Origin of the sequence: Streptomyces sp. NPDC001407 (assembly GCF_042895325.1) — a bacterium.
Taxonomy (GTDB): Bacteria; Actinomycetota; Actinomycetes; order Streptomycetales; family Streptomycetaceae; genus Streptomyces.
Window position 1 is genome coordinate 57,672 of record NZ_JBIAWF010000004.1, and the last position, 112,155, is coordinate 169,826.

Here is a 112,155-nt window from a genome sequence, read left to right on the forward strand (position 1 = left end):
TGACGGGGAACAGCCCGACCTCGACGGAGGTGACGATGCCGAGGTTCCCCCTGCTGCCGCGCACGCCCCAGAAGAGATCGGGGTGTTCCTCGGCGGAGACCTGGAGAAACCGCCCGTCGGCCGTCACCAGGTCGAGCGAGACGACATGGTCGCCGGCGAACCCGTACTTCCGCGACAGAAGCCCGAGCCCGCCGCCGAGGAGGTAGGAGACCGCGCCGACGAACGGCGCCGAGCCGCTCAGCGGTGCAAGACCGTGCGCCGCCGCCTCGTGGATCACCTGCTCCCAGCGCACGCCCGCCTCGATCCGGGCGGTCCGGGCCCGCGGGTCGACCCTGACGCCGGTCATCCGCCGGGTGCTGATGAGGACGTCGGTGGCCGCCGAGGACTTCCCGTGACCGGTGGCCTGGACGGCGATCCCAAGGCCCCGGGCCCCGGCGAAGCGCACGGCGGCGATGACATCCGCGGCACCGGTGGCGACGACGACGAGGGCGGGGCGGTGTTCCACGGACAGTTCGAAGCCGGAGCGCTCCTCGTCGTACCCCTCATCCCCGGGCAGGAGGACGGATCCGGCGACCTGCGCCGCGAGCTCTTCGGCGGCCGCGGCGCCGAGGGCCGCGGACGTGTCCGTCACGGAGTGGCTGGCTGGTTTCACCGAGGAACCTTTCTGGCTGGAGCTTCGAGAAGCGCGCCGCGCGTGCGCGGGCAGCGCCGCGGGGCTCGCCGGCCCTTGGAACGGAGCGGGCCCCGTCAGTTGCGCGGGCCGGGGACCACCGGCAGTGACCGGACGCCCAGGGGCAGGAGTTCGGAGCTGTGCTCGACCTCTTCGGGAGGCACGGCCAGGGCGATGCGGGGGAAGGCCGCCAGCAGGCGGCCGATGCCGACGGTCAGTTCGGTCACGGCCAGCCCGGTCGCGGGGCAGGCGTGCTGCCCGGCGCCGAACGCGATGCCGCGGTCGGCCACCCGGTCGATGTCGAGCACGTGGGGATCGGCGAAGACCTCGGGGTCGCGGGAGGCCGCCGAGACCAGTGGCAGCACGGCGTCCCCGGCGGCGACGCGCCTGCCGGAGAGCACCACGTCCTCGGTGGCGACCCGCAGCAGGCCGTCGTTGCTGGAGGGGTAGTAGCGCAGCAACTCCTGTACGGCAGAGGGCAGTACGGAGGGGTCCTCGCGCAGCCGGGCCGCGAGGCCGGGGGAGGAGAGCACGCCGAAGAGGTGCCGGGCCAGCAGGTCGCGGATGGTGATGAAGCCCGAGATGATCAGGCCGTGGAGCAGCAGGCGCCGGTCGTCGTCGGTGAGCTCCTCCGCGTCCAGCAGCGTGTCGGTGACGCTGTCGCCCGGCTCGGCCCTGCGGGCCGCGAGCAGTTCGTCCAGCACCTGGCCGAGCCTGCCGCGGGCCTCCTTCAGCGCCTGCTCGGTGGCACCGCGCGGAAGCAGCAGCAGCTCGACGTCGGAGGTGACGTCCTGCCACCGGTCCCCGGGCAGCCCGAGGAACTCGGCTGTGACGCGGCCGGCGAAGGGCGCGGTGTACGCCGCGACGAGGTCCACCGTGCCGCTGCCGGCGGGCAGCCGGTCCAGGGCCGCCTCGGCGGCCGCCTCGATGCGGGGTGCGAACCGCGCCGTGCGCGAGGCACCGAACGCGGCCACCACCGGACCGCGCAGCCGGCCGTGCTCCGGCGGGTCGAGGTCCACGATGCCCGAGCCCTGGGACCGGCCGAAGCCCGAGCCCGGCAGCATGGCGGCGCGATGGCGGCTGAAGCGGCCGTCGGTGAGCACCGTGCGCACGTCCTCGTGCCGGGTCACCAGCCAGATGCGCGAGCCGTCCGCCAGGCGCACCTCGGCGACCGGGTCATCGGTGAGCAGCCGCGCGTACTCGGGCGGCACCGTGCCGCCGGGGCCGGGCGGGAAGGGAAAGGCGGGCGGGGCGGCTGAGGTCATGCGCCCCGGCTCCTCTCACCGGCCGGCGCGCCGGCGCGGGCGTGGCCCGGCCAGGTGAAGTCCTTCGCCAGGACGCGGTTGTCCAGCTGGTGTTCCACGACGATGTTGCCGCAGCCGTAGTCGTCGGCGATGACCTCGACGTCCTCGGCGGACACCAGGTGTCCGGGGTCGGCCAGCAGGGTCGCCACGCCCTTGGCGGGGGCCAGGACCTCCAGGGCGAAGCCGCGGGCCACGTGCTGGCGGTGGGTGTGCGCCGCCGCGATCAGGAAGGTGTCGTCGGGGTCGCAGATCAGATGCCACAGCGCGCGGGCCTGGAGGAAGCGGCGCGGGCGGTCGGTGAAGCGCCGGGAGGAGACCAGGACCGGCCCGTCCGCGCCCCTGCGGGTGCCGAGGGCGACCAGGCCCCGGTCCATATAGGGGACCTGCTCGGTGCGGTAGCCCATCAGGGGGGCCGGGTCGAAGGGCGCGGTGTCGTCCAGACCCGCCCACGCGCGCACCCGGTGCGCCACCTCGTAGCCGAGGTCCCAGGGGTTGTCGAGTCGCCCCGGAGCGAAGAACTTCTCGCTCAAGTCGGCGCAGTCCTTGCGCAGTTCCACCAAGGCGGGGGGAAGCGGGGTATCCGCGGGCGCGGTGCCCATCAGGGTGCGGACGCGCGCGATCCACTGGAGCTGGTCGGCTATCCGCTCAGGCCGCACCCCGTTGAAGAAGTCACTGGCGAGCGGTTCCGCCAACTGCTCGGCGGCCTTGAGGATGTCCGCCTCGTACGGCTCGGCCTCCGCGTAGGGGTCCAGGCCCAGCCGTGCGGCGATGCGGCAGAAGGCGGCCTCGTCCTCGTCGGTGGCGCGGACGGCGGCCCACTCCTCCTGGAGCGGGGTGCCGGTGATGCCCTGGTCCGTGAGGCGCTCGGTCACCGCGTCGACGAACGAGGCCAGTGTGGCGGTGAACGCGGCGCTCTCCACACAGGAGTTGCCCCGGCTCGCGAAGCGGTTCCCGGGTCGTACGTCGGGGCCCATGTCCGGCATCCATACGATCCGGGTCTCCCGGCCCTCGGGCACGAAGAGCATGTCCGGCCAGCGGAAGCCGTCGCAGGCGGCGCGCAGGATGTGACGGCGCGAACGCATCCACCACGAACCGCGGTTGTCGCCCACACCGTGGCGGTAGGCGAAGCGCAGCTGGGATATCTGGGTGCCGGGCCGCGCGTCGGCCACCAGCGACCACCAGTTGAAGGCGATCCACTCGGCCAGGGGGTAGAGCGAGCCGGTCGTGTGCTCCCGGAAGGTCCCCTGCCCGGGCTCCTGGACGAGTGTGACGGTCTCGGCGCCCACGGCGATGCGCAGCCGGGCCCAGGTCGCTTGCAGCTCGCCTCCGCCGCCGGCCGGGGCGTCGAGCCAATTCCACTGCAATTGGAACTCAGGAAGCATGGTCCGCCAGCCCTTCCGGCCATTCGCTCGGGTGGAGTTCGTATCCGGTGTATTCGCCCGGCGCACGGCCCGTCAGCCGGAATTCCACGACGGAGTCACCGGACCGGTGCCAGACATAGCGCGGGAAGCCGTCCTGCCAGGGACCGCCGAGGAATCCGGTGCGGATCCCCGAGCGGAGGGTGCCCAGCGGGGCGGCCGACAGGGAACCGGGCACGGCGAGCAGATCGGCCGGGGCCGGGCCGTATTCCCGGCGGGCGAATGTCACCCGCCCGCAGAGTTCTTCCCGTTCGCTGCGGTCGGGCAGTGGCGCGATCGCGCGACGTGGCTCGCGGCGGCGCCCGGGCGCTCGTAGGACCATGATGTCCGCCTTTCGGGGAACGTGCCGGTGAGCTGGGCCGGCGGGGCCCGGACGCGGCGTGCGTCCGGGCCCCGCCCAGGGTGTTACGGGAGGGGCGCGAAGAGGTCCACCACGTTGCCGTCGGGGTCCTTGACGATGGCGTAGCGCTGACCCCACACGGCGTTCCACGGCTTGAGGTGGCCCTCGTAGCCGGCGTCGACGAGCTCGGCGTACTTCTTGTCCACGCTCGCGGTGTCGGGGAACTCGAACGCGATGGCGAAGCGGTGGCCGCCGGTGGGGGCCTGCCACTCGGGGTCGTAGCTGCGCACCGTCTCCACGGTGTCCCAGGCGAGCCGGATGCCGCCGTCGAGCACGGCCTCCGTGTGCGGCGCGGAGTCGGCCTCGGCGGGGATCTCGACGCCCAGCTTCCGGTAGAACTCCAGCGACTTGGCCATGTCCTCGACCACCACGGCGAAGAGGGAAATCCTTGCTGACATGCGCGTTCCTTTCTTGCACTTTTAAATTGGTCTCCGGTGCCGGGCCGTCTGAATTCTCCGGGGCCGGCCGGACCACGAAGTCCGAATGTGCTGGACGCGCCGTACGCTAGTGACTGCGCGCTGACTTTGGCCAATCGGGGTATCCCCCGCCGGAGTCAACGCCGCTGACAGGACAACGATTTCAGGACAGCGGCACGCCGTCCCAGTCGTTCGGCACGTCACGCCCGAGCAGAGCGCATACGGTCGCGGGAATATCGACGGGGGCGGCGGTGCGGGTCTGCCGCGCCCCACCGGTGAAGCCGGGGCCGACGGCCGACCAGTAGGACTCCCGGCGGTGCCAGCCGCTCTGCCAGTCGCGGTGGACGTGCGAGGCCCAGTGCGGGTCGCCCAGCGGAAGATAGCGCCAGTCCGCCGGCTCCAGGATGAGGTCGGGGGCGTGCTGGGTGGCCTCGCCGGGATAGACCTCCTCCCGGCGGCGCACCGCGTCGAAGAACAGCCTGCCGGTACGGGGGTTGCGCCGCTCCAGCAGCGCGGCCGCGACGTCGGTGCGGACCTTCTCGTAGTCGCGCTCCGGGACCAGGCCGTGCTTGTAGCGGTCGCGCAGGTTGATGTTCACCCCGTGCGTGCCCTGCACCGCCTCGAAGGCCGCGCTGCCGGCCCACTCGACGCGGCCGTCCTCGGCGGTGGCCAGGAAACCCGCCCGCTCCATCTCGTCGTTGATGGAACAGTAGTTGCGCAGCGGCCCGAAGCCTATCTCCGAGAAGGCCACGACACTGGTGCGGTCGTCGGCCGCCCGCAGGGCGTCCTGGATGACCTGGTCGCAGGTGCGGTAGGCGGCGAAGACGGCGCTCTCCCGCTCGTGCTCGGGGCCGTGCTCCAGCTCCTGCCAGTAGATGTGCGAACAGCGGTCGATGCTCGTGAGGTTGACGATCACGACATCGGACTCCTCCAGCAGAGCCAATGCCGCGCGCCCGCGCTGCACGTCCGCCTCCAGCAGGGAAGGCAGCAGCTCGTCGCGGTCCTGCCCGGTCCAGAAGATCGACACGTCGTGGACCGGACGGATGCCCTTCTTCGCCAGGGTGCGCTGGAGGCTGCGCGGGTGGCAGGCGTGGAGGGTGGCATACATCGGATAGGTGATCAGGGAACCGTCGAAGGGCTCCGGGGGATGGGTGCCGAAGAGGCCTATCGAGGCGAACCTGACGCCCTGGAACACCTCGTGCTGCCACAGCAGTGGGTGGCGGCGGTGCTCGGGGGTGAGGACCTGCGGCGCGTACTCCGGGTCGTGACAGGTCCAGTAGGAGTAGAAGCCGTGGTCCGCGGCGCGCCGGCCGGTCAGGACGCTCAGCAGGCCCGGCGGTTCGTAGGGGGTGCCCTCGGCGTGGAGCGGCCCGGAAGCCCCCTGCGAGCGCAGGGCGGCGAAGCCGGGCAGCAGCCCCTGGGCACACCAGCGGTCGAGCAGCTCGGGTGCCGCTCCCTCGGTGATGACGACGACGACACGCTGGCGGATTGTCACGTGCGACTCCCTCGGGTTGCGTGGCAGTTGGCATGCCGTCATCCGGGAGGCGCCGGAAAGGCCGAGGCGTTCCGGCGCCGGACAGGCGTCGATCGTCGGATCAAGCTAACAGCGGGACGAGGACTCTCTCCAGACGACGGTACGGAGGAAATTGAGAGAGGGCTGAGAGAGGGCAGAGGCGGGGGAGTGGCGTGGGGTCACACGGTGCGCAGGAGACGCAGACGTTCCCGTACCGCCTTGGGCAGCCCCGCCACCACGCGATCGTACGAATGCTCCACCATCTCCCGCAGCTCCTCCACGGGAACCGTGCCGTTCAGGACAACCGTGTTCCAGTGGCGCTTGTTGACGTGGTAGCCGGGCACCACCGCCGCGTACTGCTCGCGCAGGTGCAGCGCCAGATCCGGTTCGCACTTCAGCGTGACCTGCGGCGGGCGGTCCTCGGAGGCGTCCTGGAGAATGGCGAAGACCTTCTTCTCCACCTTGAAGACCGCGGCTCCGGGGCCGAACGCCTCGTCGTCCACCGCCTCCGGCAGCTCCAGCGCGAAGTCGGAGAGTTCCTCTGGTGTCATCGCCGGTCCTTCTTCCTGCGGCACGGCAGCGAACGGCCGAACCGCGTGGTCATGGGGTCGGCCAACAGACTAGAGGCGCAGGAGGAGTTGCCGTGCGGCAGGGCGCGGCCGCTGATCCACGATGGCCGAAACACTGCGGGGAGTTCCGGTCGCGGCGGGACGGCGACCTTGACGGGCGGTCCTGCCATTGGCACAGTTTGGCTGGCTCCACACAGGTTTTCGGTGGACCGTTCGTTCCTCTCCCGGTGCTGCCCGGTCGCGGTACCGGTGTCCGCGCGATCCGTGTGCCGCCCGCGCCGTCCCGAACCGGCCCGTGCGCCCACTCTCCCGGCCCTCCGCCGCCGGTCTCCGTACCGCCGCCCCGCCCTTGCCGGGGCGGCGCCGACGCCCGCACCCCGGCCTTGGCCCTGCCCACGGCCGCATCCGCGCACCCCCCTCACCCCGGCGCCGGCCATGCCCCCGTGCCGCCTGCCCCCCTTGATGCCCTGTGGAGGAACCCCCGTATGACCGTGGAGCAGACCCCCGAGAATCCCGGGACCGTGGCCCGCGCCGCCGCGGAAGAGACCGTGAACGACATCCTGCAAGGGGCGTGGAAGGCCCGCGCCATCCACGTGGCCGTCGAACTCGGCGTCCCGGAACTGCTCCAGGAGGGCCCCCGCACCGCGACCGCCCTCGCCGAGGCCACCGGCGCCCACGAGCAGACCCTGCGCAGACTGCTCCGACTGCTCGCCACGGTGGGCGTCTTCGACGACCTCGGCCACGACGACCTGTTCGCCCAGAACGCCCTCTCCGCCGTCCTGCTGCCCGACCCCGCGAGCCCGGTCGCCACCGACGCGCTCTTCCAGGCGGCCCCCTGGCACTGGCGGGCCTGGGAACAGCTCACGCACAGCGTCCGCACCGGTGAGGCGTCCTTCGACGTGGCCAACGGCACCTCGTTCTGGCAGCTCACCCACGAGGACCCCAAGGCGCGCGAACTGTTCAACCGCGCCATGGGGTCGGTCTCCCTCACCGAGGCCGGACAGGTCGCCGCGGCCTACGACTTCTCCGGCGCCGCGACCGTCGTGGACATCGGCGGCGGCCGCGGCAGCCTCATGGCGGCCGTCCTCGACGCCTTCCCCGGCCTGCGCGGAACCCTGCTGGAGCGCCCGCCCGTCGCCGAGGAGGCCCGTGAGCTCCTCACCGGCCGCGGCCTCGCGGACCGGTGCGAGATCCTGCCCGGCGACTTCTTCGAGACCATCCCCGACGGCGCCGACGTCTACCTCATCAAGCACGTGCTGCACGACTGGGACGACGACGACGTCGTACGCATCCTCCGCCGGATCGCCACCGCCATGAAGCCGGACTCCCGGCTCCTGGTCATCGACAACCTCATCGACGAGCGGCCCGCCGCATCGACGCTCTTCGTCGACCTGCTGCTGCTCGTCCTCGTCGGCGGCGCCGAACGCTCGGAGAGCGAATTCGCCGCGCTGCTGGAGAAGTCGGGCCTGAGGGTGGAGCGCTCGCTGCCCTGCGGCGCCGGCCCGGTGCGCATCGTCGAGATCCGCAGGGCCTGAAACCGCCCCTCCTGACCGAAGCCGGCCACAGCTGAAGGAGCAATGACACCATGACGGTGCTGGGTCTGGGTGGATCCGGACATGACTGGGCCTCCTGTGCCACCGACGGCCGACGGCTGGTGGCGATCGACGAGGAGCGGCTGGTCCGCAGCAAGTACGGCCTGGGAGCGGACCTCCTGGCGGGCCACAGCCGGCGCGCCGTCCTCGACGCCCTCGGCACGAGTGCCGAGGCCGTGGAACACGTGGTGGCCTGCGAGCTCGTACCACGCCCCTTCTACCACTCGTTCCGCAAGCGCGTGACGGTCGTCAACCACCATCTCGCCCACGCCTACAGCGCGTTCGGGGCCTCCGGGATGACCCGCGCCGCCGTACTGGTCTGCGACAACTCCGGCAGCCTGGTGACGGGCCTGAAGTCCGGCCCAGGGCCGCGCGAGGCGGAGACGATCAGCTGCTACACCGCCGACGCCTCCGGGCTGCGCCTGGTCAACCGGGTCGCCGGGACACACGCCGTGGACGCCTCCTCCGAGAGCGCCTACTACCAGCCCGGCGAGACCGACAATTCCCTCGGCCACTTCTACCGCTCGGCCAGCCTCGCACTCGGCCTCGCCTACTCCGGTCCCAAGACCCGCTACCCCGTCAGCGAGGACGGCAAGACCATGGGCCTTGCGCCCTACGGCGACGACCGCTTCGTCGACGAGGTCGCGGAGCTGGTCACCCTGCTGCCCGAGGGCGGCGTGCAGATCTCGGCGAGCAAGGTGAACCACCTCTTCGAACGCCTCGTGGAATCGGGTGAGTTCGAGGACCGGGCGGCCCTGGCCTACGCCGCCCAGGAGACGCTGGAACGCGCCCTGCTGCACTGCGCCCGCGACCTGCACCGCCGCACCGGCCTGACGGACCTGTGCATCGCCGGCGGCGTCGGCCTCAACAGCGTCGCCAACGGCCGGATTCTGCGCGAGACCCCCTTCGAGCGGGTCTTCGTCGTCCCGGCCGCGGGCGACAACGGGATCAGCCTCGGCTGCGCCTACTACGGCCTCCACGAGCTGGAGGGGCGCGCGCCGTCGGAGCTCCCCGCCCTCGACACCGCCTACCTCGGGCCCGACTACCCCGCCGAGCGCGTCGACGCGGCGCTGGCCGGCTCGGGCTTCACCGTGGAGACCCCCGACGACCTGCCCGGCAGGGTCGCCGGCCTGCTCGCCGAAGGGAAGATCATCGGCTGGTTCGACGGCCGCTCCGAATTCGGCCCGCGCGCACTGGGACACCGCAGCATCCTCGCCGCACCCTTCCCCGCCTCCGTGCGGGACCACCTCAACGACAACGTCAAACACCGCGAGTGGTTCCGCCCCTACGCCCCCATCGTCCGCGAGGACCGGGCGGCGGACTACTTCGACCTCGTCCAGCCCTCCCCGTTCATGCTGGTCGTCGCGCGCGTGACCCGGCAGGACGCCATCCCCGCCGCCACCCACGTGGACGGCACCGCCCGGCTCCAGACGCTGAACGCCGCACAGAACCCGAAGGTCTACGAGCTGCTCGGCAGGTTCGAGGCGCTCACCGGCTGCGCCGTGCTGCTCAACACCTCCTTCAACGTCGCCGGCCAGCCCATCGTCGAGACCCCGGAGGACGCCGTCGAGGCGTTCGCGGGCATGCGCCTGGACCACCTCGTCGTGGGGGACCGGCTGGCGACCAAGCCCTGACAGCACGCCGAGGCCCGCGACCGGCAGGGAGGAGAGCCAAGCGGTGGACGTCCCCGTGCTCGTGGTCGGAGGAGGACCGACGGGCTTGGCGATGGCGCTCTTCCTCGCACGCCACGGCGTCGGCTGCCTGCTGGTCGAACGGCGGACGACCACCTCGCCCGTCCCGCGCGCCACCCACGTCAGCCGCCGCTCCATGGAACTATTCCGCGAGGCGGGCCTGGAGGAGGAGATCCGCCGGGCCGGGTTCGAGGTCGTGCGCGAGGACGACCCACGGCTGCGGACCCGGCCCGAACGCCACCTGCCCCGGGTGGTCCTGCAAGCCGCCTCGCTCGCCGGCCCCGGCCCGGTGGGGGTCCTGGAGACCGGTGACGAGGAACTGGCCGTACCCGGCCCCTGCGCACCCTTCTGGTGCGGCCAGGACCGGATGGAACCCCTGCTCGCCAAGGCCGCGGCGCGCCACGGCGCCGATGTGCGCTTCGGCCACGAACTGACCGGCCTGTGGCCGGGGGAGGACAGCACACGGGCCCGCGTCCGGGCAGCGGGAACGGGACGGACCTACACCGTCGACGCCCGCTTCGTCATCGCCGCCGACGGGGCGCGCGGCGAGATCGCCGAGCGCGTGGGCATCGCGCGGGAGGGCCTGGGCACGGTCGCCCACCGGGTGAGCATCCTCTTCCGCGCCGACCCGGGGCGCTGGGCCCGCGACCGGCGGTTCTTCATGTGCATGATCCAGAACCCGGGGTTCGACGGGGCGGTGATGGAGCTCAACACCCCGGGCCGCTGGTGCGCCGCGGTGGACTACGACCCGGCCCGCGCCGAACCCGACGGCACCTACTCCGCACGCACCTGCCTCGACCTGGTCCGGGCCGCCGTCGGTGACGACCGGAGCGACGCGGCGGTCGACACCGTCTTCCACTGGAAGGCCCGGCACCGCATAGCGGCCGCCTACCGCAGTGGGGCGGTGTTCCTCATCGGCGACGCCGCCCACCTCCACCCGCCCTCCGGCGGCTACGGATCCAACGTCGGCTTCCAGGACGCGCACAACCTCGCCTGGAAGATCGCCGCCGTGCTCGGCGGCTGGGCCGGACCGCGGCTGCTGGACACCTACGACGAAGAGCGCCGCCCCGTGGGAAAGGCGACGGCGGAGCAGTCGATGCTCCTCGACGGCGTGCCACCGGAACCACTGGGGGGAAGCGTCGTCCGCTGCGATCCCCGCACCCTGATCATGGGATACCGCTACCACTCCGCCGCCGTCCTCGGCCCCCCGCACGGCCCCGCCTTCCCCGCGGCCTTCGCCCTGCGCGGAGACCCGGGCACCCGGCTGCCGCACGTATGGCTGCGTACGGACGCGGGGGAACGCGTCTCCACGCTCGACCTGTGCCACGGGCACTTCGTCCTGCTCTCCGCCGACCCGGTCTGGGCGGCGGCCGCGGCGCGCTCGGCGAAGGAGACGGGCGTACCGCTGCGGGGCCACCACCTGGCGGCCACCGGAAGCGAACTCGCCGACCCCTCCGGCGAGTTCCCGCGGAGCTGCGGGACCGGGCCCGCGGGGGCCGTGCTCGTACGGCCGGACGGCATGGTCGCCTGGCGCACGGCCCGCGCCGTGCCCCCGGACCCGGACAGCGCGCAGAACCTGGTCACGGCAGCGGTGAGACGTGTCCTCGCACTGCCGGAGCGCGTGGCGCCACCGGTGCTCGGTCCGCCGCGGTTGTCACGCGGTTCCTATCGGCGAGTCGGGAGCGACGGGTGAAGCCTCATTCCTTCTGCACGTGCTGGCCGGGCGCCACCGTATGGCTGACGGGCCCACCGGGCGCGGGCAAGACGACGATCGCCCGCGCACTGGCGGAGCGGCTGCGCGCACGGGGCCGGCGCGTGGAGGTGCTCGACGGCGACGCGACCCGCGCGCTCCTGACCGCGGGCTCCTCGTGGGAGGACCGTGGCACCGGCCTCCAGCGGGTCGGCCTGATGGCCGAGGTCCTGGCGCGCAACGGCATCGTCGTCCTCGTCCCGGTGACCGCGGCCCGCGCGGACAGCCGCGAAGCCGTACGCAGACGCCACGAGCGGTCCGGCACCGCGCACCTGGAAGTGCGGGTGGTCCGGGAGGCGGTGCCTCCGAGCGGGCTCCCCGCGCCGCCCGGCCCAGATCTGCGGATCGCGGCGCACGAGCAGAGCGCCGAGGAGTCGGCGCGGGCACTGCACCGGCTCCTGGCGGAGAGGGAGCTGGCGTGAACCCCGGGCGCGGTGGAGCGTACGCCGCGGGGCGCGACGGGACCCGCGGGACGCGACGCCCTCACGGTCTGTCGCACCTGGATCTGCTGGAGTCGGAGTCGGTCCACATCTTCCGTGAGGTGGCGGGCGAGTTCGAGCGGCCGGTGATCCTCTTCTCCGGCGGCAAGGACTCGATCGTCATGCTGCACCTGGCGCTGAAGTCCTTCGCTCCCGCACCCGTGCCGTTCGCGCTGCTGCACGTGGACACCGGCCACAACTTCCCCGAGGTGATCGCCTACCGGGACCGCGTCGTGGCGGCGCTCGGTCTGCGGCTGGAAGTGGCCTCCGTGCAGGACTTCATCGACAACGGCACCTTGCGCGAACGCCCGGACGGCACCCGCAATCCGCTGCAGACGGTGCCACTGCTGGACGCGATCGGGCGCCACCGCTTCGACGCCGTCTTCGGCGGCGGCCGCCGCGACGAGGAGAAGGCCCGCGCGAAGGAGCGGGTGTTCTCCCTGCGCGACGAGTTCGGCGGCTGGGACCCGCGCCGCCAGCGCCCCGAACTGTGGCGGCTCTACAACGGCCGCCACGCACCCGGCGAGCACGTCCGCGTCTTCCCCCTCTCCAACTGGACCGAGCTCGACGTGTGGCAGTACGTCGCCCGCGAGGGGATCGAACTCCCCACCATCTACTACGCCCACGAGCGCGAGGTCTTCCGCCGCGGCGGCATGTGGCTGGCACCGGGGGAGTGGGGCGGCCCACGCGAGGGGGAAGCGGTGGAGAAGCGACGGGTGCGCTACCGCACGGTGGGGGACATGTCCTGCACCGGCGCGGTGGACTCGGCGGCGGCCACCGTGGCCGACGTCGTCGCCGAGATCGCCACGTCACGTCTCACGGAACGGGGCGCGACCCGGGCCGACGACAAGCTGTCGGAAGCCGCGATGGAGGACCGCAAGCGCGAGGGGTATTTCTAGCGCGGCGGGGCCGGTGCGGCCCACAAGCGGAGGACTAGTCCCTAAGTATGAAGTCCCCTACTCCGTTTGTCTGTTGAGGGCAGGGGCGCCGTCTGAGGATGATGCAGTCCATGTCACAGTTACTTTCCGGGAAGGACGGCGCCCAGGAGGCGCCAAGTCGCGGCGGGTCCACGTGGGTGGCGGTCCTCGCCGCGTGCGTGGGGCAGTTCGTGGTGGTCCTCGACGTGTCCGTCATCAATGTCGCGCTGCCGTCGATCCGTTCCGGCCTCGACATCGGCGAGACGGGCCTGCAGTGGGTGGTCAACGCCTACGTCATCGCTTTCGCGGGCTTCCTGCTGCTCGGCGGCCGGGCCTCCGACCTCTTCGGCCGCAAGGCCGTGTTCGTCTTCGGCCTCGGGGTGTTCACCGCCGCGAGCCTGCTCGGCGGCCTCGCGCAGGCGCCGTGGATGCTCATCGTCGCCCGCGCCCTGCAAGGCATCGGGGCGGCCGTGCTCTCACCCGCCACCCTCGCGATCCTCACCACCACGTTCCCCGAGGGTCCGGCGCGCATCAAAGCCGTCGCGATCTGGACGGCCGTGGGCACGGGCGGCGGCGCGGCCGGCGGCCTCATCGGCGGCCTGCTCACCGACTACCTCTCGTGGCGCTGGGTGTTGCTGATCAACGTGCCGCTGGGCCTTGTCGTGATCGTCGCGACCGTCGCCTGGCTGGCCGAGAGCCGCAGCGACCAGGCACACCGACGCCGGCTGGACCTCCCGGGAGCGGTGCTGGTGACCCTGGGCGTCGGCAGCCTGGCCTACGGCATCTCGCAGAGCGAGGGCCACGGCTGGGGCTCGCCGCGGACGCTCACCTTCCTGATCGTCGGTGTCGTGGCGCTCCTCGCCTTCGTCGCCGTGGAGCAGCGCACGCGCGAGCCGTTGATGCCGCTCGGTGTCTTCCGGGTGCGCTCGGTGTCGGCGGCCAACGCCATCACCATCGTCAGCGGCATGGGCTTCTACGCGATGTGGTACTTCCTCTCGCTCTACATGCAGAACGTGCTGAAATACTCCGCCGTACAGACCGGCCTGGCCCTGCTTCCCCACACCGCCACCATCATCCTCTCCGCGCAGTTCGCACCCCGCCTGATGCGGTGGATCAAGGGGCGCACCCTCCTCGTGATCGCGGGACTGCTGACCGCCGCGGGCTTCATCTGGCAGGGGAACATGGACGCCGACGGCTCCTTCCTGGCGACCCTGCTCGGCCCGGGAATCGTCTTCTCCTTCGGCGCGGGCCTGATGATGACGCTCCTCGCGGTCTCCGCCACGACGGGCGTGGAGCTCTCCGAATCGGGCCTGGTGGCCGGCCTCGCCAACACCTCGCGCACCATGGGCGGCGCGCTCGGCCTGTCGGTCCTCGCGTCCGTCGCCGCCCGCCGCACGGCCGACGTGGGGCCCGGCGCGGAGGGCCTGGCCTCCGGCTACGGCCGGGCGTTCGTCGTGTCCGGGGCCATCATCCTCGTGAGCATGCTGATGATCCCCTTCCTGCCCAAGCCCCAGCCCCAGACCCCGGCGGAATGACCTGTGAGCACGGACATACGAGGAGGTTTCGTGGGGCAGGACAGCCGGCCGCGGTGGCTCACCGACGAGGAACAACGCGTGTGGCGCGGCTATCTGCGGGCCACCAGGCTGGTGGAGGACCACCTGGACCGCCGCCTCCAGCGGGAAGCGGACATGCCGCACCTCTATTACGGTCTTCTCGTCCAGCTCTCCGAGGCCCCGCGCCGGGGGATCCGGATGACCGACCTTGCCCGCAACGCGAAGATCACCCGCCCGCGGCTCTCGCACGCGATCACCCGCCTGGAGAAGCTCGGCTGGGTGCGCCGGGAATCGTGCCACGGCGACAGGCGCGGCCAGAACGCCGTCCTCACGGAAGAGGGCCGCGAGGTTCTGGAGAAGTCGGCGCCGGGCCATGTCGCCGCTGTGCGCGCGGCCGTCTTCGACAGCCTCACCCCGGAACAGGTCGGGCAACTGGGCCGGATCTGCCAGGCGATAGAGAAGGGGCTGGACCGGGAAGGCGCGGACCTGCCGTGGCTGCGCTGAGGCGGGAAGCCGTCGCGAGCGCGGGGGCCGTCAGGCTCTGACGGCCCCCGCCGCCCGCGTACGGGATCGGGCCGACCGCGCCCCGGATTCACGCGAGTCCGGGAGCAGACCGGACGACACGGATATTCTGGATGCCGTGGAACGACACGACGGGGCACCGGGCTGGGGCTTCACCCATACCCAGTACAGCGCGGACCACGGTGAACGCGACGCCACCCGCAGGGCCGGGGCCCTGCTCTCCGCGCGGCCCCTGCCGCAGAACCAGCACATCATGGGCTGGGGCGCGGAGAATCCCGAACCGGCGCCCGGACGCTACGACTTCGAGGCCCTCGACGAGCGCGTCGCCCTGATGCGCGCGACGGGGGCCACGCCCGTCCTGACCCTGTGTGCCGCCCCCGACTGGATGAAGGGCGGCCGGCCCGGCCGCACCGACTGGTCGCGACTGGAGACCGCCCCCGACCCCCGGCACTACGCGGACTTCGCCCGGCTCGCGGGCGTGATCGCCCAACGCTACCCGGACATCAGGCACTTCCTCGTGTGGAACGAGCTGAAGGGCTTCTACGACGAGGACAGGCGGCGCTGGGATTATGAGGGATACACCCGGCTGTACAACCTCGTCCACGCCGAGCTGAAGCGGCGGAACCCGCGCAATCTGGTGGGCGGCCCCTATGTGGTGGTCGACCACGACCCGCCCGCCGAGGACGCGGCGGACCGCTCGCGCGAACTGCGCGGTCCCTGGGGCGAGCTGGACCAGCGCTCCGCCGACGTCATCCGCTATTGGAACGCCCACAAGGCGGGCGCGGACTTCGTCGTCGTCGACGGATCCAGCTACACCCGCGAGGGCCACCGGGCGATTCCCGACGAGTTCGCCGCCACCGAGAAGTTCGCCGACGTCACCCGCTGGGTCAGGAGCGTGACCGGACTCCCGGTGTGGTGGGCCGAGTGGTACGTCGAGCCGCCCGCCGAGGACGACCGGCCGGGCGGCCGGGACGGCTGGGGCGAGGGGCACCGCACCGCCGTGCAGGCCACCGCGATGATGCGGCTGGCGGAGAGCGGCGCGTCGGCCGCCTTCTACTGGAACCCGCAGCGGACCGGGAAGGCGTGCCCCGGCTGCCTGTGGCGGAGCACCCACCTGCGCGACGGGGGAGGGGAGTTGCCCATGGCGGGTCTCCTGAGCCGGTTCGCTCGCGAATTCCCTCCGGGCACCGCCTTCCGGCCGGTCGCCGTCACCTGCGGGAGCGGTGACAGGGTCGAGGCCCTCGCCGACGAGGCCGCCGTGCTCGTCGTCAACACCGAGTGCCGGCCGGTGGCCGCCAGGGTGGACGGGCAGGCGCTGTCCCTCGCGCCGTACGAGGTGCGCTGGCTGACCCGCCCGTAATCCAGTGGGGCGGCGCACGGGCGCGGACAGGGAATTGCGGAACAGGGAAGTTCACGAATAAGGAGAACGCGGGAAAGCGCTCGGGCGGAGCGTGAAACCCCTGTCGGCGCTCACGATATCCACCCAGCTGATTTGCAGGTGAAACGGGCGGTCGCCTCGACGGTGCCGCCCGTTTCCTGTTGCCCGAAAGGGCAATCGGGCATCAGCAGGAGAGATTGCCGCCCGGCGCCACGCCGAGGATCTTGGTGAATCGCTGGTAGTTCGCGACGCGGCTCTGGACCTGGGCGGGGTTGTGGCCGTCGCACTCCAGGGCGCCGTTGATGCTGCGGATGGTCTGCCCGAAGCCGCGGTGGTTGACCATGGCCTCGTGCGGGGTCATGGTGCCGGGGCCGCGCTGGGTGTTCCAGTACCACAGGCCGGTCTTCCAGGAGACGGCCGCGTCCTTCTGCACCAGCGAGGGGTTGTGGAGCAGGTCGATGCCGAGGGCGTCACCCGCCGCCTTGTAGTTGAAGTTCCAGCTGATCTGGAGCGGGCCGCGACCGTAGTAGGCGGCCTGGCCTGCCGGACAGCCGTAGGGCCGGCTCCGGTCGCAGTAGTGGGGGTAGTTGGCGGTGTTCTGCTCCACGACATAGACCAGTCCGCCGGTCTCGTGGGCGACGTTGGCGAGGAAGGCGGCGGCCTCCTGCTTCCGGACCTCGGCGCTGCCGGTGCCCGCGAAGCCCGGGTACGCCTTGAGCGCGGCGACCAGGCCCTTGTACGTATAGAACGCGTTCCGCTTCGGGAACATCTGCTTGAACTGGGCCTCGCTCACGGGGAATGCGGCGGCCTGCGAGGTGCCGCCGTGCGGTGCGGCCGCGCTCGCCGTGGTGGCGGGGGCGAGGACGGATATGCCGACCAGTGCCAGAGCGGCCGGCAGCAGGGCGGCGATGCGATTTCTTCTCATGGCGGCTCCCGTGGGGGAAAGGGTGAGTGACGCCCGCCGACGGTGAATCGGGCCCGTTGGGCGCCTTCGCGTCATCGCGCAGTGAATAACTCCCGTGAGTTTGGTGTCAATGGCATGCGCCGTGTCCGGCCGAACCCGGTGCACTGAGCAATGAGTTCAGGACAACTGCGGCCGATAGGGCTTGCGGGAGCAACGAGGACCATGACCTCATATGCCGGAAGCCGGACACGTGCCGAGAAATGCCGCTGTCCTGTGGCTCCTTGGGTGACCCGTGAAACCCGGCTGGCTCATGAACGAGCCGATTGAACGAGCCGATTGAACAAGCCGATGAACAAGGAGAGAACATGCGTGGATCGAAGGCCCTCCGATACGCGGCCCCCGTCCTGGTCGCCGCCGCAACCGGCATCGCCCTCGCCGCGGGACCGGCGGCCGCCGTCCCGATCGGTCAGTCCGTGAACGGCAAGATGACCTACTACACCGACCAGGGCTACGGCGCCTGCGGCACCCCCATCGACGCGAACTCCCAGGACCTCGTCGCGGTCCCGGCCGCGTGGTGGACCTCCGCCAACCCCAACAACGACCAGCTCTGCCAGGGCATATCGGTGGAGGTCAGCTACAACGGCAGGACCATCAGAGTGCCGGTGCGGGACAAGTGCCCTTCGTGCGACCGGACCCACATCGACCTCAGCAGGACGGCCTTCCAGAAGCTGGCGCCGCTCGACAGGGGCGTGGTCAACGGCATCACCTGGAAGTTCGTCCGCTGACGCCACGCCGGGGTCCCCAAAGCCCGGGACCCCGGCGCTCCGCGCCCGGCACGCCGGGGCCGCCCGGCGTGTCGGCGTGAGGTTCGTCGCCTTCAAGAGTCATAAAGGCAATCGCGACTGTTGACGTTATGAGTTCATCAAATTTAAGGTCGCGGGACTCTTGGAACAGATCAAGACGACGGAGAACAATGACGTACTCCCCCGGCGCGCGGCCGCGCCCGGCCCGGCTGTCCGCACTGCTGCTCGCAGGCGCGCTCGTCGCCTCGGTGCCGCCCGCGGCCGCCGCGCGAGCGCCGCAACCCCCCACCGCCGACCGTCCCCCCACCGCCGCCTCCCCCACAGGCGGCTGCCGTACGGGTGACGGCTGGACACTCGACTCCACCCGCATCGACCCCGACGACACCCACCACGCCTATGTCGGCAACGGCTACCTGGGGCAGCGCGTACCGCCCAACGGCGCCGGCTACACCGACAGCGACACCAAGACCGGCTGGCCGCTCTTCGCTCCGGCCTACGACGGCTCGTTCGTGTCCGGGCTCTACGCGCACAACAAGCAGACCGCCGCCGACCGGCAGGTGATCGCCGCTCTGCCCACCTGGACCGGACTGGCCGTCGGCACCGGCGGCGAGCACGGCGATATCTTCAACTCTTCGACGAAGTCGGGCCGGATTTCCGGATATCACCAGACCCTCTTCCAGAGCTGCGGCATCGTCCGTACCGCCCTGACCTGGACCGCCGCCGACGGCCGCAGGACCGACCTGGTCTACGAGGTGCTGGCCGACCGCGACGACCCGCACACGGGCGCCGTACGGCTGAGCATGACGCCGCGCTGGAGCGGCGAGGCCACCGTCACCGACCAGCTGGACGGACGCGGCGCGCGGCGCATGCGGCAGACCGGCGGCGGCGACCGCACCGGTGGGACCGGCCGGGACGGCCGCACCATGGACGTGGCCTTCCGCACCGACGGCACGGACACCGACGGCGCCGTCGCCTCCACCCTGCGGGCCGGGCGCGGTGTGCACACGACCGGGGACCGACGCGCCGCGGCCGCGAAGGACTTGAGCGTGAACCAGTCCCTCACGTTCCCCGTCCGTGCGGGCCACGCGTACGAACTCACCAAATACGTGGGTGTCGACACCGCGCTCACCTCGCACGCGCCCCGCGAGGACGCCACCACCGCCTCCCTGCGCGCCGCCCGCCGCGGCTGGGACGGGCTGCTGCGTGCCCACACCGCTGCCTGGGCCCGGCTGTGGCGCTCCGACATCGAGCTGCCGGGACAGCGCGATCTCCAGGCGTGGGTGCGATCCGCCCAGTACGGGCTGCTGTCCAGCACCCGGCAGGGGGCATCCAACAGCATCGCCCCGGCCGGGCTGACCAGCGACAACTACGCGGGCCTGGTGTTCTGGGACGCCGAGACCTGGATGTACCCGGCCCTGCTGGCCACCGCGCCCCAACTCGCCAGGACCGTCGTCGACTACCGCTACCGCACCCTCGCCGGAGCGCGCGAGAACGCCCACAAGCTCGGCTACCAAGGGCTCTTCTACCCCTGGAACAGCGGCAGCGAGGGCGACCTGGCCCAGGAGTGCCACAGCGTCGACCCGCCCCACTGCCGCACCCAGATCCACCTCCAGTCGGACATCTCCCTCGCCACCTGGCAGTTCTACCTCGCCACCGGCGACACCGCCTGGCTGCGCGAGCGCGGCTGGCCGGTGATGGAGGGCATCGCCGAATTCTGGGCCGGGCGGGTCACCCCCAACGCCGACGGCAGCTACTCCATCAAGGACACCGCCGGCCCCGACGAATACAGCAACGGCGTCGACGACGCGGTCTTCACCAACGCCGGTGCCGCCACCGCCCTGCGCGACGCCGCCCGTGCCGCGCGGCTGCTGGGCGAGCGCGCCCCGGCGGAGTGGACGACGATCGCCGACCGGATCCGCATCCCGTACGACGCGCGGCACAAGGTCTTCGAGCAGTACGACGGCTACCCGGGCAGCAAGATCAAGCAGGCCGACACGGTGCTGCTGATGTACCCCCTGGAGTGGCCGATGTCCCAGGCCGACGCGGCGCGCACCCTCGACTACTACGCCCGGCGCACCGACCCCGACGGCCCCGCCATGACGGACTCGGTCCACGCCATCGACGCCGCGGCCACGGGCGAGCCGGGCTGCTCGGCGTACACCTATCTCCAGCGTTCCGTCCGGCCCTTCGTGCGCGGTCCTTTCGACCAGTTCTCGGAAGCCCGCGGCACCAAGGCCGGCGCCGACGACCCCCTGGCCGGCTCGCCCGCCCACGACTTCCTCACCGGCAAGGGCGGCTTCCTCCAGATCTTCACCAACGGCCTGACCGGCATGCGGATGCGCGAGGACCGGCTGCACCTCGACCCGATGCTGCCCCCGCAGCTCGGCCGCGGCGTCACCCTGCGCGGCCTGCACTGGCAGGGCCGCACGTACGACATCGCCATCGGCGCCCACGAGACCACCGTGCGGCTCACCGGGGGTGCGCCCATGACCCTCGACACCCCGCAGGGCGAGCACGTGCTGACCAAGGCGGCACCGGCCGTGCTCAAGACCCGCCGCCCCGACCTCGCTCCCACCGACAACGTGGCCCGCTGCACCACCGCCGGTGCCTCCTCCGAGGAACCCGGTATGTACGCGGCAGCCGCGGTCGACGGCAACCCCGCCACCGCCTGGGTCCCCGACGGGCCGAACGGTGAACTGACCACCGACCTCGGCAAGTCCGTACGCGTCACCAAGGCCACCCCCGTCTGGAGCGGCCCGGCACCGGCCTCGTACAGCGTCCAGCTCTCCCTCGACGGCCGGCACTGGCACGACGCGGTCGCGGGCGGCGCTCCGGTGTCCGCGCGGTACGTACGCGTCGCGCTACGCGGTCAGGCCGATGCCAAGTCCCGTACGGGCATCGCCGAGCTGACCGTTACGTAGGGCACCAGCAGCCCGCGCGCCCGGGCTGGATGACGACGAGGATCCGCGGGACTTCACCCGCCCTCGGCCGACAGGGACGTCCTGACGAGAGCGAGCACGTCGTCGTCGCTCAGCCCCAGCGCGCGGGCGTCGGCGACCAGGCGCCGGGCCTGCACGGTGAGCCGGGCGCGCTCGGCGGTCGACCCTCCGGTGACGACCGCCCCGCGCCCCCGGCGCAGTTCGAGGAGGCCCTCCTCGCGCAGCCGTTGGTAGCCACGGAGCACGGTGTGCATGTTGACCCCGAGCGACGCGGCGAGATCGCGGGCGGACGGCAGGCGCTCGCCGGAGCGTACGGTGCCGTCGGCGATGGCACCACGGACGCATGCGGCGATCTGGTCGCCCAGGGGGAGGGGGGACGCGGGGTCGACGCGGAAGAGCACGGTCACCCGCCCGCGGAGGTGCGGCGTTCGCGGTCGGCGAGGGTGTTGAGCAGCGCGGCGGCCGTGGCGGCGTCGTCGACGGTGACGACGAACTCGCTGCCGGTGGTCAGACGGACGCTGATGGCGTCGCCGGAACGCAGCACGACGCCGCTCGCCCCGGAACGGACCCGGTAGCCCCAGCCACCGAAGTCCCGCAGAGGCTTGACCGGACGGTGACCGGCTTCGGCGATCCGCTGGAGCGGCACGTTGATGCGCGGCCAGGGGACGGTCGAGGGCGTGACGGTGAGCCCGCGCCGGTCGGCGGTCACCCGGACACCCGTCAGCAGGGTCATGGCGGCTCCGATGAGGAGCAGCGACAGCGCGGACAGCCATCCGGCGGCGACCCCGACGACGACGCCGGAGGCGAAGACCAGGACACCGGTGAGGGGCAGCACCCGGGAGCCCGCCACCCTTGACCAGCCGGCGATCTCGGAGTCGCCGAGCGCGAGACGCGAGGCATCGGCGGACGGCCCGGAATCGCTGTCGGCTCCCTCGTCCTTGCCACAGGCCGCCCAGCCCACCGCCGCGTAGAGCGCAGCAGCCCCGAAAGCGAGCGCGGCCTGCGCCCCGGGCAAGGTGACGGAAGAGGCGTCGTGGACACCGGTGTTGGCCAGCAGCACGGCGGTGGCCAGCCATCCGGTCAGCACCGCGACGGCGCCGCCGATGACGGCCAGCACGCGCTGTCCGCCGTTGCCCGGCCGCGTGAAGTAGACGAGCGCGCCGAAGAGGACACCGTCGCCCAGCAGCACTCCCCACGCGACGCCGAGGAAGGAGCCCTGCCCCGAGAAGCCGTCGGCATTCCCTCCCGGCCCGATGTGCGAGGCGATCCGCCCGGGCAGCCGGTCCCGCACCGAGAGGAACACCCACAGGACGACGGCAGCGCAGACCAGAGGCGGCACGACGGAGACGGCAAGGCGACGGACGAGGACGGACGAGGACCGTGACAGCGGCATGAGAGCAAACCTCCATTTGTTTGCACACTAGTAGAACAAGTGGAGGTGAACTCGGCGAAGGCGGCTGCCTCTTCCTGACGCGTTCCGAACGCCACCGGAGCCGCCACGACTGACCCAGTGTCACCCCGCGGGAGGCGGAACGCTTCAGTCCGTGCCGGGAGCGGCGGCCGCTTCCCGTGGTGCGACTGGTGGTGTCTGCGTGGGGCGGCGCATGAGCGGCAGGCGGAGCCGCCGGATGCCCGGCCCCGAGGGAGGTGCCAGTCTGCGCGTGGACCTGTGGAAGACGAGCAGGCTGACGGCGGCGGCTCCGGCGAACCAGGCCAGTTGGACGGCGAGGTAGCCGGAGACGGGAGCGGTCGAGAAGCCGGCCGCGGCACCGGTCTGCAGCGAGCCGTAGGAGGGGAGGAGCGTCACGAGGCCGCCGTTGGCGGCGCCGCCGGTGGTGACGGGGTTCTGCAGACCCGCGTCGAGACCGCTGGTCATCACGATGGCGAACATCCCCTCGACGTCCCGGCGCAGCAGGGAGCCGAAGACGATGCCGATGGCGCCGTAGGTCAGGGACGCGCAGAACAGGGCGGCGACGAAGAGGACCGGCCGGCGGGGCGACCAGAAGGCGTAGGTGATGGCGGTGGCGTAGACGGCGACGGTGGCGGAGATGAGGGTGAGGGCGGTGAGCTTGGCGAGAAGGAGGTGGACGCGCCGGTAGCCCGCCATGGACAGGCGTCGGTCGAAGGGGCCGCTGGTGAAGGTCGCGGCGAACATCATGAAGCCGACGATCAGGGTGATGGAGTTCAGCGCCCCGACGATCGACGTGAGTTCGTTGCCCCGCGGGTGGAGGATCTGCCCGGTCTCGTGCAGCCTGAAGGGGATGGGCGGGTCTTCGATGACGCAGTAGGCCAGCGTGATCCACACCGGGATGAACGCGGCGATCAGGCCCATGGCGAGCCGGTTGCGCAGGTGCTCGACCAAGGCGAACCGGGTGGCGGTGACGTAGAGGGTCGTGTGGTTCATACCGGTGCCGTCGTCCTTGAGTGCAGCAGTCCGCCGTCGAGGTGCCGGAGTTCGTCGAGCCGTTCGGCGTCGTAGGCCAGGTGGGAGACGACCAGCACGGACCGCCCGCGTTCGCGCAGACCGGCGGCCAGGCTCCAGAACCGCTGGTGGGTGTCCCAGTCGAAGCCCTGGTAGGGCTCGTCCAGGAGGAGCAGGTCAGGGTCGTGCATCAGGGCCAGTGTGAGGTTGAGCTTCTGTTTCGTGCCGCCGCTGAGCACGCTGACCCGCTCGTCCCCGTAGTCGGACAGCCGGAGCACGTCCATGATTCTCTCGGCATGGCTGAGGGTGGCGAGGCCGTACGCCACCCGGAAATACTCCAGGTGCTGGCGGACGGTGAGAGCCTGGTTCAGGACGAGATGCTGCGGGCAGTAACCGAACCGGCCGCCGTAGTGGACCTGCCCGCGCTGCGGCCGCAGCTCACCGGCGAGGATCTTCAGGAGCGTCGACTTCCCCGCGCCGTTCTCGCCCACGACGCCGGCCAGCGTTCCGGGGCGCAGGGACAGGCCGATGCCGCGCAGCACCCTGCGGGTGCCGTAGGTGTGGTGGACGTCCCTGACGTCCAGGAGATTCCGGGGCACGGCTTCCTCTCCTCAGGCGACCTGGTCGCGCCGGACGACCGAGAGGGCCAGCTCGTACAACAAGTGGCTGTGGCCTGCCGACGGCAGCAGGGGCTCGAGCTTGTTCCACGCGTCGCTCACCAACTGGTCGGCTTCCTCCAGGCAGGCTCTCACCGCTCCGCAGGCGTTCAGGTCCCGGCACGCCTCGGCCACCGCCGTCGCGCTGCCCGAGCCGTCCTTGACCTGCTGCCAGAGCTGGTTCAGCCGGCTCTGCGGCAGCCGGATCACGGCGTGGGCCAGTGGCATGGTGACCTTGCCGCTCCGCAGGTCCTCGGTGGCCTGCTTCGTCGGTGCCCCCGCCCGTGTGACACCGCTCAGGTCGGCGACGTCGTCGGCGATCTGGTAGGCGGTGCCCACCGCTGAACCGAAAGCCCCCAGTGCTCTCCGCAGTTCCGGCTCGGCACCCGTGACGACCCCTGCCGCCTCCATGGCCGCCGAGACCGGGGCCCCGGACTTCAACCGGTGTGTCAGACGGACCAGTTCCAGCACAGTGTGCCGGTCGTCGCCGGCCACGGCCTGGTCCATCTCTTCCCGGTGACCTTGGAGATCCAGTGCCTGACCGGCGTGAGCCGCTCGCAGCGCGGCCAGACCCAGTGCCCGCAACTCCCCGCACCGCGAGGCGTCGTCGGGAAAGGTGAGCTGAACGGCCCGCTCCCAGAGGAAATAGGCGGCCGTACCCGCGTTCACCGCAGTCGGCATGCCGAACATGGTGTGCACGGCCGGTTGTCCGCGGCGCAGCGGTGAGGCGTCCTGGACGTCGTCGACGATGAGGGATCCGGTGTGGAGCAGCTCACTCGCCGCGATCAGCAGGCCGCAGGATTCGCTGTCACCTCCCATCAGACCGATGGCCTCCCAGGCCAGCACCGGCCGCCAGCGCTGTCCTCCGGCATCGGTCAGATGGCGGACGGGAGAGGTCAGGGCCCGGTGCAGCCGCTGGGCGACGACCGGCGGCGTGCCAGGCCCGGTCGTCCCGGTGATGTGGCCCGGTGGCAGCCACGTGGAGCAAGCATCTGCCGACGCGTTCGGGCACAGGCGGTCGATGTGATGGTTGATGCGTTCGGCCGTGCGGTCGATGCGCTGCCGGATGAAGTCCGCGTTCGCCGCGAAAGTCGGGGAGATGTCCCTGGGACAGAGGAGGGCGCCGGTCATGGAGTGGTCAGCTTTCGGTCAGGGGCGGGCGATGGACGAGGCTCCCTCATGGGGTCGCCGGCCCGATGCCGCGGAGGGACTGCTCGGGCACGGCTCGCGGAGTGCGGCGGTCATGGTCAGGCCGCGTGGCATCGCGGCGAGTTCGAAGCCGGAGCGCACCGTCCGGCCCGGACGCGCCGTGCGTACGGTCCGCGTGGCGACCAGAGTGGCGAGCGCGACGGGCACCATGACGTCGGCCACCGCGGCACCAGGGCAGTAGCGGGGCCCGAGCGCATAGGGAAGCCAGGCAGCAGGGGAGACCGAGGGCTGAGCGTCCGGCATCCAGCGCGTCGGATCGAAGACATCAGGCCGTTCGAAGTGGGCGGGGTCACGGCTCATCGCCCCGAGGTGGAGGAACACCGTCGCCTTCGCGGGCAGCCGGTGGCCGCCCAGCCACGTCTCGCGGCGCGTGCAACGCACAAGGACCGGGAGGCCGTGAAGCCGGATGACTTCCTTGACGAAGGCGGCTGTCCGGGGCAACCGGTCCATTCCGACGCCGGCCTGCGAGTGCCCCAGGCCGAGTGCCGCGTCGGCCTCCTCCTGCAAGGCCTGTTGATGGTGGGGGTGGCGGCCCAGTTCGTAGCAGGCCCACGCGAGTGTCGAGGCGGTGGCCTCCCCGCCGGTGAACAGCAGTGTGCGCACGTCCTGCACCGCCGCTTCCGAGGGCTCGCGCCACGCTTGCTTCAGCAGGGAGACCACGTCACACCCGTCCTCAGCCGGCCGATGGCGCGCGAGGACTTCCCGGGTGGCCTCGTCCAGCACCGCGAGGGCACGGCGGAGCGCGCGTTGTCTTGGCACGGGTACCCAAGGCCACGGGGACAGGAGAAACCGCAAGGCCCCGACCTGCGACAGCGTGGAATGCGCCGCGGCCAGCGCGGTCAGCGTTCCGGGCGAGACCTCGCTGCGCAAGACGCACCTGACGGCGAGATGGAAAGTGAGCCGGGTCATCTCGTGGCTCATGTCGACCGGACGGTCCGCGGGAAGGGTGGCGAGCAGACTTCGGGTCTCGGTCCGCACGGACGCCCCGAGGTCCGCCGGCCGGGGCACGGCGAACGCGGGCCTCATCACCGCCCGCCGGTCACGGTGGACCGTTCCCTCGGTGCTCAGCAGTCCCTCTCTTACGATCACCCGCACATGGGGTTCCCTGCCCCAGAACATGAAGGTGTCCTCGTCGCGAGCAGCCTGCCGGATCAGCGAGGAGTCATTGAGCAGGTACCCGACGAACGGGCCCGCCTTCACCCTGACCACAGGCCCCGCCTTGCCGAGCCGGGCCGCGATCTCCCTCAGATCCATCAAGAACCGCACGGAGCGGGCATGCCCGAGCAACCGACTGCAGTCAGGAGCCATCGGCACAACGGAGTCCGCCTTCGAATCTCCGTTCATCAGGCGTCCTCCCGTCCGCATGTCACCCTCTGTCCTCCTGTGAACGACCAGGAGTGAGGAGTGTCACGCAGAGCATCACCTGCTGTATCGGCAGCAATGCCGACCCGCACCGACGGCTGGGCGGGGCGACCGGGAACCGCCTTGCGGCTACGCCGTGCTCGCGTGCCTGAAGCGCACCGTCACATTCACCGGTACCCACGACAGAGGCGAGTTCGCGGCCACCTGTATGGACGCCCGCTGAATGGGGACGGAGTGCAGGGGGTGCTCGATGGCGGTGCCTTCGCGGCTCAGCAGGCCCTGCCTCGCGGTTTGAGCGCAACGGGCGGCAGCTCGGGAGCAGGCAGTCGGGCCCCCTCGTAGCCGTGCACCTCGCCGAAGCGGGAGCCGGTCGCCCGAGCCGTCGCCGCCGGCGCCACCGCCGGCCCGATTCGCCATCCGGATGGAAGAGGACACCGCGCAGGGACCGCCGCCCACTTCACCGGAATCCTCTCCACCGGAAAATTTATCCGCAAACCTGTCACATCTTCGACACATGAAGCGTCAGGGCGGTGACGGCAGTTGAAGCCGTTGCCCGACGACGCCGAAGGAGACCGTGGGACAGCTACGCACGTGCGGGCCCTGGAGCGGTCGGCCACGCCGACAGGAATCGGCCTTCCGCCGCTGATCCGGCCTCCCAGCGTTCGCGAACACCTCTTGCCACACCTCCCGCGCGGCCCCCGCATTCGAGCGGTCGGCTGACGACGCCCTGCGACGCCGCGCACACCACCCACGCACCTCGCCACGCCGAAGGCTGCCCGAAAACAAGAAGACCGAGGAAAGCACACATGAAGATCTCTCGAATAGGCCGCGCGTCATCCATCGCCGCCCTGGTGACAACCGCACTCGCTTTCACGGCAGTTGGCACCGTCGCTCCCACGGCCGTCGCCGACTCCCGCGCGGCCGCCGCTTCCGGGACGCAGAATGACCACCCGAGCTCGGGGCAGGGCACCTCCACCTCTGAGCTCCGGCGCAAGGGCCTGGTCCCGTCGAGTCTCGTGGCCAAGCCCATCACCCGCAGCGAGACCCTCAGACGCGCCGCCAGCTGGTTCGGCAAGGGTCTCCACTACAGCGGGGACAACACCTATCAGGGCTGGCGCACGGACTGCTCCGGCTTCGTCTCCATGGCCTGGGGACTGCCCGGCCCGGGTGAGACCACCGATTCGTTCATTCCCGGGGGCGTGGCCCACGAAATCTCCAAGGACGAACTGAAGCCCGGCGACGCGCTCAACAACAAGGCGCTCGGCAACGACGGTCACGTCGTCCTGTTCGAGAAGTGGGCCGATTCCTCCCAGTCCTCCTACTGGGGTTATGAGTTCAGCAGCAGCGGTCTGCACCACCGTGTGATCCCGTACGCCTACTTCTCCAGGTCCGAGCAGTACCGCCCGATCCGCTTCAACACCATCGTGGACGACGACACGGCCGCAGGGCCCGCCGAGGACAACGCCCGGGTCCAGGGCGACTTCGACGGCGACGGCCGCGACGACGTGGCGGTGCTCTACGACTACGGCAGGAAGGACGACCGCAGTCGCTCGGCCCTGTGGACGTTCAACAGCAACGGCAGCGGTTTCAACAGTCCCAAGCAGGTGTGGGACAGCGGGACGACGGAGAGCTGGAACTGGGCCTCCAGCAAGTTGACGGTCGGGGACTTCAACGGCGACGGCAAGGCCGACATCGGCGTCCTCTACAACATGGGCGCGACCGAGGACGGCCGCAACCGCACCAAGCTGTTCGTGTTCACCAGCACCGGCAGCGGATTCGCCGCCCCGGTCAAGGTCTGGGACAGCAACGACGACCCCGTGAAGAGCTGGAACTGGAACGCCAGCAAGCTCACCGTCGGCGACTTCAACGGCGACGGCAAGGCCGACATCGGGGTGCTGTACGACTACGGCAAGGACGACGACCACAACCGGACAGGGCTCTGGACGTTCACCAGCACCGGCAGCGGGTTCAACAGCCCGAAGCAGATGTGGGACAGCAACAACGACGCGGTCAAGAGCTGGAACTGGGAAGCCAGCAAGCCCGTCTCCGGGGACTTCAACGGCGACGGCAAGGCCGACATCGGCGTCCTCTACGACTACGGCAAGACCGACTCCGGCAGCCGCACCGGACTCTGGACGTTCAACGGCAATGGCAACGGGTTCAACAGCCCGAAGCAGGTGTGGGACAGCAACAACGACCCCGTGAAGAGCTGGAACTGGGAAGCCGGCAAGCCCGTTTCCGGCGACTTCAACGGCGACGGCAAGAGCGACATCGGCGTCCTGTACGACATGGGTCGCACCGAGGACGGCCGCAACCGCACCAAGCTGTTCACCTTCACCGGCACGGCGACCGGTTTCAACAGCCCGGTCAAGGTGTGGGACAGCAACGACGACCCCGTGAAGAGCTGGAACGCGTCCGCGAGCAAGCCCGTCGCAGGTGACTTCAACGGCGACGGCAAGGCGGACATCGGCGTCCTCTACGACTACGGCAAGACCGACTCCGGCAACCGCAGCGGACTGTGGACCTTCACCAGCAACGGCAGCGGCAGCGACAGCCCCAAGCTCGGCTGGGACAGCAGCGCGGACCCCGTCAAGAGCTGGAACTGGAGCGCGAGCAAGCTCGGCTGACCGGCTTCGCCCCTCCTCACCTCACCGTTCGGGAGAGTCACCGCACATGCGAACCATACGAATACGAAGAACGAACGGCGTGGCCTTCGCCGCCGCTGCCGCCCTGATGGCCCTCGTCGCCTCCGGCACCGCCACGGTCCAGGCCGCGCCCTCGCACGCCGGACCCTCCGGCACCACTCCGATCACCTACCGTGGCCTCACCCTCGACATACCCTCCGGGTGGCCGGTCGTGGACCTGGAGAAAGACCCGCACACGTGTGTGCGGTTCGACCGCCACACGGTGTACTTGGGCCACCCCGGCACCGAACAGTCCTGCCCCTCCCATCTGGTCGCGGACAAGACGGACGCCCTGATATTGGAGCCGATCACCGGAGCGGGCGGCCAGGACGCCTCCCACGCGCTGCGCATCCCTGCCGGGGCCCCGATGCCGCACGAGCTGCCGGTGACGTACGACCACGAGACGAAGGTCGCCGTCGAAGGCGCCGGAGTCATGGTCACGTCCTCCTACGGCACGTCCAGTACAACGGTCGCCGCCGTCCTCGGCTCGGCCCGCACGGACGCGACAGCCAAGCCGACCCCCCTGCCCGGCAAGGCGGGCAGGGGCCTCGCGGCTCCACCGGTTGCCGCCGTCACGGCCGACAAGGGATACACAGGGCTGGGCTTCGAGTCCTGCACCGCCCCTTCGCCCGCCGCGATGAAGGCATGGAAGGCCTCGTCGCCCTACGGGGCCGTCGGCATCTACATCGGCGGTCGCAAGCGGGGCTGTGCGCAACCGCAGCTCACCGGCGACTGGGTGCGTCAGCAGACCGCCGACGGCTGGCACCTGCTGCCTCTCTTCGTGGACCTCCAGGCCGGCGACATCTCTCCGGCCACCGCGGACGCGCAGGGCCGCGAGTCCGCGGACGCCGCCGTGGCCAAGGCGGCGGACCTGGGCCTGGGCCCCGGGACGGTCATCTACAGCGACATGGAGCACTACGACAGCCGCTCGTACCGGGCCCGGGTCATCGACTACGTGTCGGGGTGGACCAGCCGCCTCCACGAACATGGCTACCGCTCCGGTGTGTACGCGGGTGAAACGAGCGGCATCCCGGACCTCGCCTCGGTGGCCGACGACACCAACTACGCATCACCCGACGTGCTGTGGTCGGCGAACTGGAACCTCAAGGCCGATGTGTCGGACGCGTCGATGGGACTTCCGGGCCCCGGCTACTGGCCCAATGGGCGGCGCATCCACCAGTACCGCGGCCAGGTGAACGACACCTACGGCGGTGTCACCCTCGCCATCGACCGCGACTACGTCGATGTCGCCGCGGACTCGGCCCTGCCCGCACCCGGCGGAGAGGACGGTTCCTCGCGCGTCAAGGGCGACTTCGACGGCGACGGCCGCGACGACGTGGCCGTGCTGTACGACTACGGCAAGGAGGGCGGCGTCAGCCGGTCCGCGCTGTGGACGTTCGCGGGGACCGGCAGCGGCTTCGGCGCCCCGAAGAAGGTGTGGGACAGCGGATCGGACAGCTGGAGTTGGTCGGCCGCCAAGCTGACGGCCGGCGATTTCAACGGCGACGGAAGGACCGACCTGGCCGTCCTGTACGACATGGGCCGCACCGAGGACGGCCGCAACCGCACCAAGCTGTACGAGTTCACCAGCACCGGCAGCGGATTCAACAGCCCGGTCAAGGTCTGGGACAGCAACGACGACCCCGTCAAGAGCTGGAACTGGGCCTCCAGCAAGCTGACCGTCGGCGACTTCGACGGCGACGGCAAGGCCGACATCGCGGTTCTGTACGACTACGGTAGGGACGGCGACCGCAGCCGTACGGGCCTGTGGACCTTCACCAGCACCGGTGCCGCCTTCACCGGCCCCAAGCTGGTGTGGGACAGCAACAACGACCCGGTCAAGAGCTGGAACTGGAACGCCAGCAAGCCCACCGTCGGCGACTTCAACGGCGACGGCAAGGCCGACATCGGCGTCCTGTACGACATGGGTCGCACCGAGGACGGCCGCAACCGCACCAAGCTGTTCACCTTCACCGGCACGGCGACCGGTTTCAACAGCCCGGTCAAGGTGTGGGACAGCAACGACGACCCCGTGAAGAGCTGGAACTGGGACGCCGTCAAGGTAGTGGGCGGCGACTTCAACGGCGACGGCAAGAGCGACATCGGGGTGTTGTACGACTACGGCAAGGACGGCGACCGCAGCCGCACCGGACTGTGGACCTTCACCAGCAACGGCAGCGGGTTCAACAGCCCGAAGCAGGTGTGGGACAGCAGCAACGACCCGGTGAAGAGCTGGAACTGGGCCGTGAGCAAGCCGGTCGCAGGTGACTTCAACGGCGACGGAAAAACGGATATCGGCGTGCTCTACGACTACGGCAGGACCGATTCCGGCAATCGCACCGGACTGTGGACCTTCACCAGCGACGGCACCGGATTCGGTACACCCCTCCTGGGCTGGGACAGCGTGACGGATGCCGTGAAGAGCTGGAACTGGCGTGCCAGCAAGGTGAGTTGACACCCCTCCTGTGAGACATGGGGCACTCCTCGACGCCCGTCCGGCCCGGCTGCGGCCCGGCCGGACGGGCCCGTCATTCAATGGAAGGAAGAAGTGGATCCCTTGACGCGCAAGACCCGCACCCCCCGCAAGAAGGGCAGACGCGCGAGCGCGGCGGCGATGTCGGCCTCCGGCATGCTGCTCGCCTTGGTGGCCACCGCCGCCCCCGTCCCCGCCCAGGCGGCATCACTCGCCACCTGGGAAAAGATGGCCCAGTGCGAGAGCAGCGGGGACTGGGGATACAACCAGCCACCGTACTACGGCGGCCTGCAATTCCTGGAGAGTACGTGGGTGGCGTACCACGGAACGGACTATGCGCCATACCCCTATCAGGCCACCAAGGAACAGCAGATCCGGGTCGCGCAGCGGCTCCTCGACAATGAGGGCGCGGCTCCCTGGCCGTACTGCGGAAAGAAGGTGGGGCTGGCTGACGACGACGCACGCCCCTTCCCCGACGCGCCGGACGACGACGCCTCCGCCCGGATCAACGGTGACTTCGACGGCGACGGACGCGACGACGTGGCCGTGCTCTATGACTACGGCAAGGAGGGCGGCGTCAGCCGGTCCGGGCTGTGGACGTTCTCCGGGAGCGGTACCGGCCTCGGCAGCCCGAAGAAGGTGTGGGACAGCGGATCGGCCAGCTGGAGTTGGTCGGCCGCCAAACTGGCCGTCGGCGATTTCAACGGCGACGGCAAGGCCGACATCGCGGTCCTGTACGACATGGGTCGCACCGAGGACGGCCGCAACCGCACCAAGTTGTACGAGTTCACCAGCACCGGCAGCGGATTCAACAGCCCGGTCAAGGTCTGGGACAGCAACGACGACCCCGTCAAGAGCTGGAACTGGAACGCCGGCAAGCTCACCGTCGGCGACTTCAACGGTGACGGCAAGACCGACATCGGCGTCCTCTACGACTCCGGCAAGACCGACTCCGGCAACCGCACCGGACTGTGGACCTTCACCAGCAACGGCACTGGATTCAACAGCCCGAAACAGGTGTGGGACAGCAAGAGCGACCCGGTGAAAAGCTGGAACTGGGCCGCGAGCAAGCCGGTCGCGGGCGATTTCAACGGTGACGGCAAGACCGATATCGGGGTGCTTTACGACTACGGCAAGGATGGCGACCGCAGCCGCACCGGACTGTGGACCTTCACCAGCACGGGCAGCGGATTCAACAGCCCCAAGCAGACCTGGGACAGCGGGTCGGAAAGCTGGAGATGGTCGGCGGCCAAGGTGGTCGGCGGCGACTTCAACGGTGACGGCAAGGCCGACATCGGGGTGCTGTACGACCTCGGCAGGAACGGCGACCGCAACCGCACCGAACTGTTCACGTTCGCGGGCAACGGCACCGGCCTCAACACACCGGCCAAGGTGTGGGACAGCCAGGACGACAGCGCGGTGAAGAGCTGGAACTGGGCCGCGAGCAAGCCGGTCGCAGGTGACTTCAACGGCGACGGAAAGACGGATATCGGCGTCCTCTACGACTACGGCCAGACCGACTCCGGCAACCGCACCGGGCTGTGGACCTTCACCAGCGACGGCAGTGGATTCGCCGGCCCCAAGCTCACCTGGGACAGCCGGACCGACCCCGTCAAGAGCTGGAACTGGAACATGAGCAAGACCGGCTGAGCCATTCATGCCGTACAGAAGAGAAGAGGAAGGATGAAATACCGACCGGGAACACTGCTCACTTCCATAACAGTCTTGTGTGCCCTGCTCGTTCCGGTGCGTTCGGCGGCTCAGGCGGCCAGGCCCGAGCAGGGACGTTCCGTGGTGGCCGCGGCCGCCGTACGGGAGCAAAGTCCGCCGACGCTGCTCGCCGAGCCGGAAATGCGCGTCGTCTCCTGGAACATCTGCGGTGAGGCGGGCGGGGTGCGCGGGGAGGGCGGCTACTGCCCCTACCGCAACGATCCCCAGGCGAAAGTCGACCAGATCGCGCAGGTGGTCGCGGAGCGCAGTGCCAATGTCGTCATGCTCCAGGAAGTGTGCGGCGAGGCGCCCGGCAGCCATATGGAGCGGCTGCGCGCGGCCCTGGGCAGCGGATGGTCGATCGCGCACGCCCCGGGGGCCCGCCCGGACGACGGAACCACGAACTGCCGGGGCGGGCTCAGCGGCATATTGGGCGTGGGGATCGCGGTGAAGGGGCGCGTCACCGACACCACCGCGACGAACACCGTGCCCGGGGGCGGCGGTGACAAGCAGACCCTGCCCATCCTCTGTGTACGTGTCGAGGGCTGGTCGTCCCGGATCTGCACCACCCACATCCTGTCCGACCCTGCCGATCCGCGCAGGCCGGGGCAGATCCAGAACGTCAAGAACGAGATCTGGCCGGACCGCTATCAGCTGGTGCTCGGCGGCGACTTCAACATGTTCCCCGACTCCGCCGGGCTCAAGCCGATCTCGGACGAATTCGACGAGTGCGACCGCCGCTCCTACGGCGCCGGTGACATGGTCAACGAGGTCACCCATCACTCCTGGGAGAAAAAGGGCGGACACATATGGCGCAAGCGTGACCACATCTTCGCCTCGTGGGGAGAGTCCGGGAGCCAGTTCACATCCTGCGAGGTCGACCGGACCCGGATGGACACCACCGAGAACGCGCCCGACAGCGGTCCGCCCAACGGGTATTCGGACCATGCGCCGATCATCGGCTACCTCAAGCCGCCGCGGCACCTGAGCACGTCCGGGGACTTCGACGGCGACGGCAAGGCCGACCTCGCGGTCCTCTACGGGCAGGGGAAGACCCCGGACGGCCACAACCGGTCCAGCCTGTGGATCTCAGGCGGTTCCGGTACCGGAGCGGAGACCGGATTCGCCGCGCCGCGCGAGGTCTGGGACAGCGGTGCCGACAGCTGGAACTGGTCCGCGAGCGCGCTGACCTCCGGGGACTTCGACGGCGACGGCAAGACCGACATCGGCGTCCTCTACAACTACGGCAGGGACGGCGACCGCAACCGCACCGCGCTGTGGACCTTCAAGGGGACATCGAACGGCTTCGAGGCGCCCCGCAAGGTGTGGGACAGCCACGACGACACGGCCGTTCTCAGCTGGAACTGGTCCACGAGCAAGCTCGTCGCGGGCGATTTCAACGGCGACGGCAAAGCGGACATCGGCGTCCTGTACGACTACGGCAGGACCGACTCCGGCAACCGCACCGGACTGTGGACCTTCACCGGCACCGGCACCGGATTCGGCAAGCCCCACCTGGCGTGGGACAGCTCCACCGACCCGGTGAAGAGCTGGAACTGGGCCGCGAGCAAGCCGGTCGCAGGTGACTTCAACGGCGATGGCAAGACCGACATCGGCGTCCTCTACGACTACGGCAACCACACCGCCCTATGGACCTTCACCAGCAACGGCACCGGATTCGCCGGCCCCAAGCAGGCCTGGGACAGCGGATCGGAGAACTGGAACTGGTCCGCCGCCAAGCCGGTCGCCGGGGACTTCGACGGCGACGGCAAAGCGGACATCGGCGTCCTGTACGACTACGGCAGGACCGACTCCGGCAACCGCACCGGACTGTGGACCTTCACCGGCACCGGCACCGGATTCGGCAAGCCCCACCTCGCGTGGGACAGCTCCACCGACCCGGTGAAAAGCTGGAACTGGGCCGCGAGCGAGCCGGTCGCTGGTGACTTCAACGGGGACGGCAGGGCCGACCTCGCGGTGATGTACGACTACGGGAACGCGACCAACGGCCGCAACCGCACCGCGCTGTGGTCCTTCACCAGCCGCGGCACGGACTTCGCCGCCCCGCGGGCGAACTGGGACAGCAGCAACGCCGCTGACCAGCTGAAATCGGGCGAGCTGGGGGCGGCTCCGCTCAGCGGGTCCTAGTTCTCCATGATCGGTCCGTCGCCCTCCAGACCGGCCGCTCTCCCGGTCAGCGTCGCGGCCAGTGCGTCAGCGTCGCGACCGAGTCCGTAACAGCGCATCCCGGCGATCGCGAAGTACGCCTGGTCGAGCCAGACGCGGGCCGCGCCAGTGCTGCCGCGCGGCGAAGTACGGCGAGCTCCTGGAGACCGCCGGCAGGGGCATCTCGAGACCGCGGAAGTAGCCATCGACGGTGCGTGCGTGTCCGCGTACCACTCGATGGTCTCCCGCACCCGGGCCGGAACCGGAAGGGGGGCATCCTGGTAGTCGCCTGCCCTGCGATGCTTGAGCGGCGCGTACGGGGGGAGGAATCAACCCCAGTGCTGGCCTGCACTCGGCACTGCCCCGCGTCCCGATGGCGCGGGGCAGTCGGGCTTCCCAGGCCGCAACGCCCTTCAGGCCTCTGCGGTCAGCAGTGATCGCCGGGCTACGTGCCGCAGCTCGGGCCGCCCGGACCATCGAACTGCACCGAACTGAAGAAGTCCCGGAAGTTGGGGAAGAAGTTGCCCTTGCCGGTCGAGCCGACGGATGTGACGGTCGTGCAGCCGCTGTAGTTCGCGTCGGACCAGAGGTGGATGGTCGATGAGGTCCGGTTCCAGTCAGACTCGGCCCGGTCGTTCATGCCGAGCGCCGCGAGATCCGGCGTGCTTCTTGTCAGCGTGATCATGTCGCCGGTGCCGTCGAGGCCCGAGAACATGCAGTAGTAGCCGGCAGGGCACCGGTCGTACCCGACGGCCGCATGGGCTGTGGAGACCGGCAGGACGGTGGCAGCCGCGATGGCCACTGGCACGAGCAGGGTGCGCAACGTGTTCCTCATCTACGGATGCTCCTTGAGCCTGTATGTCGTCAACGCGTGCAGATGCCGCCCCTGCGATCGCTGCCCTGCCCTCAACTGCGTATGCGCCGAATGGCGGGACGAGCGTGGAGCGGTGGAGGCGACCCAGTAGCAAAGCTGGCTTACCTGCGTCCGCCGAATGGTGCAAGCCTGTGATTGTCAATCCATCCGAATGGGGTGCATCGTCGTCGGTCGGGTTGACAGCGGCGCGGCTGCTCTCTCGGTGCTGGGAAGCCGACTCCTCGCCCACCTCGCGTGCTCGTTGGCCGGTAGTGGTGGCCGTGCGTCTCTGCCGGATCGCCGTGAGGGCGCCCGGCTGCAGAGGCGCAGCGGCCGACTGCTGCTGACGCTCCGTCAGGGGAGTCGGCATCAGGTCAGCATGAAGACGGAAAAAGCTGCTGATAGAAGTCCGAGCTCTGGAAGCAGGCTGCCCCAGGCTCAGTTTTCGAACCGCCGGATGCCCGGCCCGGTTCGACGAGGAACCGGGCCGGAGGGTCACGGCCCGGGCGAGCAGGCTTCCCTAAGTATTTGCCCAGGTCAGCGCGCCCTTCCCCGTGGTTTGAGCGCCACCGGCGGCAGTTCGGGAGCCAGCAGCCGGGCCCCCTCGTAGCCGTGCACCTCGCCGAAGCGGGATCCGGTCATCCAGTCCGCACGGGCCTGAGCGATGTCCTCGTGGGAACGACCGACGAAGTTCCACCACATGACGATGTGTTCCTCGAACGGCTCGCCGCCCAGCAGCATGAACGAGCTGTCGACATCCGCGCGGAGCGGGAGTTCGGAGCGCCCGCAGCCGAGGTAGAGCATGGAGCCCGGGGCGAGGCGCACGCCGTCCACCTCCGCTTCGCCGGACATGGTCAGGGCCGCGTACTCGAAGTCGGGCCGGACCGGGAGGCGCGCGGAAGCGCCCGCGGGCAGGGTGAGGTCGGCACCCACGAGCGGGCTGAAGGTGGTGGCGGGGGAGGCCGCGCCGTCCAGCTCGCCCATGAGAACGGTGGCGCGCAGGCCGCCGCCCGTCACCCGCGGCAGTTCGGCATGGTGCTCCCATGCCGGGGCGGTGCGCCGGTGCGCGTCTGGCAGTGCCACCCACAGCTGGGCACCGTGCAGCACGCGCGCGTGCTCGCGCGGGGACTCCTCCGAGTGCGCGATGGCGCTCCCCGCAGTCATCAGCCCCAACTGCCCCGGACACAAGGTCTGGAGGCTGCCGAGGCTGTCCCGGTGCAGCACCTCACCGTCATGGAGCCAACTGACGGTCTGCAAGCCCATGTGCGGATGAGGAGGCACCTGCATCCCCGGCTCGTGAGCGATGTCGTCCGGGCCGTAGTGGTCGACGAAGCACCACGCGCCGACCATGCGCCGCCCGAGACTGGGCAGCAGACGGCGCACGACGGTGCTCTCGCCGAGCGGGACCCTCTTCGCGGGCAGCAGCTCCCGGACCGGCCGTGCGGTGACGTCGGCGCGGCCACCGCATTCGGCCGGTGCGGGCCTGAGATCGAGGTTGCTCATGGAAGCACTGTCCCATCCAGGGGCCGTCACGCGGCAGACCTGTGGATAACCGGGCCGACCGGGGCGTACTCGCCGTTCATCGCGAGGCGTGCGTTCCGGCGCCGCGCCCCGCCGCCACCGTGTCGTACGCCCACACCGCCCCCGCCACGAGCGCCGCGCCCAGCAGCCAGCCGCCCACCACGTCGGACAGCCAGTGCACACCGAGATAGAGCCTGGTGAAGCCCACCCCGACCACCGACACCGCTCCCGCCGCGAGCGCCGCACGGATTGCCGCGGGGCGGACGCGGTGCAGCCACAGCAGCCACACCACCAGCCCGCACGTCACGGTGGCGGTCAGCACATGGCCGGAAGGGAACGCCTGGTAGCTCGCGACGGCCACCGGGTCCGGCCAGTGCGGGCGGTCCCGGTCGACAGCGGACTTGAGGGCCTGCTGCACCGCCGTCCCGGCGGCGGACGTCCCCGCGACCCAGACGATCAGCAGCCACGCGCGCCGCCGCACAAGCCAGAGCGCCACCACGGCGAGGGCCGCGCGCATGGTCCAGGGATCCCACAGCCGTTCCGAGAGCCACCGGACGAATTCCGTCCAGCCGTGGTGCCGGACGGCGATCGGATGCAGACCGTCGGCCACCCGCCGGTCCAGCGATATGAGCGGGCCCCACCCACAGGCGACCAGCACCAGCAGCGTGAGGAACAGGGCGCAGAGGACGGCAGTTGTGCGCCACCCGGCAGCGGGTGCAGGGCGGGCCGGTACGGCGGGCGCGTCGGAGCGCGTCGGAACGTGCATGGCCGGATCCTTGCGGAAGCCCCGGCCGCGGCGCCACCCGTCCCACCGGGGAACGCTCTCCGGAGCTCAGGCCTGAGCTCAAGCCGGAGCTCAGCCCAGAACGCTCAGCCCAGCGCGCTCAGTCCGGGCATGAAGGCCACCAGCAAGGGCACCGCCGGGACCAGCGCTCCGACAGCCGTCAACCGGAGCCGCCGTGCCATCGTCAGCCGCGGCGCGGGGGACAGCAACCGGTCCACCCGGCCCGGCACCTGGGACAGCTGGGCCGGACAGGGACCGAAGACGCCACGGTCCTCGTTGAGCTCGACCAGCGCCAGCGCCGTCGTCATCCGGCCGAACCGCCGCGAGGCGGCGTCGTCCGCCGCCAGCTCGACGAGGCGGTGCACCTGGTCGCGGAACGCCGCGAACACCGGCACTTGCGGGAACCCGGTCGCAAGCGCCGACGAACAGTGCAGCAGCCAGTCGTGCCGCGCCCGCGCGTGCCCCTGCTCATGGGCGAGCACCGCGTCCAGCTGGGAGTCCGAGAGCCGGCGCAGCGCACCCGTCGTGACGACGAGCCGCGGAGCCGTCCCGCCGCGCAGCCACCACGCGTCAGGCCGCTCGCCCTCCAGCACCACCAGCCGGTCCGCGTCCGGTGCCTCGCCGGGCAACTGCGGCGCGCGGACGAGCAGATCGGTGCGGCGCTGCCGGCGGCAGGCCCGCGCCAGGCCGATCTCGCGGGTCAGCATCGCGGCGGTCCACACCGCGCCGAAGCCCAGCGCCACGGCCAGCGGGGCGGCCCACGGGCGGTACGAGGTGAGGGCGTAGGCCTCCATGACGCCGTGCGGGGCGGCCGCGAACACATGGCCGCGCACCGCTTCCCAGGCGGCCGCCGCGCTGAGCGCCATGGCCAGAGCGCAGCACAGCAGCACGGCCGCCACAGCGCACTGCCACACCCACAGGGCCACGACGGGTTCACGGTCGGGCCAGTCGGAGCGGGTCAGCAAGCGCGGCGTCGACGCCGCGACCAGTCCACCGAGGACCAGCAGCACGAGCGGGACCATCATGGCCGCAGCCTATGAGCGTGACGCCGCGCCCGGGTACGGTCCCGGGCGCGAAGTGACGCATGCCACGGCCTTGACGGGAGCCGCCGCACAGGGTCAGAGGGTGAGCAGCATCGCCAGCATGCCGATGCCCATGGACAGGCGGCAGGCGTTGGTGAGATTGGGGCGGCCCGGCCAGGCCGCCTCGCCGGACGTGACGGCGACCACGGGAACGAGCGAGGCCACCGTCCGTACGACGTACACCGCGAAATACACCAGCAGCAGGCCCGTCAGCAGAGGCGTCCCCGCGGGGACGTGTCCTTCCGCCTGCCCGGTGCCGGTGTGTCCGGAGTGCCCGCTCATGGGAGCCCCCGCCATCGCCAGCGCCATATAGACCATGGCGAACGCGCCCACAGCGTGGTGGAGATGGTGCAGATGCTGCCCTTCCGTACGTCCACGCGCCACCAGCAGGGAGCGCAGGCCCGCCGCACCGAACACGGCCGCGAACACCGGCGCGCCCCACGGGTGGGTGCTCAGGCCGGCGGTCGGTATGGCCATCACCGCCATGCCCAGGCCCATCAGCGCGTCCCCTCCCGTGGACCGGGTCTCCGCCGCGGACCTCGCTCCGGCCCTCACGAGGCAGTACGCGCCGGTCGCGGCGCACAGTGCCACCAGCAGCCAGCCGATGAGCGGTGGTCCGTGCACTGTGCACCTCCCCGTCGGGCAGACCTACCCCGGGAGGATGCCCGCTCCAGTCGCATCACATGGGAGCGCACGGGCGCACAAGGGGAGCACTGTCCGGCGCCCGGCACGCCCGCGCACGCGCGGGTGACACGGGGGCGCACCAAGGTGGTGGACCGGCGCACGGGAGGCAAGCTCCGGGGGTTGCCCTGCCGGAGTCGGCCCCGGGCGCGGCGCGCTCGCGGCAGCGGGGCCTCGCCCTACGGTGGTCGTCATGGACGACGCGGCCCCTGCACACGGGCGGACCGGAGAGGAAGCCGATTACGTCGGCCTGTTGACGTCCCGGCTGAAGGAGCGCCTGTACGCGGCGATCACCGTGGTCGCGGTGGTGGTGAGCCTGGCGTACTCCGGGCACGCCGGACCACGAGCCGCTGCCGTATCGGTCGCGGTCACAGTGGTGGGGCTGTGGCTGGCGACTCTGGTCGCGGACGGGCAGGCACACCGGATCGTGCACCGTCGCTGGATGAGCGGGCGGCAACTGCGGGAGGCGCTGTTCGTCTCCAGCCCGCTGCTGCTGTCGGCCGTCGGGCCGCTGATCCTCATCCTGCTGTCCGCCCTCGGGGCGATGGCGCTGCACACGGCGCTGCTCACGGCGGCAGGGGTGAGTGTGGCGGTGCTGTTCGCGTGGGGCTGTTACGGCGGGCTCCGGATGGGCGGTGGCGTGGCTGTCGCGCTGCTGGCCGGCACCGCCGACGCGGCGATCGGTACCGCCGTCGCGCTGGTCAAGGCCGCCGGCCACTGAACGCGCTCCGGAGCCGCCGGTCCGAACCTTGCCGGCCCTGCTCTACGGCCGCCTGCCGCCCAGGTGTCCTCAGATGCCCGGGCGGTAGCGGATCGGGTGCCCCTCCGGCACCTCCACCACCGCGATCCGCACCCCGTCCGGGTCCCTGATCCACATCTCGATCAGCCCCCAGGGCTTGGTCTCCGGCGCTTCCAGCACCTCGACTCCCTCGCGGAGGAATTCCTCGTGGGCCGCCGTGGCGTCCGCGACCTGGAACCACAGCTCGAGGCCGGGGTCCGGCGGCGCGTCGGCGCGGCCCGAGACCTCCAGGAAGCCACCGCCCAGGAAATAGACCGTGCCGCGCTCCGGGCCGGTCCCGAACTCCCGGTAGACCGCGAGCCCCAGCGCCCGCCCGTAGAAGTCCCGCGAACGCTCCGGATCCGTGGGCCGCAGAAGCACGCGGCTGCTCAGTACATGCACCATGACGCGACTGTACGCAGAGCCGATCGGGTTAGTGTTCGTATGCAGCCAAGATGTGCGGCCGGAATGCTCGGCCGGAGCCGTACGGAGAGGATCACACGGAGACCATGGAGACAGCCAGCAGCCGCACCGCAGAGCCGGTCTTCCGGGCAGCGACCGTCGCCGACGTGCCCGAGCTCGTGGCACTCGTCGAGTCGGCCTACCGCGGTGACGACAGCCGCGCGGGGTGGACGACCGAGGCGGATCTGCTGGACGGCCAGCGGACCGATCCCGCGGGCGTCGAGGCCGTGGTGAAGGACGAGAACAGCCGTCTGCTGGTGGTGGAGTGCGAGGGTGAGACCGTCGCCTGCTGTCAGCTCGAACACCGGGGCACGCACGCCTACTTCGGGATGTTCGCGGTCCGCCCGACGATGCAGGGCGCCGGGCTCGGCAAGGTGGTCATCGCCGAGGCGGAGCGGTTCGTGCGAGCCGAATGGGGTGCCGACGAGATGCACATGACCGTCATCCGGCAGCGTGACGAGCTGATCGCCTGGTACGAGCGCCGCGGCTACCGCCGTACCGGCCGGATGTCCCCCTTCCCGTACGGCGACGAGCGCTTCGGCATCCCGCAGCGCGACGACCTCGAGTTCGAGCTGCTCGTCAAGGAACTGCCGTAACGCGGCAGGGCTTCGTGGGTGTAAGGGGCGCCCCTCCAGGGACTTCGCCCCTTACACCCCCGCGCGGCTACAGCCGGCCCGCCTCGACCAGCCGGCGCAGGAAGCGCCGCGTGCGCTCCTGACGCGGCTCGCCGAAGACCTCCGCGGGTGTGCCACGCTCCAGCACCACCCCGCCGTCGAGGAAGCACACCTGGTCGGCGACGTCCCGGGCGAACCCCATCTCGTGCGTGGCGAGCACCATGGTCATGCCCTCGTCCTTGAGGTCGCGCACGACGCCCAGCACCTCACCGACCAGCTCCGGGTCGAGAGCGGCGGTGACCTCGTCGAGCAGCAGGAGCCGGGGCCGTCCCGCCAGGGCCCGTACGATTGCCACCCGCTGCTGCTGGCCACCGCTGAGCCGGTCCGGGAACTCGCCGGCCTTGCCGCCCAGGCCGAGCCGCTCCAGGAGCTCCCGCGCCCGTTCCTCCGCCTCGGCCCGCGGCACGCCGTGCACCCTGCGCGGGGCGAGCGTGATGTTGTCGAGCACGGTCATGTGCGGGAAGAGGTTGTACGCCTGGAAGACCACGCCGATGCGGCGGCGCACCGTGTCCGGGTCCACGCGCGGGTCGGTGATCTCCTCGCCGTCCAGGAAGATCGCGCCGTCGTCGATCTCCTCCAGGAGGTTCGCGCAGCGCAGCAGGGTCGACTTGCCCGAGCCGGACGCCCCGATGAGGGCGGTCACGGTGTGCGGGGCGACTTCGAGGCCGACGTCGCGCAGGACGACGGAGCGGCCGAAGGTCTTGCGTACGGCCTCCAGCCGCAGCACGGCGGCCGGCGCTTCCGCGGTGCTCATACGATTCCTCCCTGGGCCCGGCGGCGGTCCATCCGTGCGGTAATCCAGTCGGTGAACCGTGTCATCGGGATGGTGAGGGCCACGAAGATGAGCCCGGCGACCACATAGGGCGTGTAGTTGAAGCTCTTGGCGGCGATGATCTGCGCCGCGTAGACCGCGTCCACGGCCCCCGCGATCGAGACGAGGCCGGTGTCCTTCTGGAGCGAGACCAGGTCGTTCAGCAGCGGTGGCACGACACGGCGCACGGCCTGCGGCAGCACCACGTGGCGCAGCGTCTGCCGGGCGGAAAGCCCCAGCGAGCGGGCGGCGGCGCGCTGGCTGGGGTGCACGGACTCGATGCCCGCGCGGAACACCTCGGCGACGTATGCCGAGTACGTGAGCACCAGCGCCGTGCCGCCCAGCAGCACCGGGTCCGTCGTCACACCTTGCAGCCGCAGCGCGGGAACACCGAAGACGACCATCAGGAGACAGATGACGAGCGGCAGGCCACGGAAGAAGTCGGTGTAGGCGGTGGCGAGGGCCCGCAGGGGGAAGAAGACCGGGCCGCGCAGTGTGCGGGCGATCGCTATCAGCAGGCCGAGCACGAGGACGGCGGCTCCGCAGACGACGAGCAGCCGGAGGTTGAGCAGCAGTCCGTCGAGCACCTTGGGGAGCGCTTCGCGGGCGTAGTGCGCGTTGAAGAAGGTGTCCCGGGTGCGTGACCAGCCGGGGGAGTTGACGATGGCGAGGAACAGCACGGAGCCGGTGACCAGTGTGCTGACGGCCGCCACGGAAGTGGCCCGGCGCGCACGCGTGCGTTTGAACCGTTCGCGTTCCAGGCGCCGCGCGGAAGGAACGTAGGTGTCCTGGGGTGCGGCGCTCTCCGGCAGGGCGTCCCGGGGTGTGGCGGCCGCCGCGTCCTCGGCCGTCACTTGAGCACCGGTGCGTCGACGGCCTCGGAGAGCCAGGTCTTCTCCAGGCGGGCGAGTGTGCCGTCCTCGCGCAGGGAGTCGACGGCGTCACTGACGCAGCCGGTGAGCCCGCTGCCCTTGTCGAGGACGAGCCCGAACTGTTCCGCCCGGCCGCCGGTGGCCGGGAACTGGCCGACGATCTTCGCGTCCTGGACCTCGGCGGAGGTGATGTAGAAGGCCGTGGGCAGGTCCACGACGATCGCGTCCACCTGGCCGTTCTTCAGCGCGGTCTTGGCGTAGTCGTTCTTCTGGAAGACGGCGGGCTGCTGGTCGGGCCGGATGACGCTGTTGACGACGTCGAGGCTGGTGGTACCCACCTGCGCGCCCAGCTTCACGTGCTTGAGCGCGTCCACCGAGGTGGCCTTGGCGGCGGGAGAGCTCTTGAGCGCGATGACGGCCTGCCGGACGTCGTAGTAGCCCGAGGAGAAGTCGACGGCCCGGCGGCGCTCGTCGCTGACGGAGACCTGGTTGAGGTCGAAGTCGAACTTCTTCTTCCCCGGCGCCACAGCCGAGTTGAAGGGCACCGTCTGCCAGATCACGTCGGATCTCGCGTAGCCGAGCCGGTCGGCGACGGCGTACGCGACGGCCGACTCGAAGCCCTTGCCGTTCGCCGGGTCGTCGTCCTGGAACCACGGGGCGTAGGCGGGCTTGTCGGTGCCCACGGTGAGCTTGCCCGCGGTCCCGGTCGCCAGGTGCCCCTTGGCGCAGGCGGCTGCGGGCGGGGCGGCGGACGACTTCGCGGAGCCTGTGTCGTCCTGCGGGGCACAGGCGACGGCCGCGCCCAGCAGCACGGCGAGGGCGGCACCGAGGCGCGGCAGGCGCCCGGCGCGGCGGGGCGCGGTGCGGCGGGGCGCGGTGCGGCGCGAGGGCCGGCCGGAGAGACCGGAGAGACCGGAGAGAGGGGCGTAGAGGGAAGCGGAGCGGGAAGTCGTGCGGCGTGTGGGCCGGTTGGCGACGGACATGGCGGGAGCGTGGCAGTGCCTGACGGGATCTGTCCAGGTCAGGCCATGGACCGTCCGAATAGCGGAAGACTGTTGCCGATTCATGAATTCTCGGCGGCCCGGGCGGGTAGCCATGAAGGAGTGCCCCGTCGATGGCCGGAACTGAGCCACGACAGCAATGGGCCGCATGGGCCGGACACGATGACGTGAGGCGCCTGAGGCCACCCGAGCGCATGCCGACAGGAAAAACAGCGGTGCGACCAGGGGGTCGGCAGGATAATTTATGGCTGCTCCTCTTGAGATGAAGAACCGCACACAGATACGGTGTCTTAACGCGAAGTTCTCCCGAGGAGGGGCGGTCATGACGGAAATCCTTGCGTCGACGGCGATAGCGGCCGACGAAACAGCGGTGGGCCGCGTGATCGATCACCCGGCTTGGGCCACGCTCAAGGGCGCCGTGGAAACGATCCGGCCGTGGCAGTCCCCGGACGGCTCCATCGACCTCGAAGCGGAGGGCGCACCCCCGGGCGACACCGTACGCGCCGAGATCGGCCGGGTCGCCACGGCCGTCGAGGAGCTCTCACCGCTCCTGCCCCACGACGCCGAGTACCACCGGGCGCTCATGATGGACCTGCGCCGCTGGGCGGACGGCGGATTCGCCGTGCCCGACTTCCTGGACTCGCTGCTGGCCTTCCAGCCCGCCGCGCAGCGCGCCGACGGCCTCCAGCACCTCGTCGTCTTCCCGATGTACACGCAGAACGGCAACCCCGACCGCAATCTCGAAGCGGTCGTGCTGCGCGTCGTGTGGCCCGACTGGCTCGCCGAGCTGGAGCGCACCCGCTACGACAACCCCCTCTTCGTCGGCATCACCTTCGAGGACTTCACCGCCGGCTACGACACCAACTCCGCGGTCCTCTTCCCGGAGACCATCGCGGTCCGCGAGGCCCCGGAGCGCTTCACCTGGGGCGGCATCTTCTGCGACCGTGAGGCGGCCCGCTTCCGCCGCGTCACGGAGGCGGCCGTCGGCACCCTCGGCCTGGAGCTGCCCGCCGACATCCAGGAGATGATCGGCGACCAGCACCGCTGCCAGCAGGCGTTCGTCCTGTGGGACATGGTCCACGACCGCACCCACAGCCACGGCGACCTCCCGTTCGATCCCTTCATGATCAAGCAGCGGCAGCCGTTCTGGATGTACGGCCTGGAGGAGCTGCGCTGCGACCTCACGGCCTTCAAGGAGGCTGTGAAACTGGAGGCCGACGGCTACTCCCAGGGCCGCGACGTGCAGTACGCCGTCCTCTTCGACCGGATGTTCCGCTTCCCGGTCACGGGCGAGCGCGTGCGCAACTACGACGGCCTCGGCGGCCAGCTGCTGTTCGCCTACCTGCACAAGCACGACGTCGTACGCTGGACGGACAACACACTGCACATCGACTGGGACCGCGCCCCGCAGGTCACCAACCAGCTGTGCGGCGAGATCGAGAAGCTCTACCGCGACGGGATCGACCGCCCCAAGCTCGTGCACTGGTTCGCCGCCTACGAGCTGGTCTCGGCCTACCTCGCGCCGCACCCCGGCTCCGTATGGGCCAAGGGCCCCGACGCCCTCGACCTGACCCAGCCCCCGCGCAAGCTCGTGGACGACGTGCTTCCGGACGAGTTCCCGCTCAGCATGTTCTACGAGGCCCTTGCCAAGAAGCTGCGCAGCGTGATCGCCTCCACCAAGGGGATCACCGCGGCGAGCGAGGGGCAGGCGGCCGCGTGAGCAAGAGCGAGACGGAGGCGACGATCATGAGCACAACGACGAACGGCGACGGCCGACTGGACGGCGCGGTCGTGGCGGTGGCGGGCGCGGCCGGACCGGCCGGGCGCGCGACGCTGCTGCGGCTGGCCGAGGCCGGGGCGACCGTCGTCGCCTCCGACGCGGACGCCGCCCGGCTCGCCGAGGCCGTCGACGCCGCCCGCTACGCCCACGGGGGCGCCACGGTCACCGGCGACATCGTGGACCTGCTCGACCTGGAGGCGACCCGCAACTGGGTCGACCGCACCGAGAAGGAATTCGGCCGGATCGACGGCCTGGTGCACCTGGTGGGCGGCTGGCGCGGCTCGGCTACGTTCGCCGAGACCGACCTCGCGGACTGGGAGCTGCTGGAAAAGCTCCTCATCCGTACCGTGCAGCACACCTCGCTCGCCTTCGAGGCCCCGCTCCAGCGCAGCGGCAACGGCCGCTATCTGCTCGTCAGCGCCGCCGGTGCCTCCAAGCCCACCGCGGGCAATGCCGCGTACTCCGCCTCCAAGGCCGCCGCCGAGGCCTGGACGCTCGCGCTCGCCGACTCCTTCCGCAAGGCGGGGGGCGACGGCGACCCCAAGGCGGCCGCTGCCATCCTGGTGGTCAAGGCCCTGGTGCACGACGCCATGCGCGCCGAGCGCCCGAACGCGAAATTCGCGGGTTTCACGGACGTCAAGGACCTGGCCGAGGCCATCGTCGGCGTCTGGGGGAAGCCTGCCCGAGAAGTGAACGGAACCCGTCTGTGGCTGACTCCGCAACCGTGACCGCGCCGACCGACGCCATACGGCGGCACGACCCTGCCTCGCGCGGCTTCGCCAGCGACAACTACGCGGGCGCGCACCCCGAGATCCTCGCGGCCCTCGCCCTCGCCAACGGCGGCCACCAGATCGCCTACGGCGAGGACGTCTACACCGCGCACCTCCAGGAAGTGATGCGCGGTCACTTCGGCCCCACGGCCGAGGCGTTCCCGGTCTTCAACGGCACCGGTGCCAACGTGGTCGCCCTCCAGGCGGCCACCGAGCGGTGGGGCGCGGTGATCTGCGCCGACACGGCGCACATCCACGTGGACGAGGGCGGGGCGCCCGAGCGCGTCGGCGGGCTCAAGCTGCTGACCGTGCCGACCGAGCACGGCAAGCTCACCCCCGAGCTCATCGACCGGGAGGCGTACGGCTGGGACGACGAGCACCGGGCGCAGCCGCAGATCGTCTCGATCGCCCAGACCACCGAACTCGGCACCTGCTACGCGCCGGAGGAGATCCGGGAGATCTGCGACCACGCCCATGAGCGGGGCATGAGGGTCCACCTCGACGGCGCCCGCATCGCCAACGCCGCGGCCACGCTCGGCGTTCCGCTGCGGGCCTTCACGACCGACGCCGGTGTGGACCTGCTGTCCTTCGGCGGCACCAAGAACGGGATGCTGTTCGGCGAGTGCGTCGTCGTGCTGAACCCGGGCGCGGTGCGGGCCATGAAGCACCTGCGCAAGCTGTCCATGCAGCTGGCCTCCAAGATGCGTTTCGTCTCGGCCCAGTTCGAGGCACTGCTCGCCGGTGACCTGTGGCTGCGCAGCGCCTCGCACGCCAACGCCATGGCCGCGCGCCTGGCCGAGGGCGTACGGGCCGTCGAGGGCGTGGAGGTCCTGCACCCGGTGCAGTCCAACGCCGTCTTCGCCCGGCTGCCGCACGACGTGAGCGAGCGTCTCCAGAAGAGCTACCGCTTCTACTTCTGGGACGAGGCGGCCGGCGACGTCCGCTGGATGTGCTCCTTCGACACCACCGAAGCCGACGTGGACGCCTTCGTGGCGACGCTCGCGGCGGAGATGGGCAAGCAGAAGTAGACACTCGCGCCTGAGAACGCGTCCGGCCGCAATGTCATCGACATTGCGGCCGGTGTGTCATCACGGTCCACGCGTCCCGGCGGGCGGCCTGGTGGTGCCAGGCCGCCCGCCGGGGAAACGTCTCAGCGCCGGTCCAAGGCAGCGGCCTCCGCCGGGGTCGGTGCCGTGCCGCCGAGGTGGGCCGGGACCCACCAGGTGTCGTCCGGACCCTTGGGACGGACCGGATAGGCCCGCTGGGCCGCCTCCAGCAGCTCCTGGACGCGGCCCCGCACCCGCTCCGTGACGGTGTCCGCGTGCTCGGCCGGATCGGCGGCCATCGGCTCGCCCACCCGCATGGTGATCGGGATGTGGTTGCGGCCCAGGTCCCGCTTGTGCCCCTTGGTCCACAGCCGCTGGGTGCCCCACAGCGCCATCGGCAGCAGCGGCACGCCCGCCTCCTGGGCGAGCCGGGCCGCGCCCGACTTGAAGTTCTTCAGCGTGAACGACTGGGAGATCGTCGCCTCCGGGAAGACACCGATGATCTCGCCCGAGCGCAGCGCGGACAGCGCGTGCTTGTAGGCGTCCATGCCGGCCGCGCGGTCCACGGGGATGTGCTTCATCGCGCGCATCAGCGGCCCCGACACCTTGTGCCGGAAGACGGACTCCTTGGCCATGAACCGCACCAGCCGCTTGGCGGGCCGGGCGGCCAGCCCGCAGAAGATGAAGTCGAGATAGCCGATGTGGTTGCTCACCAGCACCGCCCCGCCGCGCTGCGGCACGTGCTCGGTGCCCTGGATGTCGAAGCGCAGATCGAGCGCCTTGAACATGGAGCGGGCGACACCGATCACCGGGGGGTAGACGAGTTCTGCCATATCGGGGAAATCCTTCTGGGCCTGGGGAGGGTGCTCCCGGCTGAAGTTACGCGGCCGTAGGTTCTCGGCTCCCGGCCGATCGTGCCTGATCGCCCGGCCCGTGGACCAGCGGGGGTGCCCCGGGGGCCAGGAGATTCTCGTCACGTCGGCCCGCGGCGCGGGACATCGTCCGGTACTGCCGAAGGTACACCGCGCACCCTGGACAGAACCGGGCAGACCCCCGCGAGCGCCGGACGGGGGCGCATCCGAGGGCGTGAGGGGAAATTTCCGCGGCCCCGGCGGCGCTGCAACCGTGGGAAGACCACGGGGCCACGGCGGCCCCGCGGACGCGTACGACTGTGGAGGGGCGAGCGTGCCGGTACCGGACGAAGTGATGCGGCTGGAGGCCGCCGAGCTCGGTGCACAGCTGGGGGAGCGGGCCACCCTCGTGCAGTTCTCCAGCGCCTTCTGCCAGCCGTGCCGGGCGACCAGACGGACCCTGGCGGAGGTCGCCGCCATGGTCGAGGGCGTCGCGCACGTGGAGATCGACGCCGAGGCGAGACTGGAGCTCGTCCGGGCCCTCGGCGTCAGCGCGACTCCCACCGTGCTCGTCCTCGACGCCTCCGGCCGCGTCAGGCGCCGGGCCGCGGGGCAGCCCCGCAAGGCCGATGTCATCGCGGCGCTCGGCGCCCTGGTGTGATGCACCGTGATCCATCTCCCATATCCCCGGCCGCACTTGACGGTGTACATGCATGATCGTCAATGTGACGTTATGTGGCCTGGACTGCTTCTCCACGGACGCGCGTACGTCGATCTGCTACGGACGGCCGGCGCGCGCTGTCCGGAGCGATGAGCACCCGAGACCGTACAGCTCCCGGTTGGACCTCCACCAGAAGGACAGATCGATGACGGCCACGCCCGGACTCGGCACGCCCCGCCTCGCCAACCCAGAACTGCTGCGCTCCGTGTTCCGCCGGCACGCCTCCGGCGTCGCCGTGATCACCGCGCACGGCACCCATCCGGTCGGCTTCACCGCGACCTCGCTCACCTCCGTCGCCGCCGAACCCCCGCTCGTCTCCTTCGGTGTCGGCACTGGTTCCTCCAGCTGGCCCGTGCTGGCCGAGGCCGAACACATCGGTGTCCACATACTCGGCGAGCACCAGCAGGAGCTGGCCGGCACCTTCGCGCGCAGCGGCGCCGACCGCTTCGCGCCCCCCACCAGCTGGCGGACGGGTCCCGAGGGCGTGCCGCTGCTCGACGGCGTCCTGGCCTGGCTGGTGTGCCGGGTGGTCGCCCGGGTGCCCGCCGGTGACCACCGCCTGGTGCTCGCGGAGGTCGTAACCGGCGACCCCGAGGGGGCGGGCCGCCCGCTGCTCTACCACCAGGGGCGCTTCAACGGTCTGCGGGACTGATACGTCCCTGGTTCGCCGCGTTGGCCAGATCACAGCCGACGCGCCTTGCATTCGTGGAACGCCCTGGGTGTACTGACGAGTAACATTCCGTTCGGGGCGTTGCCAGGTCCGACCGGAATGCGCCCCACAAGGCGCCTATGCTGCCTGCACAAGGCAGCTACGAAGAGACGATGCAGTAGGAGAGCCGGCGTGAGCTTGAGGATCGTTGTCTGTGTGAAGTACGTGCCCGACGCCACCGGCGACCGGCACTTCGCCGAAGACCTGACCGTCGACCGTGACGACGTGGACGGCCTGCTCTCGGAGCTCGACGAGTACGCGGTCGAGCAGGCGCTGCAGATCGCCGACGAGGCGGACGACGCCGAGATCACCGTGCTGACCGTGGGTCCCGAGGACGCCAAGGACGCGCTGCGCAAGGCGCTGTCCATGGGCGCCCACAAGGCCGTCCACGTCGAGGACGACGACCTGCACGGCACCGACGCGCTCGGCACGTCGCTGGTGCTGGCCAAGGCCGTCGAGCACGTGGGCTACGACCTGGTCATCTCCGGCATGGCGTCCACCGACGGTGGCATGGGCGTGGTCCCGGCCATGCTCGCCGAGCGCCTGGGCGTGCCGCAGGTGACCCTGCTGTCCGAGGTCGCCGTGGCCGACGGCAAGGTGACCGGCCGCCGTGACGGCGACGCCGCGAGCGAGCAGCTGGAGGCCTCCCTCCCGGCCGTCGTGTCCGTCACCGACCAGTCCGGCGAGGCCCGTTACCCGTCCTTCAAGGGCATCATGGCCGCCAAGAAGAAGCCGGTGGAGTCCCTGGACCTGTCCGACCTCGGCCTCGAGGCGGAAGAGGTCGGTCTCGAAGGCGCCTGGACCAAGGTCGACGAGGCCAACGAGCGCCCGGCCCGCACGGCCGGCACCGTGGTCAAGGACGAGGGCGAGGGCGGCAAGCAGCTCGCCGAGTTCCTCGCGGGCCAGAAGTTCATCTAGCGGCGGATCCGGGCCCCGCGGCGTGTCCGCGAGGGCTCCCGGTCCCCACCGCGGCTGAGCTTTTGTCAGTCCGCACGAACCGTCATCCGCCCCATTTCTGCGCAGGAGTCCCATCCCATGGCTGAAGTTCTCGTCTACGTCGACCACGTGGACGGTGCCGTCCGCAAGCCCACCCTCGAACTGCTCACCCTCGCGCGCCGCCTCGGCGAGCCCGTCGCCGTGCACCTGGGTGCCGGTGCCGAGGCCGCCGCGCAGACGCTCGGCGAGTACGGCGCGGTGAAGGTCCTCACGGCCGACGCGTCCGAGTTCGCCGACTACCTCGTCGCGCCCAAGGTCGACGCCCTGGAGGCCGCGTACAAGGCCGTCTCCCCGGTCGCCGTGCTCGTCCCGTCCTCCGCGGAGGGCAAGGAGATCGCGGCCCGCCTCGCGGTCCGCATCGGCTCGGGCATCATCACCGACGCCGTCGACCTGGAGGCCGGCGCCGAGGGCCCGGTGGCCACGCAGTCCGTCTTCGCGGCCTCGTACTCCACCAAGTCCCGCGTCACCAAGGGCACGCCGGTCATCACCGTCAAGCCCAACTCCGCCGCCCCGGAGGCCGCCGCTGCCGCCGGTACGGTCGAGCAGCTGGCCGTCTCCTTCGGCGAGAAGTCGACCGGCACCAAGGTCGTCTCCCGCACCCCGCGCGAGTCGACCGGCCGCCCCGAGCTGACCGAGGCCGCGATCGTGGTCTCCGGTGGCCGCGGTGTCAACGGCGCCGAGAACTTCTCGCTGATCGAGGGCCTGGCCGACTCGCTCGGCGCGGCCGTCGGCGCCTCGCGCGCCGCCGTCGACGCCGGCTGGTACCCGCACACCAACCAGGTCGGCCAGACCGGCAAGTCGGTCTCGCCGCAGCTGTACATCGCGGCGGGCATCTCCGGCGCGATCCAGCACCGGGCCGGCATGCAGACCTCGAAGACGATCGTCGCCATCAACAAGGACGCGGAGGCCCCGATCTTCGACCTGGTCGACTACGGCGTGGTCGGCGACCTCTTCGAGGTCGTCCCGCAGCTCACCGCCGAGGTCACGTCCCGCAAGGGCTGACCCCGTCCGCCCGGGAGGCCCCGTACGCCCACGCGTACGGGGCCTCCCGGCGTCTCGGCGCCGTGCCTGCCGGGCCGGACCTGTTGACCTTGACCCTGAGCCGTCGTTAACTTCGCTGTACGGACAGGGAATTCCGGTCAGTGGAAACTCGGAGGGTGGCGCATGGGGCAGCACCGGACGGTCGTGACAACCTTCGACGAGGCGCTGAAGGAACGCATAGGCGCCTCCCTCGCCGATGTCGACGCCGATCTCGCGCGCCGCTATCCCGGCGACCCGGGCACTCGCCAGCCCGTGCACACCGTCTATGTCCCCGCCGACGTCTTCGCCGCCGACACCGTGCGCTCCTGGGGCGCGAAGGCGCTCGCGGCTCTCGACTCCCACGCCCCCGACGCCGCGGCGTTCGCCGCCGTCCTCGGGATACCCGACGGCCTCGCCCGGCCCGTGTACGAGCGCGTGCGCGCCAAGCTGGAGCGCGAGCCCGTGGAGGACCTGCGCATCGACTTCGAGGACGGCTACGGGCCGCGCCCCGATGCCGAGGAGGACGCGGCCGCCGCGCGGGCCGCGCGGCTGGTGGCGCAGGCGTACGAGAACGGCACGGCGGCCCCGTACATGGGCATCCGCATGAAGTGCATGGAAGCCGCCGTGCGCGACCGCGGCATCCGCACGCTCGACATCTTCCTCACCGGACTGATGGAGGCGGGCGGGCTGCCCGCCGGTCTGGTGCTCACCCTCCCCAAGGTCACCTATGCCGAGCAGGTCACGGCGATGGTCCGGCTGGCCGAGGAGTTCGAGAAGGCGCGGGGCCTCGCCCCCGGGCGGATCCGCTTCGAGATCCAGATCGAGACCACCCAGGCGATCCTGGGCGCCGACGGCCGGGCGACCGTCGCCCGGATGATCGATGCCGCCGGGGGCCGCGCGACCTCACTGCACTACGGGACCTTCGACTACAGCGCCTCCTGCGGGGTGGGCGCGGCACAGCAGTCGCCTGACCACCCGGCGGCCGACCACGCCAAGGCCGTCATGCAGGTCGCGGCCGCCGGTACCGGGGTGCGCCTCTCCGACGGTTCGACGAACGTCCTGCCCGTCGGCCCGGCGCGGCAGGTGCACGACGCCTGGCGGCTGCACCACGGCCTCGTACGGCGAGCGCTGGAGCGTGCGTACTACCAGGGCTGGGACATGCATCCGGGGCATCTGCCGACTCGCTACGCGGCGGTGTATGCCTTCTACCGTGAGGGACTTGACCAGGCGGCGGCCCGGCTGACCGCATACATGCGGAGTGCGGGCGGTGCCGTACTGGACGAACCCGCGACGGCCAGGGCGCTCAGCGGCTATCTGCTGCGGGGGCTGGACTGCGGGGCGATCGACGGCGCCGAGGTCACCGGCCCGACCGGGCTGACCCGCGCGGACCTCGACCGGCTTGCGGGCCGGGCGGGATAGCGGTCAGCCTCCGGCGGGCGGGAGTTCGCCGGAGCCGCGCACGATCAGCCGGGTGGGGAGCTCCACCCGCTGTGGGGTTTCCGCCACTCCGTCCAGCCGCCGGAACAGCCGCTCCGCCGCGGTGCGTCCGAGCCGCGCCGCGTCCTGGGCGACGACGGTGACGGCGGGCGAGAGGAGGTCGGCGAGCTCGAAGTCGTCGAAGCCGACGAGGGCGACCGGGCGGGCCGCCGCGGCGATGACGCGCACGGCCGTCACCGTCACGCGGTTGTTGCCCGCGAACAGGGCCGTCACCGGCCGCGGTCCGGCCAGCATGGCCTCCGCCTCGGCCCGGACGCGCTCGGGAGCGGTGGGGCCGAGCGAGACCCACCGCTCGTCCACGGGCAGTCCGGCGTCCCGCATGGCGGCGCGGTAGCCGCGCAGCCGCTCGGCGGCGGTGTGGATGTGCGCCTGGTCGCCGATGAAGCCGATGCGCCGGTGGCCGTGTGCGATGAGGTGGGCGACGCCGTCGCGGGCGCCGCCGAAGCTGTCGGAGAGCACGACGTCGGCGGCCGTCCGCCCGGCCGGCCGGTCCACGAAGACGGTGGCGATGCCGGCGGCTATCTCGGGTTCCAGATAGCGGTGGTCGTCGCCCGCCGGGATGACGATCAGGCCGTCGACGCGGCGGGCGCAGAAGGCCAGCGCCAACTCCCGCTCGCGCTCGGGGTCCTCGGCGCTGGAACCGTTGATGAGCAGGGCCCCATGGGCGCGGGCCACCTCCTCGACGGCGCGGTTGAGCGGCGCGTAGAAGGGGTCGGCGAGATCCTCGAGGACCAGCCCGATGGACGCCGTGCGGCCTTTGCGGAGGATGCGGGCGCTGTCGTTGCGGCGGAAGCCGAGCGCGGTGATCGCGTCCCGCACGCGCTGTTCGGTGTCCGGGGTGACGCCCGGCTCGCCGTTCACGACCCGCGAGACGGTCTTGAGGCCCACCCCCGCGCGCGCCGCCACGTCCTTCATGGTCGGGCGGTTGCCGTAGCGGTACTGCGGACTGGTCTGGGCCACGATGGCTCGTTCCTTTGCGTGTCACGGCGGGCGTCGATGCGTGGGGGTGACGTCGAGCATAGAGCCTGGACAACGTTGTCAACTCTGGGGAGACTGGCGGCCGCACATCCTTTCGGCGCCCGTGGATCAGGAGATACCGCACCAAATGCACACCGACAGCTCCGGCCTCGTCGCGGCTCTCGACATCGGCGGCACCAAGATCGCGGGAGCGTTGGTGGACGACCACGGACGTCTGCTCGTCCGCGCCCAGCGGCCGACGCCCGCGGGGGAGGACGCGACGACGGTGATGGGCGCCGTGGCGGAGGTGCTCGACGAGCTCGTACGCGCCCCCGGGTGGCCGCGGGTCGTGGCGGTGGGCATCGGCAGCGCGGGTCCCGTCGACGCCTCCCGCGGCACGGTCAGCCCGGTCAACGTCCCGGCCTGGCGCGCCTTCCCGCTGGTCACCGAGGTGCGGGAGCGGGCGGGCGGACTGCCGGTGGTGCTGGTGGGCGACGGCGTCGCCATGACCGCGGCCGAACACTGGCAAGGTGCCGCCCGCGGCCGCGCCAACGCCCTGTGCATGGTCGTGTCCACGGGCGTCGGCGGCGGGCTGGTCCTCGACGGCCGTCTCCACACCGGGCCCACGGGCAATGCCGGCCACATCGGACACATCAGTGTCGACCTCGACGGTGACGCCTGCCCCTGCGGCGCGCGCGGCTGTGTGGAACGCATCGCGAGCGGACCCAACATCGCCCGCCGCGCGCTCGACACGGGCTGGCGTCCGGCCCCGGGCGGCGACCGGAGCGCGGCCGCCGTCGCGGCGGCCGCCCGCGCCGGGGACGCGGCGGCCCTCGCCTCCTTCGAACGCGCCGCGCAGGCCCTGGCCGCGGGCATTGCGGCGACCGCCACCCTGGTCGAGATCGAGGTGGCCGTCATAGGCGGCGGTGTCGCCGGTGCGGGGGAGATCCTCTTCGGCCCGCTCCGCGAGCGCCTGCGGGACTACGCGACGCTGTCGTTCGCGTCGGGGGTCGAGGTGCTGCCGGCCAGGCTCGGCTCCGACGCGGGGCTGGTCGGCGCGGCATCCGCCGCGGCGCGGGAACTGCGGCTCTGGGCGCCGCCGTCGTCACGCTGACCCCCGCGGGGGTGGAAGCCGGGCGCGGGGGTATGCGCCGGAAGCGGTCCGGTGAGGGGCAGGGAGCGTGCACCGGCGGCCGAGTTGGCCGTCAGGGACGGGGCGCGACGGGTGGAATCAGGCCTTCACCGGCCGATGGGTGAACGGGCGGCGCGCCATGCCGCTCGCACGCGTTTCCGTGGCAAGGTGTTGCGGGCACTCCACAGGGGTCTACGGAGAAGGGGGAACCGTGATCGTCTGGCTGAACGGCGCGTTCAGTACGGGGAAGACCAGCACGGCGCGAGAGCTGACCGAGCTGATCCCCGGCAGCACCCTCTACGACCCTGAAGTGATCGGCGCGGCCCTGCATCACCTGGTGCCGCCGAAGAGGATGGGCGAGGTCGGCGACTACCAGGACCTGCCGATCTGGCGGCGCCTGGTCGCCGACGCCGCCGCGGCCCTGCTCGCCGAGGTCGGCGGGGTGCTCGTGGTGCCCATGACCCTGCTCCGGCAGGACTACCGGGACGAGATCTTCGGCGCCCTCGCCTCCCGTCGCATCCCTGTCCGGCATGTGCTGCTGACGGTTGACGAAACGATACTGCGGACGCGTATCGCGAACCGTGAGGAGTTCGAGGACGATCCCGAGCGCAGCGAGAGCGTCCGGCGCTGGGCGCTGGACCACATCGCCCCCTACCACGCGGCGCTGCCCTGGCTCCATACCGACGCCTTCGCCGTGGACACCGGCGGCCTGACACCGCGTGAGGTCGCCGAGCAGGTCGCCGAGGCCGTACGCACCGGCACCGCAGGCGCCTGCGCCATCGTCCAGACCCCGGAACCCACGGCCGAGACGCTCGCCGCCGGCGTCCTGCTCTTCGACGAGGAGGACCGCGTGCTCCTCGTCGACCCCACCTACAAACCGGGCTGGGAGTTCCCCGGTGGGGTGGTCGAGCCCGGCGAGGCGCCCGCCCGGGCCGGAATGCGCGAGGTGACCGAGGAGATCGGCATCGAACTCTCCGAGGTGCCACGCCTGCTGGTCATCGACTGGGAGCCGCCCAAGCCGCCCGGCTACGGCGGGCTGCGGTTCCTCTTCGACGGAGGGCGGCTGACGGAGGCCGAGGCGCACCGGCTCCTGCTGCCCGGCTCCGAACTGCGCGGCTGGCGCTTCGTCACCGAGAGCGAGGCGGCGGCCCTGCTGCCGCCCGTGCGGCTGAGCAGACTCCGCTGGGCGCTGCGCGCCCGCGAACAGGGACGCCCGCTCAATCTCGAAGCGGGCGTCCCGGTCGGCTGACGGCCCGCGGGCCGCCGTGGCGTCAGCGGTTGCCGGCCGCGTAGTTGACGAGGAAGAGGGCCTCGGCCAGGGAGAGCCGCTCCAGCTCCTCGGGGGAGACGCTCTCGTTCACCGCGTGGATCTGGGCGTCGGGCTCGCTCAGCCCGATCAGCAGCATCTCCGCCTCCGGATAGAGGGAGGTGAGGGTGTTGCACAGCGGGATCGAACCGCCCATGCCGGAGATCTGCATCTCCTCGCCGGGGTAGGCGATACGCATCGCCTCGGCCATCGACGCGTACGCCGGGCTGTCGGTGTCGGCACGGAACGGCTGGCCCTGGCCGACCTGCTCCACCGAGACCCGCACCCCCCACGGCGCGGCCGCGACCAGATGGGCGGTCAGCAGCTTCGCGGCCACCGCCTCGTCCGTGCCCGGCGGCACCCGCAGGCTCACCGTGGCCCGGGCGCTCGCCTGGACGGACGACGTGGCGCCGATCACCGGCGGGCAGTCGATGCCCAGGACCGTGACGGCCGGGCGCGCCCAGATCCGGTCGGCCACCGTGCCGGAACCGATCAGCCGCACCCCGTCGAGGACCTTGGCGTCCTTGCGGAAGTCCTCCTCCGGATACTGCAGCCCCTCCCAGCGTGCCTGTGCGTCCAGGCCGTTGATGACCGTCGAGCCGTCCTCGGCGCGCAGCGAGTCCAGGATCCGGATCAGTGCCGCCAGCGCGTCCGGCGCCGCCCCGCCGAACTGGCCGGAGTGCAGATTGCCCTCCAGCGTGTCCACCTGGACCACCAGGTTCGACATGCCGCGCAGCGTCGCCGTGACGGTCGGCAGGCCCACCCGGAAATTGCCCGCGTCGCCGATGACGATGGCGTCGGCGGCCAGCAGCTCCGGGTGCGCCTCCGCGTACCGCTCCAGGCCGCCGGTGACCTGCTCCTCCGAGCCCTCGACGATCACCTTCACCGTGACCGGGACACCGCCGTGCGCCTTCAGCGCCCGCAGCGCGGTGAGGTGCATGACCACACCGCCCTTGCAGTCCGCGGCACCGCGCCCGTACCAGCGCCCGTCGCGCTCGGTCAGCTCGAACGGCGGCGAGAGCCAGGCGTCCTCGTCCAGCGGCGGCTGCACGTCGTAGTGCGCGTAGAGCAGCACGACGGGCGCGCCCACCGGGCCCGGCAGACAGCCGTAGACGGACTGCGTGCCGTCGGGGGTGTCGAGGAGGGCCACATCCTCCAGGCCCTCGGCGCGCAGGGCGTCGGCCACCCAGTTCGCCGCGCCCTCGCACTCGCTGCGCGGGAACTGCGCCTCGTCCGCGACCGACTTGAAGGCCACCAGCTCGGCCAGCTCGGCCCTGGCACGGGACTGGAGTGAGGCGACGGTCGCCGCCAGCGCGGCCGGGTCCGGCTGGGGCTGACGGGGCGAGGGCTGCTCCATGGAACGCTCCTTGGGGGCACGGCGTTATCCGTACATACAGGCGATTGCGCTGCCGATCCTCCCATGGCCGCCCGGCGCCGTGCCCGCGGCCTTCCCGGCGCGGGGCGGACCAGCGGCGGGCCGTAGGATGCGGGCGGTAGCCGTAACCGGTGATCGAGCGGGAGTAACAGCACAGGTGAGCAGCGACAACGCAGCCCAGGACGCGGGGCGGGACGCGGCCGAGGGCCAGGAGCCGGTGTGGGACGTCGTAGTGGTGGGCGCGGGGCCCGCGGGGGCCTCCGCGGCCCATGCGGCCGCTTCCGCGGGCCGGCGCGTCCTGCTCCTGGAGAAAGCCGAACTGCCGCGCTACAAGACCTGCGGCGGAGGCATCATCGGCCCCTCGCGTGACGCGCTGCCGCCGGGCTTCGAACTGCTGCTGCGCGAGCGTGTGCATGCTGTCACCTTCTCCTTGAACGGGAAGCTCTCGCGCACCCGCCGTTCCAAGCGGATGCTCTTCGGACTCATCAACCGGCCCGAGTTCGACGCGGGCCTCGTCGAGGCCGCGCAGCGCGCGGGCGCCGAGGTGCGCACGGGCGTGACCGTCTCCCGCGTCGAGCAGCACGGCCCGGCGGTGCCCGACCGGCGCACCGTCGCCGTCGTGCTCGGCGACGGACAGACCGTCCTGGCCCGCGCGGTCGTCGGTGCCGACGGCAGCGCGGGGCGGATAGGGGCCCATGTCGGGGTCAAGCTCGAGCAGGTCGACCTCGGCCTGGAGGCCGAGATCCCGGTGCCCCCGACGGTCGCCGAGGACTGGGCGGGCCGGGTGCTCATCGACTGGGGTCCGATTCCCGGCAGTTACGGCTGGGTCTTCCCCAAGGGCGACACCCTGACGGTGGGCGTGATCTCGGAGCGGGGCGACGGCTCGGGCACCAAGCGCTATCTGGAGGACTTCATCGCCCGTCTCGGCCTGGCGGGTTTCGAGCCGAGCATCTCCTCCGGACACCTCACCCGCTGCCGCTCGGACGACTCGCCGCTCTCCCGTGGCCGGGTGATCGTGTGCGGTGACGCGGCCGGACTGCTGGAGCCCTGGACCCGCGAGGGCATCTCCTTCGCCCTGCGCTCGGGCCGCCTGGCGGGGGAGTGGGCCGTGCGCATCGGTGAGGCGCAGGACGCGGTCGACGCCCGACGCCAGGCGCTCAACTACGCCTTCGCCATCAAGGCGGGCCTGGGCGTGGAGATGGGGGTCGGGCGCCGGATGCTCGGCCTCTACAAGCGGCGCCCCGGCCTCATCCACGCCGCCGTCACGGGCTTCCGCCCGGCATGGCACGCGTTCGCGAAGATCACGCGCGGCACGACCACGCTCGCCGAGATCGTACGGACGCACCCGGCGGCCCGCCGCGTCCTGTCCTCGGTGGACCGCGCCGAGGCCGCGAACGCCCGCTGAGGTCCCAGGGTGTGAGCCGGGCCGGGATATCGGCGGCCCGGCCCGCCCGGCGACGGTGGGGAGGCTTGAAGGGCGGGGAGCGGACAGCCCGTTCCGGAGGGGTGAACGCGGGCCGCCCTCGTCCGAGCCCAGGGCTCGCACCCCCTCCGCAGCGCCCCGAACATCGCTCCTCGCCCCGGCGCGGTCGGCCCCGCATGCCCGGCCCCACCCCTACGCGGCCGCGCCCGGCGTCGTCGATATCCGGAAGACCGGGTGCCGCGAGGCGATCCGCCGCAGTTCCTCGTCGGGGGACTTCGCCGTCACCCCGTCGAAGAACCGGCCCACTTCCCAGCCCCAGCGGCTCAAATAGGCCCGCAGCAGCGGGACTTTCTCCTCGTCCGGCACCTCCACGGCGGTGAAGGACATGGTCTGGCGCCCGAGGCGCAGCCGCCCGCCGCCCGCGGCCCGGAGATTGCGCACCCACTGCCCGTCGCCGCGCGCGGACACCAGGAAGCGGCCTCCCTCCGCGTCGAGCGGATTGACCGGGACCGGCCGCCACTCGCCGCTGCTGCGCCCTCGCACCGACAGCTCCGCCGTTCCCGCCAGGCTCAGACCTCGCCGCGCCAGCCAGCCGATCGTGCCGTGGACGAGCCGCGCTTCCAGCCGTCCGGGCTTGATGTAGTGCGCCATGGGACACCCCCGAGTTTCCGGTTTCCGATGAGAGAGCGGTGCTCTCGCCTGAGATCAGTGTGCGCGCTTTCTCGCATCGGCGCAAGAGCGCTGCTCTCGTTTCTGGCTGTTGCTTCCGCCGGCTGGCAGACTGGGCCTCATGAGTGCGATCCGAGGGGCCAGAGAGCGGGCCCGCAGCGAAATCACCGCCGCCATCAAGGACGAAGCGCGCCTCCAGCTCGCGCGGGACGGCGCGGCCAAGCTGTCCCTGCGCGCCGTCGCCCGCGAGCTCGGCATGGTCTCCTCCGCGCTCTACCGCTACTTCCCCAGCCGCGACGACCTGCTGACCGCCCTCATCGTCGACGCGTACAACGCGGTGGGCACCGCCGCCGAGACCGCGCTCGCCGCCGTCGACAGCGACGACCCGACCGCCCGCTGGACCGCCGTCTGCCGGGCCGTCCGCACCTGGGCCCTCGCCCACCCGCACGAATACGCGCTGATCTACGGCTCGCCCGTCCCCGGCTACACCGCCCCCCTGACCACCGTCGAGCCCGCCGGCCGGGTCGCGCTCGCCTTGCTCTCCATCGCCCGCGAGGCCCACGCCGACGGCAGGCTCGTCACTCCGCCCGTGGACCCGCTGCCCCGCACCGTGCACACCGACGTCGAGCGGCTGGCCGCGGAGTTCGCCCCGGGGCTCCCCGCGCCGGCGACGGCCGCGCTCGTCGCTGCCTGGGCCCAGCTCTTCGGGCTGATCGGCTTCGAGCTCTTCGGCCAGTTCGACCAGGTCGTCGAGGCCCGGGACGCGTTCTTCGCGCACGCCGTCCGCGGCCTGGCCCACCAGGTGGGGCTCACTACTCCCCAGGAAGTAGATGCGGCCACCACGCGCGGCTGACGCCGCCCGCCCCGGCGCCGACTAAGCGGTCTTGTCGAAGTGCAGTGCGGTACCGCGCCCCGTAAGGGGCGGGGGAACTGCGCGACCAGCCCCCACCGGCCCGCAGCGACCGGACCGCACTTCCAGCGGAGCGCTTAGCTTGGCCGCATGCGCAGTGAAGGACGGGCGCCGTGGGCGCGGGAGCGCGGCGGGGGACCGCCCTGGGAGCGCTGGTTCGCCCGCTCGAAGCGCCGCCTGCCCTGGCCGTCCACCCTCGCTGTCGCGGTGTTCCAGCAGGTCGGCGGGCACTACGCGGCCCTGGACCAGCCCGCCGGGTGCCGCTCGACTCCTTCGCGAGGGTCCTGCTCGCCGCGGGCCCCGCCTTCCTGCTGATCCGCCACCGCCACCCCCGCGTCGCCGTCTTCGGCACGTGCGTCGTCACCCTGCTCTATCTCGGCGGCGGCTACCCCTACAGTCCCGTCTTCCTCAGAGCTGTCATCGCCTGCTTCACCGCGATCGTCGCCGGACACCGCCGCGCCGCGTGGTGTGCGGTCGGCCTGCTGTGGGCAGGCCATCTCCTCGTCGCCCACTGGCTCTACCGCCGGCTGCCGCCCGGCGGCGACGGGCCGGCCGCCTGGAACGAGGAGTGGGCGCCCACCGCCTGGGCCGTAGCCGTCCTCGTCGGATCCGAACTGGTCCGGCTGCGGCGCGAGCAGTGGGTCCGCGACCGCGTCGAGCGGGCCGCCGCCGCCCGCCGCCCGCCGCCGCGCCGACGAGGAGCGGCTGCGCATCGCCCGCGAGCTGCACGACGTGCTCGCCCACAGCATCTCCGTCATCAACGTCCAGGCCGGCGTCGGGCTCGCCCTGCTCGACGAGCACCCCGAACAGGCCCGCACGGCGCTCAGCACCATCAAGGCCGCCAGCAAGGAGGCGCCCGGCGAGGTCCGCCAGGTCCTCGACACCCTGCGCACCCCCGGCGACGCGCCCCGCTCGCCCGCTCCCGGCCTCGACCGCCTGCCCGAGCTGGCCGAGCAGGCGTCAGGCGCCGGGCTCGCCGTGGACATCGCCGTCGAGGGCCCACGCATCGCCCTGCCACCCGGCGCCGATCTCGCCGCCTTCCGGATCGTCCAGGAAGCCCTCACCAACATCGTCCGCCACTCCGGCTCCCGCACGGCCCGGGTGCTGCTGGCCTACCGCGCCGACACGCTCCTGCTGCGCGTCGACGACGACGGCCCCGCCACCGGGGCCGCGCTCCCCAGCAGCGGTAAGGGACTGGTCGGCATGCGGGAACGGGCCGCGGCCCTCGGCGGTACGGTCGAGGCGGGCCCCCGGCCCGACGGCGGCTTCCCCGTCAGCGTCCGACTGCCCCTCGCCACCCCGCCCCAGGAGAAGCCGTGAGCGACCGAGGAGCCCGCCCCATCCGCGTCCTGTCGCCGACGACCAGCTGCTCGTACGCGCCGGCTTCCGCGCCCTGCTGGACGCGCAGCCCGACATCACCGTCGTCGGTGAGGCGTCGGACGGCCGGCAGGCCCTGGCGCTGGTCCGCGAACTGCGTCCCGACACCGTCCTGATGGACATTCGGATGCCCGTGCTCGACGGGCTCGCCGCCACCCGCCGGATCACCGGGGACCCGCAGCTGGCGGACGTGAAGGTCATCATGCTGACCACCTTCGAGCTGGACGAATACGTCTTCGAGGCCATCCGCTCCGGTGCCTCCGGCTTTCTCGTGAAGGACACCGAACCCGACGAACTCCTGCGCGCCGTGAGGGCCGTGGTCGCCGGTGACGCGCTGCTCTCGCCGGGCGTCACGCGCCGCCTCATCGCCGAATTCGCCGCCCGCTCCAAGGAACCGGCTGCCGCCGGTGCCCTCTCGGAGCTGACGGACCGTGAACGCGAGGTGATGACACTCGTCGGAATCGGGCTGTCCAACGACGAGATCGCCCGCCGTCTCGTCGTCAGCCCCCTGACCGCCAAGACACACGTCAGCCGCGCCATGGTCAAGCTCGGGGCGCGGGACCGGGCCCAACTGGTCGTCCTCGCCTATGAATCCGGCCTGATCCGCCCCGGCTGGCTGGGCTGACGCGAGGGCGTCAGAAGAGCGACTGCGGACCGGCCGGCTCCGGTATGCGCGCGGACACCGTCGTCCTCGCCCCCGGAGCCGCCGCCAGCAGCGGCCAGCCCGCCAGCTGCCGGGCGTCCACCAGCAGCGCCGGTCCGCCCGCCGTTTCCAGATACACATCCGGACCCGCCACGGCGGTCACCTCGCCCGCCAGCGTGCGCCCCGCGGCCAGCTCCGCCAGGCGATGGCCCGGCCCGATGCGGTCGAGACGGAACACCTCGTCGTGGTGCACCGGCGCGAAGGCCCGGACGGTCAGGGACTCCGGCAAGGTGCCCAGTCCGCGGGCCCGCTCGTGCAGCGCGGCCAGCTCCGCCACCCGCTGCTCGCGGGGCGGCACCGGATGGCGGGCGGCCCGCTTGGCCGCGTACGGAAAGCGGTCCGGGACCGCGAGCGCCGCGCCCAGCACGGCCTCCGCCCGGCGGGCGGCCATCAACGGACCACGCCCGAGCAGCGCGTAGGACAGCGCGGCCTGTTCGAGCAGCCGGACCCCTTCGCGCTCGGCGGCCGTGATCCCGACCTTGATCACATGGGGGCCGAACCACGCCAGGTAGACGTCGTACGCCCGGGGGTCGTCGACGGCGGTGTCGGCGGCCACGGAGTGCGAGCGGTCCAGCCGCGCGCAGTCGGGACACTGTGCCGAGACCGCCGCCGCGGGCACCTCGGCATCCGTCGGGCACGGAATGTGCCGGGTGCCCCTGCGCACTCCCACGCACCGCCGCGCATCGCCGGTCGTGAACGCCAGCGGCCGTCCCGCAGGCAGGGGAGAGGAGCGCATTCCGTGGGCCGGGTGCAGCCAGGCCAGCGACGGCCCGGACGGTGCCCAGCGCAGCCCGGCGCACCGCCACTCTTCCCGCGTCCCGCTCATCTCCACCCCGCCTTTCGCCTCCCGGACGGCCCGCGCCGCCCCTCGACGCCGCCCCGTCCGGCTTCCCGGCCGCCTCTCCTTCGGATTGTGTCAGCGACCACTGACAACGCCTCGGGTCACCGTGCGGCGGCGCGCACCACGTTCCGCGTCCCGTACGCGATCGCCGCCGCCATCGCCGCGAGCGCGGCGACCGTGGTCAGGGCGACCGGCAGCGACCAGGTCTCGGCGAGGAAGCCGATCGCCGGAGGGCCGAGCAGCATGCCGCCGTAGCCGAACGTGGAGGCGGTGGCCACCCCGCCGGGGCCGGCGAGTTCCCCGGCCCGGCCGATGGCGACCGGGAAGATGTTGGCGAGGCCGAACCCGGTGACGGCGAAGCCCAGCAGGGCGGCCCAGACCGTCGGCGCCAGCGAACCGAGCAGCATACCGACGGCGGCGGCCGTGCCGCCCGCGACCAACGTCCTGGTCTGCCCCAGGCGTTCGAGGAGCACGGTGCCCGTCAGGCGCCCCAGGGTCATGGTGAGCGCGAAGACGGAGTAGCCGACGGCCGCGAGGCCCGCCCGGGCGCCGAGGTCCTGGTGGAGATGGAGCGCGCCCCAGTCCGCGAGCGCGCCCTCGCCGTAGGCGTCGCACAGCGCGATCAGCCCGAAGACGACGACCAGTCGGCGCCCCTTTCCGCTGCCGGAGCCGGTCGTGGCGGCCGGGGTGCGGGGCTCGGGGCGCGGCGCCGGGTGGGCGAGGAGCGCGCGGCCCGCCACGGCGCTGATGGCCAGTCCGACCACGGTCAGGAGCAGCAGGTGGCTGGTGGCGGACAGGTGCCCCGCGACCAGCCCGCCGAGCCCCGCGCCCAGCATCCCGCCGAGGCTGAACGCGGCGTGGAAGCTGGGCATCACGGGCCTGCGCAGCGCCGCGACGAGGTCGACGGCCGCGCTGTTCATGGCGACGTTGATGCCGCCGTAGGCTGCGCCGAAGACGAGGAGCACCAGCCCGAGGGCGAGTGCCGAGTGGGTGAGCGGCGGCAGGGCGATGCCCAGGGACATGAGCACCCCGGCGGCGACCGTCACCGGATGGCTGCCGAACTTGTGACACAGCCGGCCGGTCACGGTCATGGTGGCGACCGCGCCGGCGGAGACCCCGAGCAGGGCCAGTCCGAGGGCGCCCGCGGAGGCGCCGGTCTGCTCCTTGATGGCGGGGATGCGGACGACCCAGCCCGCGAAGAGCAGGCCGTCGAGGGCGAAGAAGAGGGTCAGGGCGGTACGGAGGCTGCGCAGGGCAGGGTCGACGGGTATCGGGTCCTGAGGGCCCCGAATGGCGGTCCGTATTTTGTTCAGCGTCGGCACAAAGTCAGAATAGGGGCGTGACCCAGACTCGGACAACACGTTTGGAACGGGGCCGTGGAGCCCTCGGCCCGGCCCTGGAGCTCGTCCACACCGGCCGTGCCCCCACCCGCGCCGTGCTCACCGCCGAGCTCGGCGTGACCCGCGCGACCGCCGGGGCCGTGGCCGCCGAGCTGGAGGCCCTCGGCCTGATCGAGGTCGACGCGCGGCCCGGCGCGGCCGCGGGGTCCCAGGGGCGGCCCTCGCACCGGCTCGCCGTGGCTCCCGACGGGCCCGTCGTCCTCGCCGCGCAGATCCACGCCGACGGCTTCCGGGCCGCCCTCGTCGGGCTCGGCGGCCGGATGATCGCCACCGCGCCCGGCTGCATGACCGTGCCCGCGGATCCGTCGCACATCATCGACGCCGTCGTCGAGGCCGGTGCCGGACTGCTGCGCGAGACCGGCCGCCGCTGTCTCGGCGCCGGACTCGCCGTCCCCTCGGCCGTCGCCGAACCGGAGGGCACGGCACTCAACCCGCTGCACCTGTCCTGGCCCGCCGGCGCACCTGTCCGCGACCTCTTCTCCGAGGCACTCGCCAAGGCGGGGATCCCCGGCGCCGGAACCGGCCCCGCCGCCGGTGTCACCGGCAACGACGTCAACCTCGCCGCCCTCGCCGAACACCGCCACGGGGCCGGGCGCGGCGCCAAGGACCTGCTGTGCGTCGCCACCGGACACCGGGGTGTGGGCGGCGCGCTCGTGCTCGACGGGCGGCCGCACACCGGCAGTTCGGGCCTCGCCCTGGAGGTGGGGCACCTCACCGTCAACCCCGTGGGCCTGCCCTGCCACTGCGGCAGCCGCGGCTGCCTCGACGTCGAGGCGGACCCGCTCGCCTTCCTCACCGCGGCCGGCCGCGCGCCCGGACCCGAGGTCTCCCAGCTCCAGCAGTCCCGCGACCTGCTCCGCACGGAGTACGCCGACCCGTCCGTACGGGGCGCCGCCGAACTCATCATCGACCGGCTCGGCCTCGGCCTCGCCGGACTGGTCAACATCCTCAACCCCGACCGCGTCATCCTCGGGGGACTCCACCGCGACCTGCTCGAGGCCGACCCCGACAGGCTCCGCGCCGTCGTCGCCGACCGCAGCCTGTGGGGCCGCAGCGGCAGCGTGCCCATCCTGCCCTGCACCCTCGACCACAACAGCCTCATCGGCGCGGCGGAAGCGGCCTGGCAGCCCGTACTGGACGACCCCCTGGCCGCCCTCGGCTGAACACGCGCGCGCACGCGCGTAGAGGGCCGAAAACACACCGGGGGAGTACGCGGCCCGCTCCGCGTACTCCCCACGGGGCAGGCGGACGACCGTCGGCCGTACGACGACGTGGGCGCCCGGCGCGAGCAGGCTCGGAGGTGAAGAAGCCGTCACCACCGAGGAGCTGAACCCCCATGAACACTCTCGCGCAACCCTGGGCCGACGGCGGGCCGGGCCCCTGGATCCTCTTCTTCCCACTGGTCTGGGCCGTCGTCGTGGTCAGTGCCGTCACCCTGCTGCGCCGCACCGTATGGCGCGGCCGCCGTGCCCCCTGGCACGTCCGGCCGGCAGCGGCCGAGAACTCCCCGACCGCCGTCCTGGGCCGCCGGTTCGCCGCCGGAGACATCGACGAGGACGAGTACTGGCGCCGGATGTCAGTCCTGGAGGAGCACTTCGGCACCGGAGGCAAACACGGTACGCCGTGACCTCCCCGCGAACGCCCCCTGCCGCACGGGTCCGTCGGCGCCGTCGAGGCACGGGCGCCCGTGCGCTGCGCGTCACCGCCCGATCAGGAGCCTGGTCGCGGCGTTCGGCAGGGCCGTCTGGTACGGGCCCGGCCCCCGCCCGGCGGGCGGCGCGCCCGGATGTGCCGCGCGCCGCTCCCGCTGGAATGGCCGCCCCTGCCAAGCAACCGGGAACGCGGGATCAGACAGGGGAACGGTCGCGCAGCGGCGCCGTCCGGACCGTCACCAAGGACTCGTCGAAGACGGGCTCCTGGAGCACGGGATGCTGGAGCGCGGGCAGTTCGAGGACGGGCTGTTCGAAGGCGATCGTCGTCCGGTCCGACTGCACCGGCCGGGTCCTGGGCGTGCCGGGCACGGGCAGCGTGAACCATACGACCTTGCCGCCGTCGTGACGTTCCTGCACGCCCCAGCTGGCGCTGACCGCGGCGATCAGGGCGAGGCCCCGGCCGTGGGTGCTCGCCGGGTCGGCGCTGCCGATGCGCGGCAGGCGGGGGTCGTGGTCGCGTACGGAGAGGGTGAGTTGGTCCAGCACGAGGTCGATCTCGACCGTGCAGCGCTTGTCCGGTTCCGCGTGCTGGTGCACGTTGGTGAGGAGTTCGGTGACGCCGAGCGCGGCCGGGTCGATGAGGGGATCCAGATGCCAGTAGCGCAATTGCGCGGATACGATTCTGCGGACCTGGCCGATCCGCGGCGGGAGAGCCTGTAGCTCTACGGTGCAGTGCTTGTTCGGTCGGCTGATCACGGCTGCGACTCCCTGAAGAAGTAGGGCTAGCCTGATGCAGATAGGCGTTCTGACGCGCTGGGTCCGGGCCGGCGGAGGCGGTCGTCGGCCCGGTCGACGCCGAGGATCCACAGCGTAACGGACCATGAACCCTCAGTGAGGCTGGTACGAGTCAAGGGTCGACCCTGGCGGGCACACGCGCAACTTCTGGACCGTCAGTCCCCCGCGTCACTGCCCCGGGCGGAACGGACCGCCTCCAGGAAGCGCCGGACGGCGGACGGGCCCGACTCCTCGGCGGACGGGTCCTGGCCACCCAGCGTCAGGACGTAGCGCGTGCCGTTCACCCGCGCCCGCGCCCGGTCCCGGGCGGCGAACCACGGCCGGCCCGCCTGGACGGAGTCCACGGGCGCGCTGTCGATCTCCCTGCCGTAGCTCGTCAGCAACTCGAGCCTGCCGTCCTTGATCTTCACCTGGCCGGCCCGGGTGAGAGAGCGCAAGGAACGCTCGATCCGCACCCCGGTCGCGTTGAACTCCGGCTCCGCCACGGCAACCGCCTCCCCGGCTGAATCGTGTGCCCAGTGCGCAGTCTGCCTGTGAGGGGGCTCACGCACCAGTGCCCATTTATGATCGAAACGTCCGAGTGCTCCGCATGAGCCCGGATGAATCGCGTGAGGAGCGCCGTGAACAGCACCGTGCGACCCGGGGCGACGGGCGCGGATCCCGGTTCCGCCCTCCCCACCCTCGATGTGGACCGCAGCGATCCCGTCCACCGCGCCTGGCTCAACGAAGCCGTCCGCAAGGTGCAGGCCGACGCGAACCGCTCCGCCGACACCCATCTGCTGCGCTTCCCGCTGCCGCCCGAATGGGGGATCGACCTCTATCTGAAGGACGAATCCACCCACCCCACCGGCAGCCTCAAGCACCGCCTCGCCCGCTCCCTCTTCCTCTACGGGCTGTGCCACGGCTGGATCCGCCCGGAAGCCCCCGTCATCGAGGCGTCCAGCGGCTCCACCGCCGTCTCCGAGGCGTACTTCGCCGGGCTCATCGGTGTTCCATTCATCGCCGTCATGCCCCGCACCACCAGCCGCGAGAAGTGCCGGCTGATCGAATTCCACGGCGCGCGCTGCCACTTCGTCGACGATCCGCGCAAGATGTACGAGGAAGCGGCGGCCCTCGCCGCGCAGACCGGCGGTCACTACATGGACCAGTTCACCTACGCCGAACGGGCCACCGACTGGCGCGGCAACAACAACATCGCCGAGTCGATTCACACTGATGCATCCTCCTCTGACCTGCGAGGATGCCGGAAGGAGACCCAATGGACGCCTCGTACGAGCAGGTTCGGATGTGGGCGGAGTCACAGTCGCCTGACGTGCTGCGGCAGGTGCTAGACGGCCTGGCGAGTCGGGTCGAGCCCTCGCAGCCCCAACCGAAGGCCGCGAAGCGACGACCCGCACAGGTGGCGTTAGACCTCGACAAGCCCTCCAGGATCGCTGTTGAGGTTGAGTGGAGCTGACCGGTTAGTTAAGTAAGTTCAGTAACTGGACCGAGAGGGACAGGGGTACAGCAAATGACGGAGCCCCGCCGCTTCAAGGAGCGGCGGGGCCCATGTGTGTTGGCGCGCAACGGCTTACGGCTCGTCGAACTCGCCCTTCTTGGCGCCGTCCAAGAAGGCCGCCCACTCGGCCTTCGTGTAGAAGAGCTTGGGGCCGTCCGGGGCCTTCGAGTGCCGTATGGCCCGTCCACCGTCAGCCGTACCGGCTACCTCTACGCATTCATTCGCTCCCGGCTGTGACGCAGTGGCCTTGCGGAACTCGGTGACGATCTCTTGTTCCTTCATCAGTCTTCTTCCTTATTTTCCGAGATGCTGTCTGCTGCATCTTGGATGAACTTGATGCTCTGATCAGGTGTCATGGCAGCCGAACGAAGTACCTCAAAGATGTGTGCATGTTTGGCCACACCCTCAGGGTCTTCTTGGAGCATGGTTCCAGTCGCGCTCTCGATTACCACGGCCGAGGGCGCAGGTTCCGGACCGAAGCTAAGCATCACGAAGTGGCTGCTGTAGTGGCACGCCTTCCACTCCTCCAGTGGCAGCACCTGAACTGTCACGTTTGGCTGTTGGGCAACCGTGGCGATGTGATGTAGCTGTCCTCGATGCACTGTAGCTGAAGGCATCGGAGCCGTGAGTGCTGGTTCCCAAATGACTGCCGAGAAGTGAGTTCCGTTCTCGTTGATTACCTTCTTGCGCTCCTCCTTAAGCTTGACGAAAGCCGCTTCGGCCTCCGGGGTGTAGATGTTCAAGCTGGACTGCTGTGCCAGTGTTCGAACGTAGTCCGGGGTCTGGAGCAACCCAGGGATGAACGAGGTCTGCCAGGCCCTGATGTGGCTTGCGTCCGCCTCAAGACTGACGTACTCGGCAAAGTCGCTGGGAAGGGTCTCATCCATCCACCAGCCCCGCTTGTTGGAGTTGCGGGCCAGGTGCACGAGGTAGTCAACGACTGCCTGATCCTTGACTCCGTACAGACTGAGGAGAAGGTGAACATCACCTGGTTTCGCGGTGACTTGACCCGATTCGATGCGGCTTACCTTACTTGCGGAGCCGCCCAACTTCTCGGCGGCGAACTCCTGGTCCAGGCTCGCCGCTTCCCTGTACCGGCGAAGTGCTGTTCCGAGCCGTCGAGATCGCACTGTGGGCCTTCCACCTGCGGGCATCGCCCCTCCTGACTGTCTGAGTCCAGTGTGCGTACCTGGTGGTCGCCCACGCTAGCCAGTACCCCCTAGGGATCAAAATGCAAGTCTTGCACTGACGAACCACTTGCACGGCTGTGGGTGGAGGTCTAGCGTGCAGAGCACCGCACGGCGCCGACTGCAAGTCGGCCCGAGAAGGCGCTAGTTACACCTGTCCACCTGACAGAGGTAGAGCCATGAGACGTGTAGAGGTGGCGAAGTTAGAGCCCGTGTACAGCCACACCGTGAAGATCAACGACAAGGTCAGGATCGACGGCAGGGATCTTCGCGTGGTGGACATGCACGGGGCCGAGGACCGGAGCGGATCGAAGATCCTCACCCTGTCCACGGGGAAGAGGCTCCGCCTGCCGCCCAACCAGCCCTTGACCGCCGTACGAACCTACGTCGAAGAGATCGCGTGAGTAACAGGTACTTCCGCTTCGGGAACTATGAACTCGTCCAGGACCCCAGCGTTCAGCCTGAGTTCAGAGCTATGTGCATCAGTGCCCCCCAGGAGTGCACCGCGCACTCGGGGCCATATGTCGAAATGGAGTCCATGCACAAGTGGTGCGTGCAGCACACTATTGCGACTGGCCACGAGGACTTCCGGCGTACCTGTGGTGACGCTTTCCGAGTGATCTCGCCGGAAGGTGCGCTCATCAACGGGAAGCCCTACAAGAGGGATTAGCCCGCCCTATCGGGTATGCGTATCCGGCTGTACGGGGGGCAGCCGGATGGCTATCCCACAAGCCCCTGCCCTCTGCATACTCGCCTACGGAACACCCCTTACCGCCGTAGGTAGCCCTTCCCCCGGCAGAGGGCAGGTCCAATCGCCCGCCCGGTCGGCACTGTCAGGGCGGCTCCTACAGAGTTGGCCGGGCGGGTGCGCCATCGATCAGCAAGCAGGCAAGAGCAACCACGATCTCTCGCTCTGGAGGATCTATGAGGGCTCTACCTCTCCGGCCGCAATTCGCGTGGCTGGAGATCACAGGCGTCTGCAACCTCAAGTGCTGGCATTGCTATGCCAGCTCCTCACCGCAAGGGGACCACGGGACCATGACCCCGGCCGACTGGTTCAGGGTCATAAACGAGCTTGCATCAACTGGCGTTCGTGACGTGCAATTCATCGGCGGAGAGCCGACGATGCACCCTGAGCTTCCGGCGTTCATCCGTCATGCCCTGTCCAAGGGTATGTGGGTTGAAGTCTTCTCCAACTTGACCCACGTCAAGGATGAGCTGTGGGAAGTCTTCAAGCTCCCCAAAGTCCGGCTGGCTGTCAGCTACTACTCTGACTGGTCAAGCGACCACGACGACGTGACCCAAACCAAGGGGTCACACAAGCTGACCCGGGCCAATGTCGAGAAGGCGGAACAACTCGGCATCCCCACTCGCGGAAGTGTCATCCGGGTACTCCAGGATCAGCGCGGCAAGGAAGCGGAGACCGACCTTCTACAGATCGGCATCCGCGACGTACGCACAGACAGGCTCAGGCCCTTTGGGCGGGGGGCAGACGGCAAGGCCCCCGACATCAAGAAGCTTTGCGGGAAGTGTGGGCGAGGAAAGATCGCCATTGGGCCAGATGGTGATGTCTGGCCGTGCGTGTTCGCTCGATGGATGACCATCGGCAACGTGCACGAAGGGAGTGTCGAAGACATCTACTACGGCGAGGCCAACCGCCAGGTAAGGGCCGAGCTGGAGAAGGTGTTCCCACACACGATCGTGGACGATCACCCCAAGTGCCTGCCGGACTGCAACCCCGCGTTCGAGACGTGCTCACCACAAACTGTGTGCGCCCCTGACGCGGCCTGCGGACCGACCCAACCTCCGCCCCCGCCACCCCCGAAGAAGGAAGTCCGCCTCTCGCCACGCCGGTCAGTCCGGTACGCGAACCCCGGGATATCCGGAACCGACTGCTGAGCACCGCGAACGGGGGAACCCTCTCCATTCGTCAGCGATCAAGGAAGGGAGGGCGGTAGCGTGGCGGCGCCCGAGCCAGACGGGCTCAACAAGGTTCACCGAGTACGGAGTAATCACATGCTCGAAGCACCAACCGTCACGCTCTACCTTGCACGACGAGACGCGTACGCGGACTTCCTTTCCGCTGCCGATACTGAGTCCCGAGTCGCACACTTCCGCAGTGAGGGCCGGTACAAGGAAGAGGAAGCCATCGCAGCCGTAGACGCGGCCTACGCGGCAACGAGGGACAAGTTCAATGTCATCGACATTGAGGGTGTCGGCCCCATCAAAGAGGCCCGCGCCGTCCTCGAACAACTGCAAGCCATGCACAAAGACGGAGGAGTCAATCCGGACTGGCGCGACTTCAAGGCAGCACGCGAAGAGTTCGTGAAGTCGGCCGGGGACTTCCTCCGGAAGTCGCTCGGAGAAGAGTGACCTCTACCCACTGAGGTAGGTGCAAGAAAGCGCCCCGTCCGCGCACTTCCCCCGAGGTGCCGGACGGGGCTCCCCGAAAGGAGAAGGTATGGGAGTGGTCTTCGACTCTGACGGAAACAGGAAGACGAAGCCGTCACCACCGCCGAAACCGGCGGAGCCGTCGAAGTAGTAATCCAGATCAGAAGCCCCGTCTGAAGGGAGCCTTCGGGCGGGGCTTCCTCATGTCCTGAAGGTTGAATCGTGATACCTCACTGGTACCAGGTGGCATTAGCCAGCGTCGCCGTTTACCTGACGACCGGCGGCGCAGTCTTGTCCTGGTTCAAGTACACCCCTCGCGAGCATGAAGCCCGGCTGCGGGAAACCGTAGAGTCCGACGCGGCTTGGTTGGATGCCCGAGCCCCTGGGGTCTATGCCGCAGTAGCGGTCTTCACATACTTGGTGATCTGGCTTCTGTGGCCTCTGGCTCTCCGCATACGCATCCGACGCCGGTAGCCCAACCAATTCCGCAGCCGACACAACAAAGCGCCCCAACAGATCGGTCCTACGCGATCTGTCGGGGCTTCGCCATCAGCTATAGGGAGCTGACAACGTGCGACACCTTATCCTGCGTACCCTTGCGGGGGCACTCGCCCCCGTCCTGCCTCTCCTCGGATGGCATGGCGCCAAGCGTCACGGGCGCCACAGCGGGCGCCCTCTCGTCTTCCTGGCGCCTCGCAGGCCCGCCACGACGCCGGAGGCCGAACCGGCGCCTGAGCCCCCCTCAGAAGGCTTCCTGGAGCCTCTGATCACTACCCCGGTCGTCCCGTGGTGGTGGCCCATGGCGCAAGCAGAGATCGACGAGCGTGCGGCGCGCGAGGAGCGCGAGCAGATACGCCGTCGTCAGGTGGCCGTGGCCCTCGTGGAGCTTGGCTACGAAGGGGACTACACGTACCCTGGAGCCCACCCCACCAAGGTCTGAGCCGGTGAGGTGGAGAAGGGCCCTCTCTGGGTAGTACAGGGAGGGCCCTTCACGTAGAGTCGCGGCCGGCTGAACTGCCAGTGATCAAGCGGGAGTTGGCTGACTGTCGCTAGTGTGCCGCCATGGATGGACTGTTTCCCCCCTCTGGGGTTATCAGCGATGCATTGGCCAAGCGCATCGCAGGACAAGAAGCCCTGGATGCCGAGGACGGCTGGCACGGGATGCGGGATCTGGAAGAGCTGGGAGCCATCACCCCGCAGCTTCTTGAAGAGATTGACTATGCCCTCACCGAAGGGAACGGCTCTGAGGATGAACTAGAGGCCCTGGAGGCGTACGCCAGGGCTCATGGCATCCGAGGGCGGCAAGAAGGGTGGGGCGACATCAGGCCGGACCACTCGGAGCTTCCTCCAGGAATGGTGAGCTAGAGCCCTCGCCGGTCCGAGTGCTAGGCCGGGACTCGGAGTAAGTTCAGTAAGTTCGGTAAGTTCTGAGACCCCTACCGTGCTCCTAGACCCCCTCTTCAGGGAGGGGGTCTACTGGTACAGAGGGAAGTAAGGGGTTAGAGAAAGACTAGTGCCTGTCTATCCTTAGGGGGATAGCCAGGCTAGTCACTAGTAGTAATTATATATACACCCTCCACAATAAAGATGGAGTCCGCAGGTCGGCTAAGTGGGATACCAAAGTGGCGCACTTCACACAGGCATCTGTGAATCTTTCAGATGTTCCAGGGGGCGGAAGTCTCGCGAGACCCGAGAAGGGGTCTGTACGGCCTCCTGAGGGCTTAATGCCTTCCCCTTGGTATCTCTGGGCAGAAGGAGCCTGGAAGGCCCTCAGAATGGACTTGAGAGGCTTGACCTAGGTGGAGTGAATGTGGTACCCGGGTGCTCATGTGAGCCACCCCACTCTCAGAGGTCAGGAAACGTACGTTATCCGAGGAAGGGGCTCCGCCGGTTCTCTCCAGGAATGAACTAACCCTGTTACCCCACCCCTTTGTTCAAGTCGATGTCGGAACTTACTGAACTTTGCTCCGAGAATGAATGTCCGAGCCTACTGAACTTACTTGGTTAGTTTGTTCAGTATCTTCGGTAAGTTCTCCGCCTAGGCTCTCTGTCAGTCCATCGGAATAGATTCCTTGTAGGGTCAGTGAATCCCTTACTTGGCTTGAGGTGATCCGCCGACTTGTTGCGGGTTTGATTCACCGACTAGTCCCGTAAAGCTCACCGGATTCCCCACCTTCCCGATATCTTGGCCCCCTTAGCGTGAATCTTGATAGGAGCCTTGGGTATTGCCTATCGGTGCCTATAGATACCTATTGATGTGGTTGTAATTGTTAGTGGCCATGCTGTTACTCATAGTGGCCTTGATGGCGATCACCCCGAGTACGTGTGTGCATACTTTGGTCAGTGCAGACAGAGTGAAGAATGTCAAGACTAAGCAGACAACAAAGAGGCAACAATGTGAGATGAGGTAAAGGTGCGATAACAAAGAGTGATGATGCGAGAGATGCGAAAGAATGAGATAGATGATCACAAAGAGTCATAACACCTGGTCATAGGGGGTGTGTATAGGGGGCCTTATGTGCATAGGGCCTTGTCGTCTATGCACTCAGATGTCACAGAGAGTACAGATTGCCCTGTGAGGGCCTTATGAGAGGGGGCCTTACTAGGACCCTAGGGGGGTTGGAGATAGGCCCTCAGAAAGCCGTATACGGCTTTCTGGACAATCCCTATGTTTGAGTGATAGACGCGCGTGCGCGCGTCTTCCTTCTATGGGTAGGGGGTACCTCTAGAGAATGCCTATATGTGATCCAGGTCATAGGGATTCCTGGGGTTCTTAACTTGTGTCGTGGGATGCCCTCCCGTAATGTTCTCGGTGTCGGAAGGGAACGGAAACCGGCCCGGAAAGTACCGGCCTAGCGGGTCTAGCTAGGCAATAGGGAACACGGAGCTAGAGGTTTCATCAGTTCTACCGGCAGGGCGTGAACATACCGCCCCAAACCAACAGCAAGACCTTTGATCCTTGAGAAGAGCGACAGTCGGAAGACTGGAGCGAACATAACGGTGAGTGTCTACCGGAAAGACATTGCGGCGCAGGTAGCTAAGCGTAAGAGCGTGAACCGCCTAGCGTCGGCAGTCCCCAGAATCGTCACGGTGAGGGGCAGTCATGAGCCCTATGGGGCTTACGTGATACATACGCCTCAATGGGTGTGTGTCGCGTTGGTCTAATAGGGAAGGATGAGAATATGCGTAAGAATCTTTCAATCCTGCTTGCTGCCGCCGTGGTAGCTGCGGGGGTCTTCTTTGCTGGCTTCCTAAGCGGCAAAGGCAACGCTGATGAAGCTAAAGAGGCTGCGGAGGTTGCCCACTTTAACGATGGGTGGACAACGGGCAACTCTGACCTCATTGAGCAGATAGAGAAGGCTAAGAAGGGCTGCGGCTCTGACTGGCATATCGACTTTGACGGGCAGGGTCCTGCCGAAGCTATCTGCGTCAAGTAACTTGTGTCGTGGGGGCCTTCGGGCCCCCTCTCTAAGGAGTGATCAACATGTCTGTGTCTCTCGAAAAGAAGTGCTGTCAGTTCTATCCGGACTCTCCGGTTATGCGTATCGTCATCGGTCGCTTTGATGGCGGGCTGTTGAAGGGTGGGAAGATCCTTCATGGCGACACGGTGTGTCAGGAACACGCGAAAATACTGCGTGACTACCTTGAGGGGGACTGGTTCGCCTCTCGCGCGGACTTTCAGCATGGACTCAAAACAGGCTTTGAAGGGTGCTGACATGCGATATTGGAAGGTAATTCTCGTGTCCGAGGATGACAGCATCAACAGTTTCACTTGGGCTGCCACTGAGGAGGGTGCACGTAAGCGGGTTGAAGACATGCTGAGTGACCACCCTGAGGTATGGGAGGGGTGGACCTTCCAGCTTCACGAGTGAGCCGCTTTAGTCGGCCCTGGGCTTCCCGGGGCCGGGTATGGCCGTTCAGTCAACTAAGGGTGGGAACTATGGATACGCAAGAATCCCGTACCGGCATCGTTATGGAGTTCGTCAAACTTTCCGAGTGCGGCCGACCGGCTGTCATGGACTGGCGTACCTACTCTGCGGGGGCGGACTTCCTTGACAGGGTCGCTTCTGACCTGGGGGAAGCCATGGCGGAGGGGCAGATAGTCATTGGGCAAGAGGTGGGTGAGTCCGGCCAGTATCGAGACACGGTCATCCGCGAGATTGTGTCTAGGGCTATCCCGAGTTGGACGCATGAGAAGTGGATTGCGTTCGTAGACCTTCGCGCTTATCAGGAAGTTGTAGAGCGTGAAGGCGTGATGGATATGGACGACCGTGCGGACACTGCCCTAGAGCAGATCGCTTATCGGGCTGTCCGGCTGTACCTGACGAACAAGGATAAGGAGATGGGGGCATGAGCGGTTACGTGAACTGTGCTTGTCGGGATTGCTTCGAGATAGTCATAGGTTCCGGTCCGACTCTCTGTGATGAGTGTCAGGCTTCGGGATGTATCAATCATGACAACTTGCCGGGATTTATGACCGGCTATGGCCTCGGCTACGAGTGCCAGCGGGAAGACGTGGATATGGGCGTCTGAGCCTCTTTGGTCGCGTGTCCGGTGCTAGGCTCCGGGCGCGCGGTCATGGGCGCTTAGAGCGGCGCACAGACACCAAGAAGGGGTCATCGTGGCTGACAGCTACACCATTTGGGTTTGCGGCAACTGCGTCATGCATCAGGCTAATGGTGAGTGCGGGGACTGCCACCGCGAGGAAGGGCACGAGGGTGGGGAGCCGCTTAGCAGGGTTGATTGCACGCGCTCCGCTATGGGCATGGGGTGGGAGGATCACGCGGAAGGCTGCGAGACCTATGAATCTCAGGGTGAGTGTCACGGAGAGTGTGACTGCGAAACCGAAACTTACAGCACGTCCACTTGTGAGGGGTGCGGTAGTGATTTCCATGGGAAGCGTCACGCAATGACGGTATGGGAGGGGAAGTAATGGCAGACAAGTACATCTGTCGGGCAGGTTCCGGGGTCAAGACTCATCGCATCCGGGGCGGTGAGTGGAAGTACAGCACCACGAACTACACGGTTTGCGGGCGAGTGGCAACGGCTGTCGAATCCCTCATGAGTGGCAACCCGCTGGAAGTTACCTGCCAGAAGTGCAAGAAGGGAAAGAAGAAGTGAGCTACACGGACTTGCGTGACTTCCACTGTGAGTACCGCGAAACCTTCGATGGGGAGCGGGACGGTAAGCACGCGACGTTCACTGTCGAGATTGAGAAGCTTGGAGGTGGAACCGTAGGGAAGAAGTACGCACAGGAAAGCTGGCGGTACATCGCCAAGCACTCCGACGGGGAAGAGATCGCACGCGGACAGGATCTCTATATGGGTAGCCCGGCCACTCACGAAGATGCGGCAAAGTGCGTCTTTGAGATGGCGTGCGACACCGAAGAGATTCGAGGGTACTGACACCCTCTCTGACGGACTTTGGGGGCGCCCCCGGCGAAGTTGGGCCGGGGGTGCCCTCATGGCCCCTCAGGGAGCCACGTAGACACATAGGAGGGGATATGGCGGAAGGGACGCGAACGGCCATGGCAGCCAACGGTCATTACATGGTGTACGACGTGAGGGGGTACGACTATGAGGGTTACCCCATCCTGAGTCAGTGGGACGCCGTACACTCTGACGACTGCCCGTGCCTGACTAGGGAGGACTAATGGAGCGCAAGGCGGACGAGACGGAGAAGTTGGCGGAATACGCCTACGAACACCGATACCTCATCTGTGAAGCCCTGGAGCGGCTTGGCAGTGATGAGGGTAAGCGTGTTAGCGCCATGCTGGACAAGCTGTTTCACCGGTACGAGTGGAGGGGTGAAGGGGAATGATCACCAGGGCGCGTGTAGACATGGCCGGTTCGGATGGTTACCGAGCATGGGCCGTGACTATCGAGGAACGGACGATTATCAACCTGGGTGTGTATGTCTTCCAGGGTGAGGAGAACCGGAATGGTCCCGGACCACAACAGCGGGAACTGTTCGCAAGTCGGGGAATCAAGGAACTGTCCGAGTGGGAAGAGGTTCAAGCCTCACAGTGGATGGTTGACCTTGATATCCCGGATAGCCTGATCCCGCAGCGGTAGACTGGCCACCCCACGGAAAGAAGGTATGGGCATGAGTGATGCAGGCTGGGAGACGCAGGAAGCGCGTCGAATCATCATCAACGATGAGAACCTTTATAGGGCGGGGCGCCGGGAATCGAACTTCGGACTTGAGCGCTTCCATACATGGGCGGAAGGCGTTCTGAACGGTACGGCCACCTGGGATAGTGGGGACACTGCGAAGGTGGACTATGAACAGCTCATGGGTGATGTGCGCGCCTAAAGCTGAGCGTTCTTAGTTGGGGCCCGGCCTAATGGTCGGGCTCTAGCTATGTCCGCTTAGGGTGAGTGGGTGGAGAGAGGGGAGGGTAAGTGATCATCAAACCCACTGGCGAACAGATCGCCGATATGTGGTGGCGCGGTCGTGATAATGGGCAAACCTTGGTCATCCTGGCTCACACTCCAGAGGGGGAGGAGATTCAGGGCGACGTAATGGGCCGTGGATCAATGATGTGGGTTCGAAACCACGAGACTGGCCAGTCATGGGAAGATGTGCGGCATGAGTGGGTCTACTCTGCAACCCTGGTGAATCGGAAAGGTGGGGACCGTGAATCCTGAGTACACACTCAGTGATGAGCCTCTGAGGGTGGAGGTAGGCAAGACTGGCGGTGGCACGGTTGGAGACTCATACGAGGGGTGGTGGGAAATTGTCGTCTACCGGAAGGGGGAGAAGGCTCTAGAGACGACAATCCAGAGTCCCAAGCCCATGACCCATGAGTCTATAGCTCAATGGGCAGTTGACCTGATCAAGGGGAAGTCGCAGTCGGCTGTCTGAGCGCCTTTGGTGACACCCCCGGCACGAGGTGCCGGGGGTGTCTTCATGGGCTCTTAGAGCGCAACACGGAGACACTAAGGAGGGGTCACTATGACTGAGGTCATCCGTGAGGAACTGGCGTACGTGCTGAACAAGGGTGGGGATGTGCACCCGAACGATTCGTTTGACCTTGCCTATCACGTGGCTGAGTACCTGGGAATCAAGCATCCGGAGTGCTACGTCTGCGTTCGGGCAAAGGTGACGTGCCCTGAGCATGGGTGCTGAGTAGGTTCGGTAAGTTCGGTAAATGATTCAAGGAGAGCTGTTCAGCATGATTGTTCACCACTCGGATTGCGTGATGTGCCACAAGAAGGGAAAGGAGGGTGTTCCCTCTGTCGAAGCGATACCCTTCCGTGGTAAGCTCTTCCCCTTCTGTGCTGATCATGCCGATCAGCTCTTCGCCATGCTCGACATCACCCCGAAGGATGGGAACACGTGACCGACTACGAGGCTATGACCACGGGTAAAATCCGAGAGATCATCAGGCTTGTTGAGCCGGACACTGAGGCCGACCCTCGGGGGGTGCTTCTGGCCATGCTGTCTCAAATCTCCTCTTATGTGGGAGACACGCTCTACCTGGACGACAGTGGTCGTATCCGCCCCCTGATCATCGACACCCTTTTGATCGGCCCCACGAACAAGGGGCGCAAGGGAACCGCGCTGGCAGCCTCCACCCGGGTATTCAACATTGCTTCGCCTGACTTCCTCGCTCAGCATGAGGTGTCCGGCGCCAAGACCGGCGCTGGCATCATCGGTGCGTTTGTTAAGCGTCGTGATGCCGCGAAGAACGCCCAGATTGAGTCCCTGGAGTCTGGGCGCGAGTACGAGGGTATCGACCCCGGAGACACCCGCATGTTCCTTGTGGAAGAGGAGTATGCATCGGTGCTGAAGTCGGGTAAGCGGGACGCCACTCTTCAGGGTGTCATGCGTAAGACCTGGGACGGTGCGGACCTCCAGAACATGACCAAAGACGGGGGTGTCATCAGGAAGCCCGTGTTCGTGATTCACGGGCACGTGTCCCCCACGGAGTTCCGTCACAACCTCTCCAGTGCGGACGTGGCGGGCGGAAGCTTCAACCGTCTTATCTGCGGCTCGGTGATCCGCTCCAAGAAGCTCAAGAAGCGCCACAGGATCGACCAAGAGAACCTGAAGATGGCCGGTGAGATTCTGGGGGAGGGTCTGGACTTCGCCAAAACCCTGGACACCATCGCACTCTCTGACAGTGCCATTGACCTTTTCGATGATGGCCTGTCGGATGAAATCGAGGGTTACGGCGAGGGTCTGCCTGTTGTTGAAGCCTTCGTGGGCCGGGCGGAAGAGTATGTGTGCCGAATCGCAGCTATCTACGCTGTGATTGACCAGCGGAAGGAAATCAAGGTTCTTGACGTCAAGGCGGCGTGGAACCTGGTGAAGTACTGCCTTCAGTCCATCACTGACATTCTTCAGGGTTCTGAGGGGTCGAATGAGTCTCGCATTCGCGCCGTTCTCCGGAAGAACCCTGATGGAGTGACGGGAACTGTCCTCCTGAAGGCAACCGGTCTGAACGCTGCGGCTATCCAGGACGCGGTAGACGAGATGGCAGACGTTCAGACCATCGTGGTTCCGGCCAAGGGTTCCAAGGGTGGCCGACCGTCAACGCTCTACGTCCTGATGGAGCCCTCGGAGGACGAGGAGGCCACGGACGCCATGGACGAGGACCAGGCCGCCGTAGACGACCTGGACGACGCGGAGGACCAGGAGCCGGAGAACGAGGCTCAGGCGGTCCCTCGGCAGCCCAAGGGCGTGCGGTCCATCGTTGACGGTAACGGGGAGCTTCGACAGGATGCAGGGAACGACTTCGCAAACCTGCTCAACTAGGGAGAGGGAATAGCGTGTTCGAGAAGGGCAGCAGGGTCCGTAACCGGAGATACGGATACACGGGAACCCTGGAGAAGAGGATCGGGAGTGACCGATGGATCGTGTATGCAGACCCTAAGGAACCTCTTGTTCAGGACGAGAGGACGCTTCCCGGGATCCCGGTAGAGGCCGACGAACACAACCTTGAGCCACTGGACTTCATTGACGTCGCCAGTGTCGTTGGGGAGAGTCGAGAGACGCGAGCGGTAATGCTCTACCTCCGCAAGGAAATCCACATGGGACATGCTCTGATGGATTCCCTGTCCCTGTCCTCCCTGGAGTCGTTCACGAAAGACGCCAGGAGGGTTCTGGGGGACGCCACGGAGGTAACCGGAAAGGAACTGGACGGGGCTGACTGGGAGGCCATCTACGAGGCCGTGAAGGCCGAACGGTAGGCAAGTCCAAGATGTTAGAGTGAAGGCCCTTCGGGGCCTTCTCTGCTTAGGGGTACATGTGTCTGTCTTCTTTATCTATGTCCATGACGGGGTGACACTCGACATGAATGAAATGGAGTGTGCGCCAAACAGGGAGGTTGTTAAGCGAGAACTGGCCTCCCGCGTCAAGACCGGTCTTGGCGTGACGCGCTTCGTTAAGGACATGGAGAAGATCAGTACCGGGGCCATCTGGGATTCCAGGACTGAAGATGAGTGGCCGGAGGCCACGGAGGATGCCCATATGGCCGTCTGGCGGGTTCGAGGGTGGGAAGTCCCCACGAGGGAGCCTGACGAAATCTGGACGTACAGCGGGACCGTGGACAAGCCGAACATCCGCCAAGTACGACCGTGAATCGAAAACGAGTACTGCTGGGGGCCGTTTGTTTGGCGGCCCCCTTCGGTGTACACTCACGCGCAAATCTACTTAGGGGGCAGGGGTGGACGAAGAAGAGGTAAGGCGTAAGTTCATGGAGATTCTGTCTGACTGGGAGACCGAGGACAGGCAGCGTCGTTCCACGTGGACTTCCGGCGAACTGATCCGGGCAATGAAGGACATGCCCCCGGCCGTGAAGCTGGCGGTTCAGGCTGTACAGGCCCAAGAGATCCGAGACGAACTCGTTGAAGCCGTAGAACTCGACGTTGAGAACTTCACCGTATGGGCCCTCCGGGCGCTGTCCCCGTACAGCGATGCCGTAACCATCGCAGAGGCCGAGATGCGGATAGTTCGGCACAACATCAAAAAGCTTCTTCGGAGGGAACAAGGCGATGTCTGACGACAGGGTCAAGATTGACGATGATGGAAAGCTGTGGGTCAACCTCGGCAACATCAAGAGCAATGCCTTTGGTCAGCACGTCGTGACCATCAATATCGGCGGACGCGAGGAATCCCGCCCCTTTCCTTCCCGTGAAGAGGCAGAGGAAGCGGCGCGGAACCTTCTCATCACGGCCATGATGGGATTCGGGATGATGGGCGGAAGGAAGTAATGGAACCGGCACAGCTTCACGAGTTCGTTCACAAACTCGCTAAGTGGACCAAGAAAACCGCCCCTGAGTTCTGGTCCAGTAAGGCGGCAGCCGGTGACCAGTTCTACTGGCCTGCAAACATGAAAGCCCCTGTCATCACCAACTCCATGTTTAACGGCCTGGTCCATGCCGCCCTGCCGATTCAGGGCGGCGATTGGAACCGTGCGCAGATCGTAGCCAGGGATACCATCGCAAGGTACGTGCAGCCAGAAATGGATAAGCTAGCCGCGTACCATGCGGAAACGCTTGAAGACGCCTACCTCCTGTACGTAGGCAAAGACACGTCGTACCTGGCGGCTAAGACGGAAATGGAAAACTTCCGTCTGGAGCGGAAACACCTGCCTGCCACGAGGGGGTTTGTGCGATGGGAAATCCCCATCGCAACCGCTACTGGGCACGAGTCTCACGGAATGAATCCGAAGGAAGTGGAAGAGATTCTGCAACACTTCGGGCAATCAGAGATTCCCATAAACGCTGCCTCCTGGCGGGTCAGTGACGACGGTACCGAAGTGCTCGTGTGCCTCTACTCGGACGGAGGTGCCGCAAAGGCGAAGATGATCAACTCCCTGAACAGTGCTGGAGTGCTGAAAGAGGCGGCCGAAACGGATGCCTACAAGCTTCAGTACAGTGACCCCGCACCACTGGAAAGGGAACAGGTACTTCCTCTGGGGAAAACCCTCGCATGGTTCGACTCGGATAGCGAAGAGAAGCTAGAGGCCACAATCAAGCCTGTACCCCCGGACGACCCCCGCCATAGGGAAGCAGTGGAGCTGCACGCAAAGCAGGTACGGGCACACGAGGAATACCTTCCCATCCTCACTCAGGCAATCAAGACCTTCGCAGCGACGTTTCTCATCAGAGAAATGAAGATGATTTCACGAGAGGAAGTGCCCCCACCTCGCTCCGTCAAGAAGCGCATGAAGCGCATGAAGGGGGGAGACGCTTCCAAATCTCCCGGCTCAAGGATGGTGGAGGTCATCCGGATCGGAAAGCCTCTACAGCACCGGAACAAGTCCGAGGAGTCAGGGAAGGGTGGCAAGTGGAAGGTGAAGACTGTAGTGGGTCCGGTAGTCAGGTACCGGCAGTATGTTCCTGCCTACGACGAATACCGCGAGTATCCCGAAGGCAAGATCATTGAGCCCTATGTTGCAGGGCCCGCCGACGCACCATGGAGCGAGAAGGCAAAGGTTTACCTGATGGAGTAGACAAGTCAGGTGAAGATAGGGGATCATCCTGGGAAGGGGTGGTCCCCTTGTTCGTTGAACTCTCAGGGAGGGAACAAGAGTGGAAGACAACCTGAAGAACCGCATCGATGACCTGCGGGACAAGGTCTATGAGTGGCAGAGCAAGAATGATGACGCCAGCATGATCGAGGATTCTGAACTCATCGTGGCGGTCCTGAACCACCTTGAGGGAGACACTGACCCGGTGTCTTTCCTGTCGGGTGAAGGCTTCACCTTCTGACAGGGGTTTGACACAACCCAAGATCCTTGATCTCCTTAGTCAGGAAGGTGGACGCGGGAGGCGTGGCAACACACACGATGTCCATTCAGGGTGCTCTGTTGGAGTACCTGAACGAGAACAAGCTTCTCCAAGGTGAGAACCTGCCGGACGCTGAAGGGTTCCTCTCCAAGTGGAGGGAGACGAAGCGGGCCGTTAAGGGGGAGCTGTCGGAGGAAGCTATCAGCTTCCTGTATAAGACTACGGGCTGCCTCATCAATCCGGGGGATGCCCCAGGAGAAGTAGCACGAGGCGCCCGCGCCTTCCGTAAGCGTGTAGACGAGTTGGGTCTATCCTCTGAGGAGGCCGCGACCGACGAGGCCGCCGAAGAATCAGAGTCCAGCGAAGACCCCCAAGCCGAAGTAGAGGACAGCGACATGAGCAGCCCGTTCGAGGTCAAGCGCCTGATTGTCATCAAGATTGATGGCGAGGAGTACAAGGGGGAGGTGGACGATTCCGCGATGGCGGAACTTGAGAAGCTGGGCAAGGCGTTCGCCACCAAGCTGGACGCCTACGAGAAGTCCCGTGACGAGCTGGTGGAAGCCCTGGGTGACGCCGGAGTCAAGAAGGTCCAGAAGCCCGCGTTCTCGGCCACTGCTGTCCGGGGTGGTCGTGGTGGCGGTCCCAGCAAGGCCAAGCAGGACGCAGCCCACTCGGAGCACCTGAACCGCATCCGGGAATGGGCCAAGGAGAACGACTTCGAGGTTTCTGACCGAGGCCGTGTTGCTAAGAACATCATCGAGGCATACAACGTGGCCAACCCCGAGGACGCCATGGAGGTCTAGACCTCCTGGCAAGATCAGCTAGACTGGGCGACTCGACCCCCGCCATACCCGGCGGGGGTCTTTCCCTATGGGAGGAGTCGCCATGTTCAAGAAGGCCGCCGCTGCTACCACTCTCACCCTTTCCCTGTCCCTTGGGCTCTTAGCCTGTGGTGGCTCAGGGAAGGCCGCTGAGGCCCCCTCGAAGGCTTCGGGCAGCAAGCACTATCAGACCGGCTACAAGGCCATGGAAAAGACCCTGAAGGACCACCCTCATTGGGAAGGGCTGAAGTATCCCATGGAGTTCTTTGAGGGTGCGGCAGAGGAGAACGGGGGGAAGTTGTCCGGCGAGGCCCTGAAGGCGGCTGAGGAGCACATCAAGGGCCAGTGTGACGCCTTGAAGGATGCAGGCAAGACGGATGAGTCCTGCCCCGCCTGACGTCACCAGGAGTGCCCTCACCTCGTCTCGGGGTGGGGGCTTTCTCTGTTGCGTCCACTTTGTTCGCACTTTGAGCTTGACGTGAACATGACGTTCAAGGCTATGCCGGCTGAGCGTTTGTACCAAGTTTTGTATACCGGTAAGTTCTGTATCTTCGGTAAGTTCTCAGGGGGTAGGCTCGAAGTCGTGAACACCCAGACGATTAAGGCGAGTTCAGTCCCCGGCCTCCGAAGCTACGGGGAGGGGATCATGGCCTTCACTTGCCCCGCGAAGTACTGCGGGAGGCTCGTGGAGACCAAGGAAGGTGTCATCCAGAGGCATCGAGCCCGGAACCTTCCGGACGACTGCAAGCTGTCCGGTGTCACCGTAGAAGATGATCTGTAGGAGGGGTTCATGGCCAGAGGTAAAGAGGAATACGGATTCAGTATCGGGGGTATTCGGGCTGAAGAGGGGACTAGGCGGGTCCCTATCGTCACCATCACTGGATGGGTTGACGATGGCGGCCCGCAACATGACCGGCCCCTGAGGAGTGACATCACGTCGGAGAGGGCGAGACAGCTTGCCGCCAGTCTGATCAAGGCCGCCGACGAGGCCGACGCGGGGCGGAAGTCCTCCTGAAACAGGAAAAGACCCCCACCGGGAATCCGGTGGGGGTTATCTCTTCTCATCTCAATCAACCCAATGACAGGACGATCCTGTCATCTAGTCATCGGGAAGTTCTCTCATGATGTCCGGAGGAACCTCCGGGGTGATGCCATTAGACCTGAGCTGATACTCATAGGAAGCCGCGAGGCGCTTGTAGTAGCGCAGGAGGTTTTCCATGTCCCTCAGCTTGTCGTCCAGCTCGTCACGCCATCGCGCAAGGTCGCTAATGTGTTCACTGCGGAACTTCTCATAGTCCGCCTTACGGTCACGGAGGCCCTTGAAGATGGCGCCTGCAAGCGCCGTGACGCCACCACCGCCGAGAAGGGTAACCAGAAGACCAATCATCTCGGGAGACACTAGACAGCCTCCCTACCGGACTCGTCGGCATGCTCTACGGGCGAGGCCGGAGACTTGTCCTTCGCCTCCTTGGCCTCCTGGGTCTTAGTGGCAATCTCCCGGACGCCAAGCAGGGTCGCAAGGCTTGCAATGATCTCCTGTGAAGGAACGTCAGGAAAATGCTGGCCAGCAAGAAGGGTCAGGCCGGACAGGATAATAAAGACAGGATAGGAGTGAGTCTTAATCCACTCGTTCATCATTCCCCCTTACTTGAACTGAAGGACGCTCGCATACCGACTGGACAGCTTGAAGTCCTTCTTTCCCTCATTGAAGACAAGGAACTCGAAGCGAAGCGACTCGCCAGAGTCCAGGTAACCGGCAAGCTTGGTGAAGTCCACAAAGGACCAGCCGTCAGTACCGATACGCTCAATCGCCATGGACTTCGTAGCCTCGCCACCCTTGTACAGGTAGAAGCGGCCCTGGATCTGTGCACCAGGAGCCACATCCTTAAGGATCATCTGGACCTGAGACGAGTAAGCCTTATTGGGGCCCCTGACGATATCTCCAGAGCCGTCACCACGGATATCCACCAGATACCATGTATCGCTCTTAAGGGTGGCCTCCTTGTCGTTCTTCAGGTCGAACATGCTCACACCCGCAGAGGACCCACCATCGGGATTGGGGGTGGGCTTACTGTCCTCACCCGGATCAGGCTTAGACGAGTCACCCTCGGGAAGGTCATCCTCGGAAGCCTCCTGTCCGAAGTAGATAACACCCTTACGGCCCTTCCAGTCAGGATCAGCGCAAACAATGCCTTCACTGAACTCCGGATATCCGTAGCCGTAGACATAGCTCGACTTGCGGGGGCGGCGCTTCAGATAGACCCCGTTGCCCTCTGCCGAGCCGTCATCATTGGTATTGCCCTCGATAGTGAAAATCTCGCTACTCGTGTACTTGTAGACAATCCCGGTATGGGTTCCGCCACCCGGACCGAAGAAGACCTGAGCGCCAATAGCGGGATACTCGGAATAGCGTCCCTTATTATCGAACCAGTCAACGGAGTTGGAGCAAGAGGCCGACACCGGATACTTGGAGCGGAGTCCAGTCTTCTCGGCACACCAGCTAACGAACGAATCACACCACGGCTGGTTCTGTGCCCATTCGAGACTAGGAACCTCCGGAGGGTACTTGGTCCAGTTGTCATCCCCCTCCCGATAGCCAATCTCACCCTTGGCCTTGTTGATAATACTCTGAGCCTCAGACATAAAATTTCTCCATTTGGGCATAAAAAGACCCCTGACAGGCAGGGGTGTAAGTTCAGTAAGTTCGGTTAGTTCAGGCTCACCAGGCAGGCGGACAGGTAGCCGTTGAACTCGCCGTCATAGCGAGCCCAAGACCACCAGTTTTCCTTACCGACCCAGGGTGCATCCAGATCCATCATTAGCCACTTGCCCTTCTCTAGCCTCTCTATAGCCATGCTGGAACAGCCAAACCGGCCGCTACGACTACTGGAACTGAAGGTCTCGGCTATGACTCGCTTACCGGAACCCTGGGCGGTGTCGGCTACGGTGAGCTTCTGCTGAAGAATCTTCGAGCCACCTTCGGCGGGCTTGTCATAGGTGTTCATGAAGCAGATCAGGTAGTAACCCGTCACGGGAACCTTGAAGGCTCGCTTACCCCCTCCGGATTCGAAGGAAGTCCACCCTCCGTACTGGTCGAAGCTCTTCCAGGAGATAGGGTTGACCTGGTCACCCATCACTCGATCGGTTGCCGCATCAGAGGCAAGCATTCGGGGAGGGTTGCCGAGTATGTCATTCCACTCTTTTACCCCCTGAGTCATGTCAGAGGCGCTGACTACCTGATCAACCTTCCAATCAATGTTCTTCATGTCTAGCTCACAAAGCTCTTGGCGCCAGGGGCGATCATATGGATAGAGAAGCTGCTTCGCCGGAACTCCCCATTGCCATCTGAAGGATTGGCGGGGAAAACGCTCGCCGTAGGCTTAGCGGGGTTCGTTCCTTGGGACTCCACAGAAAGGTGAACCCGCTGCCCCTTCTCAAGGAACCTAATGGAGAAGACCTGAAGGGAAGTGGCTGCCGAAGGCTGCTGTTCACTGGCCTTCCTCTGGAACTGCTTATCGACCGATGTTACAGCCTTGCCGTCCACGTTGAGATAGAGCTTCACATAGGCCGGGACATTGTCCGTACTCCCATCAGCCGACACGTCCGCAGCGATGAAATAGACACCAGATTCAGGGGCTGTCGCGTGGGTTCCATTGAACTTCCAGTCCCCAAGCTGTTCCTTGTACTTCGAGTCCCAGTTGACATCCCAAAGAGTCCCAGGGCTTCTACTGGCAGCCACATGGACACTGAATCGCGGAGTGTTAGACAGGGCTCGACGCACATTGGTGATCTGCTCGTTCATCTTCTCCGCAGTGATCACCTCACCATCATTCCAAGGCTTCACCGCAGGCATGGGAACATGAAACGGATTCTCATAGTCGGTAGCGCCGAAGTCCATACGCCAAACAATGACCCTGTTACTGGTAGGGGCTCCGTACTTCCATTCAGGAGCCCAGTTGGAAGACCATGCCCCTTCCTCGGGGTGTCCGAGGTAGGCGGTGAACATGATTGCGTCACCCTTGCGCAGGTACATAGACCTGAAAATCTGTACCGAGAAGTGAACCGGCCGATCCCTATGGATGTACTTGTTCGTCTCGATAGCGTTAGAGAGGTGCCGCCAATCCCACTTGGTCTGTCCAGCCTTCTTGTGTTTCAGGCGAAGCTGAATGCTGGTCGCAAGGTCAGTGGCGTTAGAACTAGGAGGCTGGCCAGGGGAGAACTCGGCGTAAAAGAAGTACACGCCATCGGCAGGGATGTTGTAGTCAGTAGGGAAGGTCCCCGTGGGCTTTCCCCACCCGCCGGAAACATCAGGTTCACCAGCGATGGAGAGATAGGCGAGCGGCTGTCCGGACTTGAGCGGGTACGTCTTGTCAATGCCTTGAATCAGTAGATGGTCCTGCTTGGACAGGACGTCATTGAAGTCATTAACCTGCCGCTTCATCTTGTCAGCCTTCACCTCCTCCCCCGGCTGCCAGTACTCGCGATTGGGGACATTAACCATGGGGGAACTCCTTAAGAGAGTGTGGCTGTCTGGCCAAGGATTGAAGCGTTCTCGTTATCGAGAATCCAAGTCAGGGGACCATGGCCCTTACGTCCAGGGAGGGTGAACCGAACCACGGACATGGCCTCTGCAACACCATTCACCAGTACATCACCCGGGTCAGGCTTAGTCCCCTGAATGTCGGCGGCAGACAAGCGGATGCCCATAGACCCGTGTTGGCCGTACTGGCTAATCCTCTCCTTCACCCCGCTAGGCCACCGAAAATTCCCGATGGTGGGAGAGGCGGCTACCGCGACAAAGACATTCAGGTATTCGCCGGAAGTCTTGAGAGGGAGACTGCTAACACTGTTGGCAGACTTGGTCTCCGGCTTAGGTCCCTGCTGCCACTTACTGAACTCGGTATTCCGGTACACCATGTTCAAAATCGAGACGTGCTCCGCACCATTAGTGCCCCACGTGACGGAATTCCCTCGTGCGGGAGACCAGGGGAAGAGGATCGCATCCATGCGGATCTCAGTAGGCACTAGCTGTTGGCACATGTAGTTCACGCAGTCATCAAGCGGAACGGCAGCCGGAGGCTTCTCGGCCTTGTAGGAGACGCAGACAGACAACACCAGGTCCGCCAGTCTCAGGCCAGACGGAATGGCCCCTGTGACTGTCTCAGGCGGGTTGTCGTGCTCGCTCACGTTGGAATCTATGTATTGGGAGAACTCCCACGGCTCCGGGGCGGTAGTACGCCACTCGACTCCATCCCACATGGGAATGGATTCCGCTTGCCGCCATTGGTTGCCATCCCTCACGGTGACAGGGTGGGGGTTCCACTTCTTCCCATCCCACACGTAGGAAGCGTTAGCCATGCTTAAACCGCTCCTTTATCCGGGGTGCCGTCCACCTGATAGGCGATCCACACGTCACCGGTCTTGGGGTTCCTGGGCTCTTCAGGGCCCGAATACACCCGAGCTGAACCTACGTTGGGGGCAATGATTGGTTTGTTTAGAGTGACATCACCGCTGAAGTTGGCCGAACCATCACCCTTGACCGTGAAGGTATTGGAAGCCCCGCTGGCATCGGCATTGCTGACTGCGTAGGCGACAGCATCAGCCTTTGTCACAGCGCGTATCGCGTACTGCTTAGCAGTCTCCGGACGATAGGCAGGCTGGATGTCCATCCTCCCATCCTTCTTGAGAGCCCACCTGGCGATCCCTTCACGGTTCCGAAGGGTGGCCACGTTTGCATCCGTGTCATCGGATGCAACCCTGATCCACTCGGCAGAAGTCCCCACAGCATCGATGTCATTAGAGCCGATCTTGCTTACATAAGACTCCATCTCCGCACGGGCAGTGCGAAGAGTTCCGTGGGGGTCCTCGTCGGGGCCGTCCGTGAGGTGGTTAGCAATGCGGGTATCCATATCCACGGCAAAGATCTGGTACCGGCCAGCATTGAAGTCCATCCACATCGTGCTGACCCCAGGTGGGCCGTAGAAAGGCTCCACCATTCCCCGATCGTCAGAATGGACGCGGGTGACAGGAGAGCCGCCTTCGGTGAGAAGGTCGGTTTCTGTGATGCTGGCATTCTTGTGCCGGTAGACCACGCCATAGGTGTTGGGGATTCGTACGCCCTGACTGTTTTCGGCAGCAGAGCATACGTCGCCACCGAAAAGATGCCGGTCAGTGTCCATGATGATTCTCCTTAACCGAGCTGAAGCGTCTCAAAGGTTCCAGAGCAGGTCAGGTCTCCGCCTGCGGGGAAGGTGTACACGAAGTCATTGTCGATACCGTTCCAGTGGATGTGAGACGCCTGTGTGTAGTAGCGAGGGAACAAAAAGTACACGTTGGCACTGTTGGTGTCGTAGCAGTATCCAGCCCCAACATTCCAGTTGGAGTAGTAACCGACATGTTCCTGATCCTGGCGAAGAACGGCCTGAAACACCTGAAGTACGTCATTGGTGTGAGAGGCGGGGAGTCGAAAGCCAAGCCCAGGGACATCGATGATTCTATTGGTCTTGTTCTTGATGAAGATGGAGAAGGTGACAGTACAAGGACTGATCCACTTGTACTTCATGCGACAGTCGAAGTTGTTTCGGATGCTCGCCGGAAGAAGGGAACCGCCACTCTGGATGAGCTGAACCTGAGAATTGTCCATGTTCCGGTAGCGGCCGAGTTCCATAATCAGGGACCACTCATTGAGGCTGCGAAACCAAAGGCGTTCGGTGTTCTGCTTGCCATAAGCCTCGTACGTGAGGCTACCGGCCTGGGGGTCCAGGATGTTCGCCTTATCGCCAACCGTGTAGATGTTGGACATGCGGTACTGGCGACGGTCAAACGGAGTCTCAATGTTCTTCGTGTCACCACTAATCGTCACGTCCGCGAGGGGCATGAACCAGTTGCCGCCCGGAGTGTTGTCATTGATCTCCGGAGACTTTGGAGCCGCGCCAGTCGCCGGAGTGCCGAGGCGGATATCAACAGCAACCCAGTTCTTGTCCATGCGAAGCTGAAGACCAACGGTGACGACCTGCTTCTGTCCAGGATTCAAGCCAGCCTGTTCCGTGGACAGGTCAATGATTCGCTCGTCAGTATTCTGGTAGTAGAAGCCGCGAACGATGGCCGTACCGGGAAGCACGGAGACCTTGCCGCTGTCCAGGTTCCGCACGCGCAGGGAATCGTCACCGGGGTACCCGTTCTCCATGCCGACGACGCTCCGGCCGCCCTCCTGGAGCTTTCCGGCGACGTACGGGCCGATGACGCAATCCCCCTGCCAGTTGGAGGCCATGAAGGACCACCGAGACTCGTCAATGGTGTTCTGGTCAGCCCCGCCCCCACTGAACGGGAAAGACTTCTCGGTATCAAGGTTCGGCTCAAGAGCCTTAGCGTTGTTAGCCATGTTCAGTACCTCGTCCTAAGATGCTCGACTTGCCGACGCAGATTCTTGACGTCGTTATAGATGTTCAATGGACCGTTCTCGGTCTTGTCCCCGATGGAGGGGCTGACCCTGTCCTCACTGTCGTTGTGGGTGATGCGTACTTCGCGCACCAGGTGCTGAACCTTGCGGCCTGTAATCGAGTACACGGTTACCTTGTCGCCAACCCAGTAATGCTTGCCGAAAGTGCAGCCAGGAACATCGATGGGCTCAAGGTTCACGCTGGCCTTCGGTTCACCCTCCTTCAGGGCCTCGTCGGCTGCGTCCTCCATCTTCTTCAAGGCGGTCGCCAAGTCGGGATATCCCTCTGGAGGGGACTCACCTTCCTTGACCAGGTTCGGGGAACCGTCTTCCTTGCGGCTAACGGGAATGTCTCGACGGTCGATGAACTTCTCAACGATCATCCTGTTCCACTCGGCTTCGGCCTCGTGGTTCACCTTTTGCATGATGTACCGGTTCTTGCCCTCACCCTGTGCTGCCACAATGGCCCTTGTGCATGATGGAGCATCCATCTGCCAGGAGTATTGCTTGATGTTCCCCATCTCCGGAGAAAAGATCACGCTATCGCTCTTGTCGGCAGTCTCGTATAGCTCGAACTCAAGCTTTGACGTGTTGGGGTTGTAGATGATCCGGTAGCCCACATTTCCGCGCTCGCACCAGTCTTCGTAGAGCTTCCCCAGCTCTGCAAAGCGAACGTCGGCATCAACCTTCTCTCCGAGGCCAGCCGGATACTGCGTGAAACCCTCAAGCCCCTTGGCGGTACGGTCGGGAAGGGAATCACCGCCAAAGTTGCGGAGAGAGAAGAAGCCGATGACATCTCCGGCAGGCTGCTGATTGAAGACCTGGGAAGTCTTGTCCATGGGGTTCTTGGAGTTCTTTTCCTCGCTCCATGGCCTAGCCAGGGTCTTAGTGTGGTCCGGCCAGCCAACACGAGAGTAGACAATCTGGTCATCGCTCTTGCCGGAGAAGTAGATGGAGCCTGGTCCGGTGTGCTGATCATTGGTCCAGTAGTATTGCATCTGCTGAACGGGACCAGATATCAGAGCCTTACCGATGTCGGCATTCCAGATGACAACGCCACGGCCCCGCTGAAGAAGCTCGGCGGCCCTGGTGCCTTCCATCACCTCAATCTTCCAGGAACCAGGCTGACAGTGCCGGATGACTATGTCCAAGTCCATGTACTGATCGATCTGACCAATGCGGCGGAAGTCCTCATCTCGAACTTCAATGATGTAGTTAGTCATGGTCACCCTGCATAGGAGAAGTAGCGCTTCCGATAGGTGCATACAATGCGAGTGGTAACGCCCACGGCACCCTGACCCTCAACTGATACGAGGTTCATTCCAGGAACGAGGGGCCAAAGCTGGGGGTTCTCGCCAAGGCGGTTCCACCAGTTAGGCTTAGAGTCATCAAGCCATTCTCCGCTCTTGTAGTGCTGTTTGGTGATGGTCTTGATGCCGGGTCGGGTGTCGATGACAATTCGGTCATTCTCCGAAGCAAGGCCGAAGCTAGGACCGAATGTCAGGGACTTGCCGGACGTCTCATTCGTGAAGGCAATCTCACCACTGATCGGACCGTATATCTCCCATACCGGCCAAGTTTCCACATCGGCATCAACCGGGATTTCGTTGCGAGGAGAGGAGATGAGGCCATCGGAGACGCGGATGGGGATGAAATTCAAGTGGTCCTTCTTGTTGGTGAGGAACCAATGGCGCTCAGGGTTCATGAACCATGCGTGAGACTCAGGGGCTCCAGAAGTCCAGTACGGTTCCATAGCCCGAACGACCACCACATACTTGATCCAGGTGAAACCGGAGGTCTCTCGGGATTCGTTACCTTCCATGCCAGACACGTAGTAGGCCGTGATGGAACGGGTAGATCCATTGGCCTCACGAGCCACAATCCGAACTGGACCGTTCTTCGGATTCATGGCGTTGAAGAGCTGCCTCTTAAGGTCGATGACTCCCCTACGGTCAGACCCGTAGATGTAGACAGGAAGGGCCATTTCCCTCGTGGTGGCCCGAACAGATCGAAAGTATCCGCCGTCGAGATTGGGACTCTCTTCAAACTTGAGATCAAACCGAGGAAGGTCCCAGCCGTCAGGGCCAGACTGAAGGAAGTACCCGGGCCTATGCCGGTTAGGTCGATCAGTCACGTGAAGTCGATGCCCTTCATTCGACTCAATGAACACCTGAGTCCTCTGCCAGTGCTCGGGCTGATAGGGGGGAGTAGTCCACCCCCCATCCTGCCCCGGATCGACTAGTTCCTGAAATTCTGCGGGAATCGGCATGGAAACCTCCAATAGAAAAGGGGGCCGCCGTTAGGAGGTGGCCCCCAGTGCCATCTAGGCGTACAACATCTCGAACTGTCGAAGCTTCGTGATGATCTGGTCCTCGGTGGGCACATTAGGTGCCGCATTCACGATGACCGTGTGACCCTGCTTCTGAGCCAGACCAGCCCTAGCAAGAAGCTCCTCCGTACGCTCACGACGCGACAGGGGAAGCACCAGTTCAGGACCGGCCTCGCCAACCATGGCCACAGTCGGCTTGGTGACAAGTCCACCATTCGCGTACCAGTTGTTCCGTTTCCAGAACGAATACGCCTTAGAGGGATCGCCGTAACGCTCCCCGATGTACCCCAGGCCCCAGCGGATCTGAGTCGTGGCGTTGTCACGCCAGTCAGAGCCAGCAGAAGCCATCTTGGAGCCAGGAAGGGACTGCGGAATGCCGTAGGCGCCGGAAGACCGGTTAGTAGCATTCCAGCTCCAGTTAGACTCGCCATCCCACAGGTTGTAGAGGGATTGCCAATGCTGACGCCAACCCTTCTGCTCTAGCAGAGCCTCGGCAATGCCCATGGCGTTACCAGGGGAGGCGTGATAACCCTGCTGGCCCAGATCACCTGAAGCGGTAGGGATGCCGCCAGGAAGGTCTATCTGGACGCCAGGCCACGGACTGAACGAAGTCTTCCCATCGCCACCACCAGAAGGAACCAGGCGAGCAGAGGCAGTATTGCCGTACCCCAAGTAGTGCTTCAGGGAGTTGGACTCGTTACCTCCGATAGTCTCGATCTGGTTGCCCTTCTTTCCAACGACGATGTTGATATGGCCATCGCCACGGTAGGTGAGAAGGTCACCCGGCCTGGCCTCGCTCAGAGGACCATGAGGCATCCGGGAATTCCAGGTAGCCACAGCAGGCCAACGACTACCCGGAGCGCCCTTAGGCGAGTTTCCGTAAGACTTATTGGCTCCCGCCTTGTCTACCACGTAGGAGACAAAGTCGGCACACCAAGCCTCACCGTTGCCCAAGTTGTACTTGGAGCCGCCGACCATGGGTGCTTCCTTGCGGAACTCATCCCAGGCGACACGAACAACAGCAGCATTGCCACCAGTGTTGTCATCCCAGAACTTACCCTTGGCCTCCATCCAGGGCTTACCCTTCCGGAAGGCATCAGAGAGAATCTTCCCCGAAACCTTGAAAGAGTCAGCAACGTCCTTCAGGTGGGGCTCAATGGCGGCAGCCCAGCCCTTACCAATCGCTTCCTGGTAACCCGCGAAGGGATCATCCTTGTGTTTCTTCACCCAGGCGGCACCGCCAACGATGCCACCATTAGCGAAGGCCCTTCCGGTCGCCTTGGCGTTACGGTTCCACTCAAGAATGGTGGAAGGCCCGAGCTGTCGAACAACCTCAGGGCGGAGGATTCCTTCACCCGGAGAAAGGACAGCCGGAACACGGTCAACCCCGGGAGCATACCCAGGGACAACACCACCAGAAGCGAAGTGGAGAGGCTTGAGTGGTGCGGGTGCACCAGCAAGCTTCGCCATCTCCGACATCATCCCCACCGCGCCATTGTTGTAGGCGCCGAGGACGGTATTCCGAGTGGCCCTGTCCACGAAGGACATAGCCTGATCCCAGGTGGTACGGATAGTTCCAGCAGAGCTGGAGAACTGAGACTCCAGAGAGCGGACCCCAGAAGACATCCGGTTGAAGGTGCCGTTGATGGACGACCAGGCAGAATCGACCTTGGACCGCACATCAGCCCACACGCTCTGATTGGTGGACTGGAAGTTCACCTCCGCCTGAGCCAGGGGACCAGACAGGTAGGCGCCAAGAGCCTGGAAGTCCGGCAGAAGGCTTCTGGACCACGAGGAATGCACGTCCGAAGCGATCCTGTCCCACTCGCTTCTAGAGCTGTCCGCGAAGCTCCTGGTGGTGCTCGTCAGGGTGTCATAGGCCGCCGTAGTGGACTTGTCCAGCTCAGACCACAGAGGAATAGCCACACCCTGAACGAACTGCCTAATGGCATCTTCCAGAAGCTTCAGGGCCGCTATGGGGGCCTGAATAGCCTTAGCAGGGTCCTGACCCTCCCCGTTGCCTTCAGAGGCTCCAGGAATGCCGCCCAGGGAACCCGCAAGTTGTGCCCACAGTCCGCCAAGGTCTCCGCTCCGGCCTGCGTCGTTCAGGGCCGCAATAGTCCGAGGACCAAGAGCGCGAGCAGTCTCCGGCACAAGCACAGCCTCACCCGGAGATAGGCGAGCATGAACCCTATCCCGCTTCGGGGAATAACCAGGAACCGTCCCGCCATTGGCAAAATCGAACAATCCCTTGGTATTAGGGAGTGCTTCCTTAGCTCGCTCAAGGAAGGCTTCGAAAGCCTCACGGACCCATTCGTCAGGATCATCGAGGATCTTGGTGATATCCCGGAAGCTGTCGAAGGCCCCCTGAACGACACCAGTGAACATGTCCTTCATTTCTTCGAACAAGTTCTTGGCGGTGCCTACCGGATCTGACATCAGATCCTTAATGAGCTTTGCCCCACCCTTGATCATGGACCAGATGGATTCGATCTCGTCCATTATGGACTTGAGGAGATCCATGATCATGCCGCCAAGGGCATCAGGACTAAAGGTGTCCCCAGCAAAGTTGGTGACACGCTGGAGGATATTTCCGTCCCCGTGCCAGATGTCCTTCATGAAATTGTCGGAAGCTGTAGGGCCAATGGCACCCAAGGCAAGACCAGCAAGAGTAGTCCAAGGGAATCCAGCCTTTACGCCACGAACAGCCCTGGGAAGCTTGCTTCCCATCCATCCAGCCATCTTGTCGGGGAGGACGCTGAACGGACCGCCAGCCCACTTCGACTGAAGGTTAGACCAAGCCCCTATGCCCTTACCCATAGGGCCAAGGGAGGAGGAAGTCTTAGCCAGGGCCGCCGAACCATAAATGGTCTGAGTGAACGGGGTGACATCAAGCAGGTTGCGAAGCTCGTCAATAGGACCAGACAGCCATCCTGCGTAATTCCCGCCCTTCCTACCGGCAATACCTCCCTTGGCGAAGGCAGGCAGGCCAAGAGCCTTCTGGACGCCAGGGACGCCACCAGCACGAGCGGCAGCGTTCATGACATGGACGTACTGAGGGCCGACCGCACGAGTCCACTCGGGACGCATAACGGCCTCGCCACCAGACAAGGCAGCCAGATGAACATCCCGTCCGGGGGTGTATCCGGGCAGGATGCCACCACGGGCATACGCCTTGGGCTTTCTGCCCTTACTGCCTCCAGAACCCCCGTGACCACCACCGGTAGCGTTGTTAACCTTACCGATAGAGGTATTCAGTTCACCGGTCTTCTTGTCTGCACCAGCAATAGAGCCCTTGAGCCCGTCAAACTCTCGCTTGATGTTGCCCAGGTCGATGCCGTTCAGGTTGCGGATACGGCTATTGAGGCCAGACTTGTTGTTGCCGACAGAAGTGTCTACGTCGTTGACCTTGGCTCGCAGAGTCCCAAACTCGCGCTGGATCTTATCGAGGTCACGATCATTGAGGGCCGTGACCCTGGAGGTAAGGTCATCAACTGCACCCTTAGCGGCGATCACCTTGGAGCGGAAGTCGGTGTACTCCTTATCCAGGTTGGTGAGCTTCCGCCCGTCAAGATGGTCCACACGGTCAGCGGCAGAATCGACAGCAGCCTTAGCCTGTCCCGCATTGTTCTTCAGGGCGTCCAACTGGCCAACGACAAGGTTGGTCTTCTTGTCGTTGAGCTGGTTCATCTCACGAGTGATCGTCTCTACCGCATCATGAGAAGACCGGGCGTTAGAAGAGAGGCTAGTGAACTCCTGGGCGACGAGGTCAGTCTTCTTGCCATCCAGGGACAGAATCTCGGTACCGATACCCTTGATCTTGGACTCGATACCACCGACCTGACGCGCGAAGGACTCAAACTCTCGCTCGATCTTATCCAGCTTCTCAGTGTTGATCTGAGTAAGGCGGAGGACAACCTTGTCTAGAGCCTGATCGACCTTACGGGCCGCAGCCTCAAGGCCGCTGAGCTGACTATTGGCCTGAGACAGGTTAGAAGTATCCGGAGTACGGGACTGGCGACGCTGAGACCTCTGCTCTTCTCTCTGCCGGTCACGGTCGCGGTACTCGTCCCGACGGGCCTTGTACTCCTCCTTGAAGTTACCCTTTCCGGCAGCGACACCACCAAGGAACTGATTGGCCGTGCGAGCGGCACCGCGAAGACCCTTAGCGAAACCGCCGATAAGCTTCATGCTGCCCTGAAGGGCACCCATGATGACGTTGACGCTTCCACGGACAATATTGAAGGCTCCAGCGACAATCTTAAGTCCAGCAGCGAGGCCGATAAGAGCAGGGCCCGCAAGAAGCGAATACTTGACAAGAGTCTTAAGCCATCCGTCGCTGTCGTCATCCTTGTACCAGTTGACGAACTTCGATATCAGGTCGATAGCCTTGTCGAGAAGTGGGATGACCAGACTCAAAGCATCCTGAAGGAGGGGCATGGCGTCGGTAGCGAGGTCACCAATCTTGCCCGTCAGGTCCACCAAGGTCTGACCGAACTCGGTATAGACGAACTGGCCTTCCTTGACCTTCTTGCCATCAGGAGTAGTTAGACCGGCCGCGACATCTTCCGCAGTGGCAAAGCGGCCGAACATCTTCGAAGACTCCGTAGAAATCTTCTCAAACATGTTCTGGAAGGAACCGGTGATGGAAGTGGCGGCACCCTCGGCGCTATCCTTGTACCTCTTCCAAGCCTTCCCCATCGCCTTTTCGAATTGCTGGGAAGAAATCTCCCCGCCCTTCATGGCGTCCTTGACCTTACCTACGGCATCCCGGGAACCGTAAAGCTGTTCCGCTAGGTCGTTGTAGATAGGAATACCAGCATTGACGAGCTGGTTAAGGTCCTGGGCATGGACCGTGCCCGAGGACAGGACATCCGTGAAGCCCTTAAGGGCGCGATTGAATGTCTGCGTGTCCTGAACACCACGGGCAGCCGCCATGTCAGCGAATGCCTTGATCTCCTTAGTGGCCTCACCGGCAGACTTGCCGACAGACATAATTCGCGTAACGGCAAGGGCCATGCCGTCGAAAGCGAACGGGGTCTTGATAGCGAAGTTGTTAAGGTCAGTGAGGGACTTAGCTGAATCCTTGGCAGAAGCACCCATGGACTCCATGCGCTTCTGAGCCGTGTTCATGGCATCCGCATACTTGATACCCATAAGGGAAACAGCGGTACCTATGGCCAGGATGGGAGTAGTCAGGCTACGAGTAAGAACCTGGCCCGTATCTCTAAGACGGTTTGCCGAAGCAGTGACCTCGTTCTCTACGGCTTTGAGATGCTTGTTGAGGAACTTCCTGGCATTACCTACCTCGTCAGTAGCAGCCGCATAGTAGCTGCGACCCCACGCGGTACCAGCTGTCCGCCCGGACCTCGCCAGAAGGGCACTAGCGCCCGCCGTCGTAGTCGCCACACTCGTAGTCAGGCCGGTACCCAGGCCAGCACCCATGGCTGTACCAGCCTGCCGCCCTGCGGCGGCCTGGAGGGCTGTGAGCCGGGTGTTCATGGCAGCCATCTCGGCAGCCAGCTTGGCCATGCCGGGTTCGGCGCCAGTAGACAGGCCCTGTCCGTAAGCCTCACCAGCTCGACGCCCGCCCGTAGCGGATTCCGCGTTGGCCCTCTGCATGAGAGGGGTCAGGTTGATGGAGGACCGTGCAGCAGCCCTCGTAAAGGCCGTGGCGAATCCTTCACCGGCCTTAGCCCCGGCACGGTCCAGGGACTTCACGAGATTGTTCGCAAACGTGGTCAGGGCAGCCTGATTGATGCGTGGCCGGACATCAACATAGCCTGTAGCTGTGCGGATACCAGGTGCGTCAGCCATATGCACTCCCTAGAGCTGTGAGTTGAGATGGTTAAGGAAAGAGGAAAGCTCGACAGTAGAGGCCATCTTCTTGGGCTTCTCTTCAGGCTTCTCTTGACCAGGTCGAGGCACAGGCTCAGGGAATGGAACTTCTTCGTCACTGTTAGCGCGCAAGAACATCCAGTTGGCCACTTCAAGGGCATCGGACACCTTGGCCATGAGATGTTCCTTGGTGCCCCAGGAAAGGGACTCATCGAAGGCGGAGGGAAGGGCCGCTTGCCCATGCATGCTCATGAGTCTCTTGGACAGAACCCAGACCCTTCGGAGGGAGAGCCGGTTATGCCACAGGTCCAAGAGGTCAACCCCAAAGAACTGTAGAAGGTCCGCCTCTAGCTCTTCGGGATACTCGTTGAGGACATGGGCAACCCACATCAGTTTCCCGGGTCACCAAACCCGGCAACCTCAGCAACCTTCTCCGTGAACTCCTGGAACTCACCAATAGTCGGCTCGGAGTCCTCGAAGGCGGCCCACTGCTTAGGGCCAAGCATGGCAGCAACAATGTCTATCTCGTCACCAGTCCGGATGGCCTTGAGGACCGCGAACGGCATATCCATCTGACTCGGGACAGTGAAAGTAACACCCTTGAACTCAAACTCGCCCGAAGTGTCAGTGGCCTCATTCTCCATGGCCTGAGCGGCAACAGCCTTCTTCGGGGCAGCAGTCTTCTTAACGGCAGCAGCCATGATGTGTACCTCGTAAAAATAGTCTTGATTGAGAGAAGAGAGAAGGGAGCGTTTGAGGCGCGCTCCCTAAAGCCTTAAGGAAAGGGGACCCTACTTAGAGGAATCCTTCTTGAACTCGGCTTCAACCTCCGCCGTTGCCGGAGCCTTGAGCACCACCTCAATGTGTTCGGCGGTGACGTCAACCGGCACAACCTCAGAGGGAGACGAGTTGCCCTTACCGTTCATGGCGGTAACCACAACATTGATCTTGTCGCCAACCTTGACGGTCGCGCCAAAGGCAGTCGTCAGCTCGTCAATAGAAAGCTCGGTCTTGGTGATCTCGCCCTGAGTGGCAAGCGAAGGCTTGATCTCCTTCGCAGTCTCAGCGTTTAGACCGGCTTCGATCTTGAAGACATCCGCCCGGCCGTACTTGGCGTCATTGAAACCTGCGTCGGTGATCGCAACCTCGATCGGCTTCTTGAAAGTTGCCATTTGCAAACTCCAGTTAATTCAGTAAGTTCGGTTACTTCTTGCCGACGGAGAAGTCGGCCTTGATCTTCGGCTGAGCGGGAAGCTTGCCCGGCTTCGGCTCAGGCTTGCCGCCACCGGAGCCAGACATGTTCTTCGTGGTCACCAGCTTGGCCAGCTCGCCATCCTCATCCAGGGCGTCAATGGTGAGACCGAATTCCTGGTTGTCCTTGCGGGTCAGCTTGATGGAATCCCGGTCCGACACGATCGCGTGCGGGATGATGAGGCGGTTACGGTCCTTGCCGTCCTCCCACTCGATAGCCATGACGATCTCGGAAAGGTCCGGGTTGGACTTGATATCCAGACCGTAGACGCCCTCAAGACCATCAATCTCAACCCAGTCAGTACCGAAATACGTCTGAGTGACAGTGGGGTTGACCTCCATGAGAGTCGCCTTCACCTGGAGGGCGGCGCTTTCCACGCTGTAGATAATTGGCGTCGCCGACTGCCAGGCTTCAACCTCAGAGGTCTTAATGGAAGGGGTCAGTTCGACACCATCGGCCGTAACCCAACCCATCTCATGCCAGGCATTCTCGCCTTCCTGAGGGAGAGGCTTGCCCGGATCGAGAATGTCATTGCCAGCACGAAGAACCTTCTTTCGGTCATCGTACTTGCGAACAAGCAGCCGCCCGTTGGGGGCAAACCGCACGTTGCTAGTGTTGTTAGCAGCCATAGATATTCCTTCTTAGTTCTTCATGTACTACGCCCAGGGTCAACCTCAAAGACGTAGATGGACAAGCTGTGAATGAACCTTGCTTCCCTGGAGAAGTCGTCAGGGAATGATGCGGGGGCGTCTATTTCAACCACGTCAGCGACATAGGAGCCCAAGACGACCTGATTGGGAAGGGACTCAAGCAAGTACTCTCGGACGGCATAAGCCAGCCCGGCAGCCTCGCGCTTCGACTTTCCGTAGGTGTTGATGGTGAAGTCGAAGCGGTCCATAGTTCCCCTCACCGTGCGCTCGCCACCATGAGCGTCACAAATGACTGAGGGAGTACCCACCTCTCTGCCGATCGCATCGGCGGAGATGAATACTCCCTCGAACTCCTCTATGGACTCCAGATAGGTAACCAAGACCTCTGCGGGGTCAACTCTCATCTAGCCTTCCTCAACTCGGCAGCAGCTTTCTTGAGGCCCTTCTCAAGCAGGTGAAGGCCCTTATGTTCCCTTCCTGCACGATCCCGGAAGCCGAACTCAACAAAGTGCCAGTTCACGGCAGAGACCTTAAGGCTTGCTTCCCACCCGTAACCCCTCAGTTCCTTCTCAATGGAAAGGCCAGCAGCGTAAGAGCCCTTGTGTGGGAACTGGCCGTTGGAGGCAGGACCAGGGCCACGTTTAGGGGCTGCCTTGTAGACGGAGTTGTAGGCAATCTGCATCGCCCTGACTACCAAGGCTTCCATCTCGGGAGTGGCGCAAGCCTCATAAGGGAAAGTCGGATCAATGAATACTTCAGACCTGCCAGCCATCAGGGGCCAACCCTCCAGATGTTGATCCGGGTGTAATGGAGGTAGCCGAAGGGCCATTGCTCAGGATCTCCATCGATCTCGTACTCCACCTTCTTGGCGACGAGCCGCATTGTGGAGTTCAGAGCGAGGGCCTTCGGGATGTAGACGTTGAACCACTCCTGAGAGACATCACTCTCAGTCTTGGCTTCCTTGGTCTTCCAGGGCTGCATAGAAGCCATACCGGACCAGACGGGCGACTGGTAGTCGGTCTCTCTGTGCTGGCCGTAGGCATCCTTGACGAGCTTTGTCTTGTAGATGGCGACCGGAGTTCTGTAGTGGTAGGTCACCAGCGCACCACCTTCGCTGAGCGAAAGCGGTCGGTGTACTTCTTCAGAAGGGATCGACCGGACGAAGAGAGGGCATTAGAGGTGGAGCCATAGTTGACTTCGAGATCGCCAACCTTCTCCGACTTGATGCCAGGAGTCTGGACCATCCACCGAACAACCTCGGAAGCCACAACGGCTCGGATGTCCTCGGGTACTTCCTTGTACCCGTAGTCCAGGCGAAGGCCAACCTTCGGGTTGTGCCCAAGGTTCGAGGGCATCCAGGTTGGATTCCTCCATAGATGCCCCCGCAGGAATGTCCAGTCGGAGACAGGGGTTACCTTCTCCTCGTCACCGGTCAAGTCGGAGAACCAGACCTCCCGGATTCTCTTCACAGGGCGATACCCGTGAGGGATGACCAGGTTTGTATCCCACTCGACATCAAGGTAGGTGGTCTCGTTCTCGTGGAACTGGAAGTCGGTGCCACAGATAGAGATGATGATTCCAGAGATGGCCTCGATGAAGGCCCCTATCTGTACCTTCTCTTGCTCTGAATAGTCCGAGGGGTCGCGGCCCTGCTGAGCTGCAACATCCTCAAAGGACACGAGGTTAGCCATGCCACCCCCTCTCGATAGGTATCGTTATGCCTTCTTCGGAACCTCCGGCTCGGCGGGCACCTCAACACCCAGTTCCTTGAGGTCACCGAAGACAACCATCTGCTCCGGACGGATAACCTTCGTACCGAAGATCATGCGACCCTTAACGGCGTCAGTGAACTTCTTCTCCGGGCGGAAAGCCTCAAGGTCCGACAGGGTGTGCGCAAAGGAGACACACTCAGAGTTCATGAGGACACCGTAGATACCACGAGTCTCCGAGTGCGGAGCGCGAACAAAGGGAACACCGTCATAGTGCGGGTTCTTGCCCGGCTCATAGTCCAGGTGACGACCAATGGAGTTGGAGACGCGAACCGGCATGCCCAGAATGGTGCCGACAATGCCCGTACGCATGATGCTGGTGGAATCGCCCATGCGATGAGCCTGAATGAATCGCTCATCACGAAGCAGGTCAGCGTACTCCTGCGGACCGATAACCAGGACGCGACCAGCAGTCGGAACATTGCGAATATTCAGCTCAGTCTGAGCAACAAGAAGCTGCTCGTAAAACTTGGACAGGCCATCCGCAGGCGTCTTAGAACTCTTCGAAGCCTTCTCATCCTCCGGAGTAAGGTCCAGGGCCAGAACCTTGCCGTGAAGGTTGATGTCACCCCAGTTGAGATCCTTGCCCTTAACAGCGGACTTGATCGTCTTCACGATGTGCTTGTCAACGCTCTCAGCAAGAGCACGAGCAGACTGAGCCGTAAGGTTCTGCATCAGGGCAATACCCTGAGTCTGCATCTGGTGGAGGTTATCCACCTCAAAGCCCCAGGTGCGACCCTGGTCAATCCGCATCTCAAGGAAGTCATTCGACAGTCGGTCGAAGTGGTCGAAGGTCGCATAGGCGGCACCGGAGTTCTCGCCGTTGCCGTCACCCGGAACAGGCTTACCGCTCGGGGAGAGGCCAAGGGTGCCACCCTGGACATGGATGGAATCAGAGATGATATGCGGGATCTTGACGACATCACCCGGGCCGCGAAGCGTGCCCTCATAGGTTCGGTTAGTCAGGGCACCAAAAACAAGATCGGACTCAAGGTCCTGGATAAGACGCGAACCCCAAATCTCCGGAATGAAGGTGCCCGTGATGCCATGAAGGTCCGGAGAGAAAGTATGGTTAGGAGCCTGCTTGGCGAAACCGGCGCCACCAGCGTGATAGGTAGTGCCGTTCGGATCCTGAGTATGAGTGGGTGCAACAGCCATAGTTGTTTCCTTAGATAGAACCATTCAGAAGGGCGTCAAGATGGCCCTTCTCATGCGCTTCGGTAATCTGCGCAGGACTCATCCGACGAAGGTCCTCACGCGTGTATTGGGTAGGACCAGAGCCACCCTGCGGACCAAGGCCAAGCTGATTGGCAGAGGGATAGTCCGGAGCCTTCGGCGCCTGATAAGCGGAGAAGGAAGCCACAAACTGAGAGATGGCGTCAGAGTTAGGACGCCCGTCCTCGCCAAGCAGTCGAGAGGTGTCGATGAATCCCGTGACACCCTCGGGAAGGTTCACGCCAGCCTTGGCGGCCTCGGCGGTGATCTGAGCAAAGGTGAGTTCCTGACCGAACTCGGCAAGAGCCGCCTTACGGCCCTCAGCGCGAGCAGTCTCAAGGGCTCGCTCCTGGTCAGTCATCTGGGCCTGGCGAAGCTCGTCCAGCTCACGCAGGGCCGCCCGGAGCTTCCCTTCGTTCGTGCGGCTCAGGTGCTTCCACTTGTCCGCCTCAGACTTGTAATCAACGGCCTCCGAAGCAGCCTTTTCGGCAACCGGCTCCTGGCCCTCGTTGATCTCGGTGTTCTGGTCACTCATGGGGATACCTCTTTCAGGCATGAAAAAGGGCCGCCCCCCTTCCGGGAACGGCCTATGCAAAAGACTCGGTTACTTGGACTCGCCAGTCTTGCGAGCCGCGTTGTTTCGGTTACTGGCAGGCTTCTCATCGGAAGCCTTAGAACCGTTACCAGCCGGAGCGGAGCCGCCTTGAGCGCCAGTAACAGCAGCCATCTGCCTCTGTTCCTTCATGCGCTCACGCTTCTCTTCCTCAAGCTGGTCTTTCCAGCGTTCAAACTGCTGAGGGGTGTAACCCAGATCCTCAGCCGCCTGAGAGCGGGGAATGATGCCAGCCTGGTAGAGCTTGATAGCCGCATCCGTAGCTACCGCCTGAGAGCGGTACTCGGGATCACGCCAGATAACCTCAGACGTGTATGCGTCAGCACGAGCATCATTCTTGATGCGAAATGCCAGACGCATGACAGCTTCCCAAGCCTCACCGAAGTGGAGCATTCGTTCACGGGCCTTAGCGACAAGCCCCGCCTCGGCGCTCTGAATGCTTTCCCCTGAAGGATTCTGTCCGCCATTGATCAAGAAATAATGCGGGGGGACCCTGGATACAGTACTGATGTGCTGAACCAGAAGGGTAATCATGTCCACATAGTTTTTGAGGTCAGCCGCCTGGAACTGGCCAAAGTTGATCCCGTCGCCTTCGAGAAGGATCATCCGGTCAATGGCTGACTGGATAGGGGATACGGCATCGCCGTTCCTGTCCTCGGCAAACTCAAGACCTGTGATGATTCTCTGGGGGTAGGCGGCAAACTCGGATGCGACGATGGCGTCAGCCGCAATCTTCGTGATCGCATCCTGGATAGGAATGACCGGATGCAGCTCAGAGAAGGGACGGTCCCCAGTGGAGCCGATGCCCCTACTCCTGAGACGCTTACGATTGCTCAGCTTGACGACAGGGACGACCCCAAGAGGGTTAGGGGATACCCTCGGTGACTTCCAGACCTTGTCCCCCTCCTCCTTATAGGAGGTGGCAACCTGATCCGGCGTCCACAGAGTGATGTACTCGGTTCCCCAGTCATCGAAGAACTTCTTGATGGCGGCCTGGGCGATGCCACGAGAACCAGGCTGGTAGTAGACATAGACCTCTTCCGAGGACTCTACGGAGATGACAGGTTCGCCATCCTCGTCCGGCCACACGATGACATAGGCGTCACCGGCCACGAGGGCGGAGATATGGGCACTGTTGGAGTCGGCATCCAGGCCGTTCCGCTGCCATATCTCATGGGCTTCCTTGTCGGCCTCGGCATCCTCAGTCATCCGGAAGCCCTGTACCTCAAGCCGCTCGGATACGGAGTCCACGACGAGGGCACAGAAGTTGTCCCGCCAACCCTTGAACATCGGGCCGAACTCATTGAAGAACTTCTGCTGAGCGAAGGCCAATGTCTCTTCGTTGGCGTCATAGTAGGTCTGGTACCGGCGGATATCGGCCTGGCGGGAGGCAAGCTTACCTTCCATGAAGATAAGCCAGTCCAGGATAGTCTTAGGCTTGGTGGCATACCCGCCGTTAGTGAAAGTACCCAACATAGGCGGGTAGCTCCTTACAACGTGATGATACGTTTCTTTCGGATCTTCATCCGTCCATCAGCGATAGCATCGGCCCGAGCCTCCATCGCCAAAATGGCACAGACAGCCAGGTCAATCTTCCGCTTGGACTTAGGGGATTCCTTAGTAATCAGAGTCCCTTGGGGGACTTCTCTTGTTACGGCGTTGAGGACATGCCGAGACAAGGACTTGTTGCCGTCGTGCTTGAGGTCTCCAACCATGGCAGCGGTACGGAACCTCTCCGTGGCGACAGCCATCCGAGTAGGCTTGTTTGTCCAGAACTCGAAAACCCTGTCTTCCCAACGGATTGACCATCTACCAATGTTTTCCTGCCAGAACGGAGGGTCGGCATACAGCCACTCCACCCGGTATTCCTCGAAGGCATTCTGAACAGCAGCCTCAACGGACAGGACATCAACTTCCCAGTCCTCGTCAGCATGCTCGGGCTTCTGCCAGAGCCCCAGCGTGAATAGCTTCGCGTCCCGTAGACGGCAGCCTACGAGACCTGTGCTATCTCCTCGGATACTTCCGTCAAACCCAACGGCTATCTGGTCACCCGGCTTAATGGGGTCGTCCTCATCGAAGCAGGCATCCCACTCAGCCTTGACCATCCAGCCATCCGCATCTTCCTGAACTTTGTTGAGGTAGAACCTGTACGCCACGGCAGCGGGCGTACGAGGGTCGCAGATGGCTTCCCAGAGGCTTTGAATGTCAGCCCACACGGCATCGCCGTACGCCTGCTTGAGGCCCCGCTTAACGGCCTCCTCGTCCCGAAGGTCAATGGAGTCCTGGTCGGCCTCGATGCAGTCATACAGGAGACCTCCAGCCCCGTTCAGGAAGGCTTCATGGGTCCGCTGGGCTACAGAGTCTTCGTTGGGACTGTAAGAGTTCGTGGTCTCTACGTAGTGGCTGCCAGCCTTGGCAGTCTTGCGGATATTGCGGTCGATGACCTCGTAGACGTGCTGGCCCTGGTTCGAGGAGACCCAGTGATGTGTTTCATCAAGTACAGCGAAGATGCCCGACCCCGGCAGGAGCTAGCCCACCGGGGCCGGACAAAGGTTGGCCGTCCACCTTCCAGACCACGAGAGGAGGCAGTGACGGGGACAATCTTTCCTGGACCCTTGTTGAACTGGATCATGCCCTTGCCAACATCAATACCGAACTCCTGCTCAGCGGGAGACTCGGTAAGCATTCCTCGAAGCATGTCCATCGTCTGTCCACACTGATCCACAGAGGTGGCAGCGATCTGAACCAAGGGAAGAGGAACCCTTTTGCCTACAGGGTTGCCGTTCTTGTCCCAGTGGGAGAAGCGACAAGGGCCAACAAACTCGATGATGCACAGAGCGGCAAGTAGGGGCGTCTTTCCCCACCCCTTACTTCGGCGAAGGCAAGCAGTTGGATACAGCCATGAACCATCAGGCTTCAGCGCATACTTTCTCATGATGAAGTTCATCTGTTCCTTGGTGAACTTCCAAGGCTTGCCAGCGTGTTCGCCGTCTGGCTGAACAATGTACTTGTGGGCCCACTGGATGATCTGGGGGCCAAGGCTCTTAGTGCCCTTCGGAAGAGGGTCGTTGGCATTGCCTGTCTGAGCCATCACAGACCCCCGTTCAGCATCCCGTACAGCTCCTCATCAGAGACGCTGGGAGCTTGCTCCTGGGGGTTGTTCTCAGCAGTGAGGAACCTGCCGTCCTGGCCCTTCATGAGGGTCTTCTTGCGATCGAGGACCGTAGCCCCAAGAAGAGTCTCGTTCTGGCGAATCTCTGCCATCTTTCCCACTGTGGGCTTCAGGTAGTAGTCGTTCACCAGTACTGCAAGCATCTGAAGTCGTTCCCAGTCGGTAGCAAGGAATGCCTCAGCCTGCGGAGAGTTGATCCACGTCATCCACCAGTCAAGAGTTTCCTGGCTGTACCGATCTCCGTTTCGGAGGACTGGAGCCTTCACCCGCTGGCCCGTCAGCTCGATCTCAGCGCGCTTGTTCCGTCGCATTGGGGACTCTTTGGGGTATCTCGCCATGGCCTTTCGCCCTCCTGTCTATAACCATCCCTTTCGGCTGGCCTTCTGCGAAGCTCGCCCACCTGGACTCGAACCAGGAACCCTCGGATTAACAATCCGATGCTCTGCCAGTTGAGCTATGAGCGAAGGAAGCCCCCGAAGGGGCAGGTACTACTAGGCGGCAATGTAGGAGCCGGTCACGGTGACAATCTCGCCCCTCGGATAGCCCTCCTGGGAGCCCTCGAAGAACGTCAGGTTCGTGAGAGTGGTGTACTGGGAATCCTTGCTCGGATACACGTCCTGGACGATGCGAAGGCGATCGATCTGCGAGCCGTCCGAACCGGCATAGACAAGACCCTGACCAGACTGAAGAGAAGCAGGATCAGCGTCTCGGCCATCAAGGTTCAGCTCGAAGAGCCATCGCGTACCAGTCTTGGCCGGTACAGGGAGGGTCAGTCCAAACCCCGCACTGTCGGCGGACAGAGTGGGCTTCTTGGCGACAATGTCAGCCGTAAACACGACCACATCGCCAGTCTTCGAGTAGATGCCACTCGTGACAGTGCCATCAGTGCCCTTGACGTTCGTAAGACGGGGAGTCCAACTAGCCATATCAAGTCTCCTTGCTATCGTTCTCTGGCTTCTCTTTGGGTTTTTCTCTGGTGGCATAGGCGATGCACAGCATGGAGATTAGAAGGATGCTCAGAACCCCCATGAGCACGAGCCACAATGTGATCAACGCTGTCAGCGCCTCCGCCACGGCAAAGACCGCACACAAAGCGATCACGTCGTAGCACCTCTCTCCGTATCCGATCCCAGCCCCTCGGCTTCCCTTGCCTCCAGGAAGAGCCCTGCCAGGGCTCTGGGGCATGCTCGTCACACCGGCCTCTGCGGACTGCCCTAGCCAGGCATCCGGCCTCCAGGCAGATCATCGGGGCGCGAGGCATGACCACCACCCCCATCCCACGCCACAAGTAA

The 112,155-nt window shown here is 66.3% G+C and carries 116 protein-coding genes, 1 tRNA gene and 3 pseudogenes (1 of these 120 cut by a window edge); 59 read left to right on the forward strand and 61 right to left on the reverse strand.

Annotation, left to right across the window (positions count from 1 at the left end; translation table 11 throughout):
• The 7 genes from ACFY1P_RS07625 to ACFY1P_RS07655 all read right to left on the reverse strand — a co-directional run.
• A protein-coding gene (locus tag ACFY1P_RS07625) for an FAD-binding oxidoreductase (protein WP_390750046.1) crosses the window boundary here: on the reverse strand, positions 1-652 show its start. It extends 767 nt beyond the left edge of the window; 652 of the gene's 1,419 nt are visible here — the first part of the coding sequence; the start codon lies at positions 650-652; its stop codon lies beyond the left edge, outside the window.
• A 95-nt stretch (positions 653-747) separates the two neighbouring features.
• Entirely contained in the window at positions 748-1,935 is a 1,188-nt protein-coding gene (locus tag ACFY1P_RS07630) for a cytochrome P450 (protein WP_361521699.1), read from the reverse strand.
• Positions 1,932-3,356 (reverse strand): hypothetical protein, encoded by a 1,425-nt coding sequence (locus ACFY1P_RS07635; RefSeq protein WP_361521696.1) that lies wholly within the window; start codon positions 3,354-3,356, stop codon positions 1,932-1,934. Before ACFY1P_RS07635 ends, ACFY1P_RS07630 begins: the two co-directional genes overlap by 4 nt.
• Positions 3,346-3,714 (reverse strand): hypothetical protein, encoded by a 369-nt coding sequence (locus ACFY1P_RS07640; protein ID WP_390750047.1) that lies wholly within the window; start codon positions 3,712-3,714, stop codon positions 3,346-3,348. Before ACFY1P_RS07640 ends, ACFY1P_RS07635 begins: the two co-directional genes overlap by 11 nt.
• Positions 3,715-3,797: 83 nt before the next feature.
• A complete protein-coding gene (locus ACFY1P_RS07645) occupies positions 3,798-4,190 on the reverse strand; it encodes a VOC family protein (RefSeq protein WP_361525609.1) in 393 nt (130 codons plus the stop codon).
• A gap of 181 nt (positions 4,191-4,371) precedes the next feature.
• Entirely contained in the window at positions 4,372-5,703 is a 1,332-nt protein-coding gene (locus ACFY1P_RS07650; RefSeq protein WP_390750048.1) for an alkaline phosphatase family protein, read from the reverse strand.
• Between the two features lie 197 nt (positions 5,704-5,900).
• Positions 5,901-6,272: an MmcQ/YjbR family DNA-binding protein gene (locus tag ACFY1P_RS07655; protein ID WP_361525615.1), complete on the reverse strand. Its 372-nt coding sequence runs from the start codon at positions 6,270-6,272 to the stop codon at positions 5,901-5,903.
• Between the two features lie 503 nt (positions 6,273-6,775).
• On the opposite strand from ACFY1P_RS07655, the gene ACFY1P_RS07660 reads away from it, so the two are divergent.
• The 8 genes from ACFY1P_RS07660 to ACFY1P_RS07695 all read left to right on the forward strand — a co-directional run bounded on the left by ACFY1P_RS07660 (position 6,776) and on the right by ACFY1P_RS07695 (position 16,154).
• Complete coding sequence (locus tag ACFY1P_RS07660) at positions 6,776-7,825, forward strand: methyltransferase (RefSeq protein WP_390750049.1); 1,050 nt, start codon at positions 6,776-6,778, stop codon at positions 7,823-7,825.
• 50 nt (positions 7,826-7,875) lie between these two features.
• Entirely contained in the window at positions 7,876-9,516 is a 1,641-nt protein-coding gene (locus ACFY1P_RS07665) for a carbamoyltransferase C-terminal domain-containing protein (RefSeq protein WP_361525621.1), read from the forward strand.
• Between the two features lie 43 nt (positions 9,517-9,559).
• Positions 9,560-11,266 carry an FAD-dependent oxidoreductase gene (locus ACFY1P_RS07670; protein ID WP_390750050.1) on the forward strand — a complete coding sequence of 569 codons (1,707 nt, stop codon included), beginning with the start codon at positions 9,560-9,562 and terminating at the stop codon, positions 11,264-11,266.
• Complete coding sequence (locus ACFY1P_RS07675) at positions 11,263-11,745, forward strand: adenylyl-sulfate kinase (protein ID WP_390750051.1); 483 nt, start codon at positions 11,263-11,265, stop codon at positions 11,743-11,745. Before ACFY1P_RS07670 ends, ACFY1P_RS07675 begins: the two co-directional genes overlap by 4 nt.
• A gap of 68 nt (positions 11,746-11,813) precedes the next feature.
• Positions 11,814-12,701 carry a sulfate adenylyltransferase subunit CysD gene (cysD, locus tag ACFY1P_RS07680; RefSeq protein WP_390750260.1) on the forward strand — a complete coding sequence of 296 codons (888 nt, stop codon included), beginning with the start codon at positions 11,814-11,816 and terminating at the stop codon, positions 12,699-12,701.
• Positions 12,702-12,802: 101 nt separating this feature from the next.
• Positions 12,803-14,254 carry an MFS transporter gene (locus tag ACFY1P_RS07685; RefSeq protein WP_390750261.1) on the forward strand — a complete coding sequence of 484 codons (1,452 nt, stop codon included), beginning with the start codon at positions 12,803-12,805 and terminating at the stop codon, positions 14,252-14,254.
• 30 nt (positions 14,255-14,284) lie between these two features.
• Complete coding sequence (locus ACFY1P_RS07690) at positions 14,285-14,776, forward strand: MarR family winged helix-turn-helix transcriptional regulator (protein ID WP_361525633.1); 492 nt, start codon at positions 14,285-14,287, stop codon at positions 14,774-14,776.
• A 136-nt stretch (positions 14,777-14,912) separates the two neighbouring features.
• Complete coding sequence (locus tag ACFY1P_RS07695) at positions 14,913-16,154, forward strand: xylan 1,4-beta-xylosidase (RefSeq protein WP_390750052.1); 1,242 nt, start codon at positions 14,913-14,915, stop codon at positions 16,152-16,154.
• 202 nt (positions 16,155-16,356) lie between these two features.
• Here ACFY1P_RS07695 and ACFY1P_RS07700 read toward each other — a convergent pair whose 3' ends face one another.
• A complete protein-coding gene (locus tag ACFY1P_RS07700) occupies positions 16,357-17,097 on the reverse strand; it encodes a chitinase (protein ID WP_390750053.1) in 741 nt (246 codons plus the stop codon).
• A 344-nt stretch (positions 17,098-17,441) separates the two neighbouring features.
• Here ACFY1P_RS07700 and ACFY1P_RS07705 point away from each other — a divergent pair, with 344 nt between their 5' ends.
• Positions 17,442-17,861 (forward strand): cysteine/serine endopeptidase inhibitor, encoded by a 420-nt coding sequence (locus ACFY1P_RS07705; protein ID WP_361525642.1) that lies wholly within the window; start codon positions 17,442-17,444, stop codon positions 17,859-17,861.
• A gap of 188 nt (positions 17,862-18,049) precedes the next feature.
• A complete protein-coding gene (locus tag ACFY1P_RS07710) occupies positions 18,050-20,800 on the forward strand; it encodes a discoidin domain-containing protein (RefSeq protein WP_361525645.1) in 2,751 nt (916 codons plus the stop codon).
• A 53-nt stretch (positions 20,801-20,853) separates the two neighbouring features.
• Here ACFY1P_RS07710 and ACFY1P_RS07715 read toward each other — a convergent pair whose 3' ends face one another.
• The 7 genes and pseudogenes from ACFY1P_RS07715 to ACFY1P_RS07745 form a co-directional block, all read right to left on the reverse strand.
• A complete protein-coding gene (locus ACFY1P_RS07715; RefSeq protein ID WP_361525682.1) occupies positions 20,854-21,219 on the reverse strand; it encodes a GntR family transcriptional regulator in 366 nt (121 codons plus the stop codon).
• A gap of 2 nt (positions 21,220-21,221) precedes the next feature.
• Complete coding sequence (locus tag ACFY1P_RS07720) at positions 21,222-22,211, reverse strand: hypothetical protein (protein WP_390750054.1); 990 nt, start codon at positions 22,209-22,211, stop codon at positions 21,222-21,224.
• Positions 22,212-22,355: 144 nt separating this feature from the next.
• Entirely contained in the window at positions 22,356-23,222 is an 867-nt protein-coding gene (locus tag ACFY1P_RS07725) for an ABC transporter permease (RefSeq protein ID WP_361525651.1), read from the reverse strand.
• Positions 23,219-23,824: an ABC transporter ATP-binding protein gene (locus ACFY1P_RS07730; RefSeq protein ID WP_361525685.1), complete on the reverse strand. Its 606-nt coding sequence runs from the start codon at positions 23,822-23,824 to the stop codon at positions 23,219-23,221. Before ACFY1P_RS07730 ends, ACFY1P_RS07725 begins: the two co-directional genes overlap by 4 nt.
• 27 nt (positions 23,825-23,851) lie before the next feature.
• Positions 23,852-25,027, reverse strand: a complete 1,176-nt coding sequence (locus ACFY1P_RS07735) for a polyprenyl synthetase family protein (protein ID WP_390750055.1) — start codon at positions 25,025-25,027, stop codon at positions 23,852-23,854.
• 18 nt (positions 25,028-25,045) lie between these two features.
• Positions 25,046-26,359, reverse strand: coding sequence for a cytochrome P450 (locus ACFY1P_RS07740; protein ID WP_390750262.1), 1,314 nt, complete (start codon positions 26,357-26,359; stop codon positions 25,046-25,048).
• A gap of 377 nt (positions 26,360-26,736) precedes the next feature.
• Positions 26,737-26,838: pseudogene (locus tag ACFY1P_RS07745) on the reverse strand (pirin family protein); the annotation flags it as partial.
• A gap of 435 nt (positions 26,839-27,273) precedes the next feature.
• Here ACFY1P_RS07745 and ACFY1P_RS07750 point away from each other — a divergent pair.
• The 4 genes from ACFY1P_RS07750 to ACFY1P_RS07765 all read left to right on the forward strand — a co-directional run bounded on the left by ACFY1P_RS07750 (position 27,274) and on the right by ACFY1P_RS07765 (position 35,482).
• Positions 27,274-29,094 (forward strand): FG-GAP-like repeat-containing protein, encoded by a 1,821-nt coding sequence (locus tag ACFY1P_RS07750; protein ID WP_390750056.1) that lies wholly within the window; start codon positions 27,274-27,276, stop codon positions 29,092-29,094.
• 46 nt (positions 29,095-29,140) lie between these two features.
• Positions 29,141-31,606, forward strand: coding sequence for a glycoside hydrolase domain-containing protein (locus ACFY1P_RS07755; RefSeq protein WP_390750057.1), 2,466 nt, complete (start codon positions 29,141-29,143; stop codon positions 31,604-31,606).
• A gap of 102 nt (positions 31,607-31,708) precedes the next feature.
• A complete protein-coding gene (locus ACFY1P_RS07760; RefSeq protein ID WP_390750058.1) occupies positions 31,709-33,274 on the forward strand; it encodes an FG-GAP-like repeat-containing protein in 1,566 nt (521 codons plus the stop codon).
• 141 nt (positions 33,275-33,415) lie between these two features.
• Complete coding sequence (locus tag ACFY1P_RS07765; RefSeq protein ID WP_390750059.1) at positions 33,416-35,482, forward strand: FG-GAP-like repeat-containing protein; 2,067 nt, start codon at positions 33,416-33,418, stop codon at positions 35,480-35,482.
• 463 nt (positions 35,483-35,945) lie between these two features.
• On the opposite strand, the gene ACFY1P_RS07770 is transcribed toward ACFY1P_RS07765, so the two are convergent.
• From ACFY1P_RS07770 to ACFY1P_RS07790, 5 genes are all read right to left on the reverse strand, one after another.
• On the reverse strand, positions 35,946-36,335 hold the full coding sequence (locus ACFY1P_RS07770; RefSeq protein WP_361525670.1) for a peptidase inhibitor family I36 protein: 390 nt from the start codon (positions 36,333-36,335) through the stop codon (positions 35,946-35,948).
• 555 nt (positions 36,336-36,890) lie between these two features.
• Complete coding sequence (locus ACFY1P_RS07775) at positions 36,891-37,856, reverse strand: pirin family protein (protein ID WP_390750060.1); 966 nt, start codon at positions 37,854-37,856, stop codon at positions 36,891-36,893.
• A gap of 76 nt (positions 37,857-37,932) precedes the next feature.
• Entirely contained in the window at positions 37,933-38,640 is a 708-nt protein-coding gene (locus tag ACFY1P_RS07780; RefSeq protein WP_390750061.1) for a phosphatase PAP2 family protein, read from the reverse strand.
• A 104-nt stretch (positions 38,641-38,744) separates the two neighbouring features.
• Entirely contained in the window at positions 38,745-39,683 is a 939-nt protein-coding gene (locus ACFY1P_RS07785) for a M56 family metallopeptidase (protein ID WP_390750062.1), read from the reverse strand.
• A gap of 93 nt (positions 39,684-39,776) precedes the next feature.
• Positions 39,777-40,364 (reverse strand): DUF5134 domain-containing protein, encoded by a 588-nt coding sequence (locus tag ACFY1P_RS07790; RefSeq protein WP_361528379.1) that lies wholly within the window; start codon positions 40,362-40,364, stop codon positions 39,777-39,779.
• A 250-nt stretch (positions 40,365-40,614) separates the two neighbouring features.
• On the opposite strand from ACFY1P_RS07790, the gene ACFY1P_RS07795 reads away from it, so the two are divergent.
• The gene (locus tag ACFY1P_RS07795; protein WP_361528381.1) at positions 40,615-41,142 is read left to right on the forward strand and encodes a hypothetical protein; all 528 of its coding nucleotides are present in this window, start codon (positions 40,615-40,617) and stop codon (positions 41,140-41,142) included.
• A gap of 69 nt (positions 41,143-41,211) precedes the next feature.
• Here the strand turns inward: ACFY1P_RS07795 and ACFY1P_RS07800 are convergent, their stop codons facing one another.
• Entirely contained in the window at positions 41,212-41,604 is a 393-nt protein-coding gene (locus tag ACFY1P_RS07800) for a VOC family protein (protein ID WP_361528383.1), read from the reverse strand.
• Between the two features lie 104 nt (positions 41,605-41,708).
• Here ACFY1P_RS07800 and ACFY1P_RS07805 point away from each other — a divergent pair, with 104 nt between their 5' ends.
• Positions 41,709-42,257, forward strand: a complete 549-nt coding sequence (locus ACFY1P_RS07805) for a GNAT family N-acetyltransferase (RefSeq protein WP_361528385.1) — start codon at positions 41,709-41,711, stop codon at positions 42,255-42,257.
• 67 nt (positions 42,258-42,324) lie between these two features.
• Here the strand turns inward: ACFY1P_RS07805 and ACFY1P_RS07810 are convergent, their stop codons facing one another.
• Genes ACFY1P_RS07810 through ACFY1P_RS07820 form a run of 3 tightly spaced genes read right to left on the reverse strand, consistent with a single transcriptional unit; the run spans position 42,325 to position 45,001 of the window.
• Entirely contained in the window at positions 42,325-43,089 is a 765-nt protein-coding gene (locus tag ACFY1P_RS07810; RefSeq protein ID WP_361528387.1) for an amino acid ABC transporter ATP-binding protein, read from the reverse strand.
• Positions 43,086-43,958 carry an amino acid ABC transporter permease gene (locus tag ACFY1P_RS07815; RefSeq protein ID WP_361528415.1) on the reverse strand — a complete coding sequence of 291 codons (873 nt, stop codon included), beginning with the start codon at positions 43,956-43,958 and terminating at the stop codon, positions 43,086-43,088. Before ACFY1P_RS07815 ends, ACFY1P_RS07810 begins: the two co-directional genes overlap by 4 nt.
• A 38-nt stretch (positions 43,959-43,996) precedes the next feature.
• Positions 43,997-45,001 (reverse strand): ABC transporter substrate-binding protein, encoded by a 1,005-nt coding sequence (locus ACFY1P_RS07820; protein WP_390750063.1) that lies wholly within the window; start codon positions 44,999-45,001, stop codon positions 43,997-43,999.
• A gap of 340 nt (positions 45,002-45,341) precedes the next feature.
• Between ACFY1P_RS07820 and ACFY1P_RS07825 the strand changes: the two genes are divergently transcribed.
• From ACFY1P_RS07825 to ACFY1P_RS07835, 3 genes are read left to right on the forward strand one after another with little or no spacing between them, the layout of a single operon-like run.
• The gene (locus tag ACFY1P_RS07825; protein WP_390750064.1) at positions 45,342-46,739 is read left to right on the forward strand and encodes a DUF6421 family protein; all 1,398 of its coding nucleotides are present in this window, start codon (positions 45,342-45,344) and stop codon (positions 46,737-46,739) included.
• Between the two features lie 26 nt (positions 46,740-46,765).
• Entirely contained in the window at positions 46,766-47,527 is a 762-nt protein-coding gene (locus ACFY1P_RS07830; RefSeq protein WP_361528417.1) for an SDR family NAD(P)-dependent oxidoreductase, read from the forward strand.
• Positions 47,506-48,597 (forward strand): threonine aldolase family protein, encoded by a 1,092-nt coding sequence (locus ACFY1P_RS07835; RefSeq protein ID WP_390750065.1) that lies wholly within the window; start codon positions 47,506-47,508, stop codon positions 48,595-48,597. The genes ACFY1P_RS07830 and ACFY1P_RS07835 overlap by 22 nt, the downstream gene beginning before the upstream one ends.
• Before the next feature lie 122 nt (positions 48,598-48,719).
• Here ACFY1P_RS07835 and ACFY1P_RS07840 read toward each other — a convergent pair whose 3' ends face one another.
• Positions 48,720-49,448: a lysophospholipid acyltransferase family protein gene (locus ACFY1P_RS07840; RefSeq protein WP_361528395.1), complete on the reverse strand. Its 729-nt coding sequence runs from the start codon at positions 49,446-49,448 to the stop codon at positions 48,720-48,722.
• Positions 49,449-49,821: 373 nt separating this feature from the next.
• Here ACFY1P_RS07840 and ACFY1P_RS07845 point away from each other — a divergent pair, with 373 nt between their 5' ends.
• The 5 genes from ACFY1P_RS07845 (at position 49,822) to ACFY1P_RS07865 (ending at position 54,331) form a co-directional block, all read left to right on the forward strand.
• Positions 49,822-50,127, forward strand: coding sequence for a thioredoxin family protein (locus tag ACFY1P_RS07845; RefSeq protein ID WP_361528419.1), 306 nt, complete (start codon positions 49,822-49,824; stop codon positions 50,125-50,127).
• A gap of 205 nt (positions 50,128-50,332) precedes the next feature.
• Positions 50,333-50,839 carry a flavin reductase family protein gene (locus ACFY1P_RS07850; protein ID WP_361528397.1) on the forward strand — a complete coding sequence of 169 codons (507 nt, stop codon included), beginning with the start codon at positions 50,333-50,335 and terminating at the stop codon, positions 50,837-50,839.
• 189 nt (positions 50,840-51,028) lie between these two features.
• Entirely contained in the window at positions 51,029-51,814 is a 786-nt protein-coding gene (locus ACFY1P_RS07855; RefSeq protein WP_087924966.1) for an electron transfer flavoprotein subunit beta/FixA family protein, read from the forward strand.
• Between the two features lie 117 nt (positions 51,815-51,931).
• Positions 51,932-52,894 (forward strand): electron transfer flavoprotein subunit alpha/FixB family protein, encoded by a 963-nt coding sequence (locus ACFY1P_RS07860; protein WP_361528399.1) that lies wholly within the window; start codon positions 51,932-51,934, stop codon positions 52,892-52,894.
• A gap of 162 nt (positions 52,895-53,056) precedes the next feature.
• Positions 53,057-54,331, forward strand: a complete 1,275-nt coding sequence (locus ACFY1P_RS07865) for a DUF6986 family protein (RefSeq protein ID WP_390750066.1) — start codon at positions 53,057-53,059, stop codon at positions 54,329-54,331.
• 3 nt (positions 54,332-54,334) lie between these two features.
• Here ACFY1P_RS07865 and ACFY1P_RS07870 read toward each other — a convergent pair whose 3' ends face one another.
• The gene (locus tag ACFY1P_RS07870; RefSeq protein WP_361528421.1) at positions 54,335-55,324 is read right to left on the reverse strand and encodes a LacI family DNA-binding transcriptional regulator; all 990 of its coding nucleotides are present in this window, start codon (positions 55,322-55,324) and stop codon (positions 54,335-54,337) included.
• 190 nt (positions 55,325-55,514) lie between these two features.
• On the opposite strand from ACFY1P_RS07870, the gene ACFY1P_RS07875 reads away from it, so the two are divergent.
• Complete coding sequence (locus tag ACFY1P_RS07875) at positions 55,515-56,480, forward strand: ROK family protein (RefSeq protein ID WP_390750067.1); 966 nt, start codon at positions 55,515-55,517, stop codon at positions 56,478-56,480.
• Between the two features lie 229 nt (positions 56,481-56,709).
• Positions 56,710-57,747: an NUDIX domain-containing protein gene (locus ACFY1P_RS07880; protein WP_361528405.1), complete on the forward strand. Its 1,038-nt coding sequence runs from the start codon at positions 56,710-56,712 to the stop codon at positions 57,745-57,747.
• Between the two features lie 22 nt (positions 57,748-57,769).
• Here the strand turns inward: ACFY1P_RS07880 and ACFY1P_RS07885 are convergent, their stop codons facing one another.
• Positions 57,770-59,161 (reverse strand): dipeptidase, encoded by a 1,392-nt coding sequence (locus ACFY1P_RS07885; RefSeq protein WP_390750068.1) that lies wholly within the window; start codon positions 59,159-59,161, stop codon positions 57,770-57,772.
• Between the two features lie 175 nt (positions 59,162-59,336).
• On the opposite strand from ACFY1P_RS07885, the gene ACFY1P_RS07890 reads away from it, so the two are divergent.
• Positions 59,337-60,584: a geranylgeranyl reductase family protein gene (locus tag ACFY1P_RS07890; protein ID WP_390750069.1), complete on the forward strand. Its 1,248-nt coding sequence runs from the start codon at positions 59,337-59,339 to the stop codon at positions 60,582-60,584.
• A 210-nt stretch (positions 60,585-60,794) separates the two neighbouring features.
• Here the strand turns inward: ACFY1P_RS07890 and ACFY1P_RS07895 are convergent, their stop codons facing one another.
• Positions 60,795-61,253, reverse strand: coding sequence for a nitroreductase family deazaflavin-dependent oxidoreductase (locus ACFY1P_RS07895; RefSeq protein ID WP_361528411.1), 459 nt, complete (start codon positions 61,251-61,253; stop codon positions 60,795-60,797).
• A 139-nt stretch (positions 61,254-61,392) separates the two neighbouring features.
• Between ACFY1P_RS07895 and ACFY1P_RS07900 the strand changes: the two genes are divergently transcribed.
• From ACFY1P_RS07900 to ACFY1P_RS07910, 3 genes and pseudogenes are all read left to right on the forward strand, one after another.
• Complete coding sequence (locus ACFY1P_RS07900) at positions 61,393-62,124, forward strand: TetR/AcrR family transcriptional regulator (protein ID WP_390750070.1); 732 nt, start codon at positions 61,393-61,395, stop codon at positions 62,122-62,124.
• 147 nt (positions 62,125-62,271) lie between these two features.
• Positions 62,272-63,501, forward strand: a pseudogene (locus ACFY1P_RS07905) (sensor histidine kinase).
• Between the two features lie 46 nt (positions 63,502-63,547).
• Positions 63,548-64,183 carry a response regulator gene (locus ACFY1P_RS07910; RefSeq protein WP_390750263.1) on the forward strand — a complete coding sequence of 212 codons (636 nt, stop codon included), beginning with the start codon at positions 63,548-63,550 and terminating at the stop codon, positions 64,181-64,183.
• A gap of 10 nt (positions 64,184-64,193) precedes the next feature.
• On the opposite strand, the gene ACFY1P_RS07915 is transcribed toward ACFY1P_RS07910, so the two are convergent.
• Positions 64,194-65,087: a DUF2797 domain-containing protein gene (locus ACFY1P_RS07915; RefSeq protein WP_390750071.1), complete on the reverse strand. Its 894-nt coding sequence runs from the start codon at positions 65,085-65,087 to the stop codon at positions 64,194-64,196.
• A gap of 116 nt (positions 65,088-65,203) precedes the next feature.
• Entirely contained in the window at positions 65,204-66,424 is a 1,221-nt protein-coding gene (locus ACFY1P_RS07920; RefSeq protein ID WP_390750072.1) for an MFS transporter, read from the reverse strand.
• Between the two features lie 17 nt (positions 66,425-66,441).
• On the opposite strand from ACFY1P_RS07920, the gene ACFY1P_RS07925 reads away from it, so the two are divergent.
• Positions 66,442-67,665 carry an ROK family protein gene (locus ACFY1P_RS07925; protein WP_361521021.1) on the forward strand — a complete coding sequence of 408 codons (1,224 nt, stop codon included), beginning with the start codon at positions 66,442-66,444 and terminating at the stop codon, positions 67,663-67,665.
• 173 nt (positions 67,666-67,838) lie between these two features.
• The gene (locus ACFY1P_RS07930) at positions 67,839-68,129 is read left to right on the forward strand and encodes an SHOCT domain-containing protein (RefSeq protein WP_361521024.1); all 291 of its coding nucleotides are present in this window, start codon (positions 67,839-67,841) and stop codon (positions 68,127-68,129) included.
• A gap of 220 nt (positions 68,130-68,349) precedes the next feature.
• On the opposite strand, the gene ACFY1P_RS07935 is transcribed toward ACFY1P_RS07930, so the two are convergent.
• Both ACFY1P_RS07935 and ACFY1P_RS07940 read right to left on the reverse strand, forming a co-directional pair.
• Positions 68,350-68,910: an ATP-binding protein gene (locus ACFY1P_RS07935; RefSeq protein WP_361521027.1), complete on the reverse strand. Its 561-nt coding sequence runs from the start codon at positions 68,908-68,910 to the stop codon at positions 68,350-68,352.
• A gap of 194 nt (positions 68,911-69,104) precedes the next feature.
• Entirely contained in the window at positions 69,105-69,434 is a 330-nt protein-coding gene (locus ACFY1P_RS07940; RefSeq protein WP_361521029.1) for a hypothetical protein, read from the reverse strand.
• A 114-nt stretch (positions 69,435-69,548) separates the two neighbouring features.
• On the opposite strand from ACFY1P_RS07940, the pseudogene ACFY1P_RS07945 reads away from it, so the two are divergent.
• Positions 69,549-70,160: pseudogene (locus tag ACFY1P_RS07945) on the forward strand (pyridoxal-phosphate dependent enzyme); the annotation flags it as partial.
• 359 nt (positions 70,161-70,519) lie between these two features.
• Here the strand turns inward: ACFY1P_RS07945 and ACFY1P_RS07950 are convergent.
• Positions 70,520-70,729, reverse strand: coding sequence for a DUF397 domain-containing protein (locus ACFY1P_RS07950; protein ID WP_390750073.1), 210 nt, complete (start codon positions 70,727-70,729; stop codon positions 70,520-70,522).
• Complete coding sequence (locus ACFY1P_RS07955; RefSeq protein ID WP_390750074.1) at positions 70,729-71,601, reverse strand: helix-turn-helix domain-containing protein; 873 nt, start codon at positions 71,599-71,601, stop codon at positions 70,729-70,731. The genes ACFY1P_RS07950 and ACFY1P_RS07955 overlap by 1 nt, the downstream gene beginning before the upstream one ends.
• A 212-nt stretch (positions 71,602-71,813) precedes the next feature.
• Here ACFY1P_RS07955 and ACFY1P_RS07960 point away from each other — a divergent pair, with 212 nt between their 5' ends.
• From ACFY1P_RS07960 to ACFY1P_RS08085, 26 genes are all read left to right on the forward strand, one after another.
• A complete protein-coding gene (locus tag ACFY1P_RS07960; protein WP_390750075.1) occupies positions 71,814-72,038 on the forward strand; it encodes a hypothetical protein in 225 nt (74 codons plus the stop codon).
• Between the two features lie 520 nt (positions 72,039-72,558).
• Complete coding sequence (locus tag ACFY1P_RS07965; RefSeq protein WP_390750076.1) at positions 72,559-73,533, forward strand: radical SAM/SPASM domain-containing protein; 975 nt, start codon at positions 72,559-72,561, stop codon at positions 73,531-73,533.
• Between the two features lie 117 nt (positions 73,534-73,650).
• Positions 73,651-74,007, forward strand: coding sequence for a hypothetical protein (locus tag ACFY1P_RS07970; RefSeq protein ID WP_390750077.1), 357 nt, complete (start codon positions 73,651-73,653; stop codon positions 74,005-74,007).
• 817 nt (positions 74,008-74,824) lie between these two features.
• Positions 74,825-74,965, forward strand: coding sequence for a hypothetical protein (locus tag ACFY1P_RS07975; RefSeq protein ID WP_390750078.1), 141 nt, complete (start codon positions 74,825-74,827; stop codon positions 74,963-74,965).
• Between the two features lie 122 nt (positions 74,966-75,087).
• Positions 75,088-75,390, forward strand: a complete 303-nt coding sequence (locus tag ACFY1P_RS07980) for a hypothetical protein (protein ID WP_390750079.1) — start codon at positions 75,088-75,090, stop codon at positions 75,388-75,390.
• A gap of 1,817 nt (positions 75,391-77,207) precedes the next feature.
• Positions 77,208-77,462 (forward strand): hypothetical protein, encoded by a 255-nt coding sequence (locus ACFY1P_RS07985; RefSeq protein ID WP_390750080.1) that lies wholly within the window; start codon positions 77,208-77,210, stop codon positions 77,460-77,462.
• Between the two features lie 47 nt (positions 77,463-77,509).
• A complete protein-coding gene (locus ACFY1P_RS07990; protein ID WP_390750081.1) occupies positions 77,510-77,740 on the forward strand; it encodes a hypothetical protein in 231 nt (76 codons plus the stop codon).
• 225 nt (positions 77,741-77,965) lie between these two features.
• Positions 77,966-78,379 (forward strand): hypothetical protein, encoded by a 414-nt coding sequence (locus ACFY1P_RS07995; RefSeq protein WP_390750082.1) that lies wholly within the window; start codon positions 77,966-77,968, stop codon positions 78,377-78,379.
• A 763-nt stretch (positions 78,380-79,142) separates the two neighbouring features.
• Complete coding sequence (locus ACFY1P_RS08000; protein ID WP_390750083.1) at positions 79,143-79,430, forward strand: hypothetical protein; 288 nt, start codon at positions 79,143-79,145, stop codon at positions 79,428-79,430.
• 247 nt (positions 79,431-79,677) lie between these two features.
• Positions 79,678-79,845, forward strand: a complete 168-nt coding sequence (locus ACFY1P_RS08005; protein WP_390750084.1) for a hypothetical protein — start codon at positions 79,678-79,680, stop codon at positions 79,843-79,845.
• A 53-nt stretch (positions 79,846-79,898) separates the two neighbouring features.
• Positions 79,899-80,099, forward strand: a complete 201-nt coding sequence (locus ACFY1P_RS08010; RefSeq protein ID WP_390750085.1) for a hypothetical protein — start codon at positions 79,899-79,901, stop codon at positions 80,097-80,099.
• A gap of 31 nt (positions 80,100-80,130) precedes the next feature.
• A complete protein-coding gene (locus tag ACFY1P_RS08015; RefSeq protein ID WP_390750086.1) occupies positions 80,131-80,340 on the forward strand; it encodes a hypothetical protein in 210 nt (69 codons plus the stop codon).
• 89 nt (positions 80,341-80,429) lie between these two features.
• A complete protein-coding gene (locus tag ACFY1P_RS08020; protein ID WP_390750087.1) occupies positions 80,430-80,675 on the forward strand; it encodes a hypothetical protein in 246 nt (81 codons plus the stop codon).
• Positions 80,665-80,892 carry a hypothetical protein gene (locus tag ACFY1P_RS08025; RefSeq protein ID WP_390750088.1) on the forward strand — a complete coding sequence of 76 codons (228 nt, stop codon included), beginning with the start codon at positions 80,665-80,667 and terminating at the stop codon, positions 80,890-80,892. Before ACFY1P_RS08020 ends, ACFY1P_RS08025 begins: the two co-directional genes overlap by 11 nt.
• A gap of 90 nt (positions 80,893-80,982) precedes the next feature.
• Entirely contained in the window at positions 80,983-81,156 is a 174-nt protein-coding gene (locus tag ACFY1P_RS08030) for a hypothetical protein (RefSeq protein WP_390750089.1), read from the forward strand.
• 22 nt (positions 81,157-81,178) lie between these two features.
• Positions 81,179-81,370, forward strand: a complete 192-nt coding sequence (locus tag ACFY1P_RS08035; RefSeq protein ID WP_390750090.1) for a hypothetical protein — start codon at positions 81,179-81,181, stop codon at positions 81,368-81,370.
• Complete coding sequence (locus ACFY1P_RS08040; protein ID WP_390750091.1) at positions 81,367-82,788, forward strand: DUF3987 domain-containing protein; 1,422 nt, start codon at positions 81,367-81,369, stop codon at positions 82,786-82,788. The genes ACFY1P_RS08035 and ACFY1P_RS08040 overlap by 4 nt, the downstream gene beginning before the upstream one ends.
• A 14-nt stretch (positions 82,789-82,802) precedes the next feature.
• Positions 82,803-83,222 carry a hypothetical protein gene (locus ACFY1P_RS08045; protein WP_390750092.1) on the forward strand — a complete coding sequence of 140 codons (420 nt, stop codon included), beginning with the start codon at positions 82,803-82,805 and terminating at the stop codon, positions 83,220-83,222.
• Positions 83,223-83,280: 58 nt separating this feature from the next.
• The gene (locus ACFY1P_RS08050) at positions 83,281-83,613 is read left to right on the forward strand and encodes a hypothetical protein (RefSeq protein WP_390750093.1); all 333 of its coding nucleotides are present in this window, start codon (positions 83,281-83,283) and stop codon (positions 83,611-83,613) included.
• Positions 83,614-83,698: 85 nt separating this feature from the next.
• Positions 83,699-84,034 carry a hypothetical protein gene (locus tag ACFY1P_RS08055; protein WP_390750094.1) on the forward strand — a complete coding sequence of 112 codons (336 nt, stop codon included), beginning with the start codon at positions 83,699-83,701 and terminating at the stop codon, positions 84,032-84,034.
• Positions 84,027-84,245 (forward strand): hypothetical protein, encoded by a 219-nt coding sequence (locus tag ACFY1P_RS08060; protein ID WP_390750095.1) that lies wholly within the window; start codon positions 84,027-84,029, stop codon positions 84,243-84,245. The genes ACFY1P_RS08055 and ACFY1P_RS08060 overlap by 8 nt, the downstream gene beginning before the upstream one ends.
• On the forward strand, positions 84,245-85,489 hold the full coding sequence (locus tag ACFY1P_RS08065) for a hypothetical protein (RefSeq protein ID WP_390750096.1): 1,245 nt from the start codon (positions 84,245-84,247) through the stop codon (positions 85,487-85,489). Before ACFY1P_RS08060 ends, ACFY1P_RS08065 begins: the two co-directional genes overlap by 1 nt.
• 79 nt (positions 85,490-85,568) lie before the next feature.
• On the forward strand, positions 85,569-85,748 hold the full coding sequence (locus tag ACFY1P_RS08070) for a hypothetical protein (protein WP_390750097.1): 180 nt from the start codon (positions 85,569-85,571) through the stop codon (positions 85,746-85,748).
• A gap of 62 nt (positions 85,749-85,810) precedes the next feature.
• A complete protein-coding gene (locus ACFY1P_RS08075; RefSeq protein ID WP_390750098.1) occupies positions 85,811-86,569 on the forward strand; it encodes a histone-like nucleoid-structuring protein Lsr2 in 759 nt (252 codons plus the stop codon).
• Between the two features lie 82 nt (positions 86,570-86,651).
• Positions 86,652-86,984: a hypothetical protein gene (locus ACFY1P_RS08080; RefSeq protein ID WP_390750099.1), complete on the forward strand. Its 333-nt coding sequence runs from the start codon at positions 86,652-86,654 to the stop codon at positions 86,982-86,984.
• Between the two features lie 81 nt (positions 86,985-87,065).
• A complete protein-coding gene (locus ACFY1P_RS08085) occupies positions 87,066-87,368 on the forward strand; it encodes a hypothetical protein (RefSeq protein WP_390750100.1) in 303 nt (100 codons plus the stop codon).
• Positions 87,369-87,686: 318 nt separating this feature from the next.
• Here ACFY1P_RS08085 and ACFY1P_RS08090 read toward each other — a convergent pair whose 3' ends face one another.
• From ACFY1P_RS08090 to ACFY1P_RS08220, 27 genes are all read right to left on the reverse strand, one after another.
• Positions 87,687-87,986, reverse strand: coding sequence for a hypothetical protein (locus ACFY1P_RS08090; protein WP_390750101.1), 300 nt, complete (start codon positions 87,984-87,986; stop codon positions 87,687-87,689).
• A complete protein-coding gene (locus ACFY1P_RS08095; RefSeq protein WP_390750102.1) occupies positions 87,986-88,222 on the reverse strand; it encodes a hypothetical protein in 237 nt (78 codons plus the stop codon). Before ACFY1P_RS08095 ends, ACFY1P_RS08090 begins: the two co-directional genes overlap by 1 nt.
• A gap of 9 nt (positions 88,223-88,231) precedes the next feature.
• Positions 88,232-89,230 carry a CHAP domain-containing protein gene (locus ACFY1P_RS08100; protein WP_390750103.1) on the reverse strand — a complete coding sequence of 333 codons (999 nt, stop codon included), beginning with the start codon at positions 89,228-89,230 and terminating at the stop codon, positions 88,232-88,234.
• Between the two features lie 65 nt (positions 89,231-89,295).
• The gene (locus ACFY1P_RS08105; protein WP_390750104.1) at positions 89,296-89,853 is read right to left on the reverse strand and encodes a hypothetical protein; all 558 of its coding nucleotides are present in this window, start codon (positions 89,851-89,853) and stop codon (positions 89,296-89,298) included.
• 2 nt (positions 89,854-89,855) lie between these two features.
• Positions 89,856-91,088, reverse strand: a complete 1,233-nt coding sequence (locus ACFY1P_RS08110; RefSeq protein WP_390750105.1) for a hypothetical protein — start codon at positions 91,086-91,088, stop codon at positions 89,856-89,858.
• Between the two features lie 11 nt (positions 91,089-91,099).
• Positions 91,100-91,945: a hypothetical protein gene (locus ACFY1P_RS08115; RefSeq protein WP_390750106.1), complete on the reverse strand. Its 846-nt coding sequence runs from the start codon at positions 91,943-91,945 to the stop codon at positions 91,100-91,102.
• A 2-nt stretch (positions 91,946-91,947) separates the two neighbouring features.
• Positions 91,948-92,766 (reverse strand): hypothetical protein, encoded by an 819-nt coding sequence (locus ACFY1P_RS08120; RefSeq protein WP_390750107.1) that lies wholly within the window; start codon positions 92,764-92,766, stop codon positions 91,948-91,950.
• Between the two features lie 11 nt (positions 92,767-92,777).
• On the reverse strand, positions 92,778-93,968 hold the full coding sequence (locus tag ACFY1P_RS08125) for a hypothetical protein (protein ID WP_390750108.1): 1,191 nt from the start codon (positions 93,966-93,968) through the stop codon (positions 92,778-92,780).
• 2 nt (positions 93,969-93,970) lie between these two features.
• The gene (locus ACFY1P_RS08130; RefSeq protein WP_390750109.1) at positions 93,971-95,248 is read right to left on the reverse strand and encodes a hypothetical protein; all 1,278 of its coding nucleotides are present in this window, start codon (positions 95,246-95,248) and stop codon (positions 93,971-93,973) included.
• A gap of 2 nt (positions 95,249-95,250) precedes the next feature.
• The gene (locus ACFY1P_RS08135) at positions 95,251-96,294 is read right to left on the reverse strand and encodes a hypothetical protein (protein WP_390750110.1); all 1,044 of its coding nucleotides are present in this window, start codon (positions 96,292-96,294) and stop codon (positions 95,251-95,253) included.
• Between the two features lie 54 nt (positions 96,295-96,348).
• Complete coding sequence (locus ACFY1P_RS08140) at positions 96,349-102,171, reverse strand: tape measure protein (protein ID WP_390750111.1); 5,823 nt, start codon at positions 102,169-102,171, stop codon at positions 96,349-96,351.
• 9 nt (positions 102,172-102,180) lie between these two features.
• Positions 102,181-102,369 carry a hypothetical protein gene (locus ACFY1P_RS08145; protein ID WP_390750112.1) on the reverse strand — a complete coding sequence of 63 codons (189 nt, stop codon included), beginning with the start codon at positions 102,367-102,369 and terminating at the stop codon, positions 102,181-102,183.
• A 212-nt stretch (positions 102,370-102,581) separates the two neighbouring features.
• Entirely contained in the window at positions 102,582-102,893 is a 312-nt protein-coding gene (locus ACFY1P_RS08150) for a hypothetical protein (RefSeq protein ID WP_390750113.1), read from the reverse strand.
• Positions 102,894-102,983: 90 nt separating this feature from the next.
• Positions 102,984-103,364 carry a hypothetical protein gene (locus ACFY1P_RS08155; RefSeq protein ID WP_390750114.1) on the reverse strand — a complete coding sequence of 127 codons (381 nt, stop codon included), beginning with the start codon at positions 103,362-103,364 and terminating at the stop codon, positions 102,984-102,986.
• Positions 103,365-103,395: 31 nt separating this feature from the next.
• Complete coding sequence (locus ACFY1P_RS08160; protein WP_390750115.1) at positions 103,396-104,073, reverse strand: hypothetical protein; 678 nt, start codon at positions 104,071-104,073, stop codon at positions 103,396-103,398.
• Between the two features lie 20 nt (positions 104,074-104,093).
• Positions 104,094-104,498: a hypothetical protein gene (locus ACFY1P_RS08165; RefSeq protein ID WP_390750116.1), complete on the reverse strand. Its 405-nt coding sequence runs from the start codon at positions 104,496-104,498 to the stop codon at positions 104,094-104,096.
• The gene (locus ACFY1P_RS08170) at positions 104,495-104,800 is read right to left on the reverse strand and encodes a hypothetical protein (RefSeq protein WP_390750117.1); all 306 of its coding nucleotides are present in this window, start codon (positions 104,798-104,800) and stop codon (positions 104,495-104,497) included. Before ACFY1P_RS08170 ends, ACFY1P_RS08165 begins: the two co-directional genes overlap by 4 nt.
• A 65-nt stretch (positions 104,801-104,865) precedes the next feature.
• A complete protein-coding gene (locus ACFY1P_RS08175; RefSeq protein ID WP_390750118.1) occupies positions 104,866-105,192 on the reverse strand; it encodes a hypothetical protein in 327 nt (108 codons plus the stop codon).
• Complete coding sequence (locus ACFY1P_RS08180) at positions 105,189-105,785, reverse strand: hypothetical protein (protein ID WP_390750119.1); 597 nt, start codon at positions 105,783-105,785, stop codon at positions 105,189-105,191. Before ACFY1P_RS08180 ends, ACFY1P_RS08175 begins: the two co-directional genes overlap by 4 nt.
• Positions 105,786-105,809: 24 nt before the next feature.
• The gene (locus tag ACFY1P_RS08185) at positions 105,810-107,021 is read right to left on the reverse strand and encodes a hypothetical protein (RefSeq protein ID WP_390750120.1); all 1,212 of its coding nucleotides are present in this window, start codon (positions 107,019-107,021) and stop codon (positions 105,810-105,812) included.
• Between the two features lie 10 nt (positions 107,022-107,031).
• On the reverse strand, positions 107,032-107,613 hold the full coding sequence (locus ACFY1P_RS08190) for a hypothetical protein (RefSeq protein ID WP_390750121.1): 582 nt from the start codon (positions 107,611-107,613) through the stop codon (positions 107,032-107,034).
• Between the two features lie 69 nt (positions 107,614-107,682).
• Positions 107,683-109,167, reverse strand: coding sequence for a phage portal protein (locus ACFY1P_RS08195; RefSeq protein ID WP_390750122.1), 1,485 nt, complete (start codon positions 109,165-109,167; stop codon positions 107,683-107,685).
• 14 nt (positions 109,168-109,181) lie between these two features.
• Entirely contained in the window at positions 109,182-109,847 is a 666-nt protein-coding gene (locus tag ACFY1P_RS08200) for a hypothetical protein (RefSeq protein ID WP_390750123.1), read from the reverse strand.
• Between the two features lie 934 nt (positions 109,848-110,781).
• Complete coding sequence (locus ACFY1P_RS08205) at positions 110,782-111,174, reverse strand: hypothetical protein (RefSeq protein ID WP_390750124.1); 393 nt, start codon at positions 111,172-111,174, stop codon at positions 110,782-110,784.
• A gap of 80 nt (positions 111,175-111,254) precedes the next feature.
• Positions 111,255-111,327, reverse strand: a tRNA-Asn gene (locus ACFY1P_RS08210).
• A gap of 27 nt (positions 111,328-111,354) precedes the next feature.
• Complete coding sequence (locus tag ACFY1P_RS08215; RefSeq protein ID WP_390750125.1) at positions 111,355-111,789, reverse strand: hypothetical protein; 435 nt, start codon at positions 111,787-111,789, stop codon at positions 111,355-111,357.
• A 14-nt stretch (positions 111,790-111,803) separates the two neighbouring features.
• Complete coding sequence (locus ACFY1P_RS08220; RefSeq protein WP_390750264.1) at positions 111,804-112,139, reverse strand: HNH endonuclease; 336 nt, start codon at positions 112,137-112,139, stop codon at positions 111,804-111,806.
• Between the last annotated feature and the right edge of the window lie 16 nt (positions 112,140-112,155).

What these genes read in the sequence shown, in the direction of transcription:
- ACFY1P_RS07630 (WP_361521699.1), bottom strand. Translation starts at nt 1,935, where the DNA reads ATGACCTCAGCCGCCCCGCCCGCCTTTCCCTTCCCGCCCGGCCCCGGC.
- ACFY1P_RS07635 (WP_361521696.1), bottom strand. Translation starts at nt 3,356, where the DNA reads ATGCTTCCTGAGTTCCAATTGCAGTGGAATTGGCTCGACGCCCCGGCC.
- ACFY1P_RS07640 (WP_390750047.1), bottom strand. Translation starts at nt 3,714, where the DNA reads ATGGTCCTACGAGCGCCCGGGCGCCGCCGCGAGCCACGTCGCGCGATC.
- ACFY1P_RS07645 (WP_361525609.1), bottom strand. Translation starts at nt 4,190, where the DNA reads ATGTCAGCAAGGATTTCCCTCTTCGCCGTGGTGGTCGAGGACATGGCC.
- ACFY1P_RS07655 (WP_361525615.1), bottom strand. Translation starts at nt 6,272, where the DNA reads ATGACACCAGAGGAACTCTCCGACTTCGCGCTGGAGCTGCCGGAGGCG.
- ACFY1P_RS07660 (WP_390750049.1), top strand. Translation starts at nt 6,776, where the DNA reads ATGACCGTGGAGCAGACCCCCGAGAATCCCGGGACCGTGGCCCGCGCC.
- ACFY1P_RS07665 (WP_361525621.1), top strand. Translation starts at nt 7,876, where the DNA reads ATGACGGTGCTGGGTCTGGGTGGATCCGGACATGACTGGGCCTCCTGT.
- ACFY1P_RS07685 (WP_390750261.1), top strand. Translation starts at nt 12,803, where the DNA reads ATGCAGTCCATGTCACAGTTACTTTCCGGGAAGGACGGCGCCCAGGAG.
- ACFY1P_RS07700 (WP_390750053.1), bottom strand. Translation starts at nt 17,097, where the DNA reads ATGAGAAGAAATCGCATCGCCGCCCTGCTGCCGGCCGCTCTGGCACTG.
- ACFY1P_RS07705 (WP_361525642.1), top strand. Translation starts at nt 17,442, where the DNA reads ATGCGTGGATCGAAGGCCCTCCGATACGCGGCCCCCGTCCTGGTCGCC.
- ACFY1P_RS07710 (WP_361525645.1), top strand. Translation starts at nt 18,050, where the DNA reads ATGACGTACTCCCCCGGCGCGCGGCCGCGCCCGGCCCGGCTGTCCGCA.
- ACFY1P_RS07720 (WP_390750054.1), bottom strand. Translation starts at nt 22,211, where the DNA reads ATGCCGCTGTCACGGTCCTCGTCCGTCCTCGTCCGTCGCCTTGCCGTC.
- ACFY1P_RS07725 (WP_361525651.1), bottom strand. Translation starts at nt 23,222, where the DNA reads ATGAACCACACGACCCTCTACGTCACCGCCACCCGGTTCGCCTTGGTC.
- ACFY1P_RS07735 (WP_390750055.1), bottom strand. Translation starts at nt 25,027, where the DNA reads ATGACCGGCGCCCTCCTCTGTCCCAGGGACATCTCCCCGACTTTCGCG.
- ACFY1P_RS07740 (WP_390750262.1), bottom strand. Translation starts at nt 26,359, where the DNA reads ATGGATCTGAGGGAGATCGCGGCCCGGCTCGGCAAGGCGGGGCCTGTG.
- ACFY1P_RS07750 (WP_390750056.1), top strand. Translation starts at nt 27,274, where the DNA reads ATGAAGATCTCTCGAATAGGCCGCGCGTCATCCATCGCCGCCCTGGTG.
- ACFY1P_RS07755 (WP_390750057.1), top strand. Translation starts at nt 29,141, where the DNA reads ATGCGAACCATACGAATACGAAGAACGAACGGCGTGGCCTTCGCCGCC.
- ACFY1P_RS07770 (WP_361525670.1), bottom strand. Translation starts at nt 36,335, where the DNA reads ATGAGGAACACGTTGCGCACCCTGCTCGTGCCAGTGGCCATCGCGGCT.
- ACFY1P_RS07775 (WP_390750060.1), bottom strand. Translation starts at nt 37,856, where the DNA reads ATGAGCAACCTCGATCTCAGGCCCGCACCGGCCGAATGCGGTGGCCGC.
- ACFY1P_RS07780 (WP_390750061.1), bottom strand. Translation starts at nt 38,640, where the DNA reads ATGCACGTTCCGACGCGCTCCGACGCGCCCGCCGTACCGGCCCGCCCT.
- ACFY1P_RS07785 (WP_390750062.1), bottom strand. Translation starts at nt 39,683, where the DNA reads ATGATGGTCCCGCTCGTGCTGCTGGTCCTCGGTGGACTGGTCGCGGCG.
- ACFY1P_RS07795 (WP_361528381.1), top strand. Translation starts at nt 40,615, where the DNA reads ATGGACGACGCGGCCCCTGCACACGGGCGGACCGGAGAGGAAGCCGAT.
- ACFY1P_RS07800 (WP_361528383.1), bottom strand. Translation starts at nt 41,604, where the DNA reads ATGGTGCATGTACTGAGCAGCCGCGTGCTTCTGCGGCCCACGGATCCG.
- ACFY1P_RS07805 (WP_361528385.1), top strand. Translation starts at nt 41,709, where the DNA reads ATGGAGACAGCCAGCAGCCGCACCGCAGAGCCGGTCTTCCGGGCAGCG.
- ACFY1P_RS07810 (WP_361528387.1), bottom strand. Translation starts at nt 43,089, where the DNA reads ATGAGCACCGCGGAAGCGCCGGCCGCCGTGCTGCGGCTGGAGGCCGTA.
- ACFY1P_RS07820 (WP_390750063.1), bottom strand. Translation starts at nt 45,001, where the DNA reads ATGTCCGTCGCCAACCGGCCCACACGCCGCACGACTTCCCGCTCCGCT.
- ACFY1P_RS07825 (WP_390750064.1), top strand. Translation starts at nt 45,342, where the DNA reads ATGACGGAAATCCTTGCGTCGACGGCGATAGCGGCCGACGAAACAGCG.
- ACFY1P_RS07830 (WP_361528417.1), top strand. Translation starts at nt 46,766, where the DNA reads ATGAGCACAACGACGAACGGCGACGGCCGACTGGACGGCGCGGTCGTG.
- ACFY1P_RS07840 (WP_361528395.1), bottom strand. Translation starts at nt 49,448, where the DNA reads ATGGCAGAACTCGTCTACCCCCCGGTGATCGGTGTCGCCCGCTCCATG.
- ACFY1P_RS07845 (WP_361528419.1), top strand. Translation starts at nt 49,822, where the DNA reads ATGCGGCTGGAGGCCGCCGAGCTCGGTGCACAGCTGGGGGAGCGGGCC.
- ACFY1P_RS07850 (WP_361528397.1), top strand. Translation starts at nt 50,333, where the DNA reads ATGACGGCCACGCCCGGACTCGGCACGCCCCGCCTCGCCAACCCAGAA.
- ACFY1P_RS07860 (WP_361528399.1), top strand. Translation starts at nt 51,932, where the DNA reads ATGGCTGAAGTTCTCGTCTACGTCGACCACGTGGACGGTGCCGTCCGC.
- ACFY1P_RS07865 (WP_390750066.1), top strand. Translation starts at nt 53,057, where the DNA reads ATGGGGCAGCACCGGACGGTCGTGACAACCTTCGACGAGGCGCTGAAG.
- ACFY1P_RS07870 (WP_361528421.1), bottom strand. Translation starts at nt 55,324, where the DNA reads ATGAAGGACGTGGCGGCGCGCGCGGGGGTGGGCCTCAAGACCGTCTCG.
- ACFY1P_RS07875 (WP_390750067.1), top strand. Translation starts at nt 55,515, where the DNA reads ATGCACACCGACAGCTCCGGCCTCGTCGCGGCTCTCGACATCGGCGGC.
- ACFY1P_RS07885 (WP_390750068.1), bottom strand. Translation starts at nt 59,161, where the DNA reads ATGGAGCAGCCCTCGCCCCGTCAGCCCCAGCCGGACCCGGCCGCGCTG.
- ACFY1P_RS07895 (WP_361528411.1), bottom strand. Translation starts at nt 61,253, where the DNA reads ATGGCGCACTACATCAAGCCCGGACGGCTGGAAGCGCGGCTCGTCCAC.
- ACFY1P_RS07900 (WP_390750070.1), top strand. Translation starts at nt 61,393, where the DNA reads ATGAGTGCGATCCGAGGGGCCAGAGAGCGGGCCCGCAGCGAAATCACC.
- ACFY1P_RS07915 (WP_390750071.1), bottom strand. Translation starts at nt 65,087, where the DNA reads ATGAGCGGGACGCGGGAAGAGTGGCGGTGCGCCGGGCTGCGCTGGGCA.
- ACFY1P_RS07930 (WP_361521024.1), top strand. Translation starts at nt 67,839, where the DNA reads ATGAACACTCTCGCGCAACCCTGGGCCGACGGCGGGCCGGGCCCCTGG.
- ACFY1P_RS07950 (WP_390750073.1), bottom strand. Translation starts at nt 70,729, where the DNA reads ATGAAGGAACAAGAGATCGTCACCGAGTTCCGCAAGGCCACTGCGTCA.
- ACFY1P_RS07955 (WP_390750074.1), bottom strand. Translation starts at nt 71,601, where the DNA reads ATGCCCGCAGGTGGAAGGCCCACAGTGCGATCTCGACGGCTCGGAACA.
- ACFY1P_RS07960 (WP_390750075.1), top strand. Translation starts at nt 71,814, where the DNA reads ATGAGACGTGTAGAGGTGGCGAAGTTAGAGCCCGTGTACAGCCACACC.
- ACFY1P_RS07965 (WP_390750076.1), top strand. Translation starts at nt 72,559, where the DNA reads ATGAGGGCTCTACCTCTCCGGCCGCAATTCGCGTGGCTGGAGATCACA.
- ACFY1P_RS07970 (WP_390750077.1), top strand. Translation starts at nt 73,651, where the DNA reads ATGCTCGAAGCACCAACCGTCACGCTCTACCTTGCACGACGAGACGCG.
- ACFY1P_RS07975 (WP_390750078.1), top strand. Translation starts at nt 74,825, where the DNA reads ATGGCGCAAGCAGAGATCGACGAGCGTGCGGCGCGCGAGGAGCGCGAG.
- ACFY1P_RS07980 (WP_390750079.1), top strand. Translation starts at nt 75,088, where the DNA reads ATGGATGGACTGTTTCCCCCCTCTGGGGTTATCAGCGATGCATTGGCC.
- ACFY1P_RS07985 (WP_390750080.1), top strand. Translation starts at nt 77,208, where the DNA reads ATGCGTAAGAATCTTTCAATCCTGCTTGCTGCCGCCGTGGTAGCTGCG.
- ACFY1P_RS07990 (WP_390750081.1), top strand. Translation starts at nt 77,510, where the DNA reads ATGTCTGTGTCTCTCGAAAAGAAGTGCTGTCAGTTCTATCCGGACTCT.
- ACFY1P_RS07995 (WP_390750082.1), top strand. Translation starts at nt 77,966, where the DNA reads ATGGATACGCAAGAATCCCGTACCGGCATCGTTATGGAGTTCGTCAAA.
- ACFY1P_RS08005 (WP_390750084.1), top strand. Translation starts at nt 79,678, where the DNA reads ATGGAGCGCAAGGCGGACGAGACGGAGAAGTTGGCGGAATACGCCTAC.
- ACFY1P_RS08015 (WP_390750086.1), top strand. Translation starts at nt 80,131, where the DNA reads ATGAGTGATGCAGGCTGGGAGACGCAGGAAGCGCGTCGAATCATCATC.
- ACFY1P_RS08030 (WP_390750089.1), top strand. Translation starts at nt 80,983, where the DNA reads ATGACTGAGGTCATCCGTGAGGAACTGGCGTACGTGCTGAACAAGGGT.
- ACFY1P_RS08035 (WP_390750090.1), top strand. Translation starts at nt 81,179, where the DNA reads ATGATTCAAGGAGAGCTGTTCAGCATGATTGTTCACCACTCGGATTGC.
- ACFY1P_RS08060 (WP_390750095.1), top strand. Translation starts at nt 84,027, where the DNA reads ATGTCTGACGACAGGGTCAAGATTGACGATGATGGAAAGCTGTGGGTC.
- ACFY1P_RS08065 (WP_390750096.1), top strand. Translation starts at nt 84,245, where the DNA reads ATGGAACCGGCACAGCTTCACGAGTTCGTTCACAAACTCGCTAAGTGG.
- ACFY1P_RS08080 (WP_390750099.1), top strand. Translation starts at nt 86,652, where the DNA reads ATGTTCAAGAAGGCCGCCGCTGCTACCACTCTCACCCTTTCCCTGTCC.
- ACFY1P_RS08095 (WP_390750102.1), bottom strand. Translation starts at nt 88,222, where the DNA reads ATGAACGAGTGGATTAAGACTCACTCCTATCCTGTCTTTATTATCCTG.
- ACFY1P_RS08100 (WP_390750103.1), bottom strand. Translation starts at nt 89,230, where the DNA reads ATGTCTGAGGCTCAGAGTATTATCAACAAGGCCAAGGGTGAGATTGGC.
- ACFY1P_RS08105 (WP_390750104.1), bottom strand. Translation starts at nt 89,853, where the DNA reads ATGAAGAACATTGATTGGAAGGTTGATCAGGTAGTCAGCGCCTCTGAC.
- ACFY1P_RS08110 (WP_390750105.1), bottom strand. Translation starts at nt 91,088, where the DNA reads ATGGTTAATGTCCCCAATCGCGAGTACTGGCAGCCGGGGGAGGAGGTG.
- ACFY1P_RS08115 (WP_390750106.1), bottom strand. Translation starts at nt 91,945, where the DNA reads ATGGCTAACGCTTCCTACGTGTGGGATGGGAAGAAGTGGAACCCCCAC.
- ACFY1P_RS08120 (WP_390750107.1), bottom strand. Translation starts at nt 92,766, where the DNA reads ATGGACACTGACCGGCATCTTTTCGGTGGCGACGTATGCTCTGCTGCC.
- ACFY1P_RS08125 (WP_390750108.1), bottom strand. Translation starts at nt 93,968, where the DNA reads ATGGCTAACAACGCTAAGGCTCTTGAGCCGAACCTTGATACCGAGAAG.
- ACFY1P_RS08130 (WP_390750109.1), bottom strand. Translation starts at nt 95,248, where the DNA reads ATGACTAACTACATCATTGAAGTTCGAGATGAGGACTTCCGCCGCATT.
- ACFY1P_RS08135 (WP_390750110.1), bottom strand. Translation starts at nt 96,294, where the DNA reads ATGCCGATTCCCGCAGAATTTCAGGAACTAGTCGATCCGGGGCAGGAT.
- ACFY1P_RS08140 (WP_390750111.1), bottom strand. Translation starts at nt 102,171, where the DNA reads ATGGCTGACGCACCTGGTATCCGCACAGCTACAGGCTATGTTGATGTC.
- ACFY1P_RS08145 (WP_390750112.1), bottom strand. Translation starts at nt 102,369, where the DNA reads ATGGCCAAGGTGTCCGATGCCCTTGAAGTGGCCAACTGGATGTTCTTG.
- ACFY1P_RS08150 (WP_390750113.1), bottom strand. Translation starts at nt 102,893, where the DNA reads ATGGCTGCTGCCGTTAAGAAGACTGCTGCCCCGAAGAAGGCTGTTGCC.
- ACFY1P_RS08155 (WP_390750114.1), bottom strand. Translation starts at nt 103,364, where the DNA reads ATGGCAACTTTCAAGAAGCCGATCGAGGTTGCGATCACCGACGCAGGT.
- ACFY1P_RS08160 (WP_390750115.1), bottom strand. Translation starts at nt 104,073, where the DNA reads ATGGCTGCTAACAACACTAGCAACGTGCGGTTTGCCCCCAACGGGCGG.
- ACFY1P_RS08165 (WP_390750116.1), bottom strand. Translation starts at nt 104,498, where the DNA reads ATGAGAGTTGACCCCGCAGAGGTCTTGGTTACCTATCTGGAGTCCATA.
- ACFY1P_RS08170 (WP_390750117.1), bottom strand. Translation starts at nt 104,800, where the DNA reads ATGGAAGCCTTGGTAGTCAGGGCGATGCAGATTGCCTACAACTCCGTC.
- ACFY1P_RS08180 (WP_390750119.1), bottom strand. Translation starts at nt 105,785, where the DNA reads ATGGCTAACCTCGTGTCCTTTGAGGATGTTGCAGCTCAGCAGGGCCGC.
- ACFY1P_RS08185 (WP_390750120.1), bottom strand. Translation starts at nt 107,021, where the DNA reads ATGGCTGTTGCACCCACTCATACTCAGGATCCGAACGGCACTACCTAT.
- ACFY1P_RS08190 (WP_390750121.1), bottom strand. Translation starts at nt 107,613, where the DNA reads ATGAGTGACCAGAACACCGAGATCAACGAGGGCCAGGAGCCGGTTGCC.
- ACFY1P_RS08195 (WP_390750122.1), bottom strand. Translation starts at nt 109,167, where the DNA reads ATGTTGGGTACTTTCACTAACGGCGGGTATGCCACCAAGCCTAAGACT.
- ACFY1P_RS08205 (WP_390750124.1), bottom strand. Translation starts at nt 111,174, where the DNA reads ATGCGACGGAACAAGCGCGCTGAGATCGAGCTGACGGGCCAGCGGGTG.
- ACFY1P_RS08215 (WP_390750125.1), bottom strand. Translation starts at nt 111,789, where the DNA reads ATGGCTAGTTGGACTCCCCGTCTTACGAACGTCAAGGGCACTGATGGC.
- ACFY1P_RS08220 (WP_390750264.1), bottom strand. Translation starts at nt 112,139, where the DNA reads ATGGGGGTGGTGGTCATGCCTCGCGCCCCGATGATCTGCCTGGAGGCC.